At 63.3% G+C, this 115,343-nt stretch carries 83 protein-coding genes and 5 tRNA genes (2 of these 88 running past the window's edge); 56 read left to right on the forward strand and 32 right to left on the reverse strand.

The window, feature by feature from the left end:
• On the reverse strand, positions 1 to 35 hold the start of the coding sequence (gene ispE, locus KIT10_15265; protein MCW5900619.1) for a 4-(cytidine 5'-diphospho)-2-C-methyl-D-erythritol kinase. 790 nt of this gene lie to the left of the window's left edge; the window shows 35 of its 825 coding nt (coding positions 1-35); its start codon is at positions 33 to 35; its stop codon lies off the left edge, out of view.
• 83 nt (positions 36 to 118) lie between these two features.
• Here ispE and KIT10_15270 point away from each other — a divergent pair, with 83 nt between their 5' ends.
• Positions 119 to 1,111, forward strand: coding sequence for an acetyl-CoA carboxylase carboxyltransferase subunit alpha (locus tag KIT10_15270; protein MCW5900620.1), 993 nt, complete (start codon positions 119 to 121; stop codon positions 1,109 to 1,111).
• Positions 1,112 to 1,114: 3 nt separating this feature from the next.
• Here KIT10_15270 and KIT10_15275 read toward each other — a convergent pair whose 3' ends face one another.
• Positions 1,115 to 2,371, reverse strand: coding sequence for a hypothetical protein (locus tag KIT10_15275; GenBank protein MCW5900621.1), 1,257 nt, complete (start codon positions 2,369 to 2,371; stop codon positions 1,115 to 1,117).
• Positions 2,372 to 2,606: 235 nt separating this feature from the next.
• Here KIT10_15275 and dnaB point away from each other — a divergent pair, with 235 nt between their 5' ends.
• The 5 genes from dnaB to KIT10_15300 all read left to right on the forward strand — a co-directional run bounded on the left by dnaB (position 2,607) and on the right by KIT10_15300 (position 9,364).
• A complete protein-coding gene (dnaB, locus tag KIT10_15280; GenBank protein ID MCW5900622.1) occupies positions 2,607 to 4,148 on the forward strand; it encodes a replicative DNA helicase in 1,542 nt (513 codons plus the stop codon).
• The gene (locus tag KIT10_15285) at positions 4,114 to 5,409 is read left to right on the forward strand and encodes an asparagine synthetase B (protein MCW5900623.1); all 1,296 of its coding nucleotides are present in this window, start codon (positions 4,114 to 4,116) and stop codon (positions 5,407 to 5,409) included. Before dnaB ends, KIT10_15285 begins: the two co-directional genes overlap by 35 nt.
• Positions 5,410 to 5,455: 46 nt before the next feature.
• On the forward strand, positions 5,456 to 6,031 hold the full coding sequence (locus KIT10_15290; GenBank protein ID MCW5900624.1) for a DUF5606 domain-containing protein: 576 nt from the start codon (positions 5,456 to 5,458) through the stop codon (positions 6,029 to 6,031).
• Between the two features lie 121 nt (positions 6,032 to 6,152).
• The gene (locus KIT10_15295; GenBank protein ID MCW5900625.1) at positions 6,153 to 8,117 is read left to right on the forward strand and encodes a T9SS type A sorting domain-containing protein; all 1,965 of its coding nucleotides are present in this window, start codon (positions 6,153 to 6,155) and stop codon (positions 8,115 to 8,117) included.
• 38 nt (positions 8,118 to 8,155) lie between these two features.
• Positions 8,156 to 9,364: a M28 family peptidase gene (locus KIT10_15300; GenBank protein ID MCW5900626.1), complete on the forward strand. Its 1,209-nt coding sequence runs from the start codon at positions 8,156 to 8,158 to the stop codon at positions 9,362 to 9,364.
• Here KIT10_15300 and KIT10_15305 read toward each other — a convergent pair whose 3' ends face one another.
• From KIT10_15305 to murB, 5 genes are all read right to left on the reverse strand, one after another.
• Positions 9,365 to 9,985, reverse strand: coding sequence for a T9SS type A sorting domain-containing protein (locus KIT10_15305; protein ID MCW5900627.1), 621 nt, complete (start codon positions 9,983 to 9,985; stop codon positions 9,365 to 9,367). It abuts the gene before it with no gap.
• 85 nt (positions 9,986 to 10,070) lie between these two features.
• Positions 10,071 to 12,245 (reverse strand): DPP IV N-terminal domain-containing protein, encoded by a 2,175-nt coding sequence (locus tag KIT10_15310; protein ID MCW5900628.1) that lies wholly within the window; start codon positions 12,243 to 12,245, stop codon positions 10,071 to 10,073.
• A gap of 38 nt (positions 12,246 to 12,283) precedes the next feature.
• The gene (locus KIT10_15315; GenBank protein MCW5900629.1) at positions 12,284 to 13,363 is read right to left on the reverse strand and encodes a c-type cytochrome; all 1,080 of its coding nucleotides are present in this window, start codon (positions 13,361 to 13,363) and stop codon (positions 12,284 to 12,286) included.
• Positions 13,364 to 13,412: 49 nt separating this feature from the next.
• Entirely contained in the window at positions 13,413 to 14,474 is a 1,062-nt protein-coding gene (locus KIT10_15320; protein MCW5900630.1) for a cytochrome-c peroxidase, read from the reverse strand.
• Between the two features lie 100 nt (positions 14,475 to 14,574).
• Positions 14,575 to 15,594: a UDP-N-acetylmuramate dehydrogenase gene (gene murB, locus KIT10_15325; protein MCW5900631.1), complete on the reverse strand. Its 1,020-nt coding sequence runs from the start codon at positions 15,592 to 15,594 to the stop codon at positions 14,575 to 14,577.
• A gap of 300 nt (positions 15,595 to 15,894) precedes the next feature.
• On the opposite strand from murB, the gene KIT10_15330 reads away from it, so the two are divergent.
• The 6 genes from KIT10_15330 (at position 15,895) to KIT10_15355 (ending at position 21,939) form a co-directional block, all read left to right on the forward strand.
• Positions 15,895 to 16,242, forward strand: a complete 348-nt coding sequence (locus KIT10_15330) for a hypothetical protein (GenBank protein MCW5900632.1) — start codon at positions 15,895 to 15,897, stop codon at positions 16,240 to 16,242.
• 373 nt (positions 16,243 to 16,615) lie between these two features.
• Positions 16,616 to 17,560 carry a T9SS type A sorting domain-containing protein gene (locus KIT10_15335; protein MCW5900633.1) on the forward strand — a complete coding sequence of 315 codons (945 nt, stop codon included), beginning with the start codon at positions 16,616 to 16,618 and terminating at the stop codon, positions 17,558 to 17,560.
• A gap of 42 nt (positions 17,561 to 17,602) precedes the next feature.
• Positions 17,603 to 18,961, forward strand: a complete 1,359-nt coding sequence (locus KIT10_15340; protein ID MCW5900634.1) for a hypothetical protein — start codon at positions 17,603 to 17,605, stop codon at positions 18,959 to 18,961.
• A 126-nt stretch (positions 18,962 to 19,087) separates the two neighbouring features.
• Positions 19,088 to 19,636: a hypothetical protein gene (locus KIT10_15345; protein ID MCW5900635.1), complete on the forward strand. Its 549-nt coding sequence runs from the start codon at positions 19,088 to 19,090 to the stop codon at positions 19,634 to 19,636.
• A gap of 58 nt (positions 19,637 to 19,694) precedes the next feature.
• Positions 19,695 to 20,819 carry a glycosyltransferase family 4 protein gene (locus KIT10_15350; protein ID MCW5900636.1) on the forward strand — a complete coding sequence of 375 codons (1,125 nt, stop codon included), beginning with the start codon at positions 19,695 to 19,697 and terminating at the stop codon, positions 20,817 to 20,819.
• A complete protein-coding gene (locus KIT10_15355; GenBank protein ID MCW5900637.1) occupies positions 20,812 to 21,939 on the forward strand; it encodes a glycosyltransferase in 1,128 nt (375 codons plus the stop codon). The genes KIT10_15350 and KIT10_15355 overlap by 8 nt, the downstream gene beginning before the upstream one ends.
• A gap of 61 nt (positions 21,940 to 22,000) precedes the next feature.
• On the opposite strand, the gene KIT10_15360 is transcribed toward KIT10_15355, so the two are convergent.
• Positions 22,001 to 22,690: an ATP-binding cassette domain-containing protein gene (locus tag KIT10_15360; protein ID MCW5900638.1), complete on the reverse strand. Its 690-nt coding sequence runs from the start codon at positions 22,688 to 22,690 to the stop codon at positions 22,001 to 22,003.
• A 210-nt stretch (positions 22,691 to 22,900) separates the two neighbouring features.
• On the opposite strand from KIT10_15360, the gene KIT10_15365 reads away from it, so the two are divergent.
• From KIT10_15365 to gyrB, 3 genes are all read left to right on the forward strand, one after another.
• A complete protein-coding gene (locus KIT10_15365) occupies positions 22,901 to 25,984 on the forward strand; it encodes a tetratricopeptide repeat protein (GenBank protein MCW5900639.1) in 3,084 nt (1,027 codons plus the stop codon).
• Entirely contained in the window at positions 25,981 to 27,696 is a 1,716-nt protein-coding gene (locus KIT10_15370) for a hypothetical protein (GenBank protein ID MCW5900640.1), read from the forward strand. The genes KIT10_15365 and KIT10_15370 overlap by 4 nt, the downstream gene beginning before the upstream one ends.
• A 220-nt stretch (positions 27,697 to 27,916) precedes the next feature.
• On the forward strand, positions 27,917 to 29,872 hold the full coding sequence (gene gyrB / locus KIT10_15375) for a DNA topoisomerase (ATP-hydrolyzing) subunit B (GenBank protein MCW5900641.1): 1,956 nt from the start codon (positions 27,917 to 27,919) through the stop codon (positions 29,870 to 29,872).
• A gap of 75 nt (positions 29,873 to 29,947) precedes the next feature.
• On the opposite strand, the gene KIT10_15380 is transcribed toward gyrB, so the two are convergent.
• From KIT10_15380 to KIT10_15390, 3 genes are all read right to left on the reverse strand, one after another.
• Complete coding sequence (locus KIT10_15380) at positions 29,948 to 34,303, reverse strand: choice-of-anchor L domain-containing protein (protein ID MCW5900642.1); 4,356 nt, start codon at positions 34,301 to 34,303, stop codon at positions 29,948 to 29,950.
• Between the two features lie 162 nt (positions 34,304 to 34,465).
• Entirely contained in the window at positions 34,466 to 35,719 is a 1,254-nt protein-coding gene (locus KIT10_15385) for a PKD domain-containing protein (GenBank protein MCW5900643.1), read from the reverse strand.
• Between the two features lie 9 nt (positions 35,720 to 35,728).
• A complete protein-coding gene (locus KIT10_15390) occupies positions 35,729 to 36,391 on the reverse strand; it encodes a sigma-70 family RNA polymerase sigma factor (protein MCW5900644.1) in 663 nt (220 codons plus the stop codon).
• 154 nt (positions 36,392 to 36,545) lie between these two features.
• On the opposite strand from KIT10_15390, the gene mdh reads away from it, so the two are divergent.
• On the forward strand, positions 36,546 to 37,487 hold the full coding sequence (gene mdh, locus KIT10_15395) for a malate dehydrogenase (GenBank protein ID MCW5900645.1): 942 nt from the start codon (positions 36,546 to 36,548) through the stop codon (positions 37,485 to 37,487).
• A gap of 83 nt (positions 37,488 to 37,570) precedes the next feature.
• On the opposite strand, the gene KIT10_15400 is transcribed toward mdh, so the two are convergent.
• Positions 37,571 to 39,835: a T9SS type A sorting domain-containing protein gene (locus KIT10_15400; protein ID MCW5900646.1), complete on the reverse strand. Its 2,265-nt coding sequence runs from the start codon at positions 39,833 to 39,835 to the stop codon at positions 37,571 to 37,573.
• Between the two features lie 157 nt (positions 39,836 to 39,992).
• Between KIT10_15400 and secDF the strand changes: the two genes are divergently transcribed.
• The 11 genes from secDF (at position 39,993) to KIT10_15455 (ending at position 55,005) form a co-directional block, all read left to right on the forward strand.
• Entirely contained in the window at positions 39,993 to 43,067 is a 3,075-nt protein-coding gene (gene secDF, locus KIT10_15405; GenBank protein MCW5900647.1) for a protein translocase subunit SecDF, read from the forward strand.
• Between the two features lie 107 nt (positions 43,068 to 43,174).
• Positions 43,175 to 43,459: a twin-arginine translocase TatA/TatE family subunit gene (locus KIT10_15410; protein ID MCW5900648.1), complete on the forward strand. Its 285-nt coding sequence runs from the start codon at positions 43,175 to 43,177 to the stop codon at positions 43,457 to 43,459.
• Complete coding sequence (locus tag KIT10_15415) at positions 43,456 to 44,391, forward strand: sodium:calcium antiporter (protein ID MCW5900649.1); 936 nt, start codon at positions 43,456 to 43,458, stop codon at positions 44,389 to 44,391. The genes KIT10_15410 and KIT10_15415 overlap by 4 nt, the downstream gene beginning before the upstream one ends.
• A 152-nt stretch (positions 44,392 to 44,543) precedes the next feature.
• On the forward strand, positions 44,544 to 46,736 hold the full coding sequence (locus tag KIT10_15420) for a glutamine synthetase III (protein MCW5900650.1): 2,193 nt from the start codon (positions 44,544 to 44,546) through the stop codon (positions 46,734 to 46,736).
• Positions 46,737 to 46,851: 115 nt separating this feature from the next.
• Positions 46,852 to 48,867: an OmpA family protein gene (locus tag KIT10_15425; GenBank protein ID MCW5900651.1), complete on the forward strand. Its 2,016-nt coding sequence runs from the start codon at positions 46,852 to 46,854 to the stop codon at positions 48,865 to 48,867.
• Positions 48,868 to 48,927: 60 nt separating this feature from the next.
• Positions 48,928 to 50,094 (forward strand): phosphoribosylformylglycinamidine cyclo-ligase, encoded by a 1,167-nt coding sequence (locus KIT10_15430; protein ID MCW5900652.1) that lies wholly within the window; start codon positions 48,928 to 48,930, stop codon positions 50,092 to 50,094.
• Between the two features lie 49 nt (positions 50,095 to 50,143).
• A complete protein-coding gene (prfA, locus tag KIT10_15435) occupies positions 50,144 to 51,226 on the forward strand; it encodes a peptide chain release factor 1 (protein ID MCW5900653.1) in 1,083 nt (360 codons plus the stop codon).
• Between the two features lie 175 nt (positions 51,227 to 51,401).
• Positions 51,402 to 52,238 carry an orotidine-5'-phosphate decarboxylase gene (gene pyrF, locus KIT10_15440; protein MCW5900654.1) on the forward strand — a complete coding sequence of 279 codons (837 nt, stop codon included), beginning with the start codon at positions 51,402 to 51,404 and terminating at the stop codon, positions 52,236 to 52,238.
• Between the two features lie 97 nt (positions 52,239 to 52,335).
• A complete protein-coding gene (locus tag KIT10_15445; protein ID MCW5900655.1) occupies positions 52,336 to 53,709 on the forward strand; it encodes a DUF2851 family protein in 1,374 nt (457 codons plus the stop codon).
• A gap of 62 nt (positions 53,710 to 53,771) precedes the next feature.
• Positions 53,772 to 54,002, forward strand: a complete 231-nt coding sequence (locus tag KIT10_15450; GenBank protein MCW5900656.1) for a PspC domain-containing protein — start codon at positions 53,772 to 53,774, stop codon at positions 54,000 to 54,002.
• Positions 54,003 to 54,060: 58 nt separating this feature from the next.
• Positions 54,061 to 55,005: an SDR family oxidoreductase gene (locus KIT10_15455; protein MCW5900657.1), complete on the forward strand. Its 945-nt coding sequence runs from the start codon at positions 54,061 to 54,063 to the stop codon at positions 55,003 to 55,005.
• 4 nt (positions 55,006 to 55,009) lie between these two features.
• Here the strand turns inward: KIT10_15455 and KIT10_15460 are convergent, their stop codons facing one another.
• A complete protein-coding gene (locus KIT10_15460) occupies positions 55,010 to 56,602 on the reverse strand; it encodes an alanine:cation symporter family protein (GenBank protein ID MCW5900658.1) in 1,593 nt (530 codons plus the stop codon).
• Positions 56,603 to 56,741: 139 nt separating this feature from the next.
• On the opposite strand from KIT10_15460, the gene KIT10_15465 reads away from it, so the two are divergent.
• The 20 genes from KIT10_15465 (at position 56,742) to KIT10_15560 (ending at position 74,414) form a co-directional block, all read left to right on the forward strand.
• Positions 56,742 to 57,677 (forward strand): helix-hairpin-helix domain-containing protein, encoded by a 936-nt coding sequence (locus KIT10_15465; GenBank protein ID MCW5900659.1) that lies wholly within the window; start codon positions 56,742 to 56,744, stop codon positions 57,675 to 57,677.
• Entirely contained in the window at positions 57,674 to 58,207 is a 534-nt protein-coding gene (locus tag KIT10_15470) for an adenine phosphoribosyltransferase (GenBank protein MCW5900660.1), read from the forward strand. The genes KIT10_15465 and KIT10_15470 overlap by 4 nt, the downstream gene beginning before the upstream one ends.
• Before the next feature lie 2 nt (positions 58,208 to 58,209).
• The gene (locus KIT10_15475) at positions 58,210 to 59,355 is read left to right on the forward strand and encodes an acyl-CoA dehydrogenase family protein (protein MCW5900661.1); all 1,146 of its coding nucleotides are present in this window, start codon (positions 58,210 to 58,212) and stop codon (positions 59,353 to 59,355) included.
• Positions 59,356 to 59,443: 88 nt separating this feature from the next.
• Complete coding sequence (gene rpsU / locus KIT10_15480; protein ID MCW5900662.1) at positions 59,444 to 59,635, forward strand: 30S ribosomal protein S21; 192 nt, start codon at positions 59,444 to 59,446, stop codon at positions 59,633 to 59,635.
• A 63-nt stretch (positions 59,636 to 59,698) separates the two neighbouring features.
• Positions 59,699 to 60,589 (forward strand): tyrosine-type recombinase/integrase, encoded by an 891-nt coding sequence (locus KIT10_15485; GenBank protein MCW5900663.1) that lies wholly within the window; start codon positions 59,699 to 59,701, stop codon positions 60,587 to 60,589.
• A gap of 216 nt (positions 60,590 to 60,805) precedes the next feature.
• A tRNA-Thr gene (locus KIT10_15490) sits at positions 60,806 to 60,878 on the forward strand.
• 16 nt (positions 60,879 to 60,894) lie between these two features.
• A tRNA-Tyr gene (locus KIT10_15495) sits at positions 60,895 to 60,980 on the forward strand.
• Between the two features lie 87 nt (positions 60,981 to 61,067).
• Positions 61,068 to 61,140: transfer RNA gene (locus tag KIT10_15500), tRNA-Gly, on the forward strand.
• A gap of 57 nt (positions 61,141 to 61,197) precedes the next feature.
• Positions 61,198 to 61,272: transfer RNA gene (locus KIT10_15505), tRNA-Thr, on the forward strand.
• A 91-nt stretch (positions 61,273 to 61,363) separates the two neighbouring features.
• Entirely contained in the window at positions 61,364 to 62,551 is a 1,188-nt protein-coding gene (tuf, locus tag KIT10_15510; GenBank protein ID MCW5900664.1) for an elongation factor Tu, read from the forward strand.
• Positions 62,552 to 62,630: 79 nt separating this feature from the next.
• Positions 62,631 to 62,703, forward strand: a tRNA-Trp gene (locus KIT10_15515).
• Positions 62,704 to 62,721: 18 nt separating this feature from the next.
• On the forward strand, positions 62,722 to 62,955 hold the full coding sequence (gene secE / locus KIT10_15520) for a preprotein translocase subunit SecE (GenBank protein ID MCW5900665.1): 234 nt from the start codon (positions 62,722 to 62,724) through the stop codon (positions 62,953 to 62,955).
• Complete coding sequence (nusG, locus tag KIT10_15525) at positions 62,955 to 63,509, forward strand: transcription termination/antitermination factor NusG (GenBank protein ID MCW5900666.1); 555 nt, start codon at positions 62,955 to 62,957, stop codon at positions 63,507 to 63,509. The genes secE and nusG overlap by 1 nt, the downstream gene beginning before the upstream one ends.
• A 62-nt stretch (positions 63,510 to 63,571) precedes the next feature.
• Positions 63,572 to 64,009: a 50S ribosomal protein L11 gene (gene rplK, locus KIT10_15530; GenBank protein MCW5900667.1), complete on the forward strand. Its 438-nt coding sequence runs from the start codon at positions 63,572 to 63,574 to the stop codon at positions 64,007 to 64,009.
• 3 nt (positions 64,010 to 64,012) lie between these two features.
• The gene (rplA, locus tag KIT10_15535) at positions 64,013 to 64,705 is read left to right on the forward strand and encodes a 50S ribosomal protein L1 (GenBank protein ID MCW5900668.1); all 693 of its coding nucleotides are present in this window, start codon (positions 64,013 to 64,015) and stop codon (positions 64,703 to 64,705) included.
• Between the two features lie 19 nt (positions 64,706 to 64,724).
• Positions 64,725 to 65,258, forward strand: coding sequence for a 50S ribosomal protein L10 (gene rplJ / locus KIT10_15540; GenBank protein MCW5900669.1), 534 nt, complete (start codon positions 64,725 to 64,727; stop codon positions 65,256 to 65,258).
• A 67-nt stretch (positions 65,259 to 65,325) separates the two neighbouring features.
• Positions 65,326 to 65,703, forward strand: a complete 378-nt coding sequence (gene rplL, locus KIT10_15545) for a 50S ribosomal protein L7/L12 (GenBank protein ID MCW5900670.1) — start codon at positions 65,326 to 65,328, stop codon at positions 65,701 to 65,703.
• Positions 65,704 to 65,871: 168 nt separating this feature from the next.
• The gene (rpoB, locus tag KIT10_15550; protein ID MCW5900671.1) at positions 65,872 to 69,705 is read left to right on the forward strand and encodes a DNA-directed RNA polymerase subunit beta; all 3,834 of its coding nucleotides are present in this window, start codon (positions 65,872 to 65,874) and stop codon (positions 69,703 to 69,705) included.
• A 35-nt stretch (positions 69,706 to 69,740) separates the two neighbouring features.
• On the forward strand, positions 69,741 to 74,036 hold the full coding sequence (gene rpoC / locus KIT10_15555; GenBank protein MCW5900672.1) for a DNA-directed RNA polymerase subunit beta': 4,296 nt from the start codon (positions 69,741 to 69,743) through the stop codon (positions 74,034 to 74,036).
• Between the two features lie 63 nt (positions 74,037 to 74,099).
• Entirely contained in the window at positions 74,100 to 74,414 is a 315-nt protein-coding gene (locus KIT10_15560; GenBank protein MCW5900673.1) for a DUF3467 domain-containing protein, read from the forward strand.
• Positions 74,415 to 74,477: 63 nt separating this feature from the next.
• Here KIT10_15560 and KIT10_15565 read toward each other — a convergent pair whose 3' ends face one another.
• From KIT10_15565 to KIT10_15580, 4 genes are read right to left on the reverse strand one after another with little or no spacing between them, the layout of a single operon-like run.
• Positions 74,478 to 76,760 carry a patatin-like phospholipase family protein gene (locus KIT10_15565; GenBank protein ID MCW5900674.1) on the reverse strand — a complete coding sequence of 761 codons (2,283 nt, stop codon included), beginning with the start codon at positions 76,758 to 76,760 and terminating at the stop codon, positions 74,478 to 74,480.
• A gap of 50 nt (positions 76,761 to 76,810) precedes the next feature.
• Positions 76,811 to 77,593 (reverse strand): ABC transporter substrate-binding protein, encoded by a 783-nt coding sequence (locus KIT10_15570; protein ID MCW5900675.1) that lies wholly within the window; start codon positions 77,591 to 77,593, stop codon positions 76,811 to 76,813.
• A gap of 7 nt (positions 77,594 to 77,600) precedes the next feature.
• Positions 77,601 to 78,974, reverse strand: a complete 1,374-nt coding sequence (locus tag KIT10_15575) for a pyridoxal-phosphate dependent enzyme (GenBank protein MCW5900676.1) — start codon at positions 78,972 to 78,974, stop codon at positions 77,601 to 77,603.
• A gap of 46 nt (positions 78,975 to 79,020) precedes the next feature.
• Positions 79,021 to 80,484 (reverse strand): ABC transporter permease, encoded by a 1,464-nt coding sequence (locus KIT10_15580; protein ID MCW5900677.1) that lies wholly within the window; start codon positions 80,482 to 80,484, stop codon positions 79,021 to 79,023.
• Between the two features lie 61 nt (positions 80,485 to 80,545).
• Between KIT10_15580 and KIT10_15585 the strand changes: the two genes are divergently transcribed.
• Positions 80,546 to 81,775: a DUF1343 domain-containing protein gene (locus KIT10_15585; protein ID MCW5900678.1), complete on the forward strand. Its 1,230-nt coding sequence runs from the start codon at positions 80,546 to 80,548 to the stop codon at positions 81,773 to 81,775.
• Positions 81,776 to 82,404: 629 nt separating this feature from the next.
• On the opposite strand, the gene KIT10_15590 is transcribed toward KIT10_15585, so the two are convergent.
• From KIT10_15590 to KIT10_15615, 6 genes are all read right to left on the reverse strand, one after another.
• Entirely contained in the window at positions 82,405 to 85,212 is a 2,808-nt protein-coding gene (locus tag KIT10_15590) for a T9SS type A sorting domain-containing protein (protein ID MCW5900679.1), read from the reverse strand.
• Positions 85,213 to 85,881: 669 nt separating this feature from the next.
• Positions 85,882 to 87,513: an aryl-sulfate sulfotransferase gene (locus KIT10_15595; GenBank protein ID MCW5900680.1), complete on the reverse strand. Its 1,632-nt coding sequence runs from the start codon at positions 87,511 to 87,513 to the stop codon at positions 85,882 to 85,884.
• Between the two features lie 229 nt (positions 87,514 to 87,742).
• A complete protein-coding gene (locus KIT10_15600; protein ID MCW5900681.1) occupies positions 87,743 to 88,153 on the reverse strand; it encodes a hypothetical protein in 411 nt (136 codons plus the stop codon).
• 103 nt (positions 88,154 to 88,256) lie between these two features.
• The gene (locus KIT10_15605) at positions 88,257 to 88,712 is read right to left on the reverse strand and encodes a hypothetical protein (GenBank protein MCW5900682.1); all 456 of its coding nucleotides are present in this window, start codon (positions 88,710 to 88,712) and stop codon (positions 88,257 to 88,259) included.
• A gap of 56 nt (positions 88,713 to 88,768) precedes the next feature.
• Positions 88,769 to 89,284 (reverse strand): hypothetical protein, encoded by a 516-nt coding sequence (locus tag KIT10_15610; protein ID MCW5900683.1) that lies wholly within the window; start codon positions 89,282 to 89,284, stop codon positions 88,769 to 88,771.
• Positions 89,285 to 89,415: 131 nt separating this feature from the next.
• Positions 89,416 to 94,461, reverse strand: coding sequence for a T9SS type A sorting domain-containing protein (locus tag KIT10_15615; protein ID MCW5900684.1), 5,046 nt, complete (start codon positions 94,459 to 94,461; stop codon positions 89,416 to 89,418).
• A gap of 204 nt (positions 94,462 to 94,665) precedes the next feature.
• On the opposite strand from KIT10_15615, the gene KIT10_15620 reads away from it, so the two are divergent.
• Complete coding sequence (locus tag KIT10_15620) at positions 94,666 to 95,253, forward strand: hypothetical protein (GenBank protein MCW5900685.1); 588 nt, start codon at positions 94,666 to 94,668, stop codon at positions 95,251 to 95,253.
• On the opposite strand, the gene KIT10_15625 is transcribed toward KIT10_15620, so the two are convergent.
• The 6 genes from KIT10_15625 to KIT10_15650 all read right to left on the reverse strand — a co-directional run bounded on the left by KIT10_15625 (position 95,245) and on the right by KIT10_15650 (position 102,954).
• On the reverse strand, positions 95,245 to 97,329 hold the full coding sequence (locus tag KIT10_15625; GenBank protein MCW5900686.1) for an alkaline phosphatase family protein: 2,085 nt from the start codon (positions 97,327 to 97,329) through the stop codon (positions 95,245 to 95,247). The genes KIT10_15620 and KIT10_15625 overlap by 9 nt on opposite strands.
• Before the next feature lie 192 nt (positions 97,330 to 97,521).
• Positions 97,522 to 100,854, reverse strand: coding sequence for a T9SS type A sorting domain-containing protein (locus KIT10_15630; protein ID MCW5900687.1), 3,333 nt, complete (start codon positions 100,852 to 100,854; stop codon positions 97,522 to 97,524).
• 383 nt (positions 100,855 to 101,237) lie between these two features.
• Positions 101,238 to 101,627 (reverse strand): hypothetical protein, encoded by a 390-nt coding sequence (locus KIT10_15635; protein ID MCW5900688.1) that lies wholly within the window; start codon positions 101,625 to 101,627, stop codon positions 101,238 to 101,240.
• The gene (locus tag KIT10_15640) at positions 101,554 to 101,868 is read right to left on the reverse strand and encodes a hypothetical protein (GenBank protein ID MCW5900689.1); all 315 of its coding nucleotides are present in this window, start codon (positions 101,866 to 101,868) and stop codon (positions 101,554 to 101,556) included. The genes KIT10_15635 and KIT10_15640 overlap by 74 nt, the downstream gene beginning before the upstream one ends.
• Positions 101,869 to 102,430: 562 nt before the next feature.
• Positions 102,431 to 102,700, reverse strand: a complete 270-nt coding sequence (locus KIT10_15645) for a Txe/YoeB family addiction module toxin (GenBank protein ID MCW5900690.1) — start codon at positions 102,698 to 102,700, stop codon at positions 102,431 to 102,433.
• A complete protein-coding gene (locus KIT10_15650; protein ID MCW5900691.1) occupies positions 102,697 to 102,954 on the reverse strand; it encodes a hypothetical protein in 258 nt (85 codons plus the stop codon). Before KIT10_15650 ends, KIT10_15645 begins: the two co-directional genes overlap by 4 nt.
• 95 nt (positions 102,955 to 103,049) lie before the next feature.
• Between KIT10_15650 and nhaC the strand changes: the two genes are divergently transcribed.
• Together nhaC and KIT10_15660 are read left to right on the forward strand one after the other, a co-directional pair.
• Positions 103,050 to 104,513: a Na+/H+ antiporter NhaC gene (nhaC, locus tag KIT10_15655; protein ID MCW5900692.1), complete on the forward strand. Its 1,464-nt coding sequence runs from the start codon at positions 103,050 to 103,052 to the stop codon at positions 104,511 to 104,513.
• Between the two features lie 148 nt (positions 104,514 to 104,661).
• Positions 104,662 to 105,390, forward strand: a complete 729-nt coding sequence (locus KIT10_15660) for a hypothetical protein (GenBank protein ID MCW5900693.1) — start codon at positions 104,662 to 104,664, stop codon at positions 105,388 to 105,390.
• Between the two features lie 134 nt (positions 105,391 to 105,524).
• Here the strand turns inward: KIT10_15660 and dnaK are convergent, their stop codons facing one another.
• Positions 105,525 to 107,429, reverse strand: coding sequence for a molecular chaperone DnaK (gene dnaK / locus KIT10_15665; protein MCW5900694.1), 1,905 nt, complete (start codon positions 107,427 to 107,429; stop codon positions 105,525 to 105,527).
• A gap of 317 nt (positions 107,430 to 107,746) precedes the next feature.
• On the reverse strand, positions 107,747 to 108,811 hold the full coding sequence (locus tag KIT10_15670; GenBank protein ID MCW5900695.1) for a hypothetical protein: 1,065 nt from the start codon (positions 108,809 to 108,811) through the stop codon (positions 107,747 to 107,749).
• Between the two features lie 137 nt (positions 108,812 to 108,948).
• On the opposite strand from KIT10_15670, the gene panB reads away from it, so the two are divergent.
• The 3 genes from panB to KIT10_15685 are packed head-to-tail and all read left to right on the forward strand — an operon-like array spanning position 108,949 to position 111,904.
• Positions 108,949 to 109,767, forward strand: coding sequence for a 3-methyl-2-oxobutanoate hydroxymethyltransferase (panB, locus tag KIT10_15675; GenBank protein ID MCW5900696.1), 819 nt, complete (start codon positions 108,949 to 108,951; stop codon positions 109,765 to 109,767).
• Entirely contained in the window at positions 109,754 to 110,449 is a 696-nt protein-coding gene (locus KIT10_15680; protein MCW5900697.1) for an RluA family pseudouridine synthase, read from the forward strand. Before panB ends, KIT10_15680 begins: the two co-directional genes overlap by 14 nt.
• Positions 110,450 to 110,494: 45 nt before the next feature.
• On the forward strand, positions 110,495 to 111,904 hold the full coding sequence (locus KIT10_15685) for a hypothetical protein (GenBank protein MCW5900698.1): 1,410 nt from the start codon (positions 110,495 to 110,497) through the stop codon (positions 111,902 to 111,904).
• Between the two features lie 5 nt (positions 111,905 to 111,909).
• Here KIT10_15685 and priA read toward each other — a convergent pair whose 3' ends face one another.
• Positions 111,910 to 114,369: a primosomal protein N' gene (gene priA / locus KIT10_15690; protein ID MCW5900699.1), complete on the reverse strand. Its 2,460-nt coding sequence runs from the start codon at positions 114,367 to 114,369 to the stop codon at positions 111,910 to 111,912.
• A gap of 117 nt (positions 114,370 to 114,486) precedes the next feature.
• Here priA and KIT10_15695 point away from each other — a divergent pair, with 117 nt between their 5' ends.
• Together KIT10_15695 and KIT10_15700 are read left to right on the forward strand one after the other, a co-directional pair.
• Positions 114,487 to 114,651 carry a hypothetical protein gene (locus KIT10_15695; protein ID MCW5900700.1) on the forward strand — a complete coding sequence of 55 codons (165 nt, stop codon included), beginning with the start codon at positions 114,487 to 114,489 and terminating at the stop codon, positions 114,649 to 114,651.
• A gap of 111 nt (positions 114,652 to 114,762) precedes the next feature.
• Positions 114,763 to 115,343, forward strand: the 5' portion of a protein-coding gene (locus tag KIT10_15700) for a sugar MFS transporter (GenBank protein MCW5900701.1). Its footprint extends 679 nt past the window's final position; 581 of the gene's 1,260 nt are visible here — the first part of the coding sequence; the start codon lies at positions 114,763 to 114,765; its stop codon lies beyond the right edge, outside the window.

The following is a 115,343-nucleotide window of genomic DNA, read 5'->3' on the forward strand; positions in this document are numbered from 1 at the left end:
CCCAGGTTGATCTTGGCGTGGGGGAAGACGATCATATCAACGGCGAAAGTACCTGTGGCACGATAGCCTCCATGCGCAATTCCTCATCCTTCTACCTTCGCTCTCCCAACGAACGAGCATGCAGACCTTTCTGGAGTTCGAGAAGCCCGTCCAGAACCTCATCGAGCAGATCGAGAAGCTGAAGGAAGTGGCGGACCAGGGTGGTGTGGACGTGAAGGCCAGCCTGAAGGACCTGGAGGAAAAGCTTGATGTTACCCGACGCGAGATCTACGCCAAACTGACGCCGTGGGAGCGGGTGCAGGTGAGTCGTCACCCCGACCGCCCCTACACCCTGAAGTATATCGAGGTCCTGTCCGCTGGTTCATTCGTCGAATTGCACGGTGACCGTACCGTGAAGGATGACAAGGCCATGGTGGGGGGGTTCGGTTCCATCGACGGCCGCACCGTGATGTTCGTCGGACAGCAGAAGGGCATCAACACCAAGATGCGCCAGTATCGCAACTTCGGCATGGCCAACCCGGAAGGCTACCGCAAGGCACTGCGGCTGATGAAGCTGGCCGAGAAGTTCGGCAAGCCGGTGGTCACCCTCATCGATACGCCCGGGGCCTATCCGGGATTGGAAGCCGAGGAGCGCGGACAGGGCGAAGCCATCGCACGCAACATCCTGGAGATGACCCAGCTGCGTGTGCCCATCATCTGCATCATCATCGGCGAGGGAGCCTCGGGCGGTGCTTTGGGCATTGGCGTTGGCGACAAAGTGCTGATGCAGGAGAACACCTGGTACAGCGTCATTTCGCCGGAATCCTGTTCCTCCATTCTCTGGCGCAGCTGGGACTACAAGGAGCAGGCCGCCAAGGCGTTGAAGCTTACCGCCACGGACATGCTCGCCAACAAACTCATTGACGGCATCATTCAGGAACCACCAGGCGGGGCGCATGCCGATCCGGAGATGGCCTGTCAGTTGGTGAAGACCGAAGTGGTGAAACACCTCAACAAACTGGTGAGGACCGACCCGGACAAGCTCGTAGAACGGCGCATGCGCAAGTTCTGCGACATGGGTGTGGTGCTGAAGGACCAGCCCAAGGCGGAGCGCAAGCGGTCTCGCGCCTGACCATCAGCGATTCAACAAGGGCAGCACCGCGCCGATCGGGTGCGGTGCGGATATGGTGCCGACCTGTTGGCCTGTTCCGGGGTCGATCAGATGGACCGTGGCGTCCTGTGCCGCATAGATCCTTCCCGTGGCTTCCTCAAAAGCGAGCCACGTGGCCGATATGCCCTGGGCCAGTGTCACCACCGTATTCGTGGGGTAATGGAAGCGCACCACCTTGTCCGGCAGGGCGATCGCCCAAGTATCACCGTTCAGGCGGGCCACGAATCGGATGCCGCCTTCGCTGAAGACGCGCATCTCGAACACGCCTCCCTGCATCACATCACGTTCTTGGATCACACCTTCGCCCGCGCGATCGCCGAAGACCAAGGCTGTGCTGGAAGTTCGCTTGTCCAAGTGCCGCACATCCAGGTCCAATGGATGCCATGCCAAGGGGATACCGCTCGTATAAGTGTAGCTGACCATGCGACGCTCCGGGAGACTGATGGCCTGCTCCGCCACCATCAACCGATCGCCTACCACGGCCGTGGCGATGCTCAGGAAGCCTGCTTGCGCCTGTGCCGTGAAGGTCTGGGAACCGCTGCCCAGAAAGCCGCGGATGAAACCGTCGTTGGTGCCGAAGTATACCCGGCCATCGGTGGGGTCCAGTCGCAGGTGCCGGAAAAAGGGCTGTGCAAGCGCATTCTGATTGGCCACCTGCCAATTGCCCGCACCACTCCATGTGGGCACACCCAGCATGGGGGCCGACTGGCCGCCAGCCAGGACCACATGGCGCGTATGGCCCACGGCGGTGCCGCCATTCACGTCGGCCATGGTCAGGAATGTGGACTGCCCCCCCAAGCTGTCGATGCGGGTGATGGTGGCCGGTGTGCCGCCGAAGGGCGTGGTCAGGAACACCGCCCTGAGCCGAAGCGGTGCGGCTTGCACGTTCACCGGCCGGAATGCGCTTCCGGTGTTCGTCTCATCATCCGCGCGTACGGTGAGTGTGTACATGCCCGACGTGATCCTTTCATCCAACACGGGAATATCCCGTTCTATCGTCGCCGAGCTTCCATCCACCGGCACCAGCACCGCGGGAGCCACAGGCACACCATTCACATCGGTGAGCGCCATCCACACGCTCTTCAAACCACGGTCATCCTCCACCCGCACGCGCACGGTCAATGTGTCCGGGATGGAAAGTGTGGTACCCGCCCCGGGCAGAAGTATGGTCACCTTGGGCGCGGTGGTGTCCAGGTCTTTCCTGCATGCCGCGACGGACAAGGCGCACAGCAGCAAGGTCATCCACCCCATACGCCACCACGACGTCACCCACACTTGTCCGTATGCGGAAAAGATCTTCACGATCGGATCGTTGATGCGGTGCTCATCAGTTATCCACAAGGTAGCGATCGCCGGTGGAGCGCGCGGCTAATTTCGCCACCCCGGCCCGGTACCAGGGCGCAGCGAACATCGGCGATCCGCCACCACGCGCTCCACCAGGCCGGTCCTGCGATACATGTCAGACCAACCCTACACCGCACCCGATCGCCGGCGCGGGACCACCCGCCGTCCCGTGGCCTCCCTACTGGAGACCGCCCAGGAGGCTGGCCGCCTTCCACCGCAGGCGCCCGACCTGGAAATGGCCGTGCTCGGCGCCATGATGCTCGAGCGCAACGCCGTGAACAAGGCGATCGAGATCCTGCAACCGGAGAGTTTCTACGTGGACGCCCACCAGCGCATCTACGCGGTGATCAAGGATCTCTTCGGCGCCGGCCAGCCCGTGGACATCCTCACGGTGACCGAGGCGCTCAAGGCGAAACATGAACTGGACCTGGTGGGTGGGCCGATCTACATCAGCCGCCTCACCAACCTGGTGGCCAGCAGCGCCAACGTGGAGTACCACGCGCGCATCATCAACCAGAAGCATATCCTGCGCGAGTTGATCCGCATCAGCGCGGAGACCATGCGCGACGCCTACGATGACGCCACGGACGTGTTCGACCTGATGGACAAGACCGAGAATGGTCTCTACCAGGTCACCAGCGGCAACCTCAAGCGCAACTACGAACCGATGAGCGCGCTGATCGGCCGCTCCATCGAGCAGATCGAGAACGCCAAGAACAAGACCGGCGGCATCAGTGGTGTGCCAACGGGTTTCGTTGGGCTGGACAAGCTCACCGCCGGATGGCAGCCCAGCGACATGGTCATCGTCGCCGCCAGGCCCGCCATGGGCAAGACCGCCTTCGTACTCAGCATGGCGCGCAACATCGCCGTGGAGCATGGCCGGGCCGTGGGTGTCTTCAGCCTGGAGATGAGCAGCACGCAGCTCGTCACGCGCCTCATCGCCAGTGAATCGGGGATCAGCTCGGAGAAGCTGCGCAAGGGCGAACTCAGCGATCAGGAGTTCGAGATCCTGCACAAGCACATCGCCCGGCTTGACAAGGCGCCGATCTACATCGACGACAGCGCCGGACTCAACATCTATGAGTTCCGCGCCAAGGCCCGCCGCCTCAAGAGTGAGCACAAGGTGGACCTGATCATCATCGATTACCTGCAGTTGATGACCTCCGGTACGGAGATCCGCGGCGGAAATCGTGAGCAGGAGATCAGCCAGATCAGCCGCAGCATCAAGAGCATCGCCAAGGAACTGGAGATCCCCATCATCGCCCTGAGCCAGCTGAGCCGCGCCGTGGAGACCCGTGGTGGCGACAAGCGGCCCATGCTCAGCGATCTGCGCGAATCGGGCGCCATCGAGCAGGACGCCGACCTGGTGTGTTTCCTCTACCGCCCGGAGTACTACAAGATCTACGAGGACCAGCATGGCAGCACGCTGGGCATCGGCGAGGTGATCGTGGCCAAGCACCGCAATGGCGCCGTGGACACCGTGCGCTTGCGATTCATCTCCGAACTGGCGAAATTCACGGATCTGGAGACCTTCGGCGCCGATCTCGGCGTTGGTGGCATGGGATCCGATGGGCCGGGAGGCGGCTTCCGTACCATTACCAGGCCCAGCAGAATGAACGATGACCCTGACGAAGACCAAAGCGCTCCTTTCTGACCTCCGCCGGGCGATCATCGTCCTGCTGTTGATGCTCGTTGGGCTGGGTGCCCAGGCCACCAAGCTGCTCATACCCATGGATGGCAGCCAGCGGGACCACCTCAAGGCCTATGGCATCGCCTATTGGGTCCTGCAGCGCGATCTGCCCGTGGAATGGCTGCTCAACTACCGGGGCGGCAGTTTTCTCATTGAGCATGTGCGTGCCGTTGAGCAGGAGTGTACCATTCGCGGCGTCACCTTCCAGGTGATCGCCGATGGGCAGGCGGCCGCCATCCTCAGCGAGATCGCCGACCCCGAGGTGAACATGGAGGTGGTGAGGCTGGAGAAGGCCCCGCGCATCGCTGTGTACGCACCGGAATCCTTCCAGCCCTGGGACGATGCGGTGGCCCTGGTGATGGAATACGCCGAGATCCCCTACGACCGTATCTACGATCCGCAGATCATCGCGGGTACATTGCCCATGTACGATTGGCTGCACCTGCACCATGAGGATTTCACCGGCCAGTATGGCAAATTCTACCGGGCCTACCGGAACGCGCCCTGGTACCAGGCCATGGTGCGCGAAGCCGAGGCCATGGCCGCCTCACTCGGGTATGCCAAGGTGAGCCAGATGAAACTCGCCGTGGCCTTGCGGATCCGCGATTATGTGGCCGGCGGCGGATACCTTTTCACCATGTGCAGCGGTACCGACTCCTACGACATCGCGCTGGCGGCCGAAGGCGTGGACATCTGCACAGCGGAGTTCGATGGCGACCCCATGGACCCGCAGGCCCAGCAGAAGCTGGACTACAACAAGACCTTCGCCTTCAAGGATTTCAAGCTCGTCACCGATCCCATGATCTACGAGTTCAGCGAAATCGACGCCACGGACATCCACGCCCGCATCGGACAGCCGCGCGATTTCTTCACCCTGTTCGATTTCAGCGCCAAGTGGGACATCGTGCCCACCATGCTGTGCCAGAGCCACGAGCAGGTCGTGCGTGGCTTCATGGGCCAGACCACCGCTTTCCGCAAGGACCTGGTGAAGCCCGGTGTCACCGTCATGGGCGAGAACAAGGCCCACGGCACCGTGAAATACATCCACGGCGAATACGGCCTGGGGCAATGGACCTTCTATGGCGGCCACGATCCGGAGGACTACCAGCATATGGTGGGCGATCCGCCGACCGACCTCAGCCTCCATCCCAACTCGGCGGGTTACCGGCTCATTCTGAACAACATCCTCTTCCCCGCCGCGCGCAAGAAGAAGCAGAAGACCTGAACACCAGGGCGGCCGTGGTTACCTTGGCCGCCTCCAAGGAGCACGCATGGACCTCAGCAAGATCATCACCATTGCCGGCAAGTCCGGTCTTTTCCGCATCGTGGCCCAAGGCCGCCAGGCGCTCATCGTGGAATCCCTCACCGACGGCAAGCGCCTGCCCGTGCCCCTCTCCGTGCCGGTCAGTGCGTTGGAGGAGATCAGCATGTACACCAAGGGTGATGATGTGCCGGTGGGCGAGGTGCTCCGCAAGCTTTACGAGCTGGAAGGTGGCAAGGCGTCGCTGGACCCCAAGGAGGACGAGGCGAAGCTCTTCGCGAAGCTGGGTGAGGTGCTGCCGGACCATGACCGTGAGCGCATCTATGGCAGTGATGTCCGCAAGTTCTTCCTGTGGTATGGTCAACTGCTGAAGGCCGGGGATCTCGCCAGGAAGGAAGAGGAGGAGAAAGCCGAGAAGGAGAAGGAAAAGGAAAAGGGTGCGAAGGCCGCCGGCACGTCCGCCAAGGACGCCAAACCCAAGAAGGCCGGACCCGCGAAGGCGGCGCGCACCACCGCGCCCAAGCCTGCGGGCACGAGCAAGGCCAAGGCCACCACCATGCGCAAGTCCGCGCAACGGGGCAGCTGAGGCGAAGCAACCCGCACTTCAGGGATCCCACGGCTCGCGGTGGGAATGGCGACCACCACGGCGGAGCATCTCACCCCGTGCCCCCCGTAACTTGCGGCACCTGCGTTCGGAACCCATGAGCATGTCCTTCCTCCAGCGTCCTCGTGCCCTCATCATCGCCGTCCTGTCGGGCGCCATTCTCCTGCTGGCCGCGTGGGCCGATGGGCGGCTGCCCAAGGCCAGTGCCTACCACAGCGACCGCGAAATGGCCATCTTCAAGGGCGGAGGCGGCCTGGCCAGCGGTTCGAACAACTTCTTCATGGCCAGCGGCGAATGCTACGGTTGCCATGGCCCGGACATCATGAACAACTACGCCAGCGTGGACGCCGATGGCAACGACGTGAATGTGATGGACGACTGGCGCAGCACCATGATGGCCAACAGCGCACGCGACCCCTTCTGGCGCGCCAAGGTGAGCCATGAGGTGGCCGTGAACCCGGCGCACCAGACCGCCTTGGAGGACAAATGCACTTCCTGCCATGCGCCCATGGGCCGCTACGACCATTTCTACTCCGGCACGGGCCCCTACGGCATCTCCCAGCTCATCTGGGATCCCGTGGCGCAGGACGGCGTATCCTGCCTCGCCTGCCACATGCAGGGTCCGGACAGCCTGGGCCTGCTCTTCTCCGGCGAGTTGCGTTTCGATACCAACCGTGTGGTCTATGGCCCCTATGACAATGTCTTCGGCTCGCCGATGACCTCCTTCGTGGGCTACACCCCGCTATTTGGTGCGCACATCAACGATGCCGGCCTGTGTGCTGGCTGCCACACCCTCATCACCGAAACGGCCGACCTGCAGGGCAACCCCACGGGCGATCATTTCGTGGAGCAGGCCACCTACCACGAGTGGATCAATTCCGTCTTCGATACCAACAGCGACCCAGAGGGTGGCGTCTCCTGTCAGGGTTGCCACGTACCGCGCATCGACGATGCCGTGGTGATCTCGGCCAATTACCTCTTCCTGCAAGGGCATAGTCCATTTGGCCTGCACCATTTCGCCGGCGCCAACACCTTCATGCTGGAACTGCTGAAGAACAACATCACCGCGCTGGGCCTTACCGCCACGCCGGAGCAGTTCGACAGCACCATCGCACGCACGGACCGCCTGCTGAAACAGAACACCCTGCTGATGGATGTATCCGTGACGGAGCGCGATCTGGATACGGCCTTCATCGCCGTGAAACTCACCAACCTCGCCGGCCACAAGTTTCCCAGCGGTTATCCCGCACGGCGTGCCTTCATCGAACTGACGGTTCGCGATGCGGGCGGCAATGTGATGTTCCAGAGCGGAGGATGGGATCCGCAATACGAGGTGATCGGCCACGACGACGATTGGGAGCCGCACCACGATGTGATACGCGCACCGCAACAGGCGCAGATCTATGAGATGGTGATGGGCGACGTGAACGGCGACAAGACCACCGTGCTGGAGCGCGCGAAGTTCCCTTTGAAGGACAATCGCCTGCCACCGCTCGGTTTCACCACCACCCACCCGAGCTACGACACCACGCTCATCGCCGGGGTGCCGGCCGGGGATGTCGACTTCAACCGCTTCGAGAATGGGGTGGAGGGAAGCGGTACGGACATCACCCACTACCACGTGCCCATGAACGGCCATTCGGGCCTGATCGAGATCGAGGCGCGTGTCTGGTACCAGGCCGCGCCGCCGCGCTGGATGGAGGAGATGTTCGCGTACAGCACCCCGGAGATCGACACCTTCCGCGCCATGTACGAAGCGGCCGACGGCACCCCGGTGCTGATCAAGGAAACCGCCATCACCGATCTGAGCGTGGGCATCGACGATCTGCGGGAACTCGGCGTGCGCATCTTCCCCAACCCCGTGCGCGATGGTCTGCTGCGCATCGAAGGCATCGGGGCGCGTGTACAGGCGATCGAAGTGTATGACCTGCGCGGCGCCTCCGTGGCCAAGCTGGTACCCGCTGGCGAGAAGTCCTGGACCGTGCGCCTGCCGCGCGTGGCCGCCACCTATGTGGTGGTGGTGCGCACCGCCGGCCGCGACTTCGTGGAACGGGTGGTCGCTTTCTGATGGCCGCGGCCTCCAGCCACGAGGACTACCTTTGGGTGATGCGCAAGATCCTATCGCTTCTGTTCGCCCTGCCGCTCGCCGCCCAGGCGCAGCATCCCGTGGTGGAGTCGATCCTCGACGCCCTCAGCATCGACTCCATGATGCATTACGTGGAACAACTCTCGGGCGAAACACCGGTGGACATCGGCAACGGGCCGGAGCTGATCGTGAGCCGGCACAAGTTCGCACCGGGCAACATCATCGCCGAGCAATGGCTGGCCCTGAAGCTGGCCGGGTTCGGCTATGAGCCCATCGAGCAATCCTTCAGCACCACGGGCAGGAACATCCTCGCGTGGAAGGAGGGCACCACACATCCTGACGAGTACTACATCCTATGCGCGCACTTCGATGCCATGCCGGGTGGCATGCTGGCCGCCCCTGCGGCGGATGACGATGGCAGCGGCTGTGGGGCCGTGCTGGAGGCCGCCCGTGTGCTGCGCGACATCGAATTCGAGTACTCGATCCTCTTCGCCTTCTGGGACGAGGAGGAGCAGGGCCTGGTGGGCAGTGCCTTCCACGCCGCCGGTCTCGCGGCCAATGACGCTCCCCTGCGGGGCGTGGTGAACATGGACGCGATCGCCTACGACGGCAATGGCGACACCAAGGCCCGGATCCACACGCGGCCCATCGCGCAATCGTTCCAGCTCTCGGACATGGTCTTCACCGTACGCGCCGACTACGACATCGACCTGGACCTCATCCTCACCAACCCCGGCGCCACTTACAGCGACCATGCCTCTTTCTGGAATGAGGGCTACAGCGCCATACTGGTGATCGAGGAGTTCGGTGCCGATGGCAATCCGTACTACCACACGATCAACGACAAGGTGGAACACTTCGACGTGCCCTACTATGAGAAACTCGCGAAGCTTTCCATCGCCACGCTGGCCACACTGGCCGTGCCGGTCGGTGGCCCGCAGTACGTGGCCGATGTGGCCGGTCCGGCCGCCGCGCTCTATGCCTTCCCGAATCCGACGGAAGGCGATGCCACCTTGTGGCTTGAACTTCCCGAGGCGACCCGTGTGGACCTGGTCCTGCTCGATGCCATGGGCCGGGAGGTCGCGCGGCCGCATGCCGGACAGCTTCCAGCAGGCAAGCACAGCTTCACTTTGCCGCTCGGCGGACTATCCGCAGGAACCTATCAAATTGTGGCCCGTGCAGGCCAACAGGCTCCCATGGCGCTGCGCCTGTTGCGCGTGCCGAACTGATCAGGACTTGCGGAAGGGGCGTGTGATCACAGCGCCGTCCGTGCCGATCAAGCGCAGGAAGTAGGCGCCGACAGGAAGTCCTTGAAGTCCGATCCCAACGCGGTCCACACCGGCGATCGATCGTTCCATCACGCGCTGGCCTTCCAGGTTGTAGACCTCCATGGACCGTAACGTGGGCGAGGTCCATTCCACAAAGAGGAGATCCGAGGCAGGGATCGGATAGACCTGGATCGAGGGCGCGACCGTGATTTCCGACACCGTGGTCGATGGCACCACCACGATCTGTCCATTCTGCGTGGCCGAGTGGCCCTGGCTGGTACAGTGGTAGTTGTAGGTGCCCGGTAGGGTGAAGGTGAAGCTGAAGGTCCAGTTGCCAAAGTTCGGATCGCCGGAATTGAAACTTTCCGGATTGCCGGGAAAAAGTGTGGTGCTTCCGTTCACGTTGTGGGTGCCACTCACATTGGTCCAGACCACTTCGTCGCCTTCGTCGATGACCAGGTTCTGCGGGTTGTAGAATGGCAGGGCCCCACCGCTGAGGCTGCCGCCAACTTGCACATTCCAAGTGGTCTGAGTGTAGGCGGCGAAATGGATCAGAAGGGAGAGAATGCTGAGCTGGCGCATATGGTGGTGGTTCGATCGGCGATGATAGGTCACTCAGGGGGATATGTCACGCCCCATGCGGCGCCATCCCCGGTATCCTGTGCCATCAACGCATGAAGAGCATCCTTTGATCGATGTGGCGGAGCACTTTTTCCATCAGGTGCAGCCGGTCCTTGCCACGCACGTTGTGGCCGTGGCCGGGGTAGGCGAAGTAATCCAGCTGCACGCCCGCGTCCACACAGGCTTTGATGAGGCTGAGCGAATGCTGGGGAAGTACCACGTCGTCGCGCACGCCGGAGATCAACAGCAGATCGTCCTGCAACTGCCCGGCCAGCGGTGGCAAGGCGGTGGCGGCGTAACCCTCTGGGTTCTCCTCGGGTGTGTCCATGTAGCGCTCGGTGTACATCACTTCATAGAGCGTCCAGTCCATCACCGGGCCGCCGGCCACACCCACCTTGAAGCGGCCGGGATGACGCAGGAGCATGGCGGTGGTCATGTGGCCACCATAGCTCCAGCCATGCACGGCGATGCGCTCAGGGTCCACGAAAGGCTGCTTCTCCAACCAGGCCACGCCATGCATCTGGTCCTTCACTTCGGTGATCCCCAGCTGCCGGTGTATGGCCTGCTCGAAGTCGCGGCCGCGGTCGGCGCTGCCATGGCCGTCCAGGGTCCACACGATGTAGCCGCGCTCGGCGGCCTCCAGCATCCACAGCGGCGCCGCGCCCAGGAAGCTGTTGCCCACGAGCCGCACATGCGGGCCATTGTACACGTAGATGAGCACAGGATATCTGTTGCGCGGCTGGAAATGGCTGGGCTTGATGAGGCGTGCGTTGAGCATCGCACCGTTCTCCCCCGGTATCGTGAGCGATTCCACCGTGCCGACGACATGGTCCTTCAAGGGATCGGGCGCGTCCAGCAGGTTCTTCATCACCTCGCCGGTGCGCGCGTCGCGGATCACGGTGCGGCCCGGGATCGTCAGGCTGCTCCATTGGTCAATGAGGTATCGCCCATCACTGCTGAGTTGTCCGCGGTGCGTGCCGGGTTCGTTGGTGAGCCGTTGCGTTTTGCCACTGAGCAGGTCCACCCGGTAGAGGTGTGTCTCCATGGCGCCCTTCGGGTCCATCGGATCGATCTCACCGGTGCCGCTCACCCACGCGGTGCTCTCCTTCGGGTCCAAGCCCAACACGTCTTTCACCACCCAGCGTCCACGCGTGAGCTGCCGCACGGCACCGCGCTGTACATGGCGCAGGTACAGGTGCCACCAGCCATCGCTCTGGCTCCACCACAGGTAGTGGCCAGCGCGTCCCTCCAGGAAATGCCCGGGATGTTGCGGTTCCAGATACTTCTTGTCCTGCTCGTTGTGCAGCGTGGCCAGGGCATCGCCAGTGGTGGCGTCATAGCGCACCAGACGCAGGTTCTCGGTCTTGCGGTCCAGATGCGTCACATGCACATGTCGGCCGTCGGGGCTCCAGCTGATGTTGGTGAGGTAGTCGTCCGGTGCGCCCGCATGCTTGAGGAACACGGTGCGGCCGCTGCGCACATCGTGCACGCCCACGGATACGTGGTGGCTGGTCTGTCCCGCCATGGGGTAACGCAGGGGCGTGAAGGTGCTGGGCTTTGTGGCTAGATCCTCCAGTTGGTAGAGCGCCACCATGCTTTCGTCCATGCGGTAGAAGGCGATGCGCTCACCCCCGGGTGCCCAGAAGGTGCCTTTGGTGATGCCATATTCCTCGCGGTGCACGCTGCGGCCGTTCACGATGCCGTCCGTGCCATCATGCGTCACACGCCGCGTTTCGCCGCCCGGGAATGCGATGTGCATGTCCTCGCCCAGGGTGAAGGCCACGCGCCCGCTGCGCTCCTCGGTGTCCAAGCGTTCCGCGCCCTCTGGGAGTACAAGGCGCTTTTCCAGATCGCCTTTGCCGCGGTCGAAGACGTGCACACCGTTGCGGTGCATGAAGCGGAAACGATCGGCGCTTTCCCATTCCACGGCGGGGATCGCGCGCAGCTTCACGGTATCATCCAGCGCGGCGTTCAGCGTTGCCAGGTCCACGATGGTCTCGTCCATGCGCTTGCCGATGAAGCCGGCCTTCAGCGCATCGCCGTCCACGAAGCTGTAGCTGTCGGCATCCTTGATCCATTGCAGACCCTTGATGCGTTGGGGAGCGAGATCGGTCCCCGCCTTGAGGATCGCGTCGCGCAGGGTGAGTTGTTGCTGCGCGGCGATGGGCAGCGACACCAGCAGGGTGGCGGTCGCGAGGAGAAGCTTGATGCAACGTGACATGGTCCGGAGGTGTGGACCACGAAGATGCGCCAACGCGCTCAATGCGGGTCGCTGTGCGCGGGGTCGAGCAGGAAGGACATGTCCGTGAGCGTATGCAGGAAGGCCACCAGGTCGGCGCGGTCCTGCATGCTCAGGTTCACCAGCCCCTCCACCCAGGGGAACATGTGGTTGTCCAGATTCGGCGAGGCCAGCTGCACATCCTCGGCATAGAAATGCACCACCTCCTCCAGCGTGGCGAAGCGGCCATCGTGCATGTAGGGCGCGGTGTACGCGATGTTGCGCAGGGTGGGGGTCTTGAACGCGCCGATCTGCCAGCTGATGCCGGTGACACCCCCCATACCGGGGTCGGTATGCACCAGGTCAAGTCCGTTGTTGCGCAGGCCGTGGTCGGCGAAGAGGGGTGGTTTGTGGCAGTCGATGCAATGGCCGGTGCGGAAGAAGACCTCCATGCCGCGCTGCTCGGCTTCGGTCATCACCAGGCTGTCACCGCCGTAGTAGAACCGGTCGAAACGGCTGTTGAAGCTCACCAGGGTGCGTTCGAACTGCGCGATGGCCTGTACGATGCGCACGCTGTCGATGTCGGCCGTGCCGAAGGCTTTGCGGAACAATTCCGGATATTCCGGATGGACCCGCAGCCGTGCTTCCACCTCGGGCCAGGTGTTGCGCATCTCGGCGGGGTCGGTCACCGGTAGGAAGGCCTGATGTTCCAGTGAGTGCGCGCGGCCGTCCCAGAAGAAGTGCTCATCCCAGGCCAGGTTGATGACGGCCATGGCGTTGCGTGTGCCCACGCTGCCGTCGGTCCCCACCGAGAAGGTGAGTGGGTCGCTGAAGGCGTTCGCCTGCAGGTGGCAGCTGGCGCAGCTCATGGTATGGTTGTCCGAGAGCGCCTTCTCATGGAACAACCGCCGGCCCAGTTCCACGCCCTCCACGGTCATGGGGTTGTTGCCGGGAAGGTGTGGCGGGTACAGGCTGTCATGCACCCAGGCGGGCAGTTGCATGGTGTACGGGGTGGGGCCGCTCCAGTGGTCGCCTGGCGGCCAGGCCGGGTCGCGGCGGCAGGCGATCGCCACCACCAGCAGCAAGGCCAGTGCAAGGAGGGTCTTCTTGGGTTGCGGCATCAGCGCGAATTTCGGTGAAAGTCGTGTCGGCCGCACGGCCTCATCGTCCTCATTCTTGTGGTCCGAAGCGCGGGTCCGCTAGAAAAGCTTCGTCGGTGAGGGTGCGCAGGAAGGCCACCAGGTCGGAACGATCCTGCCTGGTGAGCAGCACTTGTCCCTTGACCCAGGGCTCCATATGGGCGTCCAGCGTGGCGGCATCGGTGCTAACGCCGGTGGCATAGAATTCCACCACCTCTTCCAGCGTGGCGAAGCGGCCGTCGTGCATGTATGGTGCCGTCACGGCCAGGTTGCGCAGGCTGGGGGTTTTGAAGCGTCCCATGTGCCAGGCGATGCCGGTGCGTGCGCCCAGTCCATTGTCCACTGGTTCGGTCTCCAGGCCGATGTTCACCACACGGCCATCGGTGAATCGCGGCGGTGTGTGGCAGTCGATGCAGTGTCCCTTGCCGCTGAAGACCTGCCAACCGCGCTGCTCCTGATCATCCAGCGCATCGGCCATGCCCGCGTAGCGCCATTGATCGAAACGGCTGCCGAAGCTCAGCAAGGTGCGCTCGAATTGCGCCAAGGCGTAAGCCACATGCAGGCTGTCCACCAACGGGCTTCCGAAGGCGCGCAGGAACAGGGCCGGGTACGCCGGATGCGCTTGCAAGCGCGCCACCACCGTGCGCCAGTCGCTGTTCATCTCCTGGTGCGCCGTCACCGGCTCGAAGGCCTGCAGTTCCAGGCTCAGCGCGCGGGCATCCCAGAAGAAGTAATGGTCCCAGGCCAGGTTTAACAGCGGCATGCTGTTGCGCTCATTGCCGTAGGCCGTGGGGAAGTTGCGCGCATCGCTGAAGGCCTGCTTTTGCTGGTGGCAGCTGGCGCAGGATAGTGTGCCATCGCCGCTCAGCAGGGGCTCATGGAACAACCGTCGGCCCAATGCCACACCTTCCACGGTGAGGGGGTTGTCGTAGGGCAGGTTCAGGGGATGCGCCGTATCCAGTGCCCAGGCAGGGATGGTCAACTCCAGCCGTGTGGGACCGTGCGGTTCGGATGTGCCCACCAGTTGCCGCGATCGGCCGCAGGCCAGGGCCAGCAGCAGCAGGGCGATCGTCAGTGGCGCGATGCGGGGCATGGGTCCGAAAGGCACCAGACAAAGGTCGGGGAGGGGGTTGTTGCCAAGTCATGGTCCCAAAGCCACGTTCAACCGAAAACTGACAACCGGAAATGGCCCACTAGACCACATTCACCTCCCGCTCCAGCTCCACCCCGAATCGCCCACGCACGCTGCGCAGTACCTGCTCACTCAGGTCGTAGATGTCCGAGCCGGAAGCGCCGCCGTGGTTCACCAGCACCAGCGCCTGTCGGTCGTGTACGCCGTGGCCGTTGAGGCGCCGCCCCTTCCAGCCACACTGTTCTATCAGCCAGCCCGCCGCCAGTTTCACCTGGCCTTCGCCGGCCGGATAGGCGGGCATGTTCGGATGGTCCTGTTTGATCCTCTCCGCCATGGACGCGGGCACCACCGGGTTCTTGAAGAAGCTGCCCGCGTTGCCGATCACCGCGGGGTCGGGCAGCTTGCTGCGGCGTATGGCGATCACCGCATCACTTACGTCCTTGATCGTCGGCTCGGTCACGCCCATGCGCGCCAACTCGGCCTGGATGTCGCCGTAGTCCGTCCGTAGCTCGTGGCCGCGCCGGCGCAGTTCCAGCGTCACGCCCATGATCACGAAACGGTCGCGGCCTTCGCGTTTGAAGAAACTCTCGCGGTAGCCGAAGGCGCAATCGTCGCGCTTGAAGTGGACCAGCTCGCCATCCTCGATGCGCAGCGCGTCCAAGGACATGAACACATCCTTCAGTTCCACGCCATAGGCGCCGATGTTCTGCATGGGTGCGGCGCCCGTCCTGCCGGGGATCAGGCTCAGGTTCTCGATGCCGCCCCAGCCCTGCGCCACGCAATGTTCCACCAGTTCGTGCCAGACCACACCAGCGCCCACATGCACCTGCACCACATCCTCGGTCATCGCGGCCACGGCAATGCCGGGCACCTCGTTCAGCAGCACCGCGCCGCGGAAGTCGCGCGTGAAGAGCACGTTGCTGCCGCCGCCGAGCACCATGCGTGGCATGCCTTGCAGTTCGGGCATGGCCAGCAGCGTGCGCAGTTCGTTCGCATCGCGAAAGCGCGCCAGGTATTCCGCTCGCGCATCGATGCCGAAGGTGTTCAACGCGCGTAGGCTCGCGTGGCGGTGCAGCTGCATGGTGGGGCAAGTTTACCGGGTGTGCTGGTAGTGCGTGCGGAAGGCTGTGCTCCGGTTGTACACAGGCCATGGCTGATGTGACGGGCCTGCCTGTCAGGCAGACAGGCCGTTGGTGGAACGCGCGGTGAAGGTGACGCGGTAATTGATGGGTGCGAAGGGGCCGTGAAGTGTTCAGCGTTCATTGTTCAACGCGCTGCGCTGATCGGCCGTTCCGCGAGCGATGGCGAAACGTGCATCGCACGGTTCGGACTTATGGACAGATCATACTATCTGCGGAATTCCACGCTACATTCGTTCATCATGAACGCGTGGCCTGAGCATATCTTCTTCGCTCCGCAGAGCCGTTGGGCCGCTGGACCGCTGGACCGCTGGACCGCTGGACCGCTGGACCGCTGGACCGCTGGACCGCTGGACCGCTGGACCGCTGGACCGCTGGACCGCTGGACCGCTGGACCGCTGGACCGCTGGACCGCTGGACCGCTGGACCGCTGGACCGCTGGACCGCTGGACCGCTGGACCGCTGGACCGCTGGACCGCTGGACCGCTGGACCGCTGGACCGCTGGACCGCTGGACCGCTGGACCGCTGGACCGCTGGACCGCTGATCTTCCAACACCACAAGGTAGCGGCGACCATCCTCCGCGCCTAAGCAAGGGCGCACCGTCTTTCCACACGCGCTGTGCGATAACGATCACCACCGTTGGTGACCGGATCACGCTGCGTACCAGGCAGCGCTTGCGACGGCCCCGGCCCGAAGGCCGCAGCGCCTGAGGACCGGGGTACCCAACCGACACACGCTGCTGAAGCAAATGCCTGCGGCATGCAGGCAGTAAGCAGCGCAACGCCCACCGATGGCGGTCTTTATCTTGGGTGCTGAGGCGCACGCCCGAACGTACGGCGGCACTGAAAGACAACAAGGGCAGAGGACCGGACCGATAACGCATCAACACGAACGAACGATGCTTCACCACAGGATGAACGGCGGGTGGCGGCCAAAGGCCGCGAGGCTTGCAAGCTGCTGGATGCTGTTCATCGTGCCTCGGTTTGCCGATGCTCAGAACTTAATCCTTAACGGGAGCTTTGAGGAATCCGACACATGTGCGGTGCAATTGGGTTTTTGGCCCAATGGGAAACCAACTCACTGGGAACCTGTTTCTGAGACCCCGGATTACTTTCGTTCTTGCGTACCCTATGGTTCAGTCAATGGGGTTCCATTGAATACAGTCGGGTTTCAGTACCCGCAAGAGGGAGGATCTTACTCCGGTTTGTTTGCCTATTTGGTGGACGATCACCGTGAGATGATCGGATCGGAGCTGCTATCGCCATTGACGGTTGGTCAGACCTATTACGCAAGCTTCTGGGTCAACGCGGCATACGGTGGACCACAGCAAACGGGAAGTGCATGCAACAACATCGGCATGCTTTTCACCATGGACATGGTCCCTTGGGTGATGGGTATGCCGCAGATCACGCTGCGCAACCATGCACATGTGTACACCCAGCAAGTGGTTTCAGACACAACTGGCTGGACCTTGGTCAGCGGCAGCTTCGTGGCCGACAGCGCTTACCGGTATGTGGTTATCGGGAACCACTTCAGCAATGCCAATACCGCTGTACAGGTCATCGGGCCCGGCAACCCCAACAAGGCTTACGTGTATGTTGATGCCGCATGTCTCTCCACAGACCCGGAAGCTTGCCCCATGTGGACCTCGGTTCAGGAGAATTTGATGGAGGAGATCAGCCTGTGGCCCAATCCGGCCAGTGATCGGCTGTTGATCGGCTGGGGCAGCATGCCGGTTCAACGGGTATCGCTGCTGGACGCTTTGGGCCGTTTGGTGCTTGATCGAGAGGTATGGGGGAGCAATGAGGTGGTGCTGGCAACGCGTGAGTATCCTGCTGGGCTTTACCATGTGTTGCTTGAAGGTGCTGGTGTGAAGCGATCTGGAAAGTTCGTCGTGGTGCATTGAGTATCGTCCGGTCGTTTTGGTTGAACTACAGAACGAACAACGATGAGAACGAAGCAAATTCTACTGGCAGGCTGCATGCTGCTTGCCATGAACGGGGCGTTGGCCCAACCATGGGACCAAGGTGGAAACAACATCATTGCGAGCACTGACTACTTGGGCTGCGATGGCTCAAGCACCATCCCCCTGCACCTGCGCACGATCCCCCACTTGCCGATCCACTTCAGCACCAGCGATACGCTGCGGATGCGGATCAACCCCTACTTGCCCAGTGTGGATGTTGGCGAGGAATGGCCCGGCCAGAACCTATCGGGGTTTGTCGGCATCGGGGACTTCAGCACCACGGTGGTGAACAGGCCCGTATCGCTGCTGCATCTGGACCACAAGGGAGGCGTGCTGGTAGGCTGGCGCCCCTGGATGCGCACTGGCACGCTGTGTACCCTGGGTTCCGATCTGATGTACGTGGGTACCAAGCAGGAAGCGCCGGACCGGGTGGATGCGGTGATCGGCTGGGCTGATAACCTGGAGGATGTTTCGGCTTTCGGTCCGGATGCTCTCCGCTTCATCTTCACCCGGGCGCCATACCTGACCGGCACCGCTGCGGATACCAATGGCCTGGAGATCGCGCGGATGATCCCCGACACCAGCGGCAATGAAGGCTTCCTCGGCCTCGGCGATTATTTCAACGCGGGGTTGCAACCCGATGAGCGACTGGACCTGCTGGAGCGCACCATCCGCTTGCGTCGCCTGGTACCGGACTACCAAAGCGACTCCTTGGACATGGTGGTGGTGACCGACTCTACCGGCCGCTTGCATTGGCGCCCGTTGAACACCATGGCGTTCGAGAACTGCGCTTGGACGCTGCAAGGCCCGCCGGGTTCCAATGCGCATATTTCAACCGCATACCAGGGCAATCCGGGCTGCCCCCAAGAGGACAAAGGAGTGGGGATCGGCATGGTGGACCCGAAGTTCAAGTTGCACGTCATGCACGACTTCGCGGAATCGAACAACTTCCTAGGAGGCATCCTCTCGGACTACTTCGCACAAAGTACCCAGGGGACGGCCATCCGTGGAACGGTGCAGACCCCGCCCATGGTCGAGACCTTGAACATTCAACCATTGACAGGCGTGCATGGAGAGGCTTCCGGCTCAAGGAACTCCACTGGTTTACTGGGCACGGCTTTCAGAGCCAACTGGGGGCCGATGAATACCGCAGTGCTTTATGGTGTGCGCGGTGAATCCAACGGCCATGGCCTGGCTTCCCGTAGCATCGGTGTATATGGCCGAGGATCGGGAGCGACTTTTTCGGCCAACAACTGGGGTGCGTACTTCGAAGGGCGCGGCTTTCTGGGCGCGGCAGCATGGACCTACTCCGACGCGAACCTGAAGACCGGCATCGAATAGCTGGCCTTGGAGGAGGCGCTGGACCTGGTGCTGCAACTGAAGCCCAAACGCTATGCCTTCGCCACACAAGAGATGCCTTACCTCTCCCTGCCCACGGGCGGGCAGATCGGTCTGCTCTCGTAAGAGGTGGAAGTCATCCTGCCGGAACTGGTCATGGACGTGGAACGCCCTGCGGCGATCGACAGCACGGGCACGGATACCGAACCGGCACTGACCTTCAAGGCCATAAATTATGATGGGCTGATCCCCGTGCTGGTGGGCGCCGTGCAAGCGCAACAACAGGTCATCGCACAACTTCAGGAACAGATGGCCGCCATGCAAGAGCAAGTGGCCGCCTGCTGCGCCCAGGACACCGACAAGTCCTACCAGCCCGGGCCGATGGATGGCCACGGCCAGGTGAAGCAGGACCCCGCGCTGGAGCGCTTGCTGCGCATCGACCCCAACCCCTTCAACGATGCCACCACCGTGCGCTACACGCTGGAACGCGCGGGCCGCGTGCAACTGCTGGTGAACAGCGGCGACGGCAAGCAACTCCAGGTCTTGCATGAGCGCCTGGCCTCCGCAGGCGATCACCACTACGATTGGCACACCGCGCACCTGGCGCCGGGGGTGTACTACGTGACGCTGTTGCTGGACGGCGAACCGCTGGTGAAGCGGGCGGTGAAGGTGCGGTAGGTACCTGCCTTTCACGGCGAACGGCCCGGCACATGATGTCGGGCCGTTCCTTTGCCCCATGCCCCGCGCCATCGTTTGCGTCACCAACGACCTCGGCACCGACAACCGGGTACACCGCACCTGCACCGTGTTGCAGGAGTTGGGCTACGAAGTGCTGCTGGTGGGCCGCAAATTGCCGGGAAGTATGTGGCTGGAGCGCCCCTACGACACGCGGCGCATGCGGCTGCTGTTCCGGAAGGGGCCGTTGTTCTACGGGGAATATGCCAAGCGCCTCTTCCTGCTGCTGCTCTTCGCGCGCTGCCAATTGATCGTGGCCAACGACCTGGACACCCTGCTGCCCTGCTGGCTGGTGGCCCGGTTGCGGGGCAAGCGGATCGTGTACGACAGCCACGAGTTCTTCACCGAAGTGCCTGAACTCTTCCGCCCCGATGGCCGGCCGCGCTTCGCCCGCAAGGTCTGGCTGGTCATGGAGCGCTGGATCTTCCCCAGTCTGCGCCACGTGATCACCGTGAACGACAGCATCGCACGGGCCTACGAGCTGCGCTATGGGGTGCGGCCGGCCGTGGTGCGCAACATCCCCATGCCGCGCGAGCTGGGGCCGCTGCCCGTGCGTGGAACGATGGGGTTGCCGGAGGACCGCTTCATGCTGGTGTTGCAGGGCAGTGGCATCAACGTGGACCGGGGTGGTGAGGAGGCCGTGCTGGCCATGCGCGAACTGCCCGGCGCACTTTTGCTGTTGATCGGCGGGGGCGATGCCTGGCCCGTGCTGGAACGCCTGGTGAAGGAGCATGGCCTGCAGGACCGTGTGCGCCTGCTGCCCCGCATGCCCTACGAAGAGATGATGCGTTACACCCGCAACGCCGATCTGGGCCTATCGCTGGACAAGGACGGCCACCTGAACTACCGCTACAGCCTGCCCAACAAGCTCTTCGACTATTTCCGGGCCGGCATCCCCGCGTTGGTGACCGACCTGCCGGAAGTGGCCGGCATCGTGCGGAAGTACGAAGCGGGCATCGTGATCGGCCGGCCCGATCCCGCGCTGATCGCTAGCGAGGTGCGCGCCCTGATGGCCGATCCCGCACGGCAGGAGGCCCTGCGTGAAAAGGCTATTTTCGCGGCCGCCTCGCTGGACGGGGTCCAGGAAATGGGGACGCTGCGGGCGTTCCTGAGCGCCCTTGGCTGAACAGCACCTGCATATCGTCAGCTTCGACGTGCCCGCGCCGCCCAATTATGGCGGGGTGATCGATGTCTTCTACAAGGCCAGGGCGCTCGCGGAACTGGGCGTGAAGGTGCATTTGCATTGCTTCCAGTACGGACGCCCCAAGGCCAAGGAGTTGGAGCGCTTCTGCCACAAGGTGTACTACTACTCCCGCAAGCTGGGCAAGCTGCAGCTTTTCAGCAACCTGCCCTACGTGGTGGTGAGCCGGCGCAGCGAATCGCTGATGGACCGCCTGCTGAAGGACGACCACCCCATCCTGTTCGAGGGCCTGCACTGCTGCCACCACCTGGGCGATCCGCGCCTGGCGGGCCGCCGCCGCTTGGTGCGCGCACACAACGTGGAGCACGACTACTACGCCGCGCTGGCCAAGGCCGCCAGCAGCGGCTTTCGCCGCACCTATTTCATCAACGAGGCCCGCAAGCTGCAACGCTTCGAGCCCGTGCTCAGCGAGGCACACCACATACTGGCCATCTCACCCAAGGACCAGCGCTATTTCGACGCGCACTTCCACAACGTGACGCATGTGCCGGCCTTCCACGCCAGCGACAAGGTGAGCGTGCCGGATGGACTTGGCCGATTCGCCTTCTACCACGGCGCGCTTGGCGTGCCCGAGAACGACCAGGCCGCGCTATTCCTGGTGCGCAAGGTCTTCAAGGACCTGGACGCGAAGCTGGTGATCGCCGGCAGCGATGCCAGCCCCGAACTGCGCCGCGCCGTGGCCCGATGCCCCAACGTGGACCTGCGTGAGGACATCGGCACCGAGGAGATCCACCGGCTGGTGCGCGAGGCGCAGGTGAACGTGCTGCCCACCTTCCAGGCCACGGGCATCAAGCTGAAGCTGCTGCTCTGCCTCTTCACCGGCCGCCACGTGGTTTGCAACACGCCCATGGTGGAAGGCACCGGCCTGGAGGAACTCTGCCACGTGCACGACGACCCCGGCGGCATGCGCATGAGCATCCTGGCCTGCATGGCCAAACCCGCCAACGGACAGGCGCTGGAGGCGCGGGTGCGTGTGCTGGAAGAGCGCTTCAGCAACCGGCGCAACGCGGAGACGATCGTGGGGCTGTTGGAGAGTGGCAAGTAGCGAGTGGTGAGTGCTACCTCCGGGGCACTCACCACTCACCACTTGATACTCTCCACTGGTATCACACCGCGCCCGCCGCGCTCAACTCCAGCAGGCGGCCCTCCTCGCAGCGCACCACACGGGCGTTCACCTTCTTCATGTGGGTATAGTCGTGCGTGGCCATGATCACACTGCGGCCACTGCGGCTGATCTGGAACAGCAGGTCCAGTATCTCGCCGGTGGTCTCGGGGTCCAGGTTGCCGGTGGGTTCGTCGGCCAGGATCAGTTCGGGGTCGTTCAGCAGGGCCCGCGCGATGCTCACGCGCTGCTGTTCGCCGCCGCTGAGTTCGTGCGGCATCTTGTAGCCCTTGTTCGCCAGCCCCACTTTTTCCAGCACCTGCTGCACGCGTTCGTCCATCCGCTTCCTCTCCTTCCAGCCCGTGGCCTTCAGCACGAAGAGCAGGTTGTCGTTCACCGAACGGTCCGTCAGCAGTTGGAAGTCCTGGAACACGATGCCGATCTTCCTGCGCAGGTAGGGCACCTGTGAGCGCTTCAGTTTCGAGAGGTCGTAACCGCATGCGTGGCCCTCGCCCTCGCGCAAGGGCAGGTCGCCATAGAGCGTGCGCAGCAAGCTGCTCTTGCCGCTGCCCGTGCGCCCGATGAGGTAGAGGAACTCGCCTTTGTGCACGGTGAAGTCCACGTTGTTCAACACCAGATTCTCGCGCTGGAAGATCCGCACGCCGTGCAGGAGGATGATCGGGCTGTCGCTCATGGCCGGGCCAAAGGTTGAAATTTCCGATGCCATGTCCACGTTGCTGATGCTGTCGGCTTATCGACCGGCACGTTTCATGCCTTGTGCCGCCCCGACCTCGAACGCCTCGAACTCCAACATTCAACCCACCTACGGACCAACAGACCCGCGTGGATAATTCCAACCCCAGATTTCCCTGCACCCGACCAGCGCTCCCGGACCTTTGACCGCTTGAAGATGATGGCCATCAACATCCTGCGCCTCCTGCTGCCTGTGGCGATCGCCATGGTGGCATGCCCGTTCGCCGCCGCGCAGCGCCCGGCCCATTTTGAGCACCAGGACGCCGACATCGTGCATGCGCTGGAGCTGTTCCACAAGGCCCAGTACGGCGCGGCACGATTCGAGCTGGAGCGCGTGCTCGAACGCATACGCGATCCTCGCGATCTGGTGCGCACCGAGGCGGAGTTCCACCTGGCCCTCTGCGCCGTGCGCCTTTTCAACGACGATGCCGGCAAACGCCTGCGCGACTTCCTCGCCGAGCACCCCGAAAGCCAGCATGTGCCCGAGGTGCGCTTCGAGATCTTCAAGCACGCCTTCGCGCAACGCAAGTGGGCGGAAGCCATCGCCTGGAGCGAGAAGGTGGACCGCTTCGGCCTGCAGGACGAGGAGTTGCAGGAGTACCGCTTCAAGCGTGGCTACGCGTACTTCCAGGAAGGGGACAAGCCCCATGCGCTGGGCGAATTCGCTGAAGTGGCCGAGGGTGGCACCTACGGCAAGCCTGCGCTCTACTACGCTTCGCACATCGAGTACGAGCGCGGCAACCACGAGACGGCCTTGAAAGGCTTCGAGCGGCTCAAGAACGATGAGGACTTCGGCAAGATCGTGCCCTTCTACATCGCCGAGATCCTCTTCCTGCAAGGCAGGTATGAGGAACTCGACGCCTATGTGAAGCCGCTGCTGGACGATCCACAGGGCGCCAAGCGCATCAACGAGATCAACCGGCTGGCGGGCGAGGCGAACTACCGCAGCGGACGATTCGCCGAGGCGGTGCCCTACCTGGAGAAGAGCGCGCAGCGCGTGGGCGTGGACCGGCAGGACCGCTACATCCTGGGCTATGCCTATTACCGCAGCGGCGACTGCCCCAAGGCGCTGGCCGAATTCAATCTGGTGGCCAATGGCGACGACAGCATAGCCCAACTGGCCACCTACCACATGGCCGACTGCTACCTGAAGAAGAGCGAGAAGGCCTTCGCGCGAAACGCCTTCAAGCGCGCCTACGAGTTGGGCCATGACCAGAAGGTGACCGAGGACGCACTGTTCCAGTACGCCAAGCTGAGCTACGAACTGAGCTTCGATCCCTACCACGAGGCGATCAATGCGCTGCGCAACTATCTGCGCACATACCCGAACACCCCGCGCCGCGATGAGGCCTACGAGTTCCTGTTGAGCGTTTACCTGAAGACGAAGAACTACGAAGCGGCGCTGGAGGCCTTGGACGAGATCAAGCAGAAGGACATCCGCCTGCAGGAGGCCTACCAGCGGTTGGCGCACGACCGCGGCGTGGAGCTTTACGAGGGCCGCAAGTACGCCGATGCGGCGCTCTTTTTCGAGCGGGCGCTGAAGTATCGCGTGAACCAGCGCGTGACGGCGCAGGCCCACTTCTGGATGGCCGAGAGCTACTACGGCAAGGGCGACCTGCAGGGCGCGCTGCGCAAGTACGACGACCTGCGCAACCTGCCCGGTGCGTACGCTTCCGATCTCTACGAGCAGGCTGGCTACGGCATGGGCTACACCTACTTCAAGCTGAAGGACCATGGCGAAGCCGCCATCGCCTTCCGCCGCTTCGTGCTCTCCAAAGGCGGCGAACCCCGCCAGCGCGCCGATGCCATGATGCGCATCGGCGACAGCTACTTCGTGATGCGGGACAACGCCCAGGCCCAGAAGTGGTACGACGACGCCATGAAGATCCAGGGCCCGGACCGCGACTACGCGCAATACCAGAAGGGCGTGGTGCAGGGACTGCTGCGCGACAACAACGGCAAGATCGCCACCCTGAAGGCGCTGCTGAACGAGAAGCCCGACTCGCGCTACGCCGCCGATGCAAAGTTCCAGCTGGGCGAGACGTACATCAACATGGAGAACGACAGCGAGGCCATGAAGCACTACGGCCAGCTCATCGCCCAGCACCCCAACAGCCCGCACGTGCGGCAGAGCATGTTGCAGACGGCGCTCATCCACCGCCGGCAGGGTGATGCGAACAAGGCGCTGGAACAGTTCAAGGCCATCGTAGCGAAGTACCCCACCATGGACGGCGCCAAGGACGCGCTGTCGGGCATCGAATCCATCTACGTGGAGCAGGGGCGCGTGGCCGAGTACGAGGCCTATGTGCGCACGCTGAAATTCGTGGACCCCGCCACGCTGGACCTGGACGAGAAGTACTTCCGCAGCGCGGAGGCCCTGTACATGGACGGCAAATGCGCGCAGGCCATCGGTGCGCTGGGCGACTACCTGGACAAGTACCCGCGCGGCGGTTATGCGTTGAACGCGCGCTTCTACCGCGGCGACTGCCACTACCGGGCGGGCCAGTACGACCAGGCCCTGCCCGATCTGGAGGCCGTGGTGGAGGCCAACGCGGCGCAGTTCCTGGAAAGCGCGCTGTTCGGTGCCAGCGACATCCACTTCCGGCAGCAGCGCTGGGAGGGTGCCTTGGGCCATTTCACCCGTTTGGAAAGCGTGGCGAGCTTCCCGCAGAACAAGTTGGCGGCCCAGGTGGGGCGCATGCGCAGCCTGAAGGAGTTGAAGCGCCCCGGCGAAGCGGCGGCTGCGGCGAGGAGCGTTCTGGACAACACCGATGCCACCGCCGATCTGAAGGCCGAGGCGGGCCTGTTGGTGGCGCATGACCACCTGCACAAGGGCGAGCATGATGCCGCCTACACCGCCTTCCGCAACGTGAGCACCGCCAGTGTGAACCAGCTCGGCGCCGAGGCCAAGTTCCACCAAGCCTACATCCGCCACCTGCAGGGCCGCCACAAGGACGCCGAGAAGGAGGTCTTCGAACTGGCGCAGCGCTATCCCGCCTACGACCATTGGAAGGCCCGCGCCTTCATCCTGCTGGGTGATGTGTACGTGGCGCTGGGCGACCTCTTCCAGGCGAAGGCCACATTGCAGAGCGTGGCGGACAACAGCAATGAGCCGGATCTGGTGGCCCAGGCCAAGCAGCGACTGGCCGAGATCGAGGCCAGCGAGAGGCCCAAGACCACCACCACCCCGCAGGATGCGCCGGAGATCGCCCTGCCCAGCCCCGACGGACGATGAGCGCCAAGATCCAGCACCTGCTCCTCCTCGCTGCGGTGTCGGCCATCCCGCAGGCGGCCATGGCACAGGGTGGCCAGCCAGGTGGCGAGTACGTGATCCAGGGCATCTTCAGCCCCACCATCGCTGATGCGCGCAAGATCGACCTGCGGCCACAACCCCTGGACACGATACTTCCGGATCGCCCGGTGAGCTATCAACTGCTCACCGTGCAGGCCGACATACCGCCACGCGTGGACAGCATCGCGCCGGCAAGACTCACCGTGCTGTCCCCGCAGCCGCGCCTCTACAAGGGTTATGTGAAGGCGGGCTTCGGCCTCTACACCACGCCCCTCGGCGAATTGCATTTCGACCAGACACGATCGCGCATGAACACCTGGGGCCTGCACGCCAAGCATTTCAGCAGCAATGGTGGCATCGACGATGTGGGTCCGAGCGATTACAGCTTCAACAGCATCGACGGCCACTACGCGCATTTCCTGCCGGAGCACGAAGTGGCCGGCCGCTTGATCTACGACCGCCGCCGGGTGAGCTACTACGGCTACACCGCCAGCGACAGCATCAGCGCCGAGCAGGGCGTGATCGTGGCCCCGGAGGACTTCTCGAAGCAGATCTACAACGACGTGGGCTTCGCGGGCCGGCTGCGCAGCCTTTACAAGGACAGCACCCGCCTGGCCTACGACGCGGGCATGGAGGTGCATGCCTACAGCAACCTCAGCGGCAGCCGCGAGACCAACATCCGTTTCGGCGCCGACTTGGGCAAGCGCGAAGGCAACGAGCACTTCACGCTGGGCGTGCTGGTGGACAACAACGCCTACCGCGCCGACCTCGGAGGCCTGCTCGGGGAGGAGCGCATCAGCGGCACCCTGCTGGGCCTCACCCCGGCGGTGAGCACCACGGGCCGCAAGTACGTGGTGCGGGTGGGCGCCGGCCTGTTCCTGGACGCGCAGGGCCGCAGCACCTTCCACTTCTACCCGAACTTCTTCGCCAGCTACAGCCTGTTCGAGGACATCCTGGTGCCATACGCCGGCGTGGACGGCCGCAAGGAGCGCAACAGCTTCCGCAGCCTCACACGCGAGAATCCCTGGCTCACCGGTGCACCGAACCTGGTGAACACCAACCGGCAGTATGATGTGTTCGGTGGCCTGCGCGGCAGCTTCAGCCGCCATCTGGGCTTCGATGTCCGCGTGAGCACGGCCCGCATCGGCGAGATGCCCCTCTTCGTGAACCTGCCCAACGAACCATTCGGCGACCGCATGGCCGTGATCTACGACCAGGTGGACATCCTCACCCTGAGCGGCGAGCTGCGCTACCGGCTGCGGGAATCCATCAGCTTCAATGGACGTATGGAGGTGATGAGCTATGAGGTGAAGAACCAGGCCGAAGCGTGGAATCTGCCGCCCTACAGGCTGTCCTTGGGTGGCCGCTACAGCATGCGCGACAAACTCATCCTGAAGGCCGAGGCGCAGTTCCTGGGGCGCCGCCCCGCCTTTCGCCTGCCGGTGCCGCCCCTGCCGGGCGAATTGCCCAACCCCAGCACCACGGTGGAGCTGGACGGCTTCATGGACCTCTATCTGGGCGCCGAATACCGCTACACCAAGCGCCTGAGCGTATTTCTGGACATGAGCAACCTCAGCGCCAGCAAATACGAGCGCTGGTCCAAATACCCGGTGCAGCGCGGACTGGTGATGGGGGGCGCCACCTATGCCTTCTGAGGCTTGTGAAGGGGGCGTGAAGCACAGGTGAAGCCGCCCGGCCGGAGGGCATAACATATCCCCCGGAAATTGCAAATCCCGCGGCGGGTATAGATATCAACAAAACCCGCGTCGTTGTTGGGAAAACGGCCGGTCAGGACCGCCATGTTCCGTACCTTCGCACACCCTTCGGAACGAGGGGTGGAAAGACCCGAAGAACATGTCCGAGACAGTGATCGAAATGAGCGAGAAGAAGAAAGCCGCGGCCGCCTATTCGGCCGACAGCATCCAGGTGTTGGAGGGCCTCGAAGCGGTGCGCAAACGCCCCGCGATGTACATCGGCGACATCGGCGTGAAAGGCCTGCACCACCTGGTGTACGAGGTGGTGGACAACAGCATCGACGAGGCCCTTGCGGGGCACTGCGATACGGTGGAGGTGACCATCTTGGAGGGCAACAGCATCCGGGTGAAGGACAACGGCAGGGGCATCCCGGTGGACATCCACGCGAAGGAGGGCCGCAGCGCCCTGGAGGTGGTGATGACCGTGCTGCACGCCGGGGGCAAGTTCGACAAGGACAGCTACAAGGTCTCCGGCGGACTGCACGGCGTGGGCGTGAGCTGTGTGAACGCGTTGAGCAGCCATCTGATGGCCGAGGTGCACCGCGATGGCAAACTCTACCGGCAGGAGTACGGCGAAGGCCGGCCCCATTACGCGGTGAAGGAAGTGGGGACCACGGACTACCGGGGTACCATCGTCACCTTCACGCCGGACAATACCATCTTCCAGGTCAGTGAATACAACTACGACACCCTGGCCGCACGCCTGCGCGAACTGGCCTACCTGAACAAGGGCGTCAAACTCACCCTCACGGACGAGCGCCGCACGACCGAGGATGGCAGCTTCGTGAACGAGACCTTCTTCAGCGAGCAGGGCCTGGTGGAATTCGTGAAGTTCCTGGACGGGACGCGCGTTCCGCTGATCCAGGACGTGATCTACATGGAGGGCGAGAAGCAGGGCATCCCTGTGGAGATCGCCATGGTCTACAACGACTCCTACAACGAGAACCTCCACAGCTACGTCAACAACATCAACACCCACGAGGGGGGGACACACCTGGCGGGTTTCCGCCGCGGGCTTACCCGCACGCTGAAGAAGTACGCGGACAACAGCGGTGCCACGCAGAAGCTCAAGTTCGAGATCAGCGGCGATGACTTCCGAGAGGGCCTCACCGCGGTCATCAGTGTGAAGGTGCAGGAACCCCAGTTCGAGGGCCAGACCAAGACCAAGCTGGGCAACAACGAGGTGATGGGCGCGGTGGACATCGCCGTGAGCGAGATGCTGGAGAACTATCTGGAGGAACACCCCCGGGACGCCAAGCAGATCGTGGACAAGGTGATCCTGGCCGCCACGGCGCGCCATGCCGCCCGCAAGGCCCGCGAGCTTGTGCAGCGCAAGGGCGCCTTCAGCGGCGGTGGCCTGCCCGGCAAGCTGGCCGATTGCTCCAGCAAGGATCCCGGTGCCAGCGAACTGTTCCTGGTGGAGGGCGATTCAGCCGGTGGCACGGCCAAGCAGGGCCGCAACAGGGAGTTCCAGGCCATCCTGCCGCTGCGGGGCAAGATCCTCAACGTGGAGAAGGCCATGCAGCACAAGATCCTCGACAACGAGGAGATCCGGAACATCTACACGGCACTGGGCGTGAGCATCGGCACCACCGAGGACAGCAAGGCCTTGAACCTGGAGAAGCTGCGCTACCACAAGATCGTGATCATGTGCGACGCCGACGTGGACGGCAGCCACATCCAGACGCTGATCATGACCTTCTTCTTCCGCCACATGCAGCAGTTGATCGAGAACGGTCATCTCTACATCGCCACGCCACCATTGTACCTGGTGAAACGGGGCAAGGAGCAGGTCTACTGCTGGACCGACGCCGAGCGCGATGCCACCATGGAGCGCATGCGTGCCAACAACAAGGACGCCTCCATCAATGTGCAGCGCTACAAAGGCCTTGGTGAAATGAACGCCGAGCAGCTTTGGGAGACCACCATGGACCCCAGCCGCCGCACGCTGCGCCAGGTGACCATCGAGAACGGCGCCGAAGCGGACCGCATCTTCAGCATGCTCATGGGCGACGAGGTGCCACCGCGCCGAGAGTTCATCGAGAAGAACGCCGTGTACGCCAAACTGGACGTCTGATCCGCATCATCTCCAACCAAGCGAAAGCCCCGGTCAATGCCGGGGCTTTTTCATGGCGGAATGGATGCGCACGGATCAACGCAGCACCGTCACATGACCCCGCCTTTCCACGCGGTCGCTCGACAGCGGGTCGCGGAACCGCAGGATCCATACGTACACTTCACTCTTCACCATTTGCCCGCCCAGCGTGCCGTCCCAGCCTTCCGTGCGGTCGGTGGTCTGGAACAGGCGCTCGCCCCAGCGGTCGAAGATCATGAACTCGAAGTCCACCACGTTGTCGTGTGTGAAAACGGGGATGAACACGTCGTTGAGGCCGTCGCCATCGGGCGTGAAGGCGTTCGGCAGGTGGCCCTCCAGTTCATCACGCACCACGATCGTGCGGCAGATCTCATCGCTGCAGCCATCCGCGTTCGTCACCGTGAGGCAGACGGTATAGCTGCCACCCAGGATGCCGGGGAAGAGGAAGAAGGGTGCTTCGGACTGGTCGGTTCCTGCGCCGCCGAAATTCCAGGCCCAGGTCGTCACATCGCTGCTGGAAGCGCTTTGGAACCACACGCCAGGTGATAGCGCCGTGGGATTGAATGGCGACCAGGTGAAACCGGCTGAGACCGGAGGCGGGCTGGGAATTTGGATGCTGGCGAAGTTGACGCAGCCTGTGGCGTCCTGCACCGCCACGGTCCAGTTGCCAGCGCAGAGGCCGGTGAATTCCGCTTCGCCCTGCCAGGTGAGACCATTGTCCACACTGAAGGACACGCCATCGGGCGCGTCCACCGCGATGCTCCCATCACAATCGCCCGGGCAGGTGACACGTACGGAGGACACATCGTCGATCTGCACCGGTGGCGGTTGCGCCACGCTGAAGTTCGCCTGTGCCGTGCATCCGTTCATGTCGCTCACCGTCACCGCGTAGTTGCCCGCGCAGATGTTGGTACCGTTGCCGGCAGCGTTGCCGCTCACCCCGGCGGGCCAGCTGTAGGTGTAACCACCCTGGCCGAGGTTGCCGCCAGTGGCCTGCACGGCGACCGTACCGTTGCACGCTTGGTGGCAAATGGCATCGGTGGCAGTGGCCGTGGCGCTCAAGGGTACGGTCAGGGTGATGGTCACCTGGTCCTCACCCACGCAGCCGAACTGCGACACAGTACTCCATGTGAGGGTGTAGCTGCCGCCTACGTTGGCGCTTACGCCGCTGGTGGGCGAATTGGGATCGGTGAAGACCACACCGGGCGGGCCGCTCCAAGTGCCGCTGGTCCAGTTGTTGGCCGCCGCCAAAGTGTAGCTCAAGGAGCAGCTCACGGCATCCGCACCAGCGAAGGCAGGGGTCTGGACCGGAATGGTCACAGTGACCGTCGCGGTAGCGGGCGGGCAGGCTGGGCCGCTGTTGACGGTGTAGGTATAGTATCCACCTGGGTTGATCGATGGGTCGAATATTCCGTTGTGCGGACTACCATTGGAGGTGGTCCATGAACCGCCCAGGTCAGGTGAGCCTGCCAGTTGGCCGAACAGGTCAATGGGATCCGCCTCTGGACAGACCAACAAATTGCTGCTTCCTCCTGCGAAGGGGGCTTGAGTTACTCCGATCGTCACCGTGGAACTCGCACTGGGGCAGGGAGACGATCCGATGACGTTATAAGTGTAGGTGCCTGCCGTGTGGATCGCAGGGTCGAAAGGCCCGCTGAAGGCGCCGCTCGGCCCCTGCCAGGTGCCACCCACATTCGGTTGTCCGCCCAGCGAAGCGAAGAGGTCGATCGGCGCCTGGTTGGAACAAAGCGCGAGGGTGACGTTGGTGCCCGCGTTGGGTGCGGTGTTCACGGACATCGTCACCGTGGCCGTAGCGGGCGGACAGGGAGCTGGACCTTGGACCGTGTAGGTGTATGTGCCAGCGGCATGTACGGCTGGGTTGAAGTTGCCACCAAAGGCACCGCCGCTTGGGTTGGTCCAGATTCCTCCGGCTTGTGGCGTGCCGCCCAACTGGCTGAAGAGCGCTACCGCGGCATCCGATGAACACAGGGTCAAGGTCCCATTGGTGCCCGCGCTTGGGGCAGCAGAGACCGACACTTGCACCGCAGCGGAGGCGCTCACACAGGGCGCCTGGCCTTGGATGGTGTAGGTGTAGGTCCCAGGAAGATGGACCGCAGGATCGAAGGGACCGGTATGCGTTCCGGAAGGGCCGATCCAAGTACCACCCGTTTGTGGAGATCCTTCCAGTTGGGCGAAAAGATCCGTGGGCACACCGGAAGAACAGAGTGTCAGCCAACCGTTTCCACCGGCGTTCGGTGCGGCGTTCACTGTCACATTGATCGTCGCTGAAACATCGGGGCAGGGCGAAAGTCCGGGCACCGTGTAGGTGTATGCGCCGCTGACACCCGTGGTGGGATCGAAGTTGTTGCCCGTTGGGCCATTTGGGCCACTCCACGAGCCGCCCGCCTGTGGTGTACCGCCCAACTGGCCGAAGAGATCCACCACCGCGCCGGCACTGCACAGGGTGATGGATGTCCCCGCACCCGCATTGGAGGGTGCGTTCACGGTGATCGGTATGGACACGACCTGGCTCTGGCCGCATTGGTCGGTCACGGTCAGCGTGTAGGTCTGGCTGCTGGCTGGCGAAACGGAGATGCCCATGCCATTGCCCAGCGATCCACCGCCCTGGTCGGTCCAATCGAGCGTGAAAGTGCCGCCACCACCAGTAATGTCATCCACGTTCAGTCCGACCGTGGTGCCTTGGCAGATGGTGGAGGTATAGGGCGTCAGATCCACCACGATAGGTGTGAGCGGCACCGAAGTGACCAGGAGGCTGTCCTGGATACTATCACCGCAGCCGTCGGTCACGGTCACCACATACCAGGTGGGCGGTCCGGAGGGTACGGTGATGGAAGGCCCGTTGCCATATGGCGCACCGTTCACCGTCCAGCCATAGGTGTAGTTGCCGTTGCCTCCCGCAGTGGAGATCGCGGTGATCGTTCCAGTGCCCTGGCATTCGATCTCCAAGGGAGCACCGAGATCCACCGTAATGGGATCGTACACCGGCAAGTTCACCGTGATATTGGCCGTGACCGGATCGGCACCACAGGGGGCGCTTACCGTCAGCGTATAGGTTGTGGTCACATCCGGCGATACGGTGATCGTGGGGGTATTCGCACCCGTGCTCCACGCGTAGCTGTACTGGCCCAGCGCCCCACTGACCACGGGGGCCAGCACATACGTTTGACCGCAAGCGCCGTTGATGTCGGCCGCCTGGATCGATATCGGCGGTGCGCTGTCAATGTAGTAGGTGAACTCGGTGCCTGCATTGGGTCCCGAGCAAGGTTGGTTCTCAGGTGTTACGCCGATGATGAGTGTTTCCAGCCCGTCCGGGTCCAGCGGCACATCGATCGTCACGCTCACCGTGGCTTGGCCCGGTGGGAATAAGATCTGGGCGGGCAGGGCTGGAGCATAATCCACACCCGGCGTGGCGGTACCTGATACCGAGAGGTTGGCCACCATCTGGTCCACCACATCGCCTGTGCGCTCGAAAGTGATCTCGTAAGGCCCACAGCCCTCCAGCATGGTGTTGCCGTTCACCACGCCCGTTCCGCTGGGCAGGGAGGCATTCACCTGCCCGGTGCTGGTGAAGCTGCCGGCTTCGAGGAAGACGGCCGAATCGAAGCCCGTATCGAAGCCGTCGCCCACGGCGATCTTGATGCGGTAGGTCTGCCCGCACTGCACCAGTGCGAAGGCCGTGAGCACCGTGGTGAAACCGTTGTAGGCCACCGTGGCGCCGAACTGGTTGTTCACGTAGTAGATGTTGTTCTGCTGCCAGTTCGGGCCGCCGGCAGCGGCGCAGATCGAAGCGGAGCCGGAAGCGCCGGGCACACCGCTGTTCACCGTGTTGATCGTCACCGGGATGTTGGTGTTCGGGATCAGCGCGATGTTGGCCGAGTTGTTCGAATAGGGACCCGTGATACCCGGCCCGCTGAGGAAGAATCCGAAGGCATCGTTGAAGCTGCTGCACACGTAAGTGGGATACTCCTCCGAGCCGAAGACGTATCGGAACCGCAGCGTGTCACCGGTGGGGATGAATTCGAAGGTGAGGATGGACCTGTCGTAGATCGTAGTGCCCGCTAGCAGGGTGAGGTCCGCATCGATGCCGGTGTTCAGCGCGGTGCTGGCGAAGAAGGTGCCCGGGTTCGCCGCTTGCATCACGTTTCCTGAAGAGAGGATCACGCCGGACTGCAGCCCCAGGTTGCTGTTGATCACATTGAAGGAACCCCGGCCCGGTTGGTTGGGCGGTGGCGCGCCCACTCCGTTGTAGGTGATGTTGAAGGCCGTCACACCGTCGCCCAGCAGGATGTTCTGCACAAGCTGCTGCGGTGTGGGGGCGGTGCTGATGACGAGCTGTGCACTGGCGACGGAGGCACATGCCGCAAGGGCGAGAACGGCAAGGGTCGATCTCATGTCCTGGTTGAGGCTTCGCGAATATCGGCTGTTTCCGAACAGGTTCGGCGGATGTGGCCGGACAGTAGACGCACGGGGCGGCCGGAAGGTTGGTCCATGGGGCTGTTCATGGAAAAGCCCGGCAATTCCGGGCTTTTCATCTTGCTCAAGCTATTGGAGACATCAGCGGACCAGGCTCACTTTGCCGTTGTAGGTGCCTCCGAGCTTCTCTCCGTCCTTCATCTCCACCACCCACACGTATTCGCCGGGTGCGCACTTGTCGCCTCGGTTGCTGATGCGACCGTTCCATGGCCGGCCGGGGTCGTTCGTTTCATACAACAGTTGCCCGGTGGAGCCATCGAAAATGGACATGTGGAACTTGGCGCCCAGGGTTCGCAACGCTTCGGGCATGAACTGGTTGTTCACACCATCGTCGTTGGGCGAGAATGCCTTCGGAGCCAAGAGTTCGTAGTCACTCTCGATCCGCACTACGCGCTCCACACGATCCACACAGCCTTTGTCGTTGGTCACGGTCAGGGTCACCACGTGGTCGCCCTTCTTCTTGTAAACATGATCGGGGTGGGCGATGGTGCTCGTGTGGCCGTCGCCGAAGTCCCAGTGGAACTTCTTCCCATGCACACTATGGTTCTCGAAATGCACGGAGGGGACCGTATTGGGGAACTCCCTCCGGTGGAACTGGAATGCGGCTTCGGGTGCCTCATGGATCACGATCCGATCAGAGGCCGGCTTGTTGGCGAAATTGCCGCCACCCAAGGAAGAGTAGGACAGTGTCACCTCATAGGTGCCCGCCTTGGCATAGGTGTGTGTGGGCTTGGCCTTGTTGGAGAAGCTGCCGTCGCCGAAATTCCACAGATGGATACCATCATCCGGAATGTTCTCCAAGTGGAAGTTCACCGTGGTTCCGGGGCATCCTTCGGTGATACTGGGTTTGACGACCGATGCTGTGGAAGTAACTGCGGGTCTGGCGCCGGCCCCGCTCTCCGATGGAGGCATGGCCACAGGTGAGGCTGGTGTGGTCGAGGGCTGGCGGGGCCTGTTGGAACGCCTGTCATGTTCGTCGTCGGAAGCTTCGCTCGGCGTTCCTGCCTTTACGGAGACGCTCTCCTGCTCCAGCACCAGCCCCGAGGGAGCCGTGGCGCTGTCCGTCTCAGGTGTCTCAGCCAAGATCGATCCGGATCCTTGGCCAGTTCCATCCACCATGTTCACCTCTTGGAAGAGTTGGTGCAGTGTGGTGGCCACGGCCAGGCTTCCGGCGAACAGCAGCACATACAGGCCCGCCGAGGTCTGCCAAGCCTTGCCCCGGGGGGCGCCCAAGCGTTGTTCCAGCTTGGCCCAGTCGGCAGAATTGTAGGGCACCTCATAGTGCGCCAGCGCATCCTTCAAGGAGCGTTCGAATGCATCATGATCCTTCATCATCGATGAGGCTTATCGGGGCGAGCGCCCCTTGTTGAGCAGTTTTTTCAGATTGATCTTGGCCTTGGCCAGGTTGCTTTTCGAGGTGCCGATGTTGATGCCCAGCATCTCGCTGATCTCCTTGTGGGTGAGTTCCTCGAACACGTACAGGTTGAACACCGTTCGGTAGGCCGGGGTCAATTTCTGCATGGCGTTGATCACATCGGCCGGCTTTACGTCGAATGTCTCCTCCTCGTTCTCTTCCGCCAGCACATCCTCTTCGTCCTGATCGCCGAAGTCCTCGATACTCCGCTCTTCACCGAGCAGGAGGTAGGAGTTCTTCGCACGGCGGAAATGGTCGATGGCGGTGTTCACCATGATCCTCCTGATCCAGCCCTCGAAGGAACCGGCCCGGTTGAAGGAATCCATGCTGCGGAAGACCTTGATGAAGCCGTCCTGGAGGATGTCCTTGGCCTGGTCGGTGTTCTTCGTGTACCGAAGGCACACGGCCATCATCTTGCCATAGAACAGTTCGTACACGCGTTGCTGCGCCCGTCGGTCTTCCTGAAGGCAGCCATCGATCAGTTCGCCGGATCGCTCCGCCTCCCCCTCGGGGTTCTCCACCCCGACCCACGACACCTTCAGGTGCGTAGCGCCCTTGGAGGAAGAGGTTCGGTCGGCCAAAACGCTGGACATTGTGCCGGGCAAGGTAGCCATGTACCCCGAATAGACGAGGGGACCCCTTGAAGGATGCCTCCATGGAAAATGTCGCCCGAATGCCCGGCCGCGCTCCAGCAGTACCTTCGCCCCCGTCGAAACCCAGTCCCAACCCCAACATCAGACAAGCAGCATGAAAGTGACCGTGATAGGGGCCGGCAATGTGGGCGCCACCTGCGCCGATGCCGTGGCCCGTTGGGAGCTCGCCCGTGAGGTGGTGCTCCTGGACATCAAGGAGGGCACCGCCGAAGGCAAGGCCCTGGACATCTGGCAGACCGCCCCGATCAATCTTTTCGATACCCGCCCGGTGGGTTCCACCAATGATTATGCGAAGACGGCCGGTAGCGATGTGGTGGTGATCACCAGTGGCCTTCCCCGCAAGCCGGGCATGAGCCGCGACGATCTGATCGCCACCAATGCGGCCATCGTGAAGAGCGTTACCGAGAACGTGGTGAAGCATTCGCCCGAGGCCATCATCATCGTGGTGAGCAACCCGCTGGACGTGATGACCTATTGCGCCTACATCACCAGCAAACTGCCCAGCCAGCGTGTGTTCGGCATGGCCGGTATCCTGGATACGGCGCGCTACCGCGCTTTCCTGGCCGAAGCGCTGGATGTGAGTCCGAAGGACATCCAGGCTGTGCTGATGGGCGGCCATGGAGACACCATGGTGCCCCTGCCGCGTTACACCACCGTGGGCGGCATCCCGGTCACCGAATTGATCGACAAGGAGCGCCTTGACGCCATTGTGGAGCGGACCAAGAAGGGTGGGGGCGAGATCGTGAACCTCCTGGGCACCAGTGCCTGGTATGCCCCTGGAACGGCGGCGGCCCAGATGGTGGAAGCCATAGTGCGCGACCAGAAGCGCGTGTTCCCCTGCTGCGTGTGGCTCAACGGCGAGTACGGCCTCAAGGACATCTACATGGGTGCGCCCGTGGTCCTGGGCCGCAATGGCGTGGAGCGCATCATTGAGCTGAAGCTGGACGAAGCCGAGATGGAATTGGTGAAGGCCAGTGCCAAAGCCGTGAAGGAAGTGATGGACGTGCTCGATGGCATGAACAAGGTCACGGCCTGATCGGGACCGGACCGATAGCCTGAAATACAAGAAGAAGGCGCCTCGCGAGGCGCCTTCTTCATATCCCAATTTCGTTGTGCCAGCTATCGGCCACCAACCACCAGCCGTTGCCCGGGGGTGGGTGCGGGTCCTTCCAACCGCACCAGGTATATCCCCGCGGAAAAGCCTTGGACATCCAGAACGGTCCTCAGCCCTTGGGGCCTTGCCCGCATCACCTCTCTCCCCATCGCATCCAGCACCAGCCAACTGCTGCCAGGTGCGGGGTCGGAATGGAGCGTGAGGAAGACCTCCTGGGCGGCCGGATTGGGCGCCACTTGAAATGCGGGGAGTAGGTTGGCGTTCGGTCCACCCGTGCCGGTGATGTCGTCGCTGCGCCAGAAGGACAGCCCACCGCGGTAATTGCCCAGCACCAGGTCCAACTTGCCATCGCCGGTGAAGTCGTACAGGCAGAGGCCGGTGCGCTGTCCATCGCGCAGGTCCAGCCACGCGGTATCCAGCCGGGTCCACTCACCCATGAGGTTGTCGTCGATGTCGCCATAGCGGAATAACCAGCCAGATTCCGAGCCCAGTACGATCTCGCGATCACCGTCCTCGTTGCGGTGAACGAAGGGTATGGAGTGGCCGGGGAAGTTCCAGGAGTCCACCGTACTCACCCCGCCGAGGTTCTCCGTGGAGAGCGTGAATTGGGGCGCTTCGGCCGTTCCGGTATTCTGGTAGAGGTTCAGGTTGCCGTTGCGCTCACCCACCACCAGGTCCAGCAGGCCATCATCGTCCATGTCGATCAGTTGGGGTGCGGCGAACTGTCCCACGTCGATGATCTCCCCGAAGGCATCGGTCATGTTCGGTTGTTCCAATTGGAACTGCGCTACAGGCCCGGTGGACACGTTGCGGTAGAAGTGGATCCGGCCCTGGAGGTCGCCGATATACATGTCCAGGTCCCCATCGCCATCCACATCGCCGAACGCCGGGTACATGCTCAGACCAATGCCGCTGGTGGAGAGCCCCATGTAGTCGTCCGAGACCAGTTCAAAGGCCGGGGCCGTGGCGGTGCCCGTGTTGCGCAGAAGGGCCAGCTTGCCCACATACGGTCCGTTGGGGTTGAAGTAGCCGTGGTTGGCCACCACCAGGTCCATCAGGCCATCGCCATCGTGATCGAAGGGAACGGGGTAGGCGCCTTCTCCGAAGTCCAGCATCCTGTCCTGCAACACATTGTTCTGCTGGAAGTTGAATTGCGGTGCGGCCTCCGTGCCGTTGTTCTTGTAGTACCACATGCTGTGCGCATTCTGCGCCAGGGAGGTGGCGTTGGGGCTCACCACCAGATCGCGGCGGCCATCATTGTCCAGGTCAATATGGTATCCAGCCGGGAAAAGGGCCAGGTCCACCGGCACGTCATTGCCAGGGAAGAAGGTCTCCGTGGTCGTCATGTTGCCCAGGTCCACAGTGCCACCGTTGAAGAGTGCGACGAGATTGTTGAAGGTGATATCGCCAAGCAGCACGTCCATCACACCGTCACCATTCAGGTCGATCGGGCAAACGGTGCTGCCCGCGTGCGCCTTGGGCAAGCCTTCGGCCTCCTGGTCGCCGAGGACGATCTCCGGGTTGGGCACATTGAATGGGCATGGCGCGTTGAGCGTGATGCCGTTGTCGCTGAAATTCTCGGCGAAGAAGCCCCAGCACTCGTTGCGCAGCTCGAAGGCCAGGCTGTCGCAGGTGCCGTACAGCTCCATGCTCAGATTCTTGTGGTATTGCACATTGGTTCCCTGTAGACCGAAGGTGAGGATGTCCAGATCGCCATCGCCATCCACATCCACCAGCCCGGGGATGTCCACACTGGCCACCCAGAGGTTGATGTTGATCACGGTGCCGGATCCCAGCACGTAGTCGGTGTAGACCAGTGGGCTGACCAATTCGAAGGAGAGTGTTCCGGACACGCTCGTGTTGCGATAAACCGCGAAGCCCGCATTGGAATAGGTGAAGAGGTCCTCCCTGCCGTCGCAGTCGTAGTCGCGCATCAGCGCCCAGTCGTGGAGGGTGGGGAAGGGGTCAATATGGTCGTAATCCCGGGTGACGCGGTAGGACACCTGGCCGGGTATCCCATCATTCAGAAGTGTCACCACCACGTTGCCCGAGCGGTCGAAAAGGAAGAGGTCCTGGTGGCCGTCACCATCCAGATCGACGGTGCTCACCTGCACGAAGTTGAGTCCGCCGGCCCAGGCCAGTGGCAAAGCCGTTCCCTGCCGGGTCACGGGGATGTTCGGGTCGAAGAAGAAGGTACCCTGGGCGAACAAGCCCGTGGCGACGCCTGCGATCAGGGCCGCCGTCCAGAGTGATCGTGGGAGCATACGCATGGGGGCAGCGGTGGTCGAGCTGGGCCGGATCGTACCGCTGATATGGCCTCAAAGGTAAGCCCGGCGGATGCCCTCGAAGCGCCGTTCCCCAAGCCCTTTCGCCGTTGACCGCCAACGCTATATTTGCCGCCTCTTTCAAGAACCCCCCCTACCGGTCATGCAAAATCGAGGTGCGCTGTGGATCTTCACCATCCTGTTGGCGGTGGCGTGCTTTTACCAGCTTTCGTTCTCCTTCTTCACGGGCCGGATCGAGACCAAGGCCGCTTTGGAAGCGGGTTTCCGTACGGACTCGCTCTTCCTGGCCACGCACGAGGCCGGTGGCGATTCCACCATTCTGGACCGCGAAGCCGTCTTTCTCGGTTTTGAGAACGACGAACTCCGCCGCCGTGCTGACGACAAGGTCTATCCCTTGTTGGGCTACACCTACGCCGAATGCAAGGAGAAGGAGATCAATCTGGGTCTTGACCTCAAGGGCGGCATGGCCGTGACATTGGAGGTGGACATCCCGGAGTTGGTGGTGAACCTCAGTGAGAGCAGCGATGACGCCAACTTCCGAACGGCCGTGGACAATGCTCGGCGCCGCATGCGCCAGGGCGATGCCGACTTCATCACCCTCTTCGGCGAGGAATACACCAAACTGCCGGGCCGCGCCCCGCTCTCGGCCATCTTCTACACCCCCGAGCGTAAGGACATGTTCGATCGGGAGGGCAGTGATGACGACTACCTCCAGGCCCTGCGCCGGGAGGCCGAGGCGGCATTGAGCAACACCGAGCGGATCCTGCGCACGCGCATCGACAAGTTCGGTGTGGCGCAACCCAGCATCCAGAAGCAGCAGTTCAGCGGCCGCATCCAGATCGAACTGCCCGGGGTGAAGGACAAGGAACGGGTGCGCAAGGTGCTCCAGAGCACCGCCAACCTGGAGTTCTGGGAGGTGCACGACAACGAGGAGATCTACGCCTATCTGGACCAGGCCAACAGCCGTCTGGCCGAACGCATGGGCGTGGCGCCGGCGAATCAGGATTCCATCCCCGCGGGGGAGGAAGCGGAGACCGTGACCACTGATGGGACCACGGAGGAGGCTCCGATCGATACGGTCGATACCGTTCAGGCCGAGGCCGCCTCGGACACCCTGGACGTGAACGACTACGCCCGTCGCAATCCGCTCTTCGCCGTGCTAACGCCCGCCGTGTTCCAGACACAGGCCGGCGGTTTCAGCCTGGCGCGCGGGGCCGTGGTGGGCAACGCCCGCCTGAGTGATACCGCGCAGGTGAACCGTTATCTGGCCATGCCCGAGGTGGTCGGTGTGCTGCCCCCTGACGTGAAGCTGGCCTGGGCCGCCAAGGCCGAAGCCGTGCAAATGCAGGGAGGCGGTTCGGCCCAGCTGCTGAACCTCTATGCGCTGCGTGTGCCCCGCGGCGGCAAGCCCAAGCTGGACGGCAGCTCCATCGTCAATGCGGCACAGGACTTCAACATGAAGGGCGACGTGGAGGTGGTGATGCAGATGAACCCCGAAGGCGCCCAGATCTGGAAGCTCATGACCGGGGAGAACGTGGGCAAGGCCATCGCCATCGTGCTGGACGAACTCGTCTACAGCGCGCCCATCGTGCAGGGTGAGATCGCCGGTGGACGTTCCAGCATCAGCCTCGGAACAGGCGACCTGAACAAGCAGATCCAGGAGGCCGAGGACCTGGCCAACATCCTCAAGGCAGGTGCGCTGCCCGCCCCCGCGCGCATCATCGATGAGACCGTGGTGGGTCCCTCGCTGGGCGCCGAGAACATCCGGCTGGGCATGCTCTCCTTCATCATCGCCCTGGCGCTGGTGATGGTCTACATGATGCTCTACTACCGCCATGCCGGTTGGATCGCCGACCTGGCCCTGGTGGTGAACCTCTTCGTGCTCATCGGTACGCTGGCGTCGCTGCAGGCGGCACTTACGCTTCCCGGCATCGCGGGTATCGTGCTCACCATGGGCATCGCGGTGGACGCCAACGTGCTGATATTCGAGCGTATCCGGGAGGAATTGCGTGGTGGCCGCGCCATGAAAGCCGCCGTGGACCTGGGCTACAAGGGGGCTTTCTCGGCCATCATCGACTCCAACGTCACCACCCTCATCACGGCGCTCATCCTGTACATGTTCGGTTCGGGTCCGGTGAAAGGCTTCGCCACCACGCTGGGCATCGGCATCCTCACCTCGCTGTTCACGGCGCTCTTCCTCAGCCGCCTCATCATCACCGCACGCCTTGAGAAGGGCAAGGCCTTCAGCGTGTGGAGCGGGTGGAGCGCGAACATCTTCGCCAACGCGAACTACCCGTTCATGACCAAGCGCCGCATTTACTACATGATCAGCGGCGTGATCATCGCGGCGGGCATCTTCTCCATGACCACCGTTGGCTTCAACTGGGGCGTGGATTTCACCGGTGGCCGCACCTATGTGGTCAAGTTCCAGCAGGACGTTCGTGTGGACGACCTGCGCACCGCCTTGGAACCGCGCTTCATGAGCGAGGGCGGGGTACAGAGTACCGTGAATGTGAAGACCTACGGGGGCGCGCGGCAGGTGAAGGTGACCACCAACTATCTGGTGAACGAGGCCGGCGCCGACGTGGACGCCCGCGTGGAGGAACGTTTGAACTCCGGACTGGGAAGCACCTTTGGCGGATACGACATCATGGAATCTCGCCGGGTGGACCCCTCCATCAGCGCGGACATCAAGGTCTCGGCCATCACCGCCCTATCGCTGGCCCTGCTGTTCATCTTCATATACATAGCCGTGCGATTCCGCAACTGGCAGTTCGGCCTGGGCGGCCTCATCTCCCTGGCGCACGACGTGCTCATCCTGCTGGGCCTGTACTCCATCCTTTACAAGTTCATGCCCTTCAGTATGGAGATCGACGAGGCCTTCATCGCGGCCATTCTCACCGTGATCGGTTATTCCATCAACGATACCGTGGTCGTCTTCGACCGCATCCGGGAATACCTGCGCGATCACAAGCGTGAACCCTATGATGTGGTGATCAACAAGGCGATCAACTCCACCCTGGGCCGCACCATGAACACCTCGCTCACCACCCTGCTGGTGCTGCTCATCATCTTCATACTCGGTGGCGTGGCCATCAAAGGCTTCATCTTCGCCCTGCTCATCGGCATCCTGGTGGGCACCTATTCCTCCATCTTCATGGCCAGCGCCGTGGTGGTGGACCTGCTCAAGGGCAAGGATCCCGCCCGCGTGGACTGATACCACGCTCGGCCAACGCATGTGATAGGCCCTGCGCATCGCAGGGCCTGCCGCATTCCCGGGACCCATCGCCCAACGGCGTGTGCGGGAGCTACTTTTGACCGCCCATGACCTTCGCGCTCCTTTTCAGCATCAGCGGTGGTGAGCTGGTCGTCATCCTGCTCGTTGTGCTGTTGCTGTTCGGCTCGAAGGGGATCCCAGACATCGCCCGCACCTTGGGGCGTACCATCCGCCAGGTGCGTGATGCCAGCCAGGAGGTGCAGCGCGAGATCCATCGCGGGGCACATGACGTGCGGCGCGAAGTGGAGGATCAGCGCCGCCAGTTCCTGGAAGGGAATGGTCCGTCCGATGGAGCCGCTTCCGCAGCGCCCAAGGACGAACCCGATCGATGATGGACGTAGTGCTGACCATCGTGGGTCTGGTGATACTGGTCGTGGGCGCCGACCTGATGATCCGCGGCGCCGTGGACCTGGCGCTGCGGGCGCGGATTTCGCCATTGGTGGTGGGCCTCACCGTGGTGAGTATGGGCACCTCGGCTCCCGAACTGGTGGTGGCGCTGATGGCCGCGCTGAAAGGCAGCAGCATAATGGCCGTGGGGGCCGTGGTGGGCTCCAACATCTCCAACCTGAGCCTGGTGCTGGGGGCCTGTATCCTGGTCTTTCCCATCGCCACCGACCGGGACACGCGTCGCATCCACTGGCCGGTGATGATGCTGGTGAGCCTGCTCTTCGCCGTGATCATCCAGGACGACCGCATGGCGCGATGGGAGGGGATGCTGTTCGTTACGCTGCTGGTGGGCTACGTCACCTGGATGGTCTGGAGCAGCCGCCGCGCCACTTCCGGCGCCGCCACGGCAAGTACCGTGGTGCGTGCCCCCATATGGCGTTCCCTGCTGTTGCTGGTGCTGGGTGTGGTGGGCCTGGGGCAGGGCGCGGACTGGTTCGTGGAGGGCGCGGCAGGCATCGCCCGCACCCTTGGTGTCAGCGAGCAGCTCATCGGTGTCACCGTGGTGGCCGTGGGCACCTCCCTGCCGGAACTGGTCACCTCCTTGATCGCGGCCTTCCGCAAGCAGGCGGACATCTCCATTGGCAACCTCATCGGCAGCAACATATTCAACCTGCTGGGCATCCTGGGCATCAGTGCCATGGTGCTGCCCATCGCGGTGCGCCATGATGACTTCCAGTTGGACCTGCTCTTCATGCTGGTCATCGCCTTGTTGCTGTTGCCCTTCATGTGGCTCTTCCGCCGCATGGGTCCCTGGCACGGCCTCCTGCTGCTGGCGGTCTATGCCCTTTACATCCTGTTCGTGCTCCAGCGCGGCTGAGCACCAGTGGCCCCCAGGTGGCGCCAGCCCTGAGTGCCTTTCTGGTTGCCACCCCCTGCTTCTGAACGGGGTGTTCAAAAGAATTGCCAGTGAAAATTCCGGCATACCCCCTTGTCCGAAATACCTTCGCCGCCGAAAACACAACAATTTTCATGTCCACCCCCCAATTGCGCCATCAAGCCCTTGAAGATGTGCTGAACCGCAGTCCGCGTTTCAGCGACCCCCCCTCACAGCGCATCAGCGACTACTTCGGTGCCCATGTCTTCAATGAGGACGCCATGCGGATGTTCCTTACCGAGGATGCCTGGTACGCCGTACGGCAGGCCATCACCTACGGCTCGCGCATCGATCGCAAACTGGCCGACCAGGTGGCCAGTGGCATGAAGGAATGGGCCGCCACCAAGGGCGCCACGCACTACACGCACTGGTTCCAGCCGCTTACCGGCCTCAGCGCTGAGAAGCACGACGCCTTCTTCGAGCCGATCAGTGGTGGGCGCAGCATCGAACGCTTCGATGGCAGCATGCTGGTGCAGCAGGAGCCCGATGCCAGCAGCTTCCCCAGCGGAGGCATACGCAACACCTTCGAGGCCAGGGGCTACACCGCCTGGGACCCGAGCAGCCCGGCCTTCATGATCGGCCGGACGCTGTGCATCCCCACCATCTTCATCAGCTATACCGGCGAGGCGCTGGACTACAAGATGCCCTTGCTGCGCGCCATACGCGCCATTGATGAGGCGGCCACGGCGGTCTGCCAGTACTTCGACAAGGATGTCCTCAAGGTGTACTCCACCTTGGGCTGGGAGCAGGAATACTTCCTCATCGACAAGGCCCTGCTGATGGCACGGCCGGACATCATGCTCAGCGGTCGGGCCCTCTTCGGCCACATACCCGCCAAGGGCCAACAGTTGGAGGACCACTACTTCGGCAGCATCCCGGACCGGGTGCGGGCCTTCATGCGCGATTTCGAGACCGAAGCCCTCATGCTGGGCATCCCGGTGAAGACGCGCCACAACGAGGTGGCCCCCAACCAGTTCGAGTGCGCTCCGGTCTTCGAGGAGATGAACCTGGCCGTTGACCACAACGTGCTGCTCATGGACATCATGGAGAAGGTGGCACAGAAGCACGACTTTCGGGTGTTGTTGCACGAGAAGCCCTATGCCGGCGTGAACGGCAGCGGCAAGCACAACAACTGGAGCCTGGCCACAAACACGGGCGTGAACCTGTTGAAGCCGGCCAAGACCCCGAAGGAGAACTTGCGATTCCTCACCTTCTTCGTCAACACCATTGCGGCGATCCACAACCACGCGGATGTGCTGCGGGCCAGCATCGCCAGTGCCGGCAACGATCATCGCCTGGGTGCCAACGAGGCGCCCCCGGCGATCATCAGCGTCTTCATCGGTGAGCACCTCTCCAAATTGCTGGACGAACTGGAGCGGAACGTGAAGAGCAGGATGAGTCCCGAGTTGAAGACGGAACTGAAGCTGGACATCGGCCGCATCCCCGCCGTGCTGTTGGACAATACGGACCGCAACCGCACCAGCCCCTTCGCCTTCACGGGCAACAAGTTCGAGTTCCGCGCGGTGGGCAGCAGCGCCAATTGCGCAGGCCCCATGACCGTGCTCAACACCATCGTGGCCGCCCAGCTGATCTCCTTCCACCAGGAGGTGGAGGGTCTCATCGCCAAGGGCACCAAGAAAGATGAGGCCATCCTGCGCGTACTGCGCGATGTGATCGCCCGGAGCAAGGCCATCCGTTTCGAGGGCAACGGCTACGGTGAGGAATGGGTGAAGGAGGCCGCCGCCCGGGGATTGAGCAACATCAAGGACACCCCGCGTGCCTTGGACGTGTGGACCCGCAAGGAGACCCAGGACCTGTTCCAGCGCATGGGCGTGCTCAGCCCGGTGGAGGCCGAGGCGCGCCACGAGATCGGGCTGCACAACTACACACTGAAGATCCAGATCGAAAGCCGTGTGGCGGGCGACCTGGCCAAGAACCACATCGTGCCCGTGGCCATCGCCTACCAGAACCGTCTGCTGGAGAATGTTCGCGGCCTGAAGGATGTGCTGCCGGCCGACAAGGTGAAGAAGGCCACCGCTGTCCAACTGGCCCTGATCGAGGAGATCAGCGAGCGCATCGCGGCCATCATGGGTCTGGTGCACGACATGGTGGAGGCCCGCAAGAAGGCGAACAAGGTCGACGACCCACGGCACAAGGCCATCGCCTATTGCGATGAGGTGAAGCCCTTCCTGGACCGGATCCGCTACCAGAGCGACAAGTTGGAGCTGCTGGTGGACGACGAACTCTGGCCATTGCCCAAGATGCGCGAGTTGCTCTTCACGCGATGAGCGGATCGGGGACCCCACGATCAATGGTGGAACGCCGGGCGGTTCGCCCGGCGTTCGCCGTTCCGGGATCTGCTTATCTTCGCCCGGCTCCATACGGACTCACGAACCACACACGATGATCACACGCATCCTTTTGGCGGTCCTGGCCATTGGCCTGTCGTTCCCCACCACCCTGATGGCGCAGGGCAAACTCGCAGAAGAGGCCGATGATGCCTATGGCAAGGGCTTCTACTTCAACGCCATAGAGCTCTACAAGAAGGCCTACACCGTGGAGAAGAAGGCCAGTACCAAGGCCGAACTGATCTTCAAGGTGGCCGAGAGCTACCGCATGCTCGGCGACATGCAGCAGGCCGAGGTGTGGTACGACAAGGCCAACAAGGCCCAGTATGCCGACCCCATCACCTACTACTGGATCGGCGAATCGCTCAAGCAACAGGGCAAGTACGCGGAAGCCATCGCGGCCTTCAACCGCTACAAGGAGAAGCGCCCGGGCGACGTCCGCGCGGACGCCGGCATCGCCGCCTCCCAGATGGCCCAGAAGTGGAAGGACAGCCCCACGCGCTATGACGTGTCGCCTGAAGTGCTGCTCAACACGCCGCAGATGGACTTCTCGCCAGGGTTCGCTGACAAGAAGAACGAATCCGTGGTCTTCTCCAGCACACGGCAGGCCGCCACGGGCACCGAGACCGACCAGATCACCGGGGAGAATTTCTCCGACCTCTTCTCCAGCACGCGCGATCGCCTGGGCAAGTGGAGCGAGCCGGTGAAGCTGCCCAGTTTCATCAACACCCCCGGCAACGAGGGCGCCCCCATCTTCAACAGCAAGCGCACCATCATGTACTTCACCCGGTGCCCCATGGAAAAGAAGAAGGTCTATGGGTGTGACATCTGGATGAGCAAGAAGGTGGGCAACAACTTCAGCGAACCCGAGATGCTCCCCTTGAAGGCCGGCGCTGGCAAGGATGACACCACCACCGTGGGCCACCCGGCCCTAGGCCCCAACGACGCCTATATGGTCTTTGCCGGCAACATGGATGTGAAAGGTCGCCGCGGTGGGCGCGACCTCTATGCGGTGAAGCTCAGCGCCGAGGGCAAGCCCGTGGGCCAGCCCGTGAACCTGGGTGCCGATATCAACACCAACCGCGACGAACTCTTCCCCTTCATTCGCCACGACGGCAGCCTCTACTTCGCCAGCAACGGCTACTCCGGTATGGGCGGATTGGACATTTACCGCGCTGAACCCACCGGCGACATGCAGTGGGGGCAGGTGGAGAACCTGAAGGCCCCGATCAACAGCGCCTGGGACGACTTCGCCATCATCTTCGACGGAGAGAACGACCGCGGCTTCTTCACCAGCAATCGTCCGGGCGGCAAAGGCATGGATGACATCTGGCGCTTCAACATGCCCGACATGGTCTTCGCCCTGCAGGGAACCGCCTATGACAAGAGCACGGGTCAGCCCCTGGCCGGCACCAAGATCAGCGTGGTGGGCACCGATGGCAGCAATTTCAGCGCCCTCACCGACGACAACGGCGGCTTCGCCTTCGCCGAGAGCGGCAAGGACCGCTTCATCAAGGAGAACACCAGCTACAGCATCCTGGCCGAGAAGGAAGGCTACCTGGTGGTGAAGGACCAGATCACCACCGTGGGCCTCACCGAGAGCACCACCTTCGTCAAGGAGTATTTCCTGCAACCCGCCGTGGTGGGTGGCGTGGTGTTGCTGCCCACGATCCTGTATGAGACCGACAAATTCGCCCTGCTCGACGCCAGCAAGGACTCCCTGCAGGTGGCCTACCAGACACTGATCGACAACCCCACCTTGGTGGTGGAACTGCGTTCGCACACCGACGCCCGCCCCACGCGCACCTACAAGGGCGGCAACAAGGAACTGAGCCAACTGCGCGCCCAGAGCTGCGTGAATTACCTGGTGACCCTGGGCGTCGATCCGGCGCGCCTGGTGCCCGTGGGCCGTGGTGCCGATGAGCCCCGCATCACCATGGACCAGATCAACAAGATGGCCACCAAGGAGGAGAAGGAGGCCGCGCACCAGTTGAACCGCCGCACCGACATGAAGGTGCTCAGCTGGGATCACGTGCCCAAGGAGAACAATGGGGCCGCACCGAACAATTAGACCTTGACCCAGGAGAAGAAGCATCCCCTCCCGGGATGCTTCTTCTTTTTCCCCCGCTCCATGGCCAGCCGCTACGACCAACGTGGTGTTTCCGCCAGCAAGGAGGATGTCCACAAGGCCATCGCCTCGCTGGACAAGGGGCTCTTCCCGAAGGCCTTCTGCAAAGTGGTGCCCGATACGCTGACGGGAAGCGATGCCCATTGCATCGTGATGCATGCGGACGGTGCCGGCACCAAGAGTTCATTGGCCTATGCCTATTGGAAAGAGACCGGCGACCTCGGCGTTTGGCACGGCATCGCGCAGGATGCCGTGGTGATGAACCTCGATGACCTGCTCTGCGTGGGCCTCACCGATGGCATCCTGCTCAGCAGCACTATCGGGCGCAACAAGCGGCTCATTCCCGGTGAAGTCATTGGCGCCCTGATCGAAGGCACGGAGCGCTTTCTGGAAAAGATGCGATCCCTGGGCATCGGCATCCGCAGCACAGGCGGTGAGACCGCCGATGTGGGCGACCTGGTGCGCACCGTGATCGTGGACAGCACCGTGGTGGCGCGCATGAAGCGCGACGAGGTGATCGACAACGCACGCATCCGGGCGGGTGACGTGATCGTGGCGCTGGCCAGCGATGGACAGGCCTCCTATGAGGACCATTTCAACGCCGGCATGGGCAGCAACGGCCTCACCAGCGCCCGGCACGATGTCTTCTCGAAGGCGCTGGCCACCAAGTACCCGGAGACCTTCGATCCGGGTACGCCTGATGACCTTGTATACAGTGGCCAGGTGCTGCTTACCGACCAGTTGGCAGGGACACCATTGAACTTCGGCCAGGCCGTCCTCTCACCCACACGCACGTACGCGCCCGTGGTGAAGCAGGTGCTGGAGGTCATGCGGCGGGACATCCATGGCCTGGTGCACTGCAGCGGCGGCGCCCAGACCAAGGTGCTGCACTTCATCGAAGGGCTGCGGGTCATCAAGGATGATCTCTTCCCGGCCCCTCCGCTGTTCGCCGCCATCCAACGCATGAGTGGCACCACCTGGGAGGAGATGTACAAGGTCTTCAACATGGGCCACCGTATGGAGTTCTATGTACCGGAGCAACGCGCCGCGGAGATCATCGCCATCAGCGGGTCCTTCGGCATCGCCGCCAAGGTCATCGGCCGTGTGGAACCGGCCCCCGCGAAAGAGGTGGTCCTGCGCAGCGAACACGGTACCTATATGTATTCCTGAACCACACCGCTGTTCTCCGCGCCTCCGCACCTCGGTGTCCTCCTCCACCATGTCCGACCTCCTCGCCAAGCTCTCCTCCCTTGCGGACCGCCGCACCGAGATCGGCAAGCAGCTCGCCGACCCGGCAGTGATCTCGGACCAGAAGAGGTTCGTGGAGCTCAACCGCAGCTACCGCGACCTGGAGTCCATCGAACAAGCTTTCCTCCGCTTCAAGCGCCTGCACGACGACCTGGCCGGGGCCGAGGAGATGTTGCGCACGGAGAAGGATCCCGATATGCTCGAAATGGCCCGTGCGGAGCGCGATGCCAGCCGGGAGGCCATCGCGGCCATGGAGGAGGAGGTGCGCCTGATGCTGGTGCCCAAGGACCCCAATGATGCGCGCAATTGCACCGTGGAATTGCGCGCGGGCACCGGTGGCGATGAGGCCAGCCTGTTCGCGGGCGACCTCTACAAGATGTACACCCGTTACTGCGAAGGCCGTGGCTGGAAGGTGGAGGTGGCCGACGTGAGCGAAGGCACCGTGGGCGGCTACAAGGAAGTGGTCTTCAACGTGATCGGCGAAGGCGCCTATGGCACCTTGAAATTCGAGGCCGGTGTGCACCGCGTGCAGCGTGTGCCCGCCACCGAGGCCCAGGGACGCATCCATACCAGCGCCGCCACGGTGAACGTGCTGCCCCAGGCGGAGGAGACCGACGTGGACCTGCGGGAGAGCGACGTGAGGATGGAGACCGCACGCAGCGGTGGCGCCGGTGGGCAGAACGTGAACAAGGTGGAGACCAAGGTGCGTCTGACGCACATCCCCACAGGAACCGTGGTGATGTGCCAGACAGAGCGCAGCCAGCTCGGCAACCGGATGAAGGCCATGGACATGCTGCGCACCAAGCTCTATGAGGAGAAAGTGCGCACCCAGGAGGCCGCCGTGGCCGCCCAGCGGCGCAGCCAGGTGAGCAGCGGCGACCGCAGCGCCAAGATCCGCACCTACAATTTCCCCCAGAGCCGCGTCACCGACCATCGCATCGAGCTCACCGTGCACAACCTGCCGGAGATCCTGAACGGCGACCTGCAGGACATCATCGATGCGCTGCAATTGGCCGAACGCACGGAGAAGTTGAAAGCCGAGGCGGGTATCTGAGGTTCGAATACCACGGACCTGCCTGTCGGCAGACAGGGGCCCGGAGTCGCGGCGGGCACAGGGTGGATCGATAGGCCGGGCCATCATGGACACGGGTCGTGGTCCCGGCCCTGGGTCGATCCTTGTTCCATGTGCCCCTGCACCTCTGCGGTCTTCCTTCCGACCTTTGCCCCGCATGACCCGTTCCGAGCTCGTCGCCATCATCCGCCGCAAGAAGAGCCTGCTTTGCGTGGGGCTCGACACCGAGGAGCACCTCGTCCCAGAGCATTTCCGGCACGAAAGCCATCCGGTACGTGCCTACAACGAGGCCATCGTGGAAGTGACACATGACCTGGCCGTGGCCTACAAGCTGAACCTCGCCTTCTATGAAGCCCTCGGCGACCAGGGTTGGCTCGACCTGGAGGCCACCATCGCGTACATCCGCAGCAAGGGGGATCTTTTCATCATCGCCGATGCCAAGCGCGGCGACATAGGCAACACCGCCCGCAAATACGCCGAGGCCTTTTTCGATCGCCTGGAGGTGGACGCCGTGACCCTTTCGCCTTACATGGGCCGCGACTCCATTGCGCCCTTCATGGGCAGGCCGGGCAAATGGGGCATCGTGCTGGGGGTCACCAGCAATCCGGGCGCCGAGGATTTCCAGTTCCTCAAGGCCGACGGGGAACGGCGATTCTTCGAGGTGGTCATGCGCCGGTCCGCGGAGTGGGGCACGCCGGATGAACTGATGTTCGTGGTGGGGGCGACCCGGCCTGATACGCTGGCTGAAGCACGCCGATCGGCACCACGGCACTTCTTCCTGGTGCCTGGTGTGGGTGCCCAAGGCGGGGACTTGGATGCGGTCCTGGATGCCGGCATGACCGGTGAAGGTGGATTGCTCATCAACAGCAGCCGGGGCATCCTGTACGCGGGAAAAGGGGAGGAGGCGATCCCCGCCGCGCGTGAAGCTGCCCGCGTGCTGCAACGGGCCATGGCCAGCCGGATCGTATCGCAAGCGCCGCCAGCCGTCCACTGAAAGCCGCACTATATTATGCGTCTCCGGATCGACGGAATGATCGTCATCGGGAAGCGCCATGCCCCATCAAGCCTCAGTGGATCGCCAGCGGAACACGATGCCACTGGCATATCTCCGCGGCACCCGTGGTCAATTCCACGATCTACTGCTTGACCCCGCCTTCCCCTATGGCGAGGACCTGCTGCAATTCATCTGGGAGCAGGGTCTGTACGACACCCATGCGCTGCGCACCACCGACGGACGCCCGGTGGAAGTGATCCGGCCTGGCCGTATCCAGCATCACAGCGGCCCCGACCTCGAAGGCGCCCTGGTGCGGATCGAAGACCAGTTGTGGGCGGGCAATGTGGAGGTGCATCCGCGTACCAGCGATTGGAACGCCCATGGCCACCAGCATGACGCGGCCTACGAGAACGTGGTGCTGCATGTGGTCTATACGCATGACGCTGAGGTGCACACGGTTCGCGGCCATGTGCCGCCCACTGTGGAACTTCTTACCCGCATCTCAACGGACAGCATCTCGTTGCATCTGGAGTTGATGCGCGGCCAGGCGTTCGTTCCCTGTGCCCGGCTGTTGGACCGGGCCGAACCCATGCGCACCAGTGCCTGGCTGGAGCGTGTCCTGGTCGAACGTTTGGAGCGCAAGACCGCCCATGTGGAAGACCTGTTCCGACAATTGGGCCAAGACCCGGCAGAGACCGTGTACCACCTGCTCGCCCGAGCCTTCGGTCTGAAGGTGAACGCCGAACCCTTCGGCATGCTGGCCCACGCCCTGCCCCTGAAGGTGCTGCTCAAGTACCGCGATGATGCCATGCGCACGGAGGCCCTGCTCTTCGGCCAGGCCGGCATGCTGCAGGTGGACTTCGTGGATGCCTTCCCACGCCGCTTGCAGGAGGAACATGTTCTTCTGGCGCACATGCACGGCCTGCGTCCCGCACCGGTGGCGGCTTGGAAGTTCGCGCGCATGCGGCCGGTCAATTTTCCCACTGTGCGCATCGCACAATTGGCCCAATTGCTCATGCGCTGCGACGGCACCTTCTCGGAACTGCTGGAACAGGACGACGCTCTATTGTTGCGGCAACACTTGGAGTTGCTGGCCAGTCCTTACTGGACCGACCACTACCAGTTCGACAGACCAAGCACACCACAGCCCAAACGCTTGGGTCGCATCGGCACCGATCATCTCATCATCAACGCGGTGGTGCCAGCGCTATTCGCCTTGGGCGGCCTGCTGGGGCGTTCAGCGTACCGCGATCGCGCGCTGCGCCTGCTGGAACAGCTTCCCGCGGAAAGGAACAGCCTGCTCGATGGTTGGGGTTCCCTTGGCCTGCCGGCGGACTCGGCGGGAAGAGGACAAGCCCTGTTGGAACTGAAGAACAGCTATTGCGCCCCACGGCGCTGTTTATCTTGCGGTATCGGCAACCAACTGCTGCGGGGTACCGTCAAGGGGAGTGGAAGTTCGGTTGGAGGTTGAATGTTTCGGAAGATCCCCAACCTTCGTTCTCCAAGCCCCCATTGGACCAACAACGCCAGCACATGATCGATCACATCAAAACCTGGTTCGAGCGCCAAGCTTTCGGGGTTTGCGAGTGGTGGGCCCAGAAGCTCAACGTGAAGACCGAGCAGGTGCGCCTCAGCTTCATCTACCTCAGCTTTGTCACGGCGGGCCTGCATCTGGTGGTCTACCTGGTCATGGCTTTCGTGCTCCAGCACAAGGAGCGCATCAAGCATCCTTTCAGCCGGCGGAGTACCGTTTGGGACTTGTAGTCTTTACGCTTCCGTGGGCTGGAACGGGTTATGGCCCGCTGGCGATAGCTTCGCCGCCATGCGCATCCTGATCACCGGCAGCAACGGCCTGTTGGGCCAGAAACTCGTGGCCGCCTTGCGGAATGACCCGGAAGTGGAGCTCACCGCGACCAGCCGCGGCGCTGACCGCAGCCCGGAACCCTTGGGCGACCGCTACCGGAGCATGGACATCACCGTGCGGTCCGAAGTGGATGCCGTATTCGGTGGTGTGAAGCCGGAGGTGGTGGTCCACACCGCCGCCATGACCAATGTGGATGCTTGTGAATTGGACCCCGCCGCATGCCAGGCGCAGAATGTCACCGCCACGAAACACTTGGTGGACGCGGCCAAGCGCTGTGGCAGCCACTTCATCCACCTCAGCACGGACTTCATCTTCGATGGTGAGGCCGGTCCCTACCGCGAGGAGGACGAACCCGCCCCGCTCAGCGTCTACGGCCGCAGCAAACTGGACAGTGAACGGCTGGTGATGGAAGCCGGGCTGGAGAAGTGGGCCATCGTGCGCACCATCATCGTGTATGGCGTGGCGCCCGGGCTCAGCCGAAGCAATGTGGTGCTCTGGGCCAAGGGCGCATTGGAAAAAGGTGAACCCATCCGCGTGGTGGACGACCAGTGGCGCATGCCCACGCTGGCCGAGGATCTGGCCGACGGATGCATCCGGATCGCGAAGCGGCATGCCACCGGCATCTTCCACCTCAGCGGCCCCGATGGGATGAGCATTCTGGAACTGGTGCGGCGTGTGGGTACCTTCTTCGGCCTGGACACCTCGGTGGTGACGGCCATCAAGAGTGACTCGCTGGGCCAACCCGCCAAACGCCCACCCAGGACGGGCTTCGTACTGGACAAGGCCCGTCGCGTGCTGGGCTACGCGCCTCGTTCTTTCGAGGAAGGTCTCGCCGTGGTATCCGGTCAGTTGGACCAGCGGATCCCCCGACCCGCGAGCAACCTCCGATCGCCCAGTCCTTGAACAGTCACCCCTTCTTCACCTTGATCGACCCCAGGTACTCGGTCAACTTGTCCTTCACCACCGGGTAGAGGATGACCAGGCCGATCATGTTGGGCACCATCATGGCGAAGATCATGGCGTCGCTGAAATCCAGCACGCTGCCCATGTTGGACGCCGCGCCCACCACCACGAACACGCAGAAGAGCAGCTTGTACAGATTCGCCGAACGCATGCTCTTGCCGAAGAGGTAGGTCCATGCCTGCAGGCCGTAGTACGACCAGCTGATCATGGTGGAGAAGGCGAAAAGCACCACGGCCACGGTGAGCACGTAGGAGAAATTGGGGATGGCGCTCTCGAAGATGTGCGTGGTGAGGTCCACACCGGTGAGCGCGCGGCCGTCGCTGAAGACCGCCGCACCATCGGCGGCGCCGTATGGGAAGAAGCCCTGCACGTTGTAGATCACGATCACCAGGGCGGTCATGGTGCAGATCACCACCGTGTCGATGAAGGGCTCCAGCAGCGCCACGATGCCCTCGCTGGCCGGGTGCTTGGTCTTCACCGCCGAGTGGGCGATGGCCGCCGAGCCGATGCCCGCCTCATTGCTGAAGGCCGCCCTGCGGAAGCCCTGCACCAGCACGCCCAGGAAGCCGCCGGCGATGGCCACCGGCGCGAAGGCACCCTGGATGATGGCCGTGAAAGCCGCAGGCACGTATTGCGCGTTCATGTAGATGATGATCGCCGCCGCACCGACATAGAGCACCGCCATGAAGGGGACGATCTTTTCGGTGACCGTGGCGATCCGGCGGATGCCACCGATGATGACGATGCCCACCAGCACGGCCATGATGACGCCGAACACCGTGCCCGCATGACCGGCCTGCATGCCCATGCGGCCGAGAAAGATGCTCGCGGCCTGGTTCACCTGGAACATGTTGCCACCGCCGAAGGATCCTCCCACGCACATCACGGCGAAGACCACCGCCAGCACCTTGCCCAGGTTCGCCATGCCGCGTTGCGCGAGGCCTTTGGAGAGGTAGTACATGGGGCCGCCATAGACCTTGCCCGTGGCGTCCACTTCGCGGAAGGACACGCCCAAAGTGCATTCAACGAACTTGGACGACATGCCCAGCAGGCCTGCCAGGATCATCCAGAAGGTGGCGCCCGGCCCACCCACGGTGACGGCCACCGCCACGCCGGCGATGTTGCCCAGGCCCACCGTGGCGCTCAAAGCCGCCGTCAGCGCCTGGAAATGGTTCACCTCGCCCTCGCTGCTCTCAATGCGGATCGTGTCCGGTACGTCGCCCTCCACAATGTTCAGGTCCGCAGGGAGCTGTTTCACACGTTCATACTTGCCCCGCACCGTGTTCACCGCCACGCGGAAAAGCCGGATGCCCGGTGCCCGGAAGTAGATGGTGAAGAAAGTCGCGCCCAGGATCAGTGGGAATAGCACCCAGGGGATCATCACCCCACCCACCTCGAACTGGTAGAAGATCAAGCGGACGAACCAGCCGGTGGCCTGGCCAAAGGCCTGATCGATGCGTTCATCCAACCCGGGTCCGTCCTGGGCCGACAACATGAGGGAGTGCAGGAGGGTGGCCGGTAGGAGCAGGATCCGCATGGGTAGGGAAGGGGCTGGGGTGGGAGGTAAAACTATGATCTTCCCGGCTGGTCCGATGCCGCTGTCGCATGCGCGGACCGCCTATCTTCGGATCGGACGTTTCCGGGGTCCACCAGAAGGCATGCGTATGTCCGGCCCCTTGAAACCCCTCAGGGAACAGATCAACGATCTTCTTTCCCTGCACAGCGGTGAACGCAGGGGCTTCCTGCTGATGATGCTGTTGCTGGTCCTGCTCAGCATCTGGGTGGTGTTCGAGCAATGGGTCATTCGTCCCAAACAACCCGATCTGGGTCCGCTGATGGATGAGATGCGAAGCTGGGCCGCCGAACGTCATGCCGCATCCGTTCCGGATACTTCGTTCGCCGAACCATTCCCATTCGACCCGAACACCATTTCCAGGGGTGAATGGATCGCACTGGGATTCACCACGCGCCAGGTGGATGGTATCGAACGATACATGTCCAAGGGCGGGCGTTTTCGGGTGAAGGGAGATGTGGCCAAACTGTACAGCCTGCGGCCAGGCCAATACGAGCGGCTAGAGTCCTTCATCCTGCTGCCGGACAGCCTATCCCGCACACCCCGGTACGATCGCATGGCGCGCGGATCACCGGGTGATCGGGAAACGAAGGCGGAGCGTGTGGTGCGCCCTAGGGCCGATCGCCCGGCATGGCGAAAAGTGGAAGTGAACGCGGCGGACAGCGCGGAATTGGTGGCCCTGCCTGGGATCGGGCCGTCCTTCGCCAGGGGCATCCTTCGCTATCGCGACATGTTGGGAGGCTTCGTCTCATTGGACCAACTGGGCGAGGTATATGTGCTGAAGGACAAACCAGATGCTTTGGATCGTGTGCGCGAACTGCTTGTGGTGGACAGCCTGAGTGTGCGGCGCATCGCGATCAACACCTGCACGGTGGAGGAGTTGGCGGAACATCCGTACGCGCGCTGGAAACTGGCCAAACCCCTGATCGCGTACCGGCAGCAGCACGGACCCTTCCGCGAGGTGGCCGACATTCGCGGTTGCCACCTGATCGATGAGGACGCCTTCCGTAAACTTGCGCCCTACCTCAGCGTGGAGTGACCGCCTTGCAAGAACGCCTCGAGGCCGCCATCCGCGCGGTACCCGATTTCCCCAAGCCGGGCGTGCTCTTCCGCGACATCACCCCCGTGCTGGAGGACCCGCTCCTTTGCCGGGCCATCACCGAGGGATTCCGGGAACGCCTGCAGGATGTGCCGGTGGACGCGATCGCCGGCATCGAAAGCCGGGGCTTCCTTTTCGGCATGCCGCTGGCGCTCGCGCTGGGTGTGCCATTCCTCACCGTGCGCAAGAAGGGCAAGCTCCCATGGAAGACCGTGTCCTACAAGTACGACCTGGAGTATGGCAGTGCGGAAGTGGAGATGCATGTGGACAGCGTGCGGCCCGGCATGCGGGTGCTGGTACATGACGACCTGCTCGCCACCGGTGGCACGGCCGCGGCCGCCGCTGAACTCGTGCTGCGGCAGGGTGGGCACATCGCGGGATTCTCGTTCCTCATCGAACTGGCTTTTCTCGGGGGCCTGCGCAAACTCGAACCTTACAACGCCAGGGTCGTTGCCCTGAAGACCTATTGACCATGGAGTTCACCACCACCGAAAGCCAGAACATGATCGCGCAGGCCGTGCGCGACCTCTGTGAGCGTGAATTGCGCCCCCATTTGATGGATTGGGACGAGCGCCAGCACTTCCCCGTGGAGTTGTTCCGGGAGCATTTCGGTCCCGCCGGCATGCTGGGTGTGTTGGTGCCGGAGGAGTATGGAGGTGCAGGCCTGGGCTATTTCGAGTACATCTCCACCATTGTGGAGGTGGCCCGGATCTGTGGCAGCGTGGGCCTGAGCGTGGCGGCGCACAACAGTCTCTGCACCGGCCATATCCTCCAGTTCGGCAACGCGGAGCAGAAACGTCGGTGGCTGCCCAAACTCGCGTCCGGCCAATGGATCGGTGCCTGGGCCTTGACCGAGCCCAACACCGGTAGCGATGCCATGCGCATGAAATGCACCGCGCGGAAGGATGGCGATGCATGGGTGCTCAATGGCACCAAGTGCTGGATCACCCATGGGATCACCGGGGATGTGGTGGTGGCCATCGTGCGTACGGGTGAATTACTGGACAGCAAGGGCATGACCGCCTTCGTGATCGAGCGGGGCACACCGGGATTGAAGGCGGGCAAGAAGGAGAACAAGCTGGGCATGCGCGCCAGCGAGACCGCCGAGGTGATCTTCGAGGACTGCCGGGTGCCCGAGGAGAACATTCTGGGACAGGTGGGCGAGGGATTCCAGCAGGCCATGAAGGTTCTCGACGGGGGGCGCATCAGCATCGCCGCCCTCAGTCTGGGCATCGCCAGGGGCGCTTTCGAGGCCAGTGTGAAGTATGCCAGGGAGCGTGAACAATTCGGCCAGCCCATTGCCAACTTCCAGGCCATCGCTTTCAAGCTGGCTGACATGGCCACCCGCATCGAGGCCGCCGAACTCCTCACCCTGCAGGCGGCCGATCTGAAGAACAGGGGGAAGAAGATGACCAAGGAGAGTGCCATGGCCAAGTATTACGCCAGCGAGGTGGCCGTGTGGGCCAGCAATGAAGCGGTGCAGATCCATGGCGGCTATGGCTACACCAAGGACTTCCCCGTGGAGAAATTCTACCGCGACAGCAAGCTTTGCACGATCGGGGAGGGGACCAGCGAGATCCAGAAGCTGGTCATCGGCCGGGACATCCTGCGGGGATGAGCACCGTACGGGCCCAAGGCCGACCCATGGCATCGTTTGCGACTTTCGATCATCGCGCTATATTTGCCGCCCCGATAGAGAAAACAACATGCTGATCATCCCGGTCAAGGAAGGCGAGAGCATCGACAAGGCGCTCAAGAAGTTCAAGAAGAAGTTCGAGCGCACCGGCACCATGCGCCAGTTGCGCAGGCGCCAGGCCTTCACCAAGCCTTCCGTGGCACGTCGCAAGGAGATCATCCGGGCGGCCTACAAGCTCAAGACCTACTCGCAGGAACAATAGACCCTGCGATCTTCACGTCCTCAAGGCGAAGGGTCCACCGGACTTTTCGCCTTTTTTGCTTCCATGCTCATCGGTCGCTACCTGGACCACCTGGCTTTCGAGCGGCGCGCCAGTCCTTTGACCGTGGCGGCCTATCGCCGGGACCTCGGGCAATTCGCCTCCTTCCTGGCCGCCCAGGGCCTTGACCAGCCCGAGATGGCCACCGGTCCGATGGTGCGTGCGTGGATGATGTCGCTGATGGAGGGTGGGACGGGTCCGCGCAGCGTCAACCGGAAGCTCAGCTCCCTGCGGGGGTTCTTCCGTTTCGCCAGGCTCACCGGATGCATAGGCAACGAACCCACCGCCCTGCTCGATCCGCCCAAGACGCCCAAGCGCCTCCCGGAATTCGTGGAGGAAAGACGCATGGACGAACTGTTCGATCCCGCGATCTGGCCGGAGGGGTACCAAGGCCGCCTGCACCGGCTGGTATTGGAACTGTTGTATGGAACAGGGATGCGCTTGGCCGAACTGCTCGGGCTGAAAGGGCAGGATGTCGATCTGGCCGCACGCACCCTGCGGGTCTTGGGCAAGCGGAACAAGGAACGGATCATACCCCTGGGCGATGAATTGGTCGATCGGCTCGCTGGCTACCTGGCTGTGCGGAGTGGGGCCGAAACCGGTGCCGGGCAGGGAAGCCCCTTGCTGTTGAACGAGCATGGCAAGCCCCTTTCGCGGCGTGCCGTGCAACGGATCGTGGCGAGGTATCTGGGCCTGGTCACTCCGCAATCGCGGAGAAGCCCCCATGTGCTTCGGCACACCTTCGCCACCCATATGTTGGAGCATGGCGCCGATCTCAATGCCGTGAAGGAGCTGTTGGGGCATGCCGGTCTGGCCGCCACCCAGGTGTACACGCACAACACGGTGGAGAAGCTGCGCAAGGTCCACGCCCAGGCCCATCCCCGGGGTGGTGGGTGAGGGCCGACCGGCCGGCGCGGCGGGTTCCATGCGAGGCCATACCCGGTATGGTCAGGGGTGGTTCCAAACCCTGTGGCCGACGTGCCTCCCGGTCTTCCTTCTGGCGTGCTTCGACTGTTTGGTAGCGAACGGTTTCTTGCTACATTTGCAGGCCCAATTCGGGGGGTTCGTTCTCCCGAAGGGGGTGAAAGGCGCGTTCTTTCCCTTGTTGTACAGGCCAATGTAGCTCAGCTGGTAGAGCAGCTGATTTGTAATCAGCCGGTCGTGGGTTCGAGTCCCTCCATTGGCTCCGAGAGCCATAGCATGGGGAGATACCCAAGTGGCCAACGGGGGCAGACTGTAAATCTGCTGTCTTACGACTTCGTAGGTTCGAATCCTGCTCTCCCCACCATCATCTCGGAGCCGACCCCCGATAGCCCCGAAGCTGATAGCCAGGGGTCACGGGCTGGACGGGTCAGCACTTCACCGGTCCCTTCAAGCGGGAGTAGCTCAGTTGGTAGAGCATCAGCCTTCCAAGCTGAATGTCGCGGGTTCGAGTCTCGTCTCCCGCTCTACGGCGCCCTTGGCATGGGCGCCTCACCCAAGGAGGTCCGCCTCCTGGTGACCAAGCCTTTGTAGCTCAGAGGTAGAGCACTTCCTTGGTAAGGAAGAGGTCACGGGTTCAATTCCCGTCAAAGGCTCCACGCGATCATTTGCGACCGACCAGTTGACACCAGGCCCTGTACAACGACCGAAGAACGGATACATCGAACAACAACCAACGACCGAACGACAATGGCAAAGGAGACTTTTCAACGCACCAAGCCGCACGTCAACATCGGCACCATCGGTCACGTTGACCATGGCAAGACCACGTTGACCGCGGCCATCACCAAGGTCCTGGCCGACAAAGGCCTGTCCGAGATGCGCAGCTTCGACTCCATCGACAACGCACCCGAGGAGAAAGAGCGTGGCATCACCATCAACACCGCCCACGTGGAGTACCAGACCGAGGCGCGCCACTACGCGCACGTGGACTGCCCGGGCCACGCCGACTATGTGAAGAACATGGTGACCGGTGCCGCCCAGATGGACGGCGCCATCCTGGTGGTGGCCGCCACCGACGGACCCATGCCCCAGACCCGCGAGCACATCCTGCTGGGCCGCCAGGTGGGCGTGCCCAAGATCGTGGTGTTCATGAACAAGGTGGACATGGTGGACGATCCCGAGCTGTTGGACCTCGTGGAAATGGAGATCCGCGAGCTGCTCAGCTTCTATGAGTATGACGGCGACAACACCCCCGTGATCCGCGGCAGTGCCCTGGGCGGCCTCAATGGCGAGCCCAAGTGGGTGGACACGATCATGGAACTGATGGGTGCCGTGGACACTTGGATCCCTGTTCCCCCCCGCGAGGTGGACAAGCCCTTCCTGATGAGCGTGGAGGACGTGTTCTCCATCACCGGCCGCGGTACCGTGGCCACCGGCCGCATCGAGACCGGCGTGGTGAAGACCGGCGACAACGTGGAGATCATCGGCATGCAGGAGGAGAAGATGAACAGCACCTGCACGGGTGTGGAGATGTTCCGCAAGCTGCTGGACCGCGGCGAGGCCGGTGACAACGTGGGTCTGCTCCTGCGTGGCATCGAAAAGACCCAGATCCGTCGTGGCATGGTGATCGCCGCCCCGGGCAGTATCACCCCGCACACCGAATTCAAGGCCGAGATCTACGTGCTGAAGAAGGAGGAAGGTGGCCGCCACACCCCGTTCCACAACAAGTATCGCCCCCAGTTCTACTTCCGCACCACGGATGTGACGGGCGAGATCACGATGGAGGCCGGCCGTGAAATGATCATGCCCGGTGACAACGTGACCATCAGCGTGAAACTGATCGTACCCATCGCCATGGACAAGGGCCTGCGTTTCGCCATCCGCGAGGGTGGCCGTACCGTGGGTGCCGGCCAGGTGACCGAGATCATCAAGTAAGCATAGCACCAAGGTCAGCAGGGCCGTCCGCCTTTCGGTGGGCGGCCCTCGCCGCCCCGGAGAACCACAGTACGAACGAACGGGTGTAGCTCAATTGGTAGAGCGACGGTCTCCAAAACCGTAGGCTGCGGGTTCGATTCCTGCCACCCGTGCCCAAGAAACCAGAACTCGTGGCCAGCTTCAAGACATATCTCACCGAGAGCTACACCGAACTCGTCCACAAGGTGTCATGGCCCACTTGGAAGGAACTCCAGAGCAGCGCCATCGTGGTGCTTGTGGCGGCCCTCATCGTGTCGGGCATCATCTTCGTCATGGACTACGTCTTTGGCGTGCAGAACATGGGCGCGGGTGATACCGGCGTCTGGAAAGGCATACTCGGCTTCATCTACAAAATGCTCACCTGATGACGGCGGTCGGCACCAAGAAGTGGTATGTCATCCGGGCCATCAGCGGCAAGGAGAAGAAGGTCAAGGAATTGATCGATCTGGAACTGTCGCGCACCAACATGGGCACCCACGTTTCTCAGGTGCTCATCCCCATGGAGAAGTTCTTCCAGATCCGCGACGGCAAAAAGGTGAGCAAGGAGCGCAATTTCTTCCCCGGCTACGTGCTCATGGAGGCCGACCTCACCGGCGAGATCGCCCACAGCATCAAGAACCTCCCGAACGTGATCGGCTTCCTTGGCGCCGAGAAAGGCGGCGAGCCCGTGCCCCTGCGCCAGAGCGAAGTGAACAGGATCCTGGGCACCGTGGATGAACTGGCCGATGCCGATGCCACCAACCACAACCCCTACCATGTGGGCGAGGGTGTGAAGGTGATCGACGGGCCCTTCAACGGGTTCAATGGCGTGATCGAGGAGATCAACGAGGAGAAGAAGAAGTTGAAGGTGATGGTGAAGATCTTCGGAAGGCGTACCCCGCTCGAACTGAGCTTCATGCAGGTGGAGAAGGAGGTCTGAACAGAGCATAACCGTCCGAGTCCGCCGCAGGGCGTACGTCAGCAGGACATAAAACAGGAACAATGGCCAAGGAAGTTTCGGGTCTCGTCAAGCTCCAGATCAAGGGCGGCGCGGCCAATCCCTCGCCTCCCGTAGGTCCCGCGTTGGGTGCCAAGGGGGTGAACATCATGGATTTCTGCAAGCAGTTCAATGCCCGCACGCAGGACAAGGCGGGCAAGGTGCTGCCGGTGGTGATCACCGTCTATTCGGACAAGTCGTTCGATTTCATCATCAAGACCCCGCCCGCCGCGGTGCAGATCATCGAGGCGGCCAAGATCAAGGGCGGCAGCGGCGAACCCCACACCAAGAAGGTGGGCAGCATCACCTGGGAGCAGGTGAAGGCCATCGCCCAGGACAAGATGCCCGACCTCAACTGTTTCACCTTGGAGAGCGCCATGAGCATGGTGGCCGGCACGGCCCGCAGCATGGGTGTCACCGTAACCGGCGAAAAGCCCTTCTGAGCCATGGCGAACGTGAGCAAAAAGCGCAAGGAGGCGTTGACCAAGTACGACGCCGCCAAGACCTACAGCCTGGAGGAGGCCACCCGCATCGTGAAGCAGGTGAGCACCGCCAAATTCGACGCCACGGTGGACATCGCCGTGCGCCTGGGCGTGGACCCGAAGAAGAGCACCGAAATGGTGCGCGGCACCGTGAGCCTGCCCCATGGCACCGGCCGGAATGTGAAGGTGCTGGTGCTGGCCGACCCCGCCAAGTGCGAGGAAGCCTTGGCCGCCGGTGCCGACATGGCGGGCCTGGACGACTACGTGGAGAAGATCAAGGGCGGCTGGACGGACGTGGATGTGATCATCTGCACCCCCGCCGTGATGGCCAAAGTGGGTGCCCTGGGCCGTGTGCTCGGTCCCCGTGGCCTCATGCCCAACCCCAAGACCGGCACGGTGACCATGGACGTGGCCAAGGCCGTGCGCGAGGTGAAGGCCGGCAAGATCGACTTCAAGGTGGACAAGGCCGGCATCATCCACGCGGTGATCGGCAAGGCCTCCTTCGATGCCGACAAGCTCAGCGCCAACGCCAATGAGCTGATCCAGACCCTGGTGAAGCTGAAGCCCAGCACCGCCAAGGGCACCTACATCAAGAGCATCTCCATCAGCAGCACCATGAGCCCCGGCGTCAAGGTTGACACCCGCGCCCTGGCCTGACAAACGACCAGCAACGACCATGGCAACCCGCGACGAAAAGAACCAGCAGATAACCGAGCTGGCCGAGGCCATCAAGGCCACCAACGTGCTGTATCTCACCGATACCAGCTCCATGAGCGCCGAGGCCACCAGCCAGCTGCGCCGCGCCTGCAACCAGCAGGGCATCACCCTGCGCGTGGTGAAGAACACCCTGCTCCGCAAGGCGATGGAAAGCCTGGAAGGCAAGGATTACAGCGAAGTGATCCCCACCCTCAAGGGGCAGACCAGCCTGATGATCGCCGGCAAGGGCAACGCTCCGGCCAAGCTCATCAAGGGCTTCCGCAAGAAGGACCAGACGAAACCGGCGTTGAAGAGCGCCTGGATCGACGAGGCCGTCTTCGTGGGTGATGAGCAACTGGTGATGCTCGCCAACCTGAAAGGGAAGGAGGAGCTCGTCGGCGACATCATCGCGCTGCTCCAGAGCCCGCTCAAGAACGTCATCAGCGGCCTGCAGGGCAGCGGTGGCCACAAGATCGCCGGCCTGGTGAAAGCCCTCGAAGAAAGGGCCGCCTGAACAAGACCCAACGCGTTACGCACTTCCACGATAGCTTCTCCTCAACCACTGTAACAACCCCCGCAAGATGGCAGATATCAAAGCCCTGGGCGATCAACTGGTAGGCCTTACCGTAAAGGAGGTCAACGAGCTGGCCCAGTACCTCAAGGACGAATACAAGATCGAACCGGCCGCGGCCGCCGTGGCCATAGCCGCTGGTCCGGCCGCTGGTGGCGGCGAAGCCGCCGAAGCCAAGACCAGCTTCGACGTGATCCTCAAGCATGGCGGCCAGAACAAACTGGCCGTGGTGAAGCTCGTGAAGGAGCTCACCGGCTTGGGCCTGAAGGAGGCCAAGGACCTCGTCGACGGTGCTCCGAAGCCGTTGAAGGAAGGCGTGTCCAAAGAGGACGCCGAATCCCTCAAGCAACAGCTCACGGAAGCCGGCGCCGAAGTTGAGGTCAAGTAAGGACCCATACGCGCTCGCGTCACGCCAGCACGGAGAGGCCCCAAGGCGGGCCTTTCCGGCTGTGCGGTGATCATCATGACCTCCCGCCGGCCGCTCCCGATCCAGCGCCCGGCGATGTAAGAACAGGATCGCTCACGTCCATCCACCGTCGTCCACACGATCGCAGCCATGGCCCAGGCGAAGCCCATCAACAAGAAGCACAAGCGTATCGATTTCGGCAATGCCCTTTCGATCGACTATCCCGACTTCCTCGATATCCAGCTGAAGAGCTTCGAGGAGTTCTTCCAGATCGACACCCTGCCTGAGGACCGGGTGAGCGAAGGCCTCTTCAAGGTCTTCAGCGAGAACTTCCCCATCACCGACACGCGCAACCAGTTCGTGCTGGAGTTCCTCGATTACTTCATCGATCCCCCGCGCTACAGCATCGATGAATGCATCGAGCGCGGCCTCACCTACAGCGTGCCCCTCAAGGCCAAGCTGAAACTCTACTGCACCGACCCCGAGCACGAGGACTTCGAGACCATCGTGCAGGACGTGTACCTGGGCCAGATCCCCTACATGACCCCGAAGGGATCCTTCGTGGTGAACGGTGCCGAGCGCGTGGTGGTGAGCCAGCTGCACCGCAGCCCCGGTGTGTTCTTCGGCCAGAGCCGCCACGCCAACGGCACCAAGCTCTACAGCGCACGGGTCATCCCCTTCAAGGGTTCGTGGATCGAATTCGCCACGGACATCAACGGGGTGATGTATGCCTACATCGACCGCAAGAAGAAGCTGCCGGTGACCACGCTGTTGCGCGCCATCGGTTTCGAGAGCGACAAGCAGATCCTGGAGATCTTCGGCCTGGCCGACGAGATCAAGGTCACCAAGACCGCCATCAAGGACGCCGTGGGCCGAAAACTCGCCGCCCGCGTGCTGAAGACCTGGGTGGAGGACTTCGTGGACGAGGACACTGGCGAGGTGGTGAGCATCGAGCGCAACGAGGTGCTCATCGACCGTGAGACGGTGATCGAGGAACACCACGTGGACCAGATCGTAGAAAGCGGCGCCAAGACCGTCATCCTGCACAAGGAGGGCATCAACGCGGCCGACTTCGCCCTCATCTACAACACCCTGCAAAAGGACACCTCCAACTCCGAGAAGGAGGCCGTGGAGGTGATCTATCGCCAGCTGCGCAACGCCGAACCTCCCGATCTGGAGACCGCCCGAGGCGTCATCGACAAGCTCTTCTTCAGCGAGCAGCGCTACGACCTCGGTGAGGTGGGCCGCTACCGCATCAACAAGAAGCTGGGCCTGGAGAGCGAGCTCAGCGTGCGCGTACTCACCAAGGAGGACATCATCTTCATCATCAAGTACCTGATCGAACTGGTGAACTCCAAGGCCGATGTGGACGACATCGACCACCTGAGCAACCGCCGCGTGCGCACCGTGGGCGAGCAGCTCCACAGCCAGTTCGGCGTGGGCCTGGCCCGCATGGCACGCACCATCCGCGAGCGCATGAACGTGCGCGACAACGAGGTGTTCACGCCCACCGACCTGATCAATGCCAAGACCCTGAGCTCGGTGATCAACTCGTTCTTCGGAACGAACCAGTTGAGCCAGTTCATGGACCAGACCAACCCGCTGAGCGAGATCACCCACAAGCGGAGGATGTCGGCCCTCGGCCCTGGTGGTCTCAGCCGCGAGCGCGCCGGCTTCGAGGTGCGCGACGTGCACTACACGCACTACGGCCGCCTCTGCACCATCGAGACGCCAGAAGGCCCGAACATCGGTCTGATCAGCTCCCTGTGCGTGTACAGCAAGATCAACAGCCTCGGCTTCATCGAAACGCCCTATCGCCCCGTGAAGGAGGGCCGGGTGGACATGAAGGCCGAGCCCATCTACCTGAGCGCAGAAGAGGAGGACAACCAGGTGATCGCCCAGGCCAACGCCAAGGTGGGCGACAAGGGTGATTTCCTCACCACACGCGTGAAGGCCCGCCTGATGGGCGACTTCCCCGTGGTGGAACCCAGCGAACTGGCCCTGATGGACGTGGCGCCCAACCAGATCGCCTCCATCGCCGCCAGCCTCATCCCCTTCCTGGAGCACAACGACGCCAACCGCGCGCTGATGGGCTCCAACATGATGCGCCAGGCCGTGCCACTGCTGCGCCCCGAGGCCCCCATCGTGGGAACCGGCCTGGAGGAGCGCGTGGCCCGCGACAGCCGTGTGCTGCTCACCGCCGAAGGGGAGGGCACCGTGAAATATGTGGACAGCGACCGCATCGTGATCGACTACAAGCGCACCGAAGAGGAGCGCATCGTGAGCTTCGACGGTGATGAAAAGGAGTACAAGCTCACCAAGTTCCTCAAGACCAACCAGAGCACCTGCATGAACCTGCGCCCCGTGGTGCGCAAGGGCGAGAAGGTGACCAAGGGCCATGTGCTGTGCGAGGGCTACGGCACCAAGGATGGCGAGCTGGCCATCGGCCGCAACCTGCAGGTGGCCTTCATGCCTTGGAAGGGCTACAACTTCGAGGACGCCATCGTGATCAGCGAGCGCGTGGCCTCCGAGGACATCTTCACCTCCATCCACATCGATGAGTACATCATGGAGGTGCGCGACACCAAGCGCGGCCTGGAGGAGCTCACCGCCGACATCCCCAACGTCTCCGAGGAGGCCACCAAGGACCTCGACGAGAACGGCCTGATCCGCATCGGCGCCGAGATCAAGGAAGGCGACATCCTCATCGGCAAGATCACCCCGAAAGGGGAGACCGACCCCAGCCCCGAGGAGAAGCTGCTGCGCGCCATCTTCGGCGACAAGGCCGGCGACGTGAAGGACGCCAGCCTCAAGGCCCCCCCCAGCACCAAGGGCGTGGTGGTGAACAAGAAGCTCTTCAGCCGGGCGGTGAAGGACAAGAAGGCCAAGACCAACGAGAAGTCCATCCTGGAACAGATCGACAAGGACCAGGACAAGGAACTCGGCACCCTGAAGAACGAGCTCATCGAGAAGATGATGCAGCTGGTGGGCGGCCACAACTCCAACGGTGTCTTCAACAAGTACAAGGAGGAGCAGATCAAGAAGGGCGTGAAGTTCAGCGCCAAGGTGCTCCAGGGCATCGACTTCATCACCGTGGACCCCACCGAGTGGACCGCGGACAAGAAGACGAACGAACTGGTGCGCCAGCTCATCCACAACTACAACATCCGCTATGGCGACATCAGCGGGGTATACAAGCGGAAGAAGTTCCAGGTGAGCATCGGCGATGAACTGCCCGCCGGCATCATCAAGCTGGCCAAGGTCTATGTCGCGGCGAAGCGCAAGCTCACCGTGGGCGACAAGATGGCCGGCCGCCACGGCAACAAGGGCATCGTGGCCAAGATCGTGCGCGACGCCGACATGCCCTACCTGGAGGATGGCAGCCCGGTGGACATCGTGCTGAACCCCCTGGGCGTGCCCAGCCGCATGAACCTGGGCCAGATCTACGAGACCGTGCTGGGCTGGGCCGGCAAGAACCTGGGCCGCAAGTACGCCACGCCCATCTTCGACGGCGCCACCCACGAGCAGATCGATGCCGAGACCGACGAGGCCGGCGTGCCACGCAACGGCAAGGCCTACCTCTACGATGGCGGCACGGGCGAGCGCTTCGACCAGCCGGCCACCGTGGGCGTGATCTACATGATCAAGCTGGCCCACATGGTGGACGACAAGATGCACGCGCGCTCCATCGGCCCCTACAGCCTCATCACCCAGCAGCCGCTGGGCGGCAAGGCCCAGTTCGGTGGCCAGCGCTTCGGCGAAATGGAAGTGTGGGCGCTGGAGGCCTTCGGCGCCGCCAACATCCTGCAGGAGATCCTCACCGTCAAGAGCGATGACGTCCTGGGCCGCGCCAAGGCCTATGAGGCCATCGTCAAGGGCGAACCACTGCCCGTCCCGGGCATACCCGAATCGTTCAACGTGCTGCTCCACGAACTCCGTGGCCTGGCGCTGAACGTATCCCTCGAAGGGAGCATGGAAGGCTGATCGACATCGGAACGAAAGGATAGCATAGCGAAGCCATGAAAAAGGAAGTGAAGCTCAACAGCAACTTCGAGAAGATCGTCGTCAGCCTCGCCTCGCCCGAGCAGATCCTCGAGCGCAGCCACGGGGAGGTGATCAAGCCCGAGACGATCAACTACCGCACCTACAAGCCCGAACGCGACGGCCTGTTCTGCGAGCGCATCTTCGGCCCGGTGAAGGATTTCGAGTGCCACTGCGGCAAGTACAAGCGCATCCGCTACAAGGGGATCGTGTGCGACCGCTGCGGCGTGGAGGTCACCGAGAAAAAGGTGCGCCGTGAGCGCATGGGCCACATCCAGCTGGTGGTGCCCGTGGCCCACATCTGGTACTTCCGCAGCCTGCCCAACAAGATCGGCTATCTGCTGGGCCTGCCCACCAAGAAGCTGGACCAGATCATCTACTACGAACGCTACGTGGTGATCCAGCCCGGCAACGCCGTGAACAAGGAGGGCGCGGCCGTGCAGTACCTGGACTTCCTCACCGAGGAGGAGTACCTCGACATCCTCGAGGCCCTGGGCAAGGACAACCAGTACCTGGACGACGCCGACCCCAACAAGTTCATCGCCAAGATGGGCGCCGACGGGTTGCACGACCTGCTGAAGCGCCTGGACCTGGACGCGCTGAGCTACGACCTGCGCCACAAGGCCAATACCGAGACCAGCCAGCAGCGCAAGAACGAAGCGCTCAAGCGGCTGAACGTGGTGGAGGCCTTCCGCGATGCCAACAGCCGGCGGCCGAACCACCCCGAGTGGATGATCATCAAGGTGGTGCCGGTGATACCGCCCGAGTTGCGCCCCCTGGTGCCCCTCGATGGCGGCCGCTTCGCCACCAGCGACCTCAACGACCTCTACCGCCGCGTCATCATCCGCAACAACCGCCTCAAGCGCCTCATGGAGATCAAGGCGCCGGAGGTGATCCTGCGCAACGAGAAGCGCATGTTGCAGGAGGCCGTGGACAGCCTCTTCGACAACAGCCGCAAGAGCAGCGCCGTGAAGAGCGAGAACAACCGCCCGCTGAAGTCCCTGAGCGATTCGCTCAAGGGCAAGCAGGGCCGTTTCCGCCAGAACCTGCTTGGCAAGCGCGTGGACTACAGCGCACGCTCGGTCATCGTGGTGGGCCCCGAATTGAAGCTGCACGAGTGCGGCCTGCCCAAGGACATGGCCGCCGAACTCTTCAAGCCCTTCATCATCCGCAAGCTCATCGAGCGGGGTATCGTGAAGACCGTGAAGAGCGCCAAGAAGATCGTGGACAAGAAGGAACCGGTGGTGTGGGACATTTTGGAGAACGTGCTCAAGGGCCACCCCGTGCTGCTGAACCGGGCACCAACCCTGCACCGCCTCGGCATCCAGGCCTTCCAGCCCAAGCTCATCGAGGGCAAGGCCATCCAGCTGCACCCCCTGGTCTGCACCGCCTTCAACGCCGACTTCGACGGTGACCAGATGGCCGTGCATGTGCCCCTGGGCAATGCCGCCATCCTGGAAGCCCAGTTGCTGATGCTGGCCAGCCACAACATCCTGAACCCGGCCAACGGCGCGCCCATCGCGGTGCCCAGCCAGGACATGGTGCTCGGCCTCTACTACATCACCAAGGGCCGGAAGAGCGACGCCGAGAAGAAGATGAAGGGCGAAGGCATGACCTTCTACAGCCCCGAGGAGGTGATCATCGCCTACAACGAGGGTCGCCTGGACCTGCACACCTTCATCAAGCTGCGCTGGACCGGTGTGGACGGCAAGAGCCACATGATCGAGACCACCTGCGGCCGCACCCTCTTCAATGAGGTGGTGCCCAACGAGGTGGGCTTCATCAACGAGGTGCTCACCAAGAAGGCCCTGCGCGACATCATCGGCAATGTGCTGAAGGAGACCGGCGTGGCCCGGACCGCCCAGTTCCTGGACGACATCAAGGACATGGGCTTCATGAGCGCCTTCCGCGGCGGCCTCAGCTTCAACCTGGACGACGTGGTGATCCCCGACGCCAAGGAGAAACTGGTGAAGGCCGCCCAGAGCGAGGTGGACGAGGTGACGGGCAACTACAACATGGGCCTCATCACCAACAACGAGCGCTACAACCAGACGATCGACATCTGGACGCACACCAACTCCAAGGTGACCTTCAGCCTGATGGAGCGCATCAAGAACGACCGCCAGGGCTTCAACTCCATCTACATGATGATGGACAGCGGCGCCCGCGGTTCCAAGGAACAGATCCGCCAGCTCAGTGGCATGCGCGGCCTGATGGCCAAGCCCCAGAAAGGCGGCGGTGGCGGAGGCCAGGACATCATCGAGAACCCCATCCTCTCCAACTTCAAGGAGGGCCTCTCGATCCTGGAGTACTTCATCTCCACCCACGGTGCCCGGAAAGGTCTGGCCGATACCGCCCTGAAGACCGCCGACGCCGGCTACCTCACCCGCCGCCTGGTGGACGTGGCGCAGGACGTGGTGATCACCACGGACGACTGCGGCACCCTGCGCGGTCTGGTGGCCACGGCCCTGAAGAAGAACGAGGAGATCGTGGAGAGCCTCTACGACCGCATCCTGGGCCGCACCAGTGTGCATGATGTGCTGCACCCGCAGACCGGGGAGGCCATCGTGCGCAGCGGCGAACAGATCAATGAGGACATCGCCGCGGCCATCGCCTCCAGCCCCATCGAGGAAGTGGAGATCCGCAGCGTGCTCACCTGCGAGCAGAAGAAGGGCGTTTGCGCCAAGTGCTACGGCCGCAACCTGGCCACCGGCCGCAAGGTGCAGGCCGGGGAGGCCGTGGGCGTCATCGCCGCGCAGTCCATCGGTGAACCCGGCACGCAGCTCACCCTGCGCACCTTCCACGTGGGCGGTGTGGCCGGCAAGATCACCGAAGAGAGCGAGATCCGCGCGAAGTACGACGGTATCCTGGAGATCGACGAGCTGCGCACCGTGAAGCGCAAGGACCGCAAGGGCGAGGACGCCGAGGTGGTCATCAGCCGCAGCACCGAGATGCGCATCGTGGACGCCAACACCGGCATCGTGCTCACCACGAGCAACGTGCCCTACGGCGCCTTCCTCTATACCCAGGGCGGAGGCAAGATCGCCAAGGGCGACCTGATCTGCACCTGGGACCCGTACAACGCGGTGATCATCTCCGAATTCGCAGGCAAGCTCGAGTTCGAGAGCATCGAGGAGAACGCCACCTACCGGGAGGAGATCGATGAACAGACCGGCTTCGCCGAGAAGGTGATCATCGAGAGCCGCGACAAGCGGAAGAACCCCACCATCAAGATCATGGACCCCAAGGGCAAGGAGGAGCTGAAGAGCTACAGCCTGCCTGTGGGCGCCCACATCATGGTGAAGGAGGGCCAGAAGGTGGAGGCCGGCGACGTGCTGGTGAAGATCCCGCGCAGCAGCGGCAAGGGCGGTGACATCACCGGCGGTCTGCCCCGCGTGACCGAACTGTTCGAGGCGCGCAACCCCAGCAACCCGGCCGTGGTGAGCGAGATCGACGGCATCGTCTCCTACGGCAAGATCAAGCGCGGCAACCGCGAGATCATCGTGGAAAGCCGCACCGGCGAGCGCAAGACCTACCTGGTGCCCCTGAGCAAGCACATCCTGGTGCAGGAGAACGACTTCATCAAGGCCGGTGCCCCACTCAGCGATGGCGCCATCAGCCCCGGTGACATCCTCAACATCCAGGGCCCCACACGTGTGCAGGAGTACCTGGTGGACGAGGTGCAGGAGGTGTACCGCATGCAGGGCGTGAAGATCAACGACAAGCACTTCGAGGTGATCGTGCGCCAGATGATGCGCAAGGTGGAGATCGAGGATCCCGGCGACACGCGCTTCCTGGAACGCCAGAGCGTGAACAAGGTGGAGTTCATGGAGGAGAACGACGCCATCTACGACAAGGTGGTGGTCACCGACGCCGGCGACAGCGCCACCCTGAAGGAGGGCCAGATCCTGAGCATGCGCAAGCTGCGCGACGAGAACAGCGCCTTGAAGCGCAAGGACCAGAAGCTGGCCGAGGCGCGACCCGCCAAGCCCGCCACGGCCCGCACGCTGCTGCAGGGCATCACCCGCGCCTCGCTGCAGACCGAGAGCTTCATCAGCGCCGCTTCCTTCCAGGAGACCACCAAGGTGCTCAACGAGGCCGCGGTCAACGCCAAGGAGGACCACCTCAACGGCTTGAAGGAGAACGTGATCGTGGGCCATCTCATCCCTGCCGGCACCGGGGCGCGCAACTACCAGCGCACCATCGTGGCCAACAAGGACGAATACCAGCGCCTGCTGGCCGAGAAGCTCACCGAACAGGAGATCGACGAGTGATCACCGGCGCATGGCAGGGGCGCATCCTTATGCGCCCCTGCCGCGCCGATAGTTCCGACCACCATGGCAGACCAGAAGGAACAACCCCGCCCCAACCAGCTGAACATCGAGATCAGCGAGGAGGTGGCCGATGGCATCTACAGCAACCTCGCCATCATCACGCACAGCAACTCGGAGTTCGTGCTGGACTTCGTGCGCGTGATGCCGGGCGTGCCCAAGGCCAAGGTGCGTGCGCGCATCCTGCTCACGCCGCAGCACGCCAAGCGGTTGATGCGGGCCCTGGCGGACAACATCCACAAGTTCGAGGCGGTGCACGGCACCATCAACGAAGGCACCGAGGTGCCCATGAACTTCGGCGGGCCCACAGCCCAGGCTTGACCGCCTTGCCCAAGATCCTGAAGAGACCCCGGCCCGGCCGGGGTCCTTTCTTTCAGGCCGTTCCTACTCCTGCGCCTTCTGGTTGAAAAGGATGTAGCCGAAGTTCAGGCTCCACACCCAGGGGTTGCGCAGCCCGTCGAAGAAGCTCAGGTTGAACCAGACCGGCCCGACCGGACTCTGGTAGATCAGCGAACCCGAGCCGATGAAGTAGCGCTGCGTGAAGGCCGGCGCCGTTTCCGTTTCGGCCTCGTCGCCCCGGATGAAGGGCTCGTAGGGCTGGAACACATAGCCCTCCAGGCGCAGGTCGAACCGGTTGCGGGCCACGGCCACGATGGTGCGGACACCACCGGCCACGTAGGTGGGCGCGCGGAACTCCGGTATGAACCAGGTGCGGCTTTCCGGCGTGGGGTGGAACACCGGGCTGCGGATCACGCTCGCCGTGTAGTTCTGGAAGGCCGGCATCGTGCTGGCCACGCCCTCCGCCATGAGGCCGAATTTGAAGATGCCCCGGGGCAGGAAGTACTGGTCCAGCGTCACTTTCAGTTGCAACCATTCGTGGTGCGCCTTCCATTGCGCCTGGTCCACCTGTGTGGAACCCGGGTCGGTGATCTCATCGCCCCCCGTATAACGGATCTCCGCGCGAAAACTCTCCCCGGCGTTGGGGTGCTGCTTCCGGTTCAGCGAGTTGCGCTCCAACAGCAGGCCCGTGGTGAAATGATAGAAGCGCGTCATATCCGCGGTGTCCGTGCTGCTGAAGCCGTCGCGCTGGTAGTAACGGTCCATGGTCTCCACCAATTTGCCGTCCCAGCGCAGCAGGCCCTTGTTGCCCATGCCCATCCCCACGTTCGCCCCGCCCCAGGTCTCACGCATCACCACGAAGGCCGGCGGCACCTCATCGAAGAAGGTGGCGAAGCCGCGGAAGTGGTCCCAGCGATGCAGGGTGAAGACGGGTTCCACGTAGAGGGGCACCTTCGTGCTGAGGTCGTTGCGCAGCCGCACCTGGCCGGCGGCGTAGAACTTGCCGAAGTAGGAGAGGGCGTCGATCCGCGCCGAACTGCGGCCGAAGAGGTTGTAGCGCATCGCCACCATGCCCGTGTTGATGGGCCGGGAGGAGAACATGCCGCCGAAACGGACCTCCAGGTCCTTCTCCGGTTTCACGATGAGGTCCAGGTCGTGGTCGCCGCGCTCAGGCACGTAGGTGGCGCGTGGCACCATCAGCGCGATGTTCGGGTCGGCGTACAAGCGGAAGTAGGCGGGCTTCAATTCCTCCAGGGAGAAGGATGCCCCGGTGCGATGCGGCAGGCTGCGCTCGATGAACCGCGCCTGCGACCGCTTCAGTCCGTGGATGCGGACATCACCGAAGATCAGGGGGCGCAACTGGGACCGGAATTCCCGGCGCCTTTGTGCCACCTCCTCCACGTGCACATGGCGGCGCAATTGCGCCAGGATCTCCGGCATGCGCGCCATGGCGGCGCGGTAACCATCGGCGATGGTGCGTCCCGGATCGCTGAAATCGAACAGGGAGGTGGTGGTCACCGGTTCGATGATCACGCCCTCCTCGCAGATCACCGTATAGTCCGTACGTCCCTGCATCATGGCGCGCAGCTGGCTCAGCAGGTCGTCCTCGCTGGGTGGCGGCGCGTTGTAGGCCACGTTGCTGCCGATGATGAAGTCCGGCAGGAAGTCGGCGTACATCACATCGCTGGGAAAGTTGTTGTAGAGGCCGCCATCCATCATCAGGTTGCCGTCCACGCGGATGGGCTTGAAGTAGAAGGGGTAGCTCATGCTGGCACGCACGGCCTGCGCCAGATCGCCCTGCTTGAAGACCACCGCGCGCTGGTTGGTGATGTCGGAGGCCACGCAGCGGAAGGGCACGAAGAGCTTGTCCATGTCGTAGCCCGCCAACGCCGAGGCGGGCCCGAAGCCACGCATCAGCTCGAAATCCACCAGCACCGGGCTGCGCAGGTTGGTGGGCAACGAGGTCTGCAGGGCCGTGTCCAGGTTGAAGCGCAGCGTGATGAGCGAGGCGTCCAACGCGTCGCGCTTGAAGTGGTACTGGAAGCGTGTCTCCACGCCACCTTCGGCCATGGTGCGGTAGAGGTCGGTGCGGAAGAGCGAATCGATCTCCCAGGGTGACATGCCGGAGGCGTACATGGCGCCGATGAGGGCGCCCATGCTGCTGCCCGTGATGTAATCGACGGGCACGCCGCTCTCCTCCAAGGCCTGCAGCACGCCGATGTGCGTAAGGCCCACGGCGCCGCCGCCGCTGAGCACCACGCCCACCTTCTGGCCGTGCATGGCAGCGGCAAGGAGTGTTGCGAACAGCAGCGCGTGGAGGCGTGGCATGGGGCGGGCGGCAGTCAAAAGTAGGGCCACCTCCTGCGGTGCCTTCGGGATCAGGGGATGGCCAATGAACCGAAGACCGTTGGTGAGCGCAGCAGGCGGCTGCCATACCAGCTGAAGGCCTCGCCATCCACCAGCCGCACGGGGCATCCGGGCAGCAGCATGTTCAGTTCGGCGATATGCTTCTCCTTGAAGGGATAGGGTTCGGATGACAGCAGGACCACATCCGGGTCGGCGGCGGCCAATTGCGCGGGCGTGAGTTCCGGATAACGCTCGGGACGGTCCGCGAAGACGTTGTCGAGCCCGATGCGCTCCAGCATATGGTGGATGAAGGTGTCGCGCCCGGCCGCCATCCAGGGCCTGCGCCAGATGAGGTAGGCCACGCTGCGCCGCACGGGCCATGGCTGCAACGCCGCGAATGCCTCCACGATCCGGTCCGCGATCACGTTCCCTTGTTCAGCGGTCCCTGTCAGCGCGCCCGCGTGGCGGACCATGTCCAATGCGCCATCCAGGTCGCGCACGTCGCTCATCCAGACCGGGAACTCGCGCACCAGGGCTTCAATGTCCTCGCGGCTGTTCTCCTCCTTGTTGCCGATGATCAGATCGGGCCGCAGGGCACGCACCCTTTGGAGATCCACCTGCTTGGTGCCGCCCACGCGCGGCTTGCTGCGGAACCACTCCTCCGGATGCACACAGAAGCGTGTGATGCCCACCACTCGATCGCCAAGGCCGAGATCGTGGAGCAATTCGGTCTGCGAGGGGACGAGGGAGATGATGCGCTGCGGGGTCTCCGGCACCTGGACGGTGCGGTGCATCTGGTCGGTGACCGTGCGCATCACAGGGCTACTTCAACTTCCCGATCACATCCTGCTTGGTGATGATCCCGTACGCCTCGGGGGCGCCCGGCGTGGCGGGCATCCGGACCAGCACGGCCGGGCTGCCATTGCCCAGCTTCCTGGCGATCTCCTCCAGATGCGCATCGGGTTCCACCACCGGCAGGGCGGGACCCATCACGGCGCGGGCGGCCTGCAGTCGGACGTCCGCGTCTTCCAGAATGGCGTCGAAGAGGCGCGCATCGGTGATGGTGCCCACAGGCTTGCCGCCGTCCATCACGGGCAGTTGGTCGATGTTGTGCGCGCGCATCTTCTCGATGGCGTTCAGCACCGGCTCGTCCACCTCCACGCTGAGCAGGCGCAGCTCCCGGCCTTTCATCAGGTCACCGGCCGTGGGCTTCTCTTCCACGAGGAAGCCGCGCTCGCGCATCCAGTCGTCGTTGAACATCTTGCCCAGGTAGCGCGTGCCGTGGTCGTGGAAGATCACCACGATCACATCATCCGGCTTGAAGTTGTTCTTGAGCTGCATCAGGCCCGCCATGGCCGCGCCAGCGCTGTTGCCCACGAAGATGCCCTCGTCGCGCACGATCTTCCGGGTATAGATGGCGGCATCGCGGTCGGTGACCTTCTCGAAGTGGTCGATCAGGTCCATGTCCACGTTCTGCGGCACGAAGTCCTCACCGATGCCTTCGGTGATGTAGGGGTAGATCTCGTTCTTGTCGAACTCACCGGTCTCCTTCAGCTTCTTGAATACCGAGCCGTAGGTGTCGATGCCCCAGATCTTGATGTTGGGGTTCTTCTCCTTCAGGTAGCGGCCGGTGCCGCAGATGGTGCCGCCCGTGCCCACGCCCACGACCAGGTGCGTGATCCTCCCATCGGTCTGCTCCCAGATCTCGGGGCCGGTGGTCTCGTAGTGCGCCTGCGCGTTGCTGGGGTTGTCGTATTGGTTGGCCTTCCAGCTGTTCGGCGTCTCGTTCACCAGGCGGCTGCTCACGCTGTAGTAGGAGCGGGGATCCTCGGGGTCCACGTTGGTGGGGCACACGATCACTTCGGCACCGAAGGCCCGCAGCGCGTCCACCTTCTCCTTGCTCTGCTTGTCGGTGGTGGTGAAGATGCACTTGTAGCCCTTGATGATGGCGGCGATGGCCAGGCCCATGCCCGTGTTGCCGCTGGTGCCCTCGATGATGGTGCCGCCGGGCTTGAGCAAGCCGGCCTTCTCGGCATCCTCGATCATCTTCAAAGCCATGCGGTCCTTGATGCTGTTGCCGGGGTTGAAGGTCTCCACCTTGGCCAGGACGGTGCCGGGCACGTCGCGGGTGATGCGGTTCAACTTCACCAGCGGGGTATTGCCGATGGTGCTGAGGATGTTCTCGTGGATCTTCATGGCGACCACGAAGGTAGAGCGGGTGGGGATGTAGCTTCCCAAGGGATCAATCGAACCGGATCGTGCGCGCCGGTGCGATGCGCGCCACGAGCGAGCTGGGGATGATCAGCGCCAGCAGGCAAAGCACCAAGGTGCCCAGGCCCAGCAGGGCGATCCGCCACCAGCTGAGTTCCACGGGCACGGCCTCCACGTAGTAGCTCTCCAGCGGCAGCGTCACCAGGCCGAAATGCTGCTGCACCAGGGCCAGCCCCACGCCCAGCACGGTGCCGGCCACAATGCCGATGCCCAGGATCCACGCCGCGTCGATGAGGAAGATGCGGCGGATGACACCGTTGGTGGCGCCCAGGGCCTTGAGCGTGCCGATCATGGTGGTGCGCTCCAGGATCAGGATCAGCAGGGCCGAGGTCATGTTGATGATGGCCACGATGATCATCAGCACGATGACCACGATGACGTTCGTGTCCAAGAGTTCCAGCCAGGCGAAGATCTCCGGGAAACGCTGCTTCACGCTCACCGAGCGCAGGCGGTGGTCCAGGTATTCCGCGTAGACCCGGTCATCGAAGCGGTCCACCTCCTCGAAGCGGTCCAGCAGCACTTCAAAGGCACCGGCGTACCGGTGGTGGCTGCCGCCGCTGCCGCCACGCTCGATGGTGACGAGGTCCCGCGTGGCCCAGGCCAGGCCTGCCATGCGGGTGCTGTCCGGCATGATCCGCACCCAGGCCGTGTCGGGCACCGTGCCGTCGGCGTCGGTCACAACCACGGTGAAGGTGGTATCGCTGCTCACGTGCACCCAATGGGGACCGCGATCGCGCAGCGTGGTGCCGGGCCATTCGTAGCGGTACACCCGGTCGCCCCCGAAGGCCAGCGCCTCGATGCCGATGCCCGCCGGGGTAATGGAGTCGTACACGAGCATCTCCGCCTTCAAGCCCCATTGGGCGAAGCGCTGCAGGTGCGCGATGTCCACGAACACCATCTGGTGGTCCAGCTGTTCCAGGCCGGTGGCATACAGGCCGCTGACCCGGAATTTGCGCGGGCGGATGTCGTCGCGGCCGCGGATGAGATACACGGTGATGGTGTCGTCCACACCGATGGTGAGCAGGCGTGCCAGGTGGCGGGAGAGCAGCAGGTCGATGGGGCGTGTGCTGTCGCCGATGGCGGGCAGGGTGCCGGCCACCAGGTGCTGCCGGATGAAGGTCCAGTCGTGGTCCCGGCCCACGCCTTTCACCACCACGCCCTCGATCTCGTCCGGCGTTTCGATGATGCCCGCCTTGGTGGCGATGGCCTGGATGTGCGCGATGCCGGGTACGGTGTCCAGCCAGGGGTAGAAGGGCTGGTCGATCGCCAGGCGCGGCGTCTCCTTCGGATCGGTCTGGCGCAGGGACTCGATGCGCAGGTGCCCCCCGGCGCCGGAGACTTTGGCCCTTACTTCGCGTTGGAATCCGGTGGCGATGCCCACCGTGAGGATCATCACCGCCATGCCCACCACGATGCCCAGGACCGCGATGGACACGATAGGCCGCGAGAAGGAACGCGCCCCGGGGCTGCTGCCCGCCCGCAAGATGCGGTCGGCGATGAAGCTTGCGGTACCCACCTGGTGTGCGCCCCGCTTGGCGCGGTGGCAGGCGAAGGTAGCCGCCCTGCTGCTGCCAATCTCCGCGTGCACCACGCCGGTGCCCGTGCCGCAGGAGGTAGAGCCTGCTACCCCAGCGCCCCTGGCCGTGGGTGCCGAACGCACCGAGGTCTATCTGCCGCTGCTCGAAGGCCGCCGTGTGGCCGTGGTGACCAACACCACCGGCATGATCGGCAAGACCCACCTGGTGGATTCCCTGCTGGCGCTGCGTGTGGAGGTGGTGAAGGTCTTTGCGCCTGAGCATGGCTTTCGCGGCGATGCGGATGCCGGCGAGCATGTGAAGGACCAGCGCGACACCCGCACCGGTCTGCCGATCGTGTCCTTGTATGGGGCGAACAAGAAGCCCACGGCCGCGCAGCTCGCCGATGTGGACGTGCTGCTCTTCGACATCCAGGATGTGGGCGCGCGCTTCTACACCTACATCGGCACGCTGCACTACGTGATGGAGAGCGCCGCCGCGCAGGGCAAGCGCGTGGTGGTGCTGGACCGGCCCAACCCCAACGGGCACTACGTGGACGGGCCGGTGCTGGACATGGCGCACCGCTCCTTCGTGGGCATGCACCCGGTGCCGCTGGTGCATGGCATGACCGTGGGCGAATTCGCCCGCATGATCGATGGTGAAGGCTGGCTGGGTGAAGGACTCCGCTGCGATATGCAGGTGATCCCCTGTGTGGGGTACGACCACGCCACGCGCTACGAATTGCCTGTGCGCCCATCGCCCAACCTGCCCAACCTCACGGCCATCCGGCTCTATCCCTCCCTGGGGCTCTTCGAGGGCACCATCGTCAGCGTGGGCCGGGGCACGGACCAGCAGTTCCAATGCATCGGCTACCCCGGCAACCCCTTGGGCGACCATCGCTTCACCCCCGTGCCCAAGCCCGGCGCCAAGGATCCACCGCACAAGGGGATCGAATGCACCGGCTTCGATCTTTCGGGCCATGAGCCGCTGGGGCTGGAGTTGCACTGGCTCATCGACCTGTACCGGGCCGCGCCCGACAAGAAGGGTTTCTTCCTGGCGAACGGTTTCTTTGACAAGCTGTCCGGTGGCCCGGACCTGCGGCGCCGCATTGTGGCCGGGGAGGATGAGGAGACCATCCGGGCCTCGTGGAAGCCGGCCTTGGAGGCATTCAAACGGACCAGAGCCAGGTATCTGCTCTACCAGGAGCAGTAATGCCCTCGACGGCATTTTGCACGCCGGATCGCGCGGAACATGATCGCTGCGCTTGCCGCGCTGGTCTTTCCGATGGAGGTTGTCGCTTGGCCAGGCGCAACCTGGGCCGGGCGTGGGTAGTGTCCCTGTTCGCCGATGAACAAACGCTCAGACCGTCCTTTCCACCTTTTGCTTCGCCAAAAGGTGGAGCCAAAGGGCGACCACGATCCAAGCGCAGGGCCACGCACCCACATACCCGCGCACTATCAGCGTTGGCCCGCGCCGCGCGGATCGTGGACACCCACGCACACGGTGGCCGAGAGGTCTATGCGCTCCGGACCCTTATGCCGGTCCACCGACCGATGGTCCCTGGCATTTGCGGCCCGAGACAATGTTCACAGAGCGTTTGGGGGAGAGCCAAAGTGGGACACTACCCGGGCGCGATGCATTTCGCCGGCATGTCCATGGCCTGTCTCGCTGGAAGCCCATTGGATCCAGCGTGCCCTGAACGATGGGTGGCGCGGCGAAAGCGCGCCATGCCCCAGTTCCATGTTGGGCACTTCAATGAACACTGCCGTGCGCGACGCTCCCCCAACGAAGAAGGGCCGCCCCTTGCGGAGCGGCCCTTGCTTTCGAAGGTCTTCGGACCCTTACGGCTGGATCACCAGTCGCTGGGTGTACTGGGCATCACCTGCGATGATGTTCACCATGTACACGCCTGCGGCGAGGTCACCGTTGAGGTCGAGCACCGTGTAGAGGTGGCCACCCTGGGCCGCCACTTCACGCGCCACGATGCGCTTGCCGCTGAGGTCGTAGATGTCCACGGCCACGGTCTCCACATCGGCCGCCACCTCATCCAGGGTCAGCCACAGTTGCTGACCGTTGTTGGGGTTGGGCCACATGTTGAGCGTGATGTTCTCCATGGCCATGTTCTCGTTGCCGGGTGCGGCCGCAGGTGCGATGGTCACGTCGCAAACCCAGCCCCAGTCGCACCAGGTGGTGCCACCGTCCTTGCTGGCGCGCACGCGCACCTGGTAGGTGCTGCCGACCAGCAAGGGATCGCCCTGGCTGGCGGGCCAGTTCAGATGCCTTTGCACGTTGTTCGAGAAGCGGGTGAAGAGGTATGCCTCATCCGCGTTGCTGAACTCGAACTCGTACTTGTTGGCACCGGCCACCGAGCGGGCATACAGGCGGTTGGCCGCGCTGTTGGGTCCACCGAAGGTGCGGGATACACCACAGCTGAAGTTGGGGTGGTCCGGGATGTCGTTCAGACCCGTGGGCGGGCAAAGGGCCAGCGTCGGATCGAGCGTAACGCGGCAGGCGGGGCCATACTCACCGTTACCGGTGAAGGATCCGTTGGCCACGCCGCGGATGCGCACGTTGTACAGCACGCCATCCTGCAGCTGGCTGGCTACTGCCCAGTTGTTCAGCTTGATGTGGGCGGCACGCAGCGCGTTGTTGGGCGCGAAGCCATCGCTCACCGCGTGGGTACGCAGCTTGCGGAAGCTCAGCGAGCCGTTCGGGTCGAAGAACCAGAACTCATAACCGCTGTTGGCGTTGTTCACACCGAATTGGGCGCTCACCGTCGCGTTCTCCGTGGCCACCAGGTAGTCGCCGCTGGTCCACCAGTAGCGATCGCAGCTGGTGTAGATCGGGCGGTCCGTGCCCACTGGCAGGCACCAGCTTTCGCCGGGGGTCAGCGTGCTCAGCGTAGCGGCGGAGTTCACGAAGTTGTTCAGGTTGTCGATGATGCGATCACCATCGACCGTGCGCAGGGTGTAACCACCTGTGAAGTTGTCGGACGGCCAGTCCATGCCATCGCCGAAGCTGTCATAGACCTCCAGGCGGTAGCAGCCGTTGGGCAGGCACAGTGGCTCCGTCCAGATCTGGCCACCCAAGCCCGGGTACGGTCCACCAAAGGCCACCAAGGAGTTGTCCCCGTCATTGAAGATCGCCCAGGTATTCTCATTCGGATAGGCGTCGAACTGGAACTCCAGGAAGGCGGTCGGGTCGGGGCATGCTGGCGGCACACAGGCATCGCTCAACGCATCGAACTGGCTCTGGCAGAGGCCATCCCAGAAAGATTCGCAGCAGAAGGAGTCGTCCGCTATCACGGCCTCATAGGCTTCCGGGTCGCTGGCCACGCAGGGTGGGACATCCACGCAGATCACACCCGTGCAGGCGAAGCTGATCGAATCGAAGAGACCCTGGCAGGCCGGGCTCCATACCGTACAGCATGTGGGATCAAATGCGACCACTGAGCCATAGCTCACAGTGTCCTCCAATACGCAAGCAGGTGGTGGGTCGCACTCGGTGCCGCACAGATCGCCGCAGAACAGCAGGGCCTGACCGGCGCACAATTCGTCCCAGCTTACGTCGCAGCAGAAGGCATCCAAGCCGCAGATGGTATCCTCGCATACAGCGTCATCGCAGCCAGGGGTCAAGTTGGCCGTGCAGCAATCGCCACCGCCACCTGAGCAGTTAGCATCCCAGTTGGTACCCGTGGAGGTGCAAGAGGTGCAGATGTCGGCGCAGCAATCCGCGAAGGTCCAGCAGAGATCATCGCAGTTGCAGTTGCCTGGGCCGGGGTACACACCGCAGAAGCCCACGCAGCTATCGGGGTTGGGTCCGGCGCAGCCAGCATCCCAGTTGGGACCCGTGGAGGTGCAAGAGGTGCAGATGTCGGCGCAGCAATCCGCGAAGGTCCAGCAGAGATCATCGCAGTTGCAGTTGCCTGGGCCGGGGTACACACCGCAGAAGCCCACGCAGCTATCGGGGTTGGGTCCGGCGCAGCCAGCATCCCAGTTGGGACCCGTGGAGGTGCAAGAGGTGCAGATGTCGGCGCAGCAATCCGCGAAGGTCCAGCAGAGATCATCGCAGTTGCAGTTGCCTGGGCCGGGGTACACACCGCAGAAGCCCACGCAGCTATCGGGGTTGGGTCCGGCGCAGCCAGCATCCCAGTTGGGACCCGTGGAGGTGCAAGAGGTGCAGATGTCGGCGCAGCAATCCGCGAAGGTCCAGCAGAGATCATCGCAGTTGCAGTTGCCTGGGCCGGGGTACACACCGCAGAAGCCCACGCAGCTATCGGGGTTGGGTCCGGCGCAGCCAGCATCCCAGTTGGGACCCGTGGAGGTGCAAGAGGTGCAGATGTCGGCGCAGCAATCCGCGAAGGTCCAGCAGAGATCATCGCAGTTGCAGTTGCCTGGGCCGGGGTACACACCGCAGAAGCCCACGCAGCTATCGGGGTTGGGTCCGGCGCAGCCAGCATCCCAGTTGGGACCCGTGGAGGTGCAAGAGGTGCAGATGTCGGCGCAGCAATCCGCGAAGGTCCAGCAGAGGTCATCGCAGTTGCAGTTGGGTGGGCCTCCGATGTACGTACCGCAAACGCCCACACAACTGGTATTCTGTGCGGCAGCTTCGGGTGTGTTGCCCCAATGCGCTGCCAAGAGCAGCAACACGGCGCAACATCGTGTCAAGGTCGAGAGTATCTTATCCATGGTAACGGGGTTTTGGTTTGGGTTCACTTGTCTGCTTGGCGCTGGACACAGGGCCAAGCATCGTAAGAACGGGTGTCCATCAATGACATCGACCGACCCATGCGGGAACCACGATGGCACGTCATGGTGGGGAAATTCCACCATGGGTCCAGCGTGCATCCTGAAATGGGGTTGGCGGGGGTCATTGTGGAGAGTAGAAAGAATGTTCCGTACCGTGGCGATCAATGCGGATCACCGACGCCTTCGTAGGATCAAGCCTGTAACAGCTTGGTCGTCAGGGTGGAAAAGCCGACCCGATGATGGGTCGCTATCAAGAAGAAATGTAGAAGGGGTGCTTGGGATTCTTCGTGTGTCTTGAGGAGGTTAGGTCAGGGCATTTGCTCGTGGAACGAATCGAGACTGGAGCAAATGTAGCAAAGTGATCGAAGGATGCAAGTCATATTGAAAAACTCCTACCGAGCAGGGTACAAACACGACAACAGCGCGGACTGGATCTTCGCCGATGTACCTGTGACAGTAGTGCATGCGAGCTTTTGAGGACACCCATACCGTACCCAACGGCTTGAAGATGCTCCTTCCCTGGTGGACGGACGAAGCCGAAACCCTTGATCGAGTTACCGACGTTGCGGCCTACTGGGAAACGATGTGGAAGCGGTGCATGGCAGGACGTTCGTTTCCTTCAACAAGAACGTAACTGCCGGTGGACAGACCGTTCAGGCCCAGGGTGGTCCTTCCAGTCCCCAAAGTTCCGGACCTCACCATGCCACCCAAGGCATTGAATATGCGGTACGGGGTTTCGTTGGCACTTTGGATCACGATCTGGTCCACAACCAAGTTCCCCAGGATCTGAAGGTCGCCGGCAACGGATGGCACCCCATCGGCCTGGGTCGGAAAGTCGCATGGGGGCAAGGGCACGGGATCAAGTTCCAAATACCCAACAGGCACCAACACTTTGTCCGCCAATCCAGGGTGGTCCGGTTCCAACCATTCCGCCATGAAGGGCCAGCCTTCTTCGGTGGTGATGATGCCTTGTGGTTGCGGGATGCCATTGATGATGGGGTTCCGGTACGACCATACTACCTCACCTGAGTAGGTGATCTGGAACATCCAACCTTGCCTGCTGGCGCATACGAGCACATTGCCATCGCGAAGTTTCTGAGCACTGGACATGATCGGTGAAAAGAACTCGGTAGGGACCTCGGTGGCGTACCGCCAGTCATACTGGATCGGGCCGAATGCGGCACCCTCTTCCAGGATGAAGCCCCCATTCTCATCCATCGGGGGGGTGATGATGTCAACAGCACTGTAGTTGTTGCCCCCCCCCGCACGGTTGTTGAACACCATGATCTTGCCCCGATCGGGGTCATCCTCATTGAGCCCGGGCCCGAGCCACCGCGTATTGTGATTGAAGAACAACGTTTGATCTTGCTGCCCACCTCTGCCATACGCGGCCGGATTGCCCCAGCGGTACAAGAGGTCGCCCCCCATGCCGAAATTGCCACCCGTGTGTCCGGCCGCTTCTTCCGTGGTGGTGCTGTGGTCGATCACCCAAAGCTCGTTGTTGAATGGGCTGCTCAACAGTATCAGGTCCAGTTCCGGATCGTAGTAGATGGCGTTGAAATGCTGCCAATCGGGGATCCCGACCGGGATGAAATTGAGGTCGATCAATTCCGGATGATCAGCCACCACGCCATAGTTCGGCAGGCCGGGATCATGGTCCTGGATCAGATGGTCCCAGGCGTACCAGGCCCAAACGATCTCGCCAGTATTGGGTCCGGTGGGCATGACCTCGATGATGTGGTCCGGCCATATCTCGTTGTGCGCGTACGATGTGGCATCAAAACCCTCGCTGATCGCTTCGGCCAGGGTCTTCTTCTCCCAGGCGATGATCAGCACATTGCCGTTGGGCATCACGTCAATATCGTGATGCATGCATACTTGTGGTGTGCTGTAGGCGAACTGCCAGACCACGTTGTTCGACCAATCCTTGCGTTGGACAACATGGCCCGATCCACCGGCAACGAAAGCCGGGTTGGAGGTCGCGACCGCGGTGCGCATGATGTCACCGTTGTCCATGAAGCGGAAGCCAGCCCCTGTCGTGTACAGGTCATCAGGCCATTCATGCACCAGTTGCCCGCAGGGGTTCACCAGGAAGATGGATCCCTGCTCGATCGGTTGGAACAGCATGTATCCATCGGTGGTGAGTTCGGGGTCATAGGCAAGCAGGCCGATGGTATTCTGTCCAAGTAGCCATGGATTCACGAACAAGGTTGAACAGCTTAGAAGCATCGCGCGGATCGTGGTCATGTCAATGGGTCTTGATCAAGGAAGTTTGGAAGGGGGCACAAGCAAAAATAGGGATGATCGGATCGGGAAAAGCAACCGCTTGAATATGTGCTTGGACCCTGGCGGGGTGTGGAAGCGTCGAGAGGATAATCGCAAGCACAAGGGCATGGACCCGAGTCACGCCCGACTCCAAAGCGGGCACACTTCAATTCTGGACATGGTTGAGTGATTTGCTAAGATTCACGATGTAGACCAACAGCAACGGATCTTCCCTCGCTGCGATGATCCTTTCACCGGGGTCGGCAAGCCGATGGCGGAACTGGCCATAGCGCGCATCGATGGCCTCTCTTGCCTGCCGCAGGTCGGGGGCCGCCTGAAGCCAATCCGGCTGTACAAAGTCCGCTGGAAGTGGGGAGTTTCGGAGTTGATTGATCCACATGTTGACGTCCTCATCACTGGCGGTCTTGATCCAAGCCACCAACTGCGCATCTTCCGGAGATAGCTGCTGGCCAGATGGAGCGTTGGGAGTGGTGGTGGTGACCTCATTGTCGCTAACGGTCCCGCATGCGCCCAGTGCGACGATCATCATGCAGGTCATGGCAGTTTTGAGTTTCATGTCGTGTTGGTTCGTATGGTTCAGGTTCTGGAGAGTTCAGTGCGAGCGAATGACCGCGCATTCATGCGGTGTTCACACAGGTATTTTTTCAGGAACTGGGACATCATTCGGCCCTTCGCACCGTCTCGTGGTCCTTGTACACCTGGCGCATGGCCTTGCTCTCCATCACCAATTGGCGGTAGAGCAGGGGGTGCTGGCGCACGGCGTAGACCAGGCCGTTGCCCTGCTGGCCGCTGATCTCCGGGTAGCGATCGGCGATCACCTGCGCGGCCAGTTTGGGGTGGCCCGCATCGATGATGTCCTGCGGGATCACGTAATCCTCGGGCAGTTCCATGTTCACCACTTCGCCGATGTATTCCTTCACTTCCTGGTCGCTGGCTTTGCGCATGCGTTCCACAATGAGCAGGTCCTCGCGGCTGGGCGCCTGCACCTGCAGGTCCGGGTTGTTCAGCGCCTCCTTGCGCTTGCTGTCGGTGCCACCACCGCAAGCGGAAAGCAGGGTGGTGGCCGCCACCACGGCGGTGAGCAGCAGGATGTGGGTGCGGGTGGGCTGTGTCATGGTGTGGTCGTGTGATCGGGTGGGTCCAGGCATGGTGCCATGCCAAGCGCTCATGGTTACTGCTTGTCTCTGGTGCTGGTCGGTCGGCGGTCGATCGCGCTGTTGGCCGAAGGGGAGGGCTGCAGGCTGTTGTTCCGGTTCAGCGTGGTGCCCTGGCGTGCCTGGCCACCAGCCGCCTTGCTGTCGTAGATGGATTGGCGCACGTCCAGGATGTGCGTGCGCAGCACCTCGTTCCTGTTGCCTGCGGCCAGCAGGCCGTTCACCTCGGCGTGGCGCACGCGGTACTCTTCCAACACACTGCGCTGGTCGGGGGCCTGGGTCACCCCGTCGGGCGCCACGTAATCGGCCGGCAGTGGGCTGGAGCGCATTTGCATGTACCACTTCTCCAGGTCCTCGTCGCTGGCGGTCTTCACCCATTCCACCAGTTTGGGATCGTCAGGGGCGGTGTAGCGCCCGCTGGCAACGGTAGTTGCAGGTGTGCTGCCGTTGGTGCTTTCCTGGCCACCGTCGCAGGCGGCAAGTAGCAACAGGAGTGTGGTGGCCGCCAGGGGGGCGAAGGTGCGGAGGAACATGGTCCGGGCGTATCTGGTGTTGACGGCCCCGAAAGTAAAGCGAATGCAGGCTGCGTAAAGCACGTGACCGGGGAGAAAGCGAAGAGCCGCCCCTTGCGGAGCGGCCCTTGCTTTCGAAGGTCTTCGGACCCTTACGGCTGGATCACCAGTCGCTGGGTGTACTGGGCATCACCTGCGATGATGTTCACCATGTACATGCCGGCGGCGAGGTCACTGTTGAGGTCGAGCACCGTGTAGAGGTGGCCACCCTGGGCCGCCACTTCACGCGCCACGATGCGCTTGCCGCTGAGGTCGTAGATGTCCACGGCCACGGTCTCCACATCGGCCGCCACCTCATCCAGGCTCAGCCACAGTTGCTGACCGTTGTTGGGGTTGGGCCACAAGTTGAGCGTGATGTTCTCCATGGCCATGTTCTCGTTGCCGGGTGCGGCCGCAGGTGCGATGGTCACCTGGCAATAGTCTCCCCAAACGCACCAGGTGGGCACGTTGTTGATGTTCTTGCGGCTGCGCACGCGCACATTGTAGGTGACACCCGGTTGCATGGCCGGCTGGCTCGTCCAGTTCAGGTGGCGCTGCACCGTGGTGGTCTGCAACACGGCCAGGTAGGGCGCCTCACCGGGCAGGTTGGTGAACTCCCACTCGTAGAGGTTGGCGCCACTGATGGCCATGGCGTACAGCCTGTTGGCCGCGCTGTTGGGGCCGCCCCAGGTGCGGGTCACACCGCAGCTGAAGAAGGGATGCCCCACCACATCATTGAGTTTGGTGGGCGGGCAGGCGGCCGTCACCGGATCGAGCGTTACGCGGCAAGCCGGGCCGTACTCCATGGGGTTGCCGGCCACCACACCGCGCACACGCACGTTGTACAGGTTGAAGTCCTGCAGGTGGTTGACCTGTGCCCAGTTGTTGAGCTTGGCGTGGCAGGCGCGCAGGGCGGTCTGTGGTGCCGGAGGCTGGCAGAGGGACTGCCACATCTGGCTGCTGTTGAAGCCTTCGCTCACCGTGTGGCTGCGGAAGCGGCGGAAGCTGTAACCACCGTTGGGGTCGAAGAACCAGAACTCGTAGCCGCTGGAGCTGGCGTTCGGCCCACCGAATTCGGCGCTCACATCGCAGTTTTCATGGGCCACGATGAAGTTGCCGCTCACCCAGTAGTTGCGGTCGCAACTGGTGTCGATCAGGCGGTCCGTGCCCAGGGGCAGGCACCAGCTTTCACCGGCGGCCAGGGTGCTTTCCTCGGTGTCTCCATCGTTGAAGTCGCTGAAGTTGTTGCGGTTGTCGATGATGCGATCACCGGCCAGGGTGCGCAGGGTGTAGCCGCCGATGAAGCCACCGGATTCCATGCCATCGCCAAAGCTGTCGTACACCTCCAGGCGGAAGCAGCCATTGTCCACGCACACCTGCTCGGTGATGATGGCGTTGGGCTGGCCTGGGTAGGTACCACCCGAAGCCACCGTCAGGTTGGTGTTGTCATCGATGATGGCCCAACTGGTCTCACTGGGCCAGCCATCGGTTTGCAGTTCCAGCACCAGTTGGTGCACACAACCCGGGGGCAGTTGGCAGCTCATGGTGAGGTTGCCCGTGCCGCTGGCATTGATGAAGCCCGACACACGGATCCAATAGGACTGGCCGGCGACCACCGGGAAGGTGATGGCACTGGTGAAACTGGCGCAACCGTCAGAGTCATCGTTGCAGGCGAGTTGGTTCCCACCACAAGCGTCGAAGGCGCTCAACACCGTATCGAAGCTGGCATCGCCGCAGGTGCTGGCCGTGGCATCGCCGGTGCAGGTGGCCACGTACTCGAACCAGACGTCCAGATTCGATGCGTTTCCGTTGAATACACAGTTGGGGCTCAGCACCACATCGGGACCTGTGGCACCCACTGTGCTGAAGGGCGTGACACCGTTGCCGATGACGATCGCATTGGCGCACAGGTCATTCGCCGGAGGGCATGGTCCGCAGTCGCCTGGGCAGGTGGCGCAGGTCTCGTCGCCGTTGCAGATGGCGTCGCCGCAAACAGGGGGCGGCGGGGCTTCGCAGGCCGTGGCGGTCACCGTCACTTGGTACGGGCCGTTGGTGCCTGGGCCGAAGTTACCTATGGGCAGGTAGTAGGTTCCGGCCGGCAGTTCGGCGTAGAAAGTGGTCCAGTTGCCATTGCCGCAGCTGGTATTCTCGGCAGAGGTTTGAATGACGCCATCTGTTGCCGGGCAATCGATGGCGATGCCGGTCCAAGAATCGTCATAGACGGGGCCACAGTATGAGAAGGTCACATTCGCGCAGGCCGCGAGCGTGAAGGAATGCCAGACGTTGGGCACACTGTTGAAGATCCCATCACCAGCCGTGGTGGCGCCCACTGTGGTGCCGGTGAACACCAGCGGTGCACCGTCCACAATGAGGTCCTCAGGCGTCACATCCGCGCAGTCGTCGTTCTCGGGGGCGGGCGGCGGCACAATGCAGCTCATGGTAAGGTTGCCAGTGCCGGTGCCGCCGTTGAAGCCGGCGATGCGCACCCAGTAGGACTGGCCAGCCACCACCGAGAAGTTCACCGAGGATGTGAGACCGCACCCACCGGCATCGTCGTTGCAGGCCAGTTCATTGCCACCGCAGGCGTCGAAGATGGCCAGTGAAGTGTCGAAAGTGGCATCGTTGCAGGTGCTGGCCGTGGCCGTGCCGGTGCAGGTGGCCACGTACTCGAACCACACGTCGTTCACGTCGTTGGCTCCCGCGCAGCTGCTTTCATTCGCGCCTGTGGCGCCTATGGAACTGAATGGCGTGACACCGTTGCCGATGACGATGGCGTCCGCGCACAGGTCGTTGCTGGGGCCGGAGGAGGCCGCCTCCTCAGCACAGATGGAGAAGGTGCCCTGTGCCAATGCGACCACACGCACCCTATACTGGGTGTCGGGTGTCACGGCGAATGGCGCATGTGGGCTTTCCCCATTGAGGCAGGCGACCACAGCGCCGCCGCAGGCATCGAACACCTCGGCACCGATCGGGGTCTGCGTGATGATGTTCAGGCCGATCTCGATGAAGGTGGCGCTTCCCGAATTGAAGGTGTACCACACGTCGGTCAAACCTGGGAAATCACCCACACAGCTGAAGAGCGTACCGCCATCGTTGGTGGCACCTATCGTGCTGCCCTCCACCAGACCGGCGGCGCACTGGCCCGCAGGCTGTACGACCAGATCCGTGGCATTCGCACAATCGTCGTTGGCGACCGGCCCGCTGCAGCTCATGGTGAGGTTGCCAGTGCCGGTGCCGCCGTTGAAGCCGGCGATGCGCACCCAGTAGGACTGGCCAGCCACCACCGAGAAGTTCACCGAGGATGTGAGACCGCACCCACCGGCATCGTCGTTGCAGGCCAGTTCATTGCCACCGCAGGCGTCGAAGATGGCCAGTGAAGTGTCGAAAGTGGCATCGTTGCAGGTGCTGGCCGTGGCCGTGCCGGTGCAGGTGGCCACGTACTCGAACCACACGTCGTTCACGTCGTTGGCGCCGGCACAGGAGGAGAGGTTGGTCCCGGTGGCGTTGATGGAGGAGAAGGGATGTGTGCCATCACCGACCACTGTGGCATTGGCGCAGTCGTCGTTCGCCGGCGTGCACGGGCCGCAGTCGTCCGGGCAGGTGGCGCAGGTCTCATCGCCTTCGCAGATGGCGTCGCCGCAGACGGGTGCCGGCGCTGTCCAGCACACCTCCAAGCTCAGGCCGTCGATGGTACCAACGTCAGCACCGGCATTGTCCGTGATGTACACCGTCCAGTCGCCGTTGATGTTGTCCACACCTACCGCGGCCGGGAAGCCAAAGGTGGCCAGTATGCTGGTGGCGGTGTTGACACAGACGTCCGTGGTGCGATAGGTCCCGGAGGGGATGATGTCATTTGTACCCGGGGCCGCCACAGCAGCGGTCCACAAGGTGGTGGCGGCCCCATCGTTGAAGGCGTAATCGCCCAGCAGGTTCGAGCTGTCGCCGGCGCCTGGTGCGCCTGGCGGGCAGGTGGGCTGTCCTACCCGGAAGATCACCGTATGGGTGGTGCCGGCCGGGCTGGTGAGCAGGATCACCAGGTCGCCCACCCAAGTGTGGGTCAAGCCGGTGAAGTTGAGCCCAATGTTCTCCACGGTGCCCGTGATCCCTGAAACGGGGATGGTAACATCGAGTCCAGCTAGGGGAGCATTGTCCGGGATGGCCGCCGGAAGCCCTGTACCAGCGAAGAATGAGGTGTTCGATCCGCCCGTGAATTCGCATTCGTTGTCGACGCAGGAATAGGACCCGCACGATGTGGGGGGGCAACCGAGGTTGGAGTTGACCGGCAGAGCCACATTGCAGATCGCGTCACTCAAGTGTACCAGGGTCACGGTGTGTGCTCCATTGGCATAACCTGTGAAAGTGTAGGGGCTGCCCGCCACCGTGGCGCCATTCTGCACCGGGTTGCCATCCACCAGGATATCCACTGCCGCCCCAGGCGAATCACCAGTGCCGGTCACGTTCACCTGGATGTCGTAGGTGGCGCAGCCAGCGTTCACCGCCACGGCGGTTCCGGTCGGAGGAGCGCATGCGAGCCCCGCTATCGTTATGGGTGCGTTCGGAGTCTGCTCATAGTGGATCTCCAGGATCGTGCGCACTGTGGTGAAAGAGGAGCCCACCTCCACCCTGGCATATCCATACCTCAGTTCACTGTCGTCGCCAAGGAACCGGAACCCGACGTAGTTGTCTGCGGAGTTGAAGGTCCAAGCACCTATGCCTGCACCAGTAGAAGCTCCAGAGCCCCATGCTCCGGTCCCCGGGATCGTATACCCCATCGGCAGGTTGCTGATACCAGTGCCTCCCGGCATGACATGGTAGACCCCACCTGCCGGTGCACTTGGATTGAACCAGTTCAAATTGGTTGCAGACCATGGGTTCATGTCCCAGCCTGGAGCAGCCGCTGCTGTGCCGAAGGCCTGGGTCTCCACATTGATGTAGACACCAGCCGTGGTCAACGGAATATCAATACCGCCGGGGGGTATCCAACTGACCACTTGGGCGGAGAGACCTCCGGTGGCGACGATACCTGCCACGGCGGCCGCGGCTTTGGCCGAAGCGCGGAAGTGCTTGTTCAATCGGTCCTTCAGCCTCGACGGTCGTTCCGCCGGACTGGCTGCTGCAGCCATGGGCCGCAACACTTCATGGGGTAATTGGGCGCTCATCTGATCAGGGTATTGAGTAGGGGTTTTGGAAACTCACGTCTAAGTAAAGGTCAATTTTCAAGAAATAACAAGGGCCTATTGAAAACCCTTCGATCCGGCTCGCGCCAGTATCGGAGAAAGTCGATCGGCCTCGTCAGGTACATCCATGCAGCGGCGCTGTGCGCTGCCGCTTGCGATCGTGCCACACAGCTACCTTGCCTGCGGATGAGCGCTTTCATCACCATTGTTTCGGGCCTGCCGCGCTCGGGCACCAGCTTGCTGATGCAGATGCTGGCGGCGGGCGGCATGCCCCTGCTCACCGATGGGCGGCGGGCGCCGGATATCGACAACCCGAAGGGCTATTTCGAGTTCGAACGCGTGAAGGCGCTGCCGGCCGATACCGCCTGGCTGGCCGAGGCACGTGGGCGCGCGGTGAAGGTGATCCACGCGCTGCTGCGCCACCTGCCGGACCACGAGGTTTACCGGGTGCTCTTGGTGGAACGCGCGCTGCACGAAGTGGTCATGAGCCAGGGCAGGATGCTCGCCCGGCTTGGCAGGCCGGGCGGGGGGCTGGGCGCCGAGCGGATGATGAGCGTGTTCCGGCAGGAACTGGTTCGCGTGCAGAGCGCCCTGGCCGACAAGCCCAATGTGCGTGTCCTTCGGTTGCAGCACGCCCGGCTGATCGGCGACCCCCTGGCAGCGGCACAGGCCATGAACGCCTTCCTGGGCGGTGGGTTGGATACCGGGCGGATGGCGGAAGTGGTGGACCCGGCCCTGCACCGGAGCAGGACCGTTGATCCTGGATCAGCTTGAACCAAGGCCGTGCTTCGCGGCGAAGTCTTCCAAGCCATACGGCCGGTCGCGGGCCGTGCGACGCGAACCAGCGGCAGGCGCCCCGGCCGCGGTACGATGCCTGGCAGCGGACCGCTCATCGCTGGCGAGCGTCGCCACCAGCGCGGCGAAGGCATGGCTTTCCACCGCCTCGGGATCGAAGCGAAGGGCCATCTCGAAGCTCTCCAGCGCATTCGCGAAGTCGCCATACCAGGCCAGCGCCATGCCCAGCAGGTGGTGCGCCTCGGGAATGGCCTGGGTGATCTCCAGCGCATCCAAGGCATGTTCCGCGGCCTCCTCGAAGTGCCCTGATGCGAGCTGGGCTTGCGCCAGGGCCAGGTGTGCGCCGATGTCCTTCGCATCGGCCTTCAAGGCCCGCTGCGCGTGGCGCACCGCGTCCGCGAAGCGCCCCATGCGCAAGGCCAGGCCTGCCAGCGCCAGAGCGTACGTCACGCGGTCGCCGGCCAGGCGTTCGGCCTGGGTCGCTGCCTTGCCACCTTCCTCCAGGTCTCCGGCCTCCACCAGTATCTGCGCCAGCATCAGGCGTGCTTCGGTATTGGAAGGGTCGCGCCTGCACAGGTCCTGCACCGTGGCGAGCGCTTTCTCGTGTTCGCCGGTGGCCATCAGGCTCTGGACCAGATGCGCTCCATAGCGTGCTGTGCCCGGCTGTTCCAGGGCCAGGGCCTGCAGGATGGGGACCGCTTCCGCGTGTTTCAACTGTGCGATCAGGCTCGTGGCGAGATTGAACCGGCTCTCGCGGCTCACCAGATCCACCTGGGCCTTTTTGTCCTTGGGCAGCGCCGCCAGGTAGCCCAGATCGATCAGCTGCATGATCGCGGCATGGGTCTCCAGCGGATCCTGGCGCAGGTCGGCCGGGTGCATGCCCGCATCACCCTCCACAGCGTCCCACGATGGAAGGTGTGCCACCTGCAGGCCCGGGTCGAGGATCTCCTGCAGCACCCGGCCATCCATATCCTCGCCCACGGCAACACCCAGGAGGGCCAATGCGGTGGGCGCGATATCGAGCAAGGAGCACGGCCCGCATACCGCGCCGGGCACCACGCCAGGCCCCGCGGCGGCCAGGATCCCGAAAGGCCGATGCCAGCTGGCCTCCAACTCCATGCGCTGTTCAGGTGGAAGCCCCTTCAAGTTGGGCCGCTTCGCTCCGCTGTGGAAGCCATGGTCCGACAGCAAGATGACCGTGGCCTCCGGGCCAGCGCGCTCCAGCAAACGACCCAGGGAGGCGTCGTGCCACTCGTAAACCCGGTCCATCACGGCGCCATACTGCCGCACTTCACGTTCAGTGACATGGGACATGCGCGGGGGCCGGTACTGCATGAAATGATGGCCCACCGTATCGATGGCGTCGAAGAAGACCATGGTCGCGTCCCACGGGCCGGCTTCCATGGCCAGGTGCGCAGCGGCTTCCACGCTCATGGCATGGGCCATGAGTTTTTTCAAGTGGCCGACCAGGTCCTTGCTTGAGCTTTCCGCTGAAGGAAGGAGCATCCGCAACTGCTCCTTGGGAAATGCATGCGTGCGCTGACGTTGGGCGGCGATCGTCTCCGCCAGCTCCACCGGGTGTACCGAGCCGCTGAGGATGGGCCATGGCGCACCTGCGGAGCCGGGTTCAGCTTCTTGCAGCAGGTTGGTGACGATGCGCCCCTGAACGGGTTCGGCAGGATGGGAGGCATACCAGCCGACCACGTTGGTCGTCAAGCCCGTTCGGGACAGGATGTTCCACAGCGCCATGGTGCGGCGTGATGTGGAGCGCACCACACGCAGGCCATCTCCATCCGGCTTCGGCTCCACGAAGTTGAGGATGCCGTGCTTGTCGCAGGTCTTGCCCGTGGCGACCGAGGTCCAAAGGATCGGCGAGAGCTTCGGCTCCAAGGTCTTCAGATCGGCCCGGATGCCACGCGCCAGGAGCTTCCGCAAGTGGGGCATCCTGCCCTGCGCGAACAGGGCGTCCAGGATCAGCCAATCGGCGGCATCCCAGCCGATGACCAGCAACCGGCTTGCGAGCCTGCTTTGGGAGCGAAGGGCTTCCGGGTCCATGCGCGGAACTTGAAGCGACGAAGAAAGCGCATGCGCGTTCGCTTTCAGCGAAGTTGGTTCGTCATCGATCGGAGTGGGCTGGCATCGGGCACCCTTCAGCATGTGGGCGTGATGGCCCCCCACGCGAAAGGGCCGCCCCTTGCGGAGCGGCCCTTTGCGAAGTCTTGTTTCGAGGGACGACGTTCCTCGTTTCTACGGCTGCACCACCAGGCGGCGCACGTGCTGCTCGTCACCGGCGGTGATGGTCACCAGGTAGGTGCCGGCGGCCAGGCCACCGAGGTCGATGTTGGTGTAGAGGTGTCCGCCCTGGGTGGCGATCTCGCGTGCCATCACGCGCTTGCCGCTCAGGTCGTAGAGGTCCACGGCCACGGTGCCCACCTCAGCGGCCAGCTCATCCAGGGTGATCCACACTTGCTGGCCGTTGTTGGGGTTGGGCCAGAGGGCCAGGTTGCTGGCGGCATCGCCTTCCAGGGCCATGTTCTCATTGCCCGGCGCTGCGCTGGGTATGATGGTCACCTCGCAGGTCCAGCCCCAGTCGCACCAATTGGCACCACCGTCCTTGCTGGCCCGCACGCGCACACGGTAGGTATTGCCTACGAGCATGGGATCACCTTGGCTGGCAGGCCAGTTCAGGTGGCGCTGCACGCCGGTGGTCTGGCGAGTCACGTAGTAGGCCGGTTCGTTGGGGTCATTGGTGAACTCCCACTCGTACAGGTTGGCACCGGCCACCGGGCGGGCGAAGAGGCGGTTGGCCACCTGGTTGGGCCCACCGAATTTCTTGTTCACGCCGCAGCTGAAGTTGGGGTTGCCGGGGATGTCGTTCAGACCCGTGGGCGGGCAGGCGGCCAGCACCGGATCGAGCGTCACGCGGCAGGCGGGGCCGAACTCGCTGAGCGGGTTGCCGGCCACCACGCCGCGCGAGCGCACGTTGTAGAGCACCCCGTTCTGCAGGTGGCTGGCGGCCGCCCAGTTGTTGAGCTTGATGTGGCAGGCGCGCACCGCGTTGTTGGGGGCGAAACCATCGCTCACGGTGTGTACACGCGTCTTGCGGAAGCTGAGGCCACCATTCGGATCGTAGAACCAGAACTCGTAGCCGCTGCTGCTGGCGTTGGGACCGCCGAACTCGGCGCTAACCGTCAGGTTCTCCTTGCCCACCAGGTAGTCGCCGCTGCTCCACCAGTAGCGGTCGCAGCTGGTGTAGATGGGCTCATCGGTGCCCAGCGGAATGCAGAAGCCCTCGTTGCCGCTGATGCCGCTGTCGCCACCGGGGCCCAGCACCAGGTTGTCCGTATCGTCGATGATGCGGGCATTGCCGTAGGCGCCCACGGCATCCTTCAGCACCAGGCGGTAGCCACCGCTGATCACGTTGCCACCGCTGTTGGTCACGCGCAGGTAGTAGCAGCCATCGGGCAGGCACAGGGGCACGCTGCCCTCGCCTGGGTTGATGCCGCCGGTCTCCACCACGGAGTCGTCCGTCTGGTCGTGGATGGTCCACACCAGATCCTGGTAGTTGGTGGTGTTGTTGTGCACGAAGAAGAGGTCTTCGGTGCAGGGGTTGGGGACGCCAGCGCAATCGATCAGGAAATCGGTGATCTGGACATTGTCCACCAGCCAGTCGCTACCGGCGCCATCGAGGTTGTCTGTTCCATAACGCCAGCGCAGTTGGATCGATTGGCCCGCTGCTGCGGCAGGAAGATCCACCGTGGTGGTGAAGTAGTTCCCAGTTCCTCCGGCGGAAATTCCTGCCCATGCGGCACGCCCCTGCAAGGGGTTGGATGTACCTGCCGCCAACACATGGCTGTATCCCCCAGTGACCCAGGCACCTCCTGCCGCAATGATATCCGTCCATGCCCCGGCATTGATGCTTATCTCAAGCACTGCACCATCATAATAGGTGCCCAGGAATATGTCGGTGATCCAGTGTGAATTCTGGAAGCTCAGCTGCGCGGTTGTCGAAACAATATTGATCGGTGGGGTCACCAGGACGTTGTCCGAAGTTGTGCTTGTCAACTGTTCGTAATATGCACTATTCGGGTTGGAGAATGGGAACGTGGTGGAGGTGGTCCAAGGATGAACGGTCCCTGTGAGGTTCTGATTCAACCAACCCGCAGGTAGCGCGGGTGCCGTGACCGCATCAAAATTCTCGGTGGTGCCCCCTGGCACCAGCACCAGCACGTCATTGATGGTCTGTGGATCACCGTCATCGCAGGGGATCGGGTCGTTGAAGCACACGTTGCCCAAGCAGTAGTCGTTGGTGGTGGGATCATTGTCATTGCAACTGACGGTGCTGTTGGCATTGGCGCTCGCACTGCAAGCGGGGTTGCCCAAGTGTACCAGTGCGAGCAGATGGGTACTGCCATTGGTGAAGGGGCCAAATGGTCCATAGGACCCGATCCCAGCGCCTGCCACCTGGGTGATGCCATCGATCTCGATGTCCACGACGGCTCCCGGCGAATCGCCCGTTCCGGTCACATCAATGGTCACTTCGTAGGTGTCGCAACCCGCGTTCACGAACGCATAGGACCCGGCAACGAATGCGCAGGTGGCAGGTCCGAACCGGTATTGGAGACCGGATGCGGGCACCACTCCAGGCGCGTATGTGCATCGGTCGGTATTGACCACAGCCGCCGTGGTGGCGCTCCAGTTCGTGGAGGTGGTGCGGCTGACGAAGTCCGCCGTGGTGGTGCGGATGCCGATGCCCGCGAGGTTGGATACGCCGGCCGTATTGGGTCCGAAACGCACGAAGATCGACTGGTTACCCGGCACGGCGCCATCCTCGTTCAACCAGACCTGGACGTTGATGTCATCCGCAACAACGCCGAAACGACGGGCACGATGGAACTGGAACACCAGGCTCCGAAATGGTGCGGTGCCCACGATGTAGCCTGTGATGGCGCTTCTTGGTGTCAGGGCGGTCGTACCACTCGCTGTTGCGGTGGTACTCATTGTGATCGTGCCTGCACCAGCGTCGAATGCGTTGATGATCGTCCCATTTTGGATACCGGTCCCGGACAGCCGGGTGCCCACTTGTACGTTGGCGAAGCTGCTCACACCGGTCAGCGTAGCGGACCCCGCGGTCCTTGTCGCAGTGAAGGTGGCGAATGTGGCCTCCGCCAGGTCCATGTTCATGAAGGCCACGCCATTGCCCAAAGCGGTGCCGGAGAGGTAGACTCCGTTGGCATCGCTAAAGGATACATAGGCCGCTCCGACGCCATTCGCGGTCGTACCACCGCCGAAGGTGAGGAAGCCATTGGTAGAAAGGCGGACCTGTGTGTATACAACGTTGTTGTAGGTGAAATTGAAGGGAAGGTTGAAAAGTACCGTCCCATCATCCCAAGCAGTTGCAAAGGCCGCCGCGGGCGTTGCCCCCCCGAACAGGGTGGTGTAGGTTTCGTTTGTCTGGCTGAAGAAGTAGTTGCCCACCACTTGGCCATGGGCCCAGGCGCTGTGGAGCACCAAGGCCAATGCGAACAGACCACCATGCCAGCGGGCGAATGCTCTGTTGGGAGGAGAATACGCGTTCATGTTCAGAGGGTTTTTGGTTTTGGAGATAGGGAAGGGTGAAGGAGCACGAGGTGCTCCGGTGGTAGTGCCTGGGTGTGGTGCATCCCGCTTCCGGCTCAGCATACCCATGCGCCCTGTCGGGCGCTTGGGCCATGTGCGATCGGGGGTGTGGTTGCTGTTGCTTGGGGTGCCGCCTGGTGAGCCGCCGGCGGCGCAATGGTAAGGTTGGGGCTTGATCTTGCGCGGCGATCGTTTGGAACGAATAGATCGAATGTATAGGGATCCCAAAGCCTTCCGCAAGAGGCTGTGAATAAATTTTCCCGGTTGGCAACCATGTGCTAAGACGTCCGTCTTTGGGCCTTCGTCGCTGGTCGGGGGGTGTTCGTGGGGCCTCTAACAGGCCGTCACAGCAGGCCCATTATGGGGATCCCGGGCTCTTGGAGGTGGCCAGGAATTCCCGGCCTGTTCATGTGGGCTTCAGGTATGATCGTACAGGGCTGCACTTGCGTGTTCAGGGGTCCTATGGTCCTTGCGGCTATCAACGAGCGCCGGGTCTGGAGCACATTGCCGGTGAGGGTGTTCACCGGCACCAAGGCCAATGCCCTGGACGTGCGCATCGAAGGAGGTAAATGCGCCTTGAGGTAGCGCATCACATGCAGCGCCTTCACCCCGGGTGCCAGGGCGGTCAACATGCCCGTGCCCTGATGCAGCAGCACCATGTCAGGCGCTGCCGACGGGTGGGTCCTGCGCATGGTCTGGCCGAGCCTCAGCATGGCATCGGCCATGCGGGGCATGGGCGTGCGGGTGCTTTTGCATTCGATGAGGGTGGCACGCCCTTGCGCCCGGTGTGCGCAACTCGTCCAGGAAGCCCTGCGGATCGGCGCGCAGGCGGGCCACCACGTCGGGGTCCTCCAGCAGCACGTAGCTGGCCTTGGGGAAGAGCCTGCGCAGCAGCAGGGTCTTGCCGGCCCTGCGCGGCCCGGTGAGCAACACGGCGGGAAATGCCTTGGCGGCCTTCACGAGGATCGGACCCAAGGTCCGGGGGATGGCGCAGTTTTGAGCATCCTGAAGTAAGACTTTGGGATCCTCTAACCGCCCCATGCGGTCCCTTCAGTACCCATGACAGGAGAAGGGAACCGTGAATGGACGGGAATGAACGTGCATGAGAACCATCCACGCGCTTGGCTGGCGTCACGGAGAAGCCATTTCCGTCCATTCCCATCCATTCACGGTTCGCATTGGATCGCTGGCGCTGACCGCCATCTTGTGGAAATGAGCAGAACGCGGAAGGCCCCGCACTTTCGCGCGGGGCCTTCGCATCCAGTTCGGCGGAGCTGCGCTTAGGGCTGCACCACCAGGCGGCGCACATGCTGCTCGTCACCGGCGGTGATGGTCACCAGGTAGGTGCCGGCGGCCAGGCTTGGTTGTCGTCAGGGATATGGATACCTGGTCAAGGAAGCGCCGCCTACATTCACCGCCGCATGTCCGCCGCCCCGCCCCGCCCCGCCAGCCTGTGGCTCGCCCTATTGCCCTTGCTGTTGCTGGTGGCGCTGCTGGTGGCCAACGTGGCCGTCTTCGGCGACGGCGGCCTGGGCGGTCACTTATCACCGTAGTGGCCCTTGCAGCTCAGGATCTCCACATCACCTTCCGCTGTGATGCGATACACCAGCCTGTGGGTATCATCGATCCGCCGCGACCAGCAACCGCGCAAGCGACCTTTGAGTGCTTCGGGTTTGCCCACACCTCGGAAGGGCTCGCGCAGGATGGCCTTCAACAGGTCGTGGATCTTCAGGAAGCGCTGACGGTCGTAGATGCCCCAGTCACAGAAGTCGTCGTAGGCTCCCTGTTCGAAGACCAGTCGTCTCATCGCTTCATGCGCTGAAGCACCAACTCATCGAGTTGTGCCTCGGTGAGAACGACCTTCTCTCCGGCCTCGATGTTCTTGATCGCGCGTTCCAAACGCGACAGGTAGTCCTTCCGGCTTTCGGCTTTTGACAAACCGAAGTCCGTCGCGCTCTGGATGGTCAGGGTGATCTCCCGGTCCTTGCCGAAGAGTTTCTTGATCCGATCGATCAACTGGGCGTCGAGCTCGGATACCTTCAACCGGAGACTGGTTTCCATGATGCGGCCAATTTACGGCGATCACCGGCCTGGCGATCGGGGATGAAGTTCTTGGCCCCTGATGACCAGGGGCCAGCACCTACTTTCACCGCCGCATGTCCGCCGCCACGCCCCGCCCCGCCAGCCTGTGGCTCGCCCTGCTACCACTGCTGTTGCTGGTGGCGCTGCTGGTGGCCAACGTGGCCGTCTTCGGCGACGGCGGCCTGGGCGGCCCCAACCAACTGGCGCTGCTGTTCGCCGCGGCGGTGGCGCTGGGCGTGGGCGTGTTCCAGGGCCACCGCTTCAAGGGCCTCCTGGAGCATGTGGTGCGCGGTATCTCGTTGGCGCTGGGCGCGGTGCTCATCCTGCTGCTCATCGGCGCGTTGGCGGGCACCTGGCTCATCGCAGGCATCATCCCGGCCATGATCCACCACGGCATGCTGCTGCTCTCGCCGGCCTGGTTCCTGGTGGCGGCCTGCCTGGTGTGCGCCGTGGTGTCGCTGGCCACGGGCAGCTCGTGGAGCACGGCGGCCACCGTGGGCATCGCGCTGCTGGGCATCGGCAAGGCGCTGGGGTTCCACGAAGGGCTGGTGGCCGGCGCGGTGATCAGCGGTGCCTACTTCGGCGACAAGCTGAGCCCGCTGAGCGATACCACCAACCTGGCGCCCGCTGTGGCCGGCACGGACCTCTTCACGCACATCCTCTACCTGCTGTGGACCACCGTGCCCAGCATGGGCATCGCCCTGCTGCTCTTCGGCGGCATCGGTCTGTTCGGCGATACGGCGCACGAGGTGCCCGATACGGCATCCTTCCACGCGGCCATCCTGGAAAAATTCAACGTTGGCTGGTGGCTCTACCTGGTGCCTGTGGCCATGGTGGTGATGATCGCGCGGCGCGTGCCCGTGCTGCCCGCGCTCTTCGCCGGCACGTTGCTGGGCGCGCTCTTCGCCGTGCTCTTCCAGCCGCAGCTGATCCAGGAACTCGGCAGCGATGGCGGACCGCTGCGCCGGGCGTATGAAGTGGCGATCACCGCGATGGGACCCGGCCTGGCGGTGGAGACCGGCCACGCGGCGGTGGATGAGCTGCTGGTGGCGAAGGGCATGGCGGGCATGCTCAACACGGTGTGGCTCATCATCTGCGCGCTGGCCTTCGGCGGCGCCATGGAAGGGGCGGGCCTGCTGCAACGCATCACCGGCGCGGTGATGGGCCTGGTGCGCGGCGACGGATCGTTGATCGCCACCACCACGGCGAGCTGCGTGTTCGTGAACGTCACCGCCAGCGACCAGTACCTGAGCATCGTGGTGCCGGGCCGCATGTTCGCGCCGGTCTTCGCCCAGCGCGGGCTGGCGCCCCAGGTGCTGAGCCGCACCCTGGAGGACGGCGGCACGGTGACCTCCCCGCTGGTGCCATGGAACACCTGCGGCGCCTACATGGGCGGCGTGCTCGGCGTGGCCACGCTCACCTATCTGCCCTTCTGCTTCTTCAACCTCGCCAGCCCGCTGATGACGATGCTCTTCGGCGCCATGGGCTGGCGCATCGCGCGCATCGGGCAGAACCGTTCAGGATCGGGAATGCCTTGACCGTGAATGGACGTGGATGCACGTGAATGAATGCCTGGGAGGGCGGGCTTCACCGCGCTCGTATTTCCGTTCATGCACGTCCATTGTCGGTGAGCACCGCTTGGTGGCCCGCGTAACTCCGGTGCGGGCTGCCGCGTAGCAGCGCACCATGCGCGCCCTCGTTCCTCTTCTTTTCCTCGTGGCCGCGCCGGTGGCCGCCCAGCCGGACGACCTGCTGGCCCACGATGAGCACCACCTGATCGGCGACATGGGGGAGGACCCCTCGCCCGACCTGAACCGCTACGAGCGTTTCAACCGTGCCCTGGGCGCCGATTCGGTGCGCATCTGCAACGGCCATCCCTGCATCGGCTGGGTGGAGGACCGCTACGGCGACGGCACCCTGAAACACCGCGGATTCTACGAGGACGGCCTGCTGGTGGTGTACCGCAACTACCATCCGAACGGCCAGTTGGAACGCGACTTCAAACCGCTGGACAATGTGAAGAGCATCATGCGCACCTACCACCGCAACGGACAGGTGCGTTCCCTGGCGCGCTACGCCGATGGTGCCGCGTTCGAATACCGCGACCATTATGTGAACGGCCAGTTGCGCTACGCCGAGGAACGCCACCGCAAGGACCCTTACTTCACCCGCATGGACCTCTACGATGGCAACGGCAAGCCCATCAGCCTGCTGGAACTGGTGGACCGCAAGAAGGTGGAGTTCGTGCAGCAGGAATACCACCCCGGTGGCCACCTGAAGAGTGAAGGCCGCGCGCGCTACGACGCCAACCGCATGGACACGCGCCGCATCGGCACCTGGCGCCACTACGATCCCGATGGCACCCTGGTGCGCGAAGAGGATTATGTGGACGGCAAGGTGCACACCGTGCGCTGACCCCCCATCCATGGAAAGGCGAAGGCCCCGGATCGACTCCGGGGCCTTCGCCTCTATGGGTTATGCGGGCCTCGCCGTTCTTGATCGGGCGAGGCGTTCGGTCCGCCAAATAGCGGGCGCATCATGATGCGCCCCTACTTGTCGTCCTTCACCTCTTCGAAATCGACGTCGGTCACTTCCGCGTCGGCGGTGGTGTTGGCGTTCTGCTGTGCGCCACCGTTGGCGGCCTGGGCCTGCTGGGCGGCGTTGTACATCTCCTGGCTCGCGGCCTGGAAGGCGGTATTCAACTCGGCCATCAGCTTCTCGCAGGCTTCCACGTCCTGGGCCTTGTGGGCATCCTTCAAGCGGGCCACGGCATCCTCGATGGGCTTGCGCTTCTCCTCGGGGATCTTCTCGCCGTATTCCTTCAGGCTCTTCTCGGTCTGGAAGATGAGGCTGTCGGCGGCGTTGAGCTTGTCCACGCGTTCGCGGGCCTGCTTGTCGGCGTCGGCGTTGGCCTCGGCCTCCTTGCGCATCTTCTCGATCTCCTCCTTGCTCAGGCCGCTGCTGGCCTCGATGCGGATGCTCTGCTCCTTGCCGGTGGCCTTGTCCTTGGCGCCCACGTGCAGGATGCCGTTGGCGTCGATGTCGAAGGTGACCTCGATCTGCGGGATGCCGCGCGGCGCGGGCGGCAGGCCGTCCAGGTGGAAGCGTCCGATGGTGCGGTTGCCGCTGGCCATGGGGCGCTCGCCTTGCAGCACGTGGATCTCCACGCTGGGCTGGTTGTCGCTGGCCGTGCTGAAGGTCTCGCTCTTCTTGGTGGGGATGGTGGTGTTGGCCTCGATGAGCTTGGTCATCACCCCGCCCATGGTCTCGATGCCGAGGCTCAGCGGGGTCACGTCCAGCAGCAGCACGTCCTTCACGTCGCCGGTGAGCACACCACCCTGGATGGCGGCGCCCACGGCCACCACCTCATCGGGGTTCACGCCCTTGCTGGGCTCCTTGCCGAAGAATTTCTTCACCGCCTCCTGGATGGCCGGGATGCGGGTGCTGCCGCCCACCAGGATCACCTCGTCGATGTCCGTGGTCTTCAGGCCGGCGTTCTTCAGGGCGCTTTCGCAGGGGGCGATGGTGCGCTTGATGAGGCTGTCGGCGAGCTGCTCGAATTTGGCGCGGGTGAGGCTGCGCACCAGGTGCTTGGGAATGCCGTCCACCGGCATGATGTAGGGCAGGTTGATCTCCGAGCTGGTGGTGCTGCTCAGCTCGATCTTGGCCTTCTCGGCGGCGTCCTTCAGGCGCTGCAGGGCCATGGGGTCCTTGCGCAGGTCGATGCCTTCGTCGTTCTTGAACTCCTCGGCCAGCCAGTCGATGATCACCTGGTCGAAGTCGTCGCCGCCCAGGTGGGTGTCACCATCGGTGGCCTTCACCTCGAAGACGCCGTCGCCGAGTTCCAGCACGCTCACGTCGTGCGTGCCACCACCGCAGTCGAACACCACGATCTTCTGGTCCTGGCCGCGCTTGTCCAGGCCGTAGGCGAGGGCGGCGGCGGTGGGTTCGTTGATGATGCGGCGCACTTTCAGGCCGGCGATCTCACCGGCCTCCTTGGTGGCCTGGCGCTGGGCGTCGTTGAAGTAGGCGGGCACGGTGATCACGGCCTCGCTCACGGTGGTGCCGAGGTAGTCCTCGGCGGTCTTCTTCATTTTCTGCAGGACCATGGCGCTGATCTCCTGCGGGGTGTAGTGGCGGTCGCCGATGGCCACACGGGGCGTGTTGTTGGGGCCCTTCTCCACCTTGTAGGGCACACGGCCGATCTCCTTGGAGCACTCGTCGTAGGAGTTGCCCATGAAGCGCTTGATGGAGAAGATGGTGTTGACCGGGTTGGTGATGGCCTGGCGCTTGGCGGGGTCGCCCACCTTGCGTTCACCGCCGTCCACGAAAGCCACCACGCTGGGGGTGGTGCGTTTGCCTTCGCTGTTGGCGATCACCACGGGTTCATTGCCTTCCATCACCGCCACGCAGCTGTTGGTGGTGCCCAGGTCGATGCCGATGATCTTGCTCATGTCGATCTTGTTTGATGTCCCGCATTGCTCTTGGCGGGTGGCGCCGGGCGGTCAAGGTCCATGCCAGCGCCGGAAGGGCTGCGCGATCGTCAGGAAAGACGAAAGCCCGCGATCGGCGCGGGCTTCGATGCTGACAGAACGACAGCGGCGGGTTTCAGAGGCCAACTCAGCATGGACCTTCGGGCTGCGCCGGGGTTTTTCGCGCCCATCCTTCGTTGCTCAACCTTTGCAGAGCGCCCGGCTATGCGCGGGTTTCTCGCCTTGGCTGGGCGCGGAACCCCACCGGCTCGCTGCCGAAGACCATTCAGAGATGGCTTCTAATTGCAGCCGTAGGGCGGCCCCACGTTGAAGGCCGAGCAGAAGCGGCGGTTGGCCATTTCCGAGCTGTTGATCAAGTAGTTCAGTGAGGCGTCGCTGAGGCGTTTGCCCAGCACACTCTTGTCGTAGCGGCTGGCGAAGACCCCGAAGGCGTTGTCCACGTTGGAGAAGGCGGGGCGTTCCTCGATGATGCCCGAAACGGGCTCGCTCAGCGTGAGGAAGGTGTGGAAGTCATCGTTGGCCACATAGAAGAGGATGTCCAGGCCGGTGAAGATGCGCTTGTCCACCGAGGGGTCGAAGGGAACGGCGTTGGCGATGCCGCCGAAGAAGAGCCCGCCGTCGATCACCAGGGAGAGGGCTTCGGAGTTCTGGGAATTGGCGGTGACGCGATTGCCGATGCGGGTGGTGATCGCCTTGTGCAGGGTGTCCGTGCCGCGCACCTCGCTGTAGTTGAAACGGTAGCTCACCTCGTAGCGCTTGCCGTCGCGGCTGCTGTTCCAGCGCACCTCGTAGCTGCCGAAGCCGCCATTGGCGGCGATCAGGTTGATGTCCGTCTGGGGCGCTTGCAGCACGGGCGAGATGGAGAAGTCGTTCACGATCGGGGCGGTGGCGCGCACCTGCCGGCCACGCACCACCAGGTCCAGTTCGTAGTCGTTCTCCTGCTGCAGATACACGGGTACCACGCTCTGCGGCAGCAGGTACACGTTGTTCTCCTGGAAGTAGTAGAGCTTCTGCTGCGGGTGGTAGAAGATGCCGGACTCCCGCACGTCCACCAGGGTGTCGCGCAGCGGGAAGGAGTCCACGCGCACGCCATTCGCGACACGGTAGATCATGGCCTTGCTGATGTCCTCGTCGCGGTACTCGTTGGAGTCGGGGATCATCGCGTAGTCCAGGGCGTTGCCCTCGCCCAGGAAGGCCTTGTTGATCTTCACGAAGTGGATGGAGTCGCGCATGTTGAGGAGGCTGTACACCACGGTGTTCTCCTCGTAGGGGGCGTTCACTTCCAATTCGGTGCTGCACGCGGCGAGTGTGGCGGCGGACAGGGCGATGAGGGTCTTGCGCATGCGGGTTCCTTGCAGGGCGTCAAAGATAGCCGCCCCCTCCACGCGCAAGGGGCCGATCCATGAACGGTGCGCGCCGCACGGCCTGCGGAACGGGGGAGTAGCTTTGCAAGCGTCGCCCACCAGGGTGGCCCCGGCCCATGAGCACCAGCCTGAAGGACGTGAAGCGCGTCACCACCCACACCCTGCAGGAGATGAAGGCCGGTGGACTGCCCATCGCCATGCTCACGGCCTACGATTATTCGCTGGCGCGGCTGGTGGATGGCGCGGGCGTGGACGTGATCCTTGTGGGCGACAGCGCCAGCAACGTGATGGCCGGCCACGAGACCACCCTGCCCATCACGCTGGACCAGATGATCTACCACGCCGGTGCCGTGGTGCGCGGCTGCCAGCGGGCGCTCATCGTGGTGGACCTGCCCTTCGGCACCTACCAGGGCAATACCAAGGGCGCGCTCAATTCGGCCATACGCATCATGAAGGAGAGCGGAGCCCACGCCGTGAAGCTCGAGGGCGGGCGCGAGGTCATCGGTTCCATCGAGCGCATCCTCACGGCGGGGATCCCGGTGATGGGCCACCTGGGCCTCACGCCACAGAGCATCTACAAGTTCGGCACCTACGTGGTGCGCGCCAAGGAGGAGGCCGAGGCCCAGCGCCTGCGCGAGGATGCCAGGCTGCTGGAAGAGGCCGGTTGCTTCGCCATCGTGCTGGAAAAGATCCCCGCCAAGCTCGCGGCCGAAGTGGCCGCCAGCGTCTCCATCCCGGTCATCGGCATCGGCGCGGGCAACGGCGTGGACGGGCAGGTGCTGGTGCTGCACGACATGCTGGGCATCAACCAGGAGTTCAATCCGCGCTTTCTGCGCCGCTACGCGGATCTGCACGGCATCATCTCCGGTGCCGTCTCCGGATACATCCGCGACGTGCGTTCACGCGATTTCCCCAATGCCGATGAGCAGTACTGAGGGCCCGCCCCTGCGGATCCTCCACCAGGACGACCACCTGCTGGCGGTGGACAAGCCCTGCGGCATGCCCGTGCAGGACGATCCCAGCGGCGATGCGTCGCTCACCACGCTCGTCGCGCAGCTCACCAGCGGCCTGGCACCGGCGCATCGCTTGGACCGCCCGGTGAGTGGCGTGGTGCTCTTCGCGCGGACGCCGGAAATGTCAGCGAAGCTCAGCGCGCTGTTCCGTGCGCGCGCCATCGGCAAGATCTACTGGGCCGTCGTGGAGGGAAAGGTGGAAGGCGAACACCGCTTGGAGCATGCACTGCAACGCGACGGCCGGGCACGCAAGTCCCGCCTGGAGACCGGGACGCCTGCGGGAGCGCGCAGCATGCTGCACCTGCGCACCTTGTCCGCGGGCGATCGGTACAGTCTGTTGGAGGTATCGCCCGGTGGCGGGGCCTTTCACCAGATCCGCGCGCAACTTGCGGCCTGGGGCCACCCCATCAAGGGCGATGTGAAGTATGGCGCGCGGCGGGGCGAGCGTGGCAGGGATGCCGCGGCCCGCAGCATCGCTTTGCATGCGCGTTCGGTCACGTTCGACCACCCCGCCACCGGCGAAAGCATGACCGTGACCGCACCAGCGCCCGAGGGCCGGATCTGGCAGGTGCTGCTGGAACTGGCGGGGATCGCGGGCCATTGATGCGGGCCCTATCTTGAGCCCGCACGAACGCTCAAGCATTCCAGCATGCATCGATCCATTACGCTACTTCCACTGGCCGCGATCCTTTTCACCCAGGCGCCCGCTCAGGTGCTGCTGGACCACGAGTTGTTGGAGACCTGGACCGTGCAGGAACTCATAACGAACGGCATCGGCAATGCGTCCTTTCCCATCGAGGTGTACAAGATCCGCTACGCCACTCTGGACCCCTTCGGCGAGCCCACCATCGCCAGCGGCGCCTTGGTGCTGCCCGTCTCCAACGATTGCTTCCATGCGCTGGCGGCCTATATGCACGGCACCATCCTCCACCGGGAGGACGTGCCCTCGCGGCTCAGCGGGGAGATCATCGTGGGGCGCTTCATGGGCGCCACCGGTTATGTGGGCGTGCTGCCCGACTACTTGGGGCTGGGTGATTCGCCCGGCATGCATCCGTACATCCATGCGGCATCGGAAGCTTCCGCCAGCATCGACATGCTGCGCGCGGCGCGGGAGTTCTGCGCGGAGAAGGATGTGCAGCTCAATGGCCAGCTCTTCCTGGTGGGCTACTCCCAGGGCGGGCACGCCTGCATGGCCACCCACAGGATGATCGAGGAGCAATACGCCGAGGAATTCACCGTGACGGCCAGCGCACCCTGCAGCGGTCCGTACGACGTCAGTGGCGTGCAGGCCGAAGTGATCGTCTCACCCGATCCCTACCCCGCGCCCTACTACCTGCCCTACATCCTCTTCGCCTACCACCATGTCTACCCCGGCATGGTGGACGATCTGGGCGATGTGCTGAAAGAGCCCTGGGCCACGCTGCTGCCACCGCTCTTCCAAGGCAACAATGGTTCAGGGCCGGTGGACGCGGTGATGCCCAACGTGCCCAGCCAGATCCTGAAGGATGAGGTGCTGGCCGACTTCAACAGCGACCCGGACCACTTCTTCCGTGTGGCGCTGCGCGACAACGACCTCTACGACTGGACCCCGCAGGCCCCGGTGCGCATGATCTATTGCGAGGCGGACGACCACGTGGTCTACCAGAACAGCATCGTGACCTTGCAGGCCATGCAGGCCAACGGCGCCGCATCCGTGCAGGCGATGAGCGCCGGCGCGAGTTTCGACCACGGCGGCTGCGCCTTCCCCGCGCTGCTTTCGGCCAAGGCCTGGTTCGATCAGCTGCAGGGTGATTGTGCCTGGACCGGCATCGATGGAGCCGTTCCAAGCGTGTGGAGCGTCCATCCGAATCCGGCGCACGACCAGCTCTTCATCTCCGCCAGCGATGCCCGCAGCGGCCGCCATTCGTTCGCACTCCACGCCGCCGATGGCCGTGCGGTCCTGCAGGGTTTCGCGGACTTCAGCATGGGCGCGGCCCGCATCGAATGGCCATCGCTGACGCCGGGGCTGCACCTGCTGCGCTTCGCGGAAGGATCGGCGTTGCGCGTGGTGATCGAGTGATCGGTTCAGTTCGGGTCCACGTCGGTGACGAGGCGCACGGGTGCGTGCTCGGGCAGGGCGAAGACGCGGTCGATCGTCTCGCGTACGTATGCCTTCTCGCTGTGATGCGCGCTGCGGCGGATCTTGATCATCAGGTCGCGCAGGTGCAGGTCGCGCACGCGTGACACGCCGGGGATGTCGGGTCCCAGGACACGCTCGCCGAGCCCTTCACGCAGCGCTTCCGCCAGCACACGCGCCGTGGCCGCCACGCGGTCCTGGTGGCGGTGCTTCAGCGTGAGCTTGATGATGCGTGTGAAGGGTGGGTAGCCGTGGGCCAGACGGTGGCCCAGTTCGCGCTGGTACATGCCTTCCACATCGTGCCGCGCCACCAGGTCCAGCACGGGGTGGCCGACCTCATCGGCCTGGATCACCACCGTGCCGGGCGTATCGCGCCGGCCGGAGCGGCCAGCCACCTGCGCCATCAATTGGAAGGCCCGCTCGTGGGCGCGGAAATCAGGGAAGCGCATCAGGTTGTCCGCGTGCAGGATGCCCACCACGCTCACGCGGTCGAAGTCCAGGCCCTTGGTCACCATCTGCGTGCCCACGAGGATGTCGAGCGCCCCTTGGGCGAGGTCCTCCAGGATGCGGTCCACGGCGTTGCGGCCGCGCGCGGTGTCCTGGTCCAGCCGGGCGATGCGCGCCTCGGGGAAGAGACCGGCGAGTTCCTCCTCGATCTTCTCGGTGCCGAAGCCCAGCATGCGCAGGCGGTTGCCGCCGCAATGTCCACAGACCACAGGCGGGGTGTAGCGCCGCGCACAATAGTGGCAGCGGAGTTGGTGGTCGTGCTTGTGGTAGGTGAGGCTCACGTCGCAGTGGTCGCACTCGGGCACCCAGCCGCAGGCCGCGCATTGCCAAACGGGCACATAGCCACGCCGGTTCTGGAAGAGGATCACCTGTTCGCGCCGTCCGATCGCCTGTTGGATGGTGTCGATCAAGGTGGCGGAGAAATGCCCGCGCATCTTCTTCATGCGTCGTGCTTCGCGCAGGTCCACGCGCAGGATGGAGGGCATGGGCAGGTCGCCGTAGCGCGTGAGGAGCTTCACATGGCCGTACTTCCCCGCATGGGCGTTGTGCAGGCTTTCCATGGAAGGTGTGGCCGAACCCAGGATGGTCCTGGCCCCGTGCAGCGCGGCGAGCACGATGGCCATGTCGCGTGCCTGGTAGCGCGGGGCGGGCTCATGCTGCTTGTAGCTGGGGTCGTGCTCCTCGTCCACCACCACCAGGCCGAGCTTGGTGAAGGGCAGGAACAGCGCCGATCGCGCGCCCACCAGAATGGAAGGCCCTTCGCCGCGGGCCATGCGCATCCACAGGGCGGTGCGTTCGCGCTGCGGCATGCGCGAGTGGTAGACGGCCACGCGGTCGCCGAATAGGCCGCGCAGCCGCCCGATCATCTGGGAGGTGAGCGCGATCTCCGGCAGCAGGTAGAGCACCTGGCGGCCCATGGCCAGTTGCGCATCGATGGGCCGCGCGTACACCTCGGTCTTGCCCGAGGAGGTGACGCCATGCAGCAACACCACGTCCTGGCGCTCGAAAGCCGCCTCGATCTCCGCCAGTGCCTTCGCCTGCGCATCGCTGAGCCGGCCCGCGGGTCGTTCGTAGGGTCCTTCCGGTGCGCTGCCCGCCTCGCGCTCGTAGGTCTCGAACAGGCCCTTCTCCACCAGCTGCCGCAGCATGGCCGCGGTACCGCCACTGAGGTGCAGCAGCTTGCGCTTCTCCACTTCGCGCGGGGCATCGCTCAAGCATCGGCTCAACTCCACGTAGCGCATCAGCATGTGCAACTGCTTGGGCGCCTTCTTCTCCAGTTGGTCGAACCAGTCGTGCAGCGCCTCCTCCTCCGATGCGGCGGTGGAGAGGCGCACATAGCCCACCATCCTGGGTTTGTGGTCGTCGCGCAATTGTTCCTCCAGCATCAACGCGCCGCGTTCCATCAGCCGCTTCACGGCGGGCATGGGGTCCTTCACTTCGAGGATCTCGCCCGCCTGCGCCAGGGTGAGCACTTCGCGGCCCGCCAGGGCGGCGAGCAAGGCTGCGGAAGCGCGGTCATGGGCGGCGTCGGCCACGGGGCCGGGAGCGGCCACCAGGCGTGTCTCGCTGGTCAGGGTGAGTTGGCCGGGCAGCGCGGCGATCATCACTTCGCCCAGGGTGCAGAGGTAGTGGTCCGCGATGCGCTGCCAGAGTTCCAATTGCGTGGTGGTCACCACCGGGGCGTCGTCCAGGCGTGACAGCACTTCGCGTGGTGCATGGTGGCCGGGGGCTTCATCATGCACACGCTGCACCAGGGCGCCGTAGATCTTCCTGCCCCGTCCGAAGGGCACGGCCACGCGCATTCCGGGCACCACGGGACCCAGGCCATCGGGCAGGGCATAGGTGAACCGGCCGGGCACGGCCAGCGGCAGGATCACATCGGCGAAGCGGTGCGTGGACAAGAGCACAAAAATGGGCGCTCGTGACGTGGAAGGTACCGATCATGTCCTTCAAGTCACCGTTGGGCGATCCAATGATCCCCCGGGCAACAATTCGGCGATGTCGTTTGTCTTATCGGCATGGAAGCCAGGAAACGAACCCGCACGCCCAAGGAGCAGGCGCCGGAAACGCCCTCGACCTCGCAGGTCTACGACCAGGATACACCGCGCTGGAGGCGCTACTACCAGCAGGTGCGCAAGAGCATCCGTTTTCCGCGGTACTACAAGAAGCAGTTGAATTGGTGACGCGCCGGCAGGCGTCCATCGACAGTGTGCTGTTGGCCGATCGGAGCTGAAGCCGCCGATCGCGATGGGGACCCAGGGATACTTTCACCGCGCCGCGAACCATCGCGGACCATGCGCATGGCGGATCGCTCGCGGGAACCCCTTACGCCCATCCTCATCCTCGGTGGGCTTTTCTTCCTCTTCGGATTCGTCACCTGGCTGAATGGCGCGCTGATCCCCTACCTGCGCATCGCCTGTGAACTTGACAACTTCAGTGCGCTGCTCGTGGCTTTCGCCTTCTACATCGCGTACTTCTTCACGGCGTTGCCGGGAGCCTGGCTGCTGCAACGCATCGGATTGAAGAACGGCATGATGGCCGGGCTGCTGGTGATGGCCCTGGGCGCATGCCTCTTCATTCCGGCCGCGATGTTGCGCACCTATGGCCTGTTCCTCACCGGCTTGTTCATCATTGGCACGGGACTGAGCGTGCTGCAGACGGCCTCCAATCCCTACATCACCATCGTGGGGCCATTGGAAAGCGCGGCGCGCCGCATCAGCATCATGGGCATCTGCAACAAGGTGGCCGGCGTGCTGGCCCCGATCGCGCTGGGCTATGTGGTGCTGGCCGATGGTGATGCCTTCGTGGCGGCGCTGGAAGGACTGGCGGACGCGGAACGTGCGCAGCGGTTGGACGAACTGGCCCGCCGGGTGAT

The organism is Flavobacteriales bacterium, assembly GCA_026129465.1.
Taxonomy (GTDB): Bacteria; Bacteroidota; Bacteroidia; order Flavobacteriales_F; family PHOS-HE28; genus PHOS-HE28.

Coding starts and splice junctions, on each gene's coding strand:
- KIT10_15585 (MCW5900678.1), top strand. CDS start 80,546: ATGAAGCTTGCGGTACCCACCTGGTGTGCGCCCCGCTTGGCGCGGTGG.
- KIT10_15305 (MCW5900627.1), bottom strand. CDS start 9,985: ATGCGCCAGCTCAGCATTCTCTCCCTTCTGATCCATTTCGCCGCCTAC.
- gyrB (MCW5900641.1), top strand. CDS start 27,917: ATGAGCGAGAAGAAGAAAGCCGCGGCCGCCTATTCGGCCGACAGCATC.
- prfA (MCW5900653.1), top strand. CDS start 50,144: ATGTCCGACCTCCTCGCCAAGCTCTCCTCCCTTGCGGACCGCCGCACC.
- KIT10_15455 (MCW5900657.1), top strand. CDS start 54,061: ATGCGCATCCTGATCACCGGCAGCAACGGCCTGTTGGGCCAGAAACTC.
- rpoC (MCW5900672.1), top strand. CDS start 69,741: ATGAAAAAGGAAGTGAAGCTCAACAGCAACTTCGAGAAGATCGTCGTC.
- KIT10_15575 (MCW5900676.1), bottom strand. CDS start 78,974: ATGAAGATCCACGAGAACATCCTCAGCACCATCGGCAATACCCCGCTG.
- KIT10_15645 (MCW5900690.1), bottom strand. CDS start 102,700: ATGAGACGACTGGTCTTCGAACAGGGAGCCTACGACGACTTCTGTGAC.
- KIT10_15425 (MCW5900651.1), top strand. CDS start 46,852: ATGATCACACGCATCCTTTTGGCGGTCCTGGCCATTGGCCTGTCGTTC.
- mdh (MCW5900645.1), top strand. CDS start 36,546: ATGAAAGTGACCGTGATAGGGGCCGGCAATGTGGGCGCCACCTGCGCC.
- nusG (MCW5900666.1), top strand. CDS start 62,955: ATGACGGCGGTCGGCACCAAGAAGTGGTATGTCATCCGGGCCATCAGC.
- KIT10_15385 (MCW5900643.1), bottom strand. CDS start 35,719: ATGATGAAGGATCATGATGCATTCGAACGCTCCTTGAAGGATGCGCTG.
- pyrF (MCW5900654.1), top strand. CDS start 51,402: ATGACCCGTTCCGAGCTCGTCGCCATCATCCGCCGCAAGAAGAGCCTG.
- KIT10_15330 (MCW5900632.1), top strand. CDS start 15,895: ATGAACGCGTGGCCTGAGCATATCTTCTTCGCTCCGCAGAGCCGTTGG.
- KIT10_15335 (MCW5900633.1), top strand. CDS start 16,616: ATGCTGTTCATCGTGCCTCGGTTTGCCGATGCTCAGAACTTAATCCTT.
- KIT10_15415 (MCW5900649.1), top strand. CDS start 43,456: ATGATGGACGTAGTGCTGACCATCGTGGGTCTGGTGATACTGGTCGTG.
- KIT10_15285 (MCW5900623.1), top strand. CDS start 4,114: ATGACCCTGACGAAGACCAAAGCGCTCCTTTCTGACCTCCGCCGGGCG.
- KIT10_15420 (MCW5900650.1), top strand. CDS start 44,544: ATGTCCACCCCCCAATTGCGCCATCAAGCCCTTGAAGATGTGCTGAAC.
- KIT10_15680 (MCW5900697.1), top strand. CDS start 109,754: ATGAGCAGTACTGAGGGCCCGCCCCTGCGGATCCTCCACCAGGACGAC.
- KIT10_15400 (MCW5900646.1), bottom strand. CDS start 39,835: ATGCGTATGCTCCCACGATCACTCTGGACGGCGGCCCTGATCGCAGGC.
- KIT10_15485 (MCW5900663.1), top strand. CDS start 59,699: ATGCTCATCGGTCGCTACCTGGACCACCTGGCTTTCGAGCGGCGCGCC.
- dnaB (MCW5900622.1), top strand. CDS start 2,607: ATGTCAGACCAACCCTACACCGCACCCGATCGCCGGCGCGGGACCACC.
- KIT10_15310 (MCW5900628.1), bottom strand. CDS start 12,245: ATGTCACGTTGCATCAAGCTTCTCCTCGCGACCGCCACCCTGCTGGTG.
- rplJ (MCW5900669.1), top strand. CDS start 64,725: ATGGCAACCCGCGACGAAAAGAACCAGCAGATAACCGAGCTGGCCGAG.
- KIT10_15290 (MCW5900624.1), top strand. CDS start 5,456: ATGGACCTCAGCAAGATCATCACCATTGCCGGCAAGTCCGGTCTTTTC.
- KIT10_15350 (MCW5900636.1), top strand. CDS start 19,695: ATGCCCCGCGCCATCGTTTGCGTCACCAACGACCTCGGCACCGACAAC.
- panB (MCW5900696.1), top strand. CDS start 108,949: ATGAGCACCAGCCTGAAGGACGTGAAGCGCGTCACCACCCACACCCTG.
- KIT10_15360 (MCW5900638.1), bottom strand. CDS start 22,690: ATGAGCGACAGCCCGATCATCCTCCTGCACGGCGTGCGGATCTTCCAG.
- KIT10_15565 (MCW5900674.1), bottom strand. CDS start 76,760: ATGCCACGCCTCCACGCGCTGCTGTTCGCAACACTCCTTGCCGCTGCC.
- KIT10_15380 (MCW5900642.1), bottom strand. CDS start 34,303: ATGAGATCGACCCTTGCCGTTCTCGCCCTTGCGGCATGTGCCTCCGTC.
- KIT10_15610 (MCW5900683.1), bottom strand. CDS start 89,284: ATGTTCCTCCGCACCTTCGCCCCCCTGGCGGCCACCACACTCCTGTTG.
- KIT10_15430 (MCW5900652.1), top strand. CDS start 48,928: ATGGCCAGCCGCTACGACCAACGTGGTGTTTCCGCCAGCAAGGAGGAT.
- rplK (MCW5900667.1), top strand. CDS start 63,572: ATGGCCAAGGAAGTTTCGGGTCTCGTCAAGCTCCAGATCAAGGGCGGC.
- murB (MCW5900631.1), bottom strand. CDS start 15,594: ATGCAGCTGCACCGCCACGCGAGCCTACGCGCGTTGAACACCTTCGGC.
- rpsU (MCW5900662.1), top strand. CDS start 59,444: ATGCTGATCATCCCGGTCAAGGAAGGCGAGAGCATCGACAAGGCGCTC.
- KIT10_15560 (MCW5900673.1), top strand. CDS start 74,100: ATGGCAGACCAGAAGGAACAACCCCGCCCCAACCAGCTGAACATCGAG.
- KIT10_15300 (MCW5900626.1), top strand. CDS start 8,156: ATGCGCAAGATCCTATCGCTTCTGTTCGCCCTGCCGCTCGCCGCCCAG.
- KIT10_15635 (MCW5900688.1), bottom strand. CDS start 101,627: ATGCCCCGCATGGCCGATGCCATGCTGAGGCTCGGCCAGACCATGCGC.
- KIT10_15320 (MCW5900630.1), bottom strand. CDS start 14,474: ATGCCCCGCATCGCGCCACTGACGATCGCCCTGCTGCTGCTGGCCCTG.
- KIT10_15475 (MCW5900661.1), top strand. CDS start 58,210: ATGGAGTTCACCACCACCGAAAGCCAGAACATGATCGCGCAGGCCGTG.
- secDF (MCW5900647.1), top strand. CDS start 39,993: ATGCAAAATCGAGGTGCGCTGTGGATCTTCACCATCCTGTTGGCGGTG.
- KIT10_15620 (MCW5900685.1), top strand. CDS start 94,666: ATGAGCGCTTTCATCACCATTGTTTCGGGCCTGCCGCGCTCGGGCACC.
- KIT10_15295 (MCW5900625.1), top strand. CDS start 6,153: ATGTCCTTCCTCCAGCGTCCTCGTGCCCTCATCATCGCCGTCCTGTCG.
- KIT10_15445 (MCW5900655.1), top strand. CDS start 52,336: ATGCCACTGGCATATCTCCGCGGCACCCGTGGTCAATTCCACGATCTA.
- KIT10_15270 (MCW5900620.1), top strand. CDS start 119: ATGCAGACCTTTCTGGAGTTCGAGAAGCCCGTCCAGAACCTCATCGAG.
- KIT10_15570 (MCW5900675.1), bottom strand. CDS start 77,593: ATGCGCACGGTCACCGACCAGATGCACCGCACCGTCCAGGTGCCGGAG.
- rplA (MCW5900668.1), top strand. CDS start 64,013: ATGGCGAACGTGAGCAAAAAGCGCAAGGAGGCGTTGACCAAGTACGAC.
- KIT10_15650 (MCW5900691.1), bottom strand. CDS start 102,954: ATGGAAACCAGTCTCCGGTTGAAGGTATCCGAGCTCGACGCCCAGTTG.
- nhaC (MCW5900692.1), top strand. CDS start 103,050: ATGTCCGCCGCCACGCCCCGCCCCGCCAGCCTGTGGCTCGCCCTGCTA.
- KIT10_15600 (MCW5900681.1), bottom strand. CDS start 88,153: ATGAAACTCAAAACTGCCATGACCTGCATGATGATCGTCGCACTGGGC.
- KIT10_15685 (MCW5900698.1), top strand. CDS start 110,495: ATGCATCGATCCATTACGCTACTTCCACTGGCCGCGATCCTTTTCACC.
- KIT10_15315 (MCW5900629.1), bottom strand. CDS start 13,363: ATGCCGCAACCCAAGAAGACCCTCCTTGCACTGGCCTTGCTGCTGGTG.
- tuf (MCW5900664.1), top strand. CDS start 61,364: ATGGCAAAGGAGACTTTTCAACGCACCAAGCCGCACGTCAACATCGGC.
- rpoB (MCW5900671.1), top strand. CDS start 65,872: ATGGCCCAGGCGAAGCCCATCAACAAGAAGCACAAGCGTATCGATTTC.
- KIT10_15390 (MCW5900644.1), bottom strand. CDS start 36,391: ATGTCCAGCGTTTTGGCCGACCGAACCTCTTCCTCCAAGGGCGCTACG.
- KIT10_15625 (MCW5900686.1), bottom strand. CDS start 97,329: ATGGACCCGGAAGCCCTTCGCTCCCAAAGCAGGCTCGCAAGCCGGTTG.
- KIT10_15460 (MCW5900658.1), bottom strand. CDS start 56,602: ATGCGGATCCTGCTCCTACCGGCCACCCTCCTGCACTCCCTCATGTTG.
- KIT10_15695 (MCW5900700.1), top strand. CDS start 114,487: ATGGAAGCCAGGAAACGAACCCGCACGCCCAAGGAGCAGGCGCCGGAA.
- KIT10_15450 (MCW5900656.1), top strand. CDS start 53,772: ATGATCGATCACATCAAAACCTGGTTCGAGCGCCAAGCTTTCGGGGTT.
- KIT10_15670 (MCW5900695.1), bottom strand. CDS start 108,811: ATGCGCAAGACCCTCATCGCCCTGTCCGCCGCCACACTCGCCGCGTGC.
- KIT10_15630 (MCW5900687.1), bottom strand. CDS start 100,854: ATGAACGCGTATTCTCCTCCCAACAGAGCATTCGCCCGCTGGCATGGT.
- rplL (MCW5900670.1), top strand. CDS start 65,326: ATGGCAGATATCAAAGCCCTGGGCGATCAACTGGTAGGCCTTACCGTA.
- KIT10_15340 (MCW5900634.1), top strand. CDS start 17,603: ATGAGAACGAAGCAAATTCTACTGGCAGGCTGCATGCTGCTTGCCATG.
- KIT10_15410 (MCW5900648.1), top strand. CDS start 43,175: ATGACCTTCGCGCTCCTTTTCAGCATCAGCGGTGGTGAGCTGGTCGTC.
- dnaK (MCW5900694.1), bottom strand. CDS start 107,429: ATGAGCAAGATCATCGGCATCGACCTGGGCACCACCAACAGCTGCGTG.
- KIT10_15370 (MCW5900640.1), top strand. CDS start 25,981: ATGAGCGCCAAGATCCAGCACCTGCTCCTCCTCGCTGCGGTGTCGGCC.
- KIT10_15605 (MCW5900682.1), bottom strand. CDS start 88,712: ATGACACAGCCCACCCGCACCCACATCCTGCTGCTCACCGCCGTGGTG.
- KIT10_15615 (MCW5900684.1), bottom strand. CDS start 94,461: ATGAGCGCCCAATTACCCCATGAAGTGTTGCGGCCCATGGCTGCAGCA.
- KIT10_15660 (MCW5900693.1), top strand. CDS start 104,662: ATGCGCGCCCTCGTTCCTCTTCTTTTCCTCGTGGCCGCGCCGGTGGCC.